The organism is Microcystis viridis FACHB-1342 (assembly GCF_014698335.1).
Lineage (GTDB): Bacteria > Cyanobacteriota > Cyanobacteriia > Cyanobacteriales > Microcystaceae > Microcystis > Microcystis ichthyoblabe_A.
In genome coordinates this window covers 1-102,637 of sequence record NZ_JACJSV010000006.1, presented here as the reverse complement: position 1 = coordinate 102,637, position 102,637 = coordinate 1, and the positions used below count along the sequence as shown (strand labels likewise).

General features: G+C 42.0%; 98 protein-coding genes, 2 tRNA genes and 4 pseudogenes. 62 read left to right on the top strand and 42 right to left on the bottom strand.

Features of this window, described 5'->3' with window-relative positions:
• Positions 1-649: 649 nt before the first annotated feature.
• Positions 650-2,275: a glycosyltransferase family 4 protein gene (locus tag H6G40_RS23855; RefSeq protein WP_002732867.1), complete on the top strand. Its 1,626-nt coding sequence runs from the start codon at positions 650-652 to the stop codon at positions 2,273-2,275.
• 1 nt (position 2,276) lies between these two features.
• Here the strand turns inward: H6G40_RS23855 and H6G40_RS04045 are convergent, their stop codons facing one another.
• Genes H6G40_RS04045 through H6G40_RS04035 form a run of 3 tightly spaced genes read right to left on the bottom strand, consistent with a single transcriptional unit; the run spans position 2,277 to position 6,310 of the window.
• Entirely contained in the window at positions 2,277-3,470 is a 1,194-nt protein-coding gene (locus H6G40_RS04045; protein WP_069473953.1) for an FkbM family methyltransferase, read from the bottom strand.
• Positions 3,471-3,515: 45 nt separating this feature from the next.
• The gene (locus tag H6G40_RS04040) at positions 3,516-4,748 is read right to left on the bottom strand and encodes a hypothetical protein (protein ID WP_069473952.1); all 1,233 of its coding nucleotides are present in this window, start codon (positions 4,746-4,748) and stop codon (positions 3,516-3,518) included.
• Positions 4,749-4,789: 41 nt separating this feature from the next.
• Positions 4,790-6,310 (bottom strand): methyltransferase regulatory domain-containing protein, encoded by a 1,521-nt coding sequence (locus tag H6G40_RS04035; protein ID WP_069473951.1) that lies wholly within the window; start codon positions 6,308-6,310, stop codon positions 4,790-4,792.
• Positions 6,311-6,594: 284 nt separating this feature from the next.
• Here H6G40_RS04035 and H6G40_RS04030 point away from each other — a divergent pair, with 284 nt between their 5' ends.
• The 3 genes from H6G40_RS04030 to H6G40_RS04020 all read left to right on the top strand — a co-directional run bounded on the left by H6G40_RS04030 (position 6,595) and on the right by H6G40_RS04020 (position 8,274).
• Entirely contained in the window at positions 6,595-6,906 is a 312-nt protein-coding gene (locus H6G40_RS04030; RefSeq protein WP_069473950.1) for an RpnC/YadD family protein, read from the top strand.
• Positions 6,907-6,927: 21 nt separating this feature from the next.
• On the top strand, positions 6,928-7,875 hold the full coding sequence (locus tag H6G40_RS04025; RefSeq protein ID WP_069473949.1) for an Rpn family recombination-promoting nuclease/putative transposase: 948 nt from the start codon (positions 6,928-6,930) through the stop codon (positions 7,873-7,875).
• A gap of 87 nt (positions 7,876-7,962) precedes the next feature.
• A complete protein-coding gene (locus H6G40_RS04020; protein ID WP_069473948.1) occupies positions 7,963-8,274 on the top strand; it encodes an RpnC/YadD family protein in 312 nt (103 codons plus the stop codon).
• A gap of 184 nt (positions 8,275-8,458) precedes the next feature.
• Here the strand turns inward: H6G40_RS04020 and H6G40_RS04015 are convergent, their stop codons facing one another.
• The gene (locus H6G40_RS04015; protein ID WP_069473947.1) at positions 8,459-10,468 is read right to left on the bottom strand and encodes a DUF4214 domain-containing protein; all 2,010 of its coding nucleotides are present in this window, start codon (positions 10,466-10,468) and stop codon (positions 8,459-8,461) included.
• A gap of 390 nt (positions 10,469-10,858) precedes the next feature.
• Here H6G40_RS04015 and H6G40_RS04010 point away from each other — a divergent pair, with 390 nt between their 5' ends.
• From H6G40_RS04010 to H6G40_RS03995, 4 genes are read left to right on the top strand one after another with little or no spacing between them, the layout of a single operon-like run.
• Positions 10,859-11,050 (top strand): hypothetical protein, encoded by a 192-nt coding sequence (locus H6G40_RS04010; protein ID WP_176721619.1) that lies wholly within the window; start codon positions 10,859-10,861, stop codon positions 11,048-11,050.
• A complete protein-coding gene (locus H6G40_RS04005) occupies positions 10,998-12,662 on the top strand; it encodes a methionine biosynthesis protein MetW (protein ID WP_069473946.1) in 1,665 nt (554 codons plus the stop codon). Before H6G40_RS04010 ends, H6G40_RS04005 begins: the two co-directional genes overlap by 53 nt.
• Positions 12,663-12,682: 20 nt before the next feature.
• A complete protein-coding gene (locus tag H6G40_RS04000) occupies positions 12,683-13,726 on the top strand; it encodes a glycosyltransferase family 4 protein (protein ID WP_069473945.1) in 1,044 nt (347 codons plus the stop codon).
• A complete protein-coding gene (locus H6G40_RS03995) occupies positions 13,723-15,018 on the top strand; it encodes a glycosyltransferase (protein WP_069473944.1) in 1,296 nt (431 codons plus the stop codon). Before H6G40_RS04000 ends, H6G40_RS03995 begins: the two co-directional genes overlap by 4 nt.
• On the opposite strand, the pseudogene H6G40_RS23070 reads toward H6G40_RS03995, so the two are convergent.
• Together H6G40_RS23070 and H6G40_RS03990 are read right to left on the bottom strand one after the other, a co-directional pair.
• A pseudogene (locus H6G40_RS23070) lies at positions 15,015-15,209 on the bottom strand (PhzF family phenazine biosynthesis protein); the annotation flags it as partial. The gene H6G40_RS03995 and the pseudogene H6G40_RS23070 sit on opposite strands and share 4 nt — an antisense overlap.
• A 154-nt stretch (positions 15,210-15,363) precedes the next feature.
• Entirely contained in the window at positions 15,364-17,397 is a 2,034-nt protein-coding gene (locus H6G40_RS03990; RefSeq protein ID WP_069473943.1) for an elongation factor G, read from the bottom strand.
• A 577-nt stretch (positions 17,398-17,974) separates the two neighbouring features.
• Here H6G40_RS03990 and ychF point away from each other — a divergent pair.
• Together ychF and H6G40_RS03980 are read left to right on the top strand one after the other, a co-directional pair.
• Positions 17,975-19,066, top strand: a complete 1,092-nt coding sequence (gene ychF / locus H6G40_RS03985; RefSeq protein ID WP_002732084.1) for a redox-regulated ATPase YchF — start codon at positions 17,975-17,977, stop codon at positions 19,064-19,066.
• Between the two features lie 327 nt (positions 19,067-19,393).
• Positions 19,394-21,427 carry an N-6 DNA methylase gene (locus H6G40_RS03980; protein WP_069473942.1) on the top strand — a complete coding sequence of 678 codons (2,034 nt, stop codon included), beginning with the start codon at positions 19,394-19,396 and terminating at the stop codon, positions 21,425-21,427.
• 99 nt (positions 21,428-21,526) lie between these two features.
• Here H6G40_RS03980 and H6G40_RS03975 read toward each other — a convergent pair whose 3' ends face one another.
• Positions 21,527-23,068, bottom strand: coding sequence for an NAD(P)H-quinone oxidoreductase subunit N (locus tag H6G40_RS03975; protein WP_069473941.1), 1,542 nt, complete (start codon positions 23,066-23,068; stop codon positions 21,527-21,529).
• A gap of 507 nt (positions 23,069-23,575) precedes the next feature.
• On the opposite strand from H6G40_RS03975, the gene pipX reads away from it, so the two are divergent.
• The 5 genes from pipX (at position 23,576) to H6G40_RS03950 (ending at position 28,239) form a co-directional block, all read left to right on the top strand.
• Positions 23,576-23,848: a transcriptional coactivator PipX gene (gene pipX / locus H6G40_RS03970; protein WP_002733869.1), complete on the top strand. Its 273-nt coding sequence runs from the start codon at positions 23,576-23,578 to the stop codon at positions 23,846-23,848.
• A 3-nt stretch (positions 23,849-23,851) separates the two neighbouring features.
• A complete protein-coding gene (locus tag H6G40_RS03965; RefSeq protein WP_004157486.1) occupies positions 23,852-24,511 on the top strand; it encodes a YggS family pyridoxal phosphate-dependent enzyme in 660 nt (219 codons plus the stop codon).
• A gap of 319 nt (positions 24,512-24,830) precedes the next feature.
• On the top strand, positions 24,831-25,403 hold the full coding sequence (locus tag H6G40_RS03960; protein WP_002732272.1) for a cell division protein SepF: 573 nt from the start codon (positions 24,831-24,833) through the stop codon (positions 25,401-25,403).
• A gap of 125 nt (positions 25,404-25,528) precedes the next feature.
• Positions 25,529-26,341: a pyrroline-5-carboxylate reductase gene (gene proC, locus H6G40_RS03955; protein WP_002733973.1), complete on the top strand. Its 813-nt coding sequence runs from the start codon at positions 25,529-25,531 to the stop codon at positions 26,339-26,341.
• Between the two features lie 377 nt (positions 26,342-26,718).
• The gene (locus tag H6G40_RS03950) at positions 26,719-28,239 is read left to right on the top strand and encodes an ArnT family glycosyltransferase (RefSeq protein WP_002734097.1); all 1,521 of its coding nucleotides are present in this window, start codon (positions 26,719-26,721) and stop codon (positions 28,237-28,239) included.
• A gap of 19 nt (positions 28,240-28,258) precedes the next feature.
• Here H6G40_RS03950 and H6G40_RS03945 read toward each other — a convergent pair whose 3' ends face one another.
• Complete coding sequence (locus H6G40_RS03945; protein WP_002793573.1) at positions 28,259-28,795, bottom strand: metal-binding protein; 537 nt, start codon at positions 28,793-28,795, stop codon at positions 28,259-28,261.
• An 81-nt stretch (positions 28,796-28,876) separates the two neighbouring features.
• Between H6G40_RS03945 and H6G40_RS03940 the strand changes: the two genes are divergently transcribed.
• From H6G40_RS03940 to H6G40_RS03930, 3 genes are all read left to right on the top strand, one after another.
• Positions 28,877-28,948 (top strand) — tRNA-Val (locus H6G40_RS03940).
• 157 nt (positions 28,949-29,105) lie between these two features.
• On the top strand, positions 29,106-29,453 hold the full coding sequence (locus H6G40_RS03935; protein ID WP_002733231.1) for a YkgJ family cysteine cluster protein: 348 nt from the start codon (positions 29,106-29,108) through the stop codon (positions 29,451-29,453).
• A gap of 190 nt (positions 29,454-29,643) precedes the next feature.
• Positions 29,644-31,068, top strand: coding sequence for an AAA-like domain-containing protein (locus H6G40_RS03930; RefSeq protein WP_069473940.1), 1,425 nt, complete (start codon positions 29,644-29,646; stop codon positions 31,066-31,068).
• A gap of 111 nt (positions 31,069-31,179) precedes the next feature.
• Here the strand turns inward: H6G40_RS03930 and H6G40_RS23065 are convergent, their stop codons facing one another.
• On the bottom strand, positions 31,180-31,443 hold the full coding sequence (locus H6G40_RS23065) for a ParE family toxin-like protein (protein ID WP_002734998.1): 264 nt from the start codon (positions 31,441-31,443) through the stop codon (positions 31,180-31,182).
• Positions 31,440-31,670 carry a hypothetical protein gene (locus H6G40_RS03920; RefSeq protein ID WP_002733860.1) on the bottom strand — a complete coding sequence of 77 codons (231 nt, stop codon included), beginning with the start codon at positions 31,668-31,670 and terminating at the stop codon, positions 31,440-31,442. Before H6G40_RS03920 ends, H6G40_RS23065 begins: the two co-directional genes overlap by 4 nt.
• A gap of 152 nt (positions 31,671-31,822) precedes the next feature.
• On the opposite strand from H6G40_RS03920, the gene H6G40_RS23625 reads away from it, so the two are divergent.
• The 10 genes from H6G40_RS23625 to H6G40_RS03875 all read left to right on the top strand — a co-directional run bounded on the left by H6G40_RS23625 (position 31,823) and on the right by H6G40_RS03875 (position 37,514).
• Complete coding sequence (locus H6G40_RS23625) at positions 31,823-31,945, top strand: hypothetical protein (RefSeq protein WP_002796307.1); 123 nt, start codon at positions 31,823-31,825, stop codon at positions 31,943-31,945.
• An 11-nt stretch (positions 31,946-31,956) separates the two neighbouring features.
• Positions 31,957-32,277, top strand: a complete 321-nt coding sequence (locus H6G40_RS03915) for a hypothetical protein (RefSeq protein ID WP_002796305.1) — start codon at positions 31,957-31,959, stop codon at positions 32,275-32,277.
• Between the two features lie 198 nt (positions 32,278-32,475).
• Positions 32,476-34,089 (top strand): protein kinase domain-containing protein, encoded by a 1,614-nt coding sequence (locus H6G40_RS03910; protein ID WP_069473939.1) that lies wholly within the window; start codon positions 32,476-32,478, stop codon positions 34,087-34,089.
• A 697-nt stretch (positions 34,090-34,786) separates the two neighbouring features.
• Positions 34,787-35,179: a type II toxin-antitoxin system RelE/ParE family toxin gene (locus tag H6G40_RS03905; protein ID WP_002775262.1), complete on the top strand. Its 393-nt coding sequence runs from the start codon at positions 34,787-34,789 to the stop codon at positions 35,177-35,179.
• On the top strand, positions 35,172-35,468 hold the full coding sequence (locus tag H6G40_RS03900) for a helix-turn-helix domain-containing protein (protein ID WP_002731911.1): 297 nt from the start codon (positions 35,172-35,174) through the stop codon (positions 35,466-35,468). The genes H6G40_RS03905 and H6G40_RS03900 overlap by 8 nt, the downstream gene beginning before the upstream one ends.
• Before the next feature lie 432 nt (positions 35,469-35,900).
• The gene (locus H6G40_RS03895; protein WP_002734817.1) at positions 35,901-36,275 is read left to right on the top strand and encodes a type II toxin-antitoxin system RelE/ParE family toxin; all 375 of its coding nucleotides are present in this window, start codon (positions 35,901-35,903) and stop codon (positions 36,273-36,275) included.
• Entirely contained in the window at positions 36,272-36,577 is a 306-nt protein-coding gene (locus H6G40_RS03890; protein WP_002732780.1) for a helix-turn-helix domain-containing protein, read from the top strand. The genes H6G40_RS03895 and H6G40_RS03890 overlap by 4 nt, the downstream gene beginning before the upstream one ends.
• A gap of 50 nt (positions 36,578-36,627) precedes the next feature.
• Positions 36,628-36,831, top strand: coding sequence for a hypothetical protein (locus H6G40_RS03885; protein ID WP_079205616.1), 204 nt, complete (start codon positions 36,628-36,630; stop codon positions 36,829-36,831).
• Positions 36,832-36,940: 109 nt separating this feature from the next.
• Entirely contained in the window at positions 36,941-37,177 is a 237-nt protein-coding gene (vap15, locus tag H6G40_RS03880) for a type II toxin-antitoxin system VapB15 family antitoxin (protein WP_069473938.1), read from the top strand.
• Positions 37,155-37,514 carry a putative toxin-antitoxin system toxin component, PIN family gene (locus H6G40_RS03875; RefSeq protein ID WP_069473937.1) on the top strand — a complete coding sequence of 120 codons (360 nt, stop codon included), beginning with the start codon at positions 37,155-37,157 and terminating at the stop codon, positions 37,512-37,514. The genes vap15 and H6G40_RS03875 overlap by 23 nt, the downstream gene beginning before the upstream one ends.
• 401 nt (positions 37,515-37,915) lie before the next feature.
• Here H6G40_RS03875 and H6G40_RS03870 read toward each other — a convergent pair whose 3' ends face one another.
• Positions 37,916-40,288 carry an ATP-binding response regulator gene (locus tag H6G40_RS03870; RefSeq protein WP_069473936.1) on the bottom strand — a complete coding sequence of 791 codons (2,373 nt, stop codon included), beginning with the start codon at positions 40,286-40,288 and terminating at the stop codon, positions 37,916-37,918.
• Between the two features lie 489 nt (positions 40,289-40,777).
• On the opposite strand from H6G40_RS03870, the gene H6G40_RS03865 reads away from it, so the two are divergent.
• The 3 genes from H6G40_RS03865 to kaiC all read left to right on the top strand — a co-directional run bounded on the left by H6G40_RS03865 (position 40,778) and on the right by kaiC (position 43,834).
• Complete coding sequence (locus H6G40_RS03865) at positions 40,778-41,707, top strand: circadian clock protein KaiA (RefSeq protein ID WP_002750903.1); 930 nt, start codon at positions 40,778-40,780, stop codon at positions 41,705-41,707.
• A 56-nt stretch (positions 41,708-41,763) separates the two neighbouring features.
• Positions 41,764-42,078: a circadian clock protein KaiB gene (gene kaiB / locus H6G40_RS03860; RefSeq protein WP_002733742.1), complete on the top strand. Its 315-nt coding sequence runs from the start codon at positions 41,764-41,766 to the stop codon at positions 42,076-42,078.
• A gap of 193 nt (positions 42,079-42,271) precedes the next feature.
• Positions 42,272-43,834, top strand: a complete 1,563-nt coding sequence (gene kaiC / locus H6G40_RS03855) for a circadian clock protein KaiC (RefSeq protein WP_002743493.1) — start codon at positions 42,272-42,274, stop codon at positions 43,832-43,834.
• A gap of 416 nt (positions 43,835-44,250) precedes the next feature.
• Here kaiC and H6G40_RS03850 read toward each other — a convergent pair whose 3' ends face one another.
• The 6 genes from H6G40_RS03850 to H6G40_RS03825 form a co-directional block, all read right to left on the bottom strand.
• Positions 44,251-45,246, bottom strand: a complete 996-nt coding sequence (locus H6G40_RS03850; protein ID WP_069473935.1) for a lysylphosphatidylglycerol synthase transmembrane domain-containing protein — start codon at positions 45,244-45,246, stop codon at positions 44,251-44,253.
• Positions 45,247-45,309: 63 nt separating this feature from the next.
• On the bottom strand, positions 45,310-46,407 hold the full coding sequence (locus H6G40_RS03845; RefSeq protein ID WP_190537303.1) for a sulfotransferase family protein: 1,098 nt from the start codon (positions 46,405-46,407) through the stop codon (positions 45,310-45,312).
• 5 nt (positions 46,408-46,412) lie between these two features.
• Entirely contained in the window at positions 46,413-47,801 is a 1,389-nt protein-coding gene (locus H6G40_RS03840) for an aspartate aminotransferase family protein (RefSeq protein ID WP_002775270.1), read from the bottom strand.
• A 384-nt stretch (positions 47,802-48,185) separates the two neighbouring features.
• A complete protein-coding gene (locus tag H6G40_RS03835) occupies positions 48,186-48,419 on the bottom strand; it encodes a photosystem I reaction center subunit IV (RefSeq protein ID WP_002733317.1) in 234 nt (77 codons plus the stop codon).
• Between the two features lie 78 nt (positions 48,420-48,497).
• A complete protein-coding gene (locus H6G40_RS03830) occupies positions 48,498-49,127 on the bottom strand; it encodes a DUF6391 domain-containing protein (RefSeq protein WP_123230103.1) in 630 nt (209 codons plus the stop codon).
• Between the two features lie 385 nt (positions 49,128-49,512).
• Positions 49,513-50,214, bottom strand: coding sequence for a 16S rRNA (uracil(1498)-N(3))-methyltransferase (locus H6G40_RS03825; protein WP_069473932.1), 702 nt, complete (start codon positions 50,212-50,214; stop codon positions 49,513-49,515).
• Positions 50,215-50,482: 268 nt separating this feature from the next.
• Between H6G40_RS03825 and H6G40_RS03820 the strand changes: the two genes are divergently transcribed.
• From H6G40_RS03820 to H6G40_RS03800, 6 genes are all read left to right on the top strand, one after another.
• Positions 50,483-50,809: a hypothetical protein gene (locus H6G40_RS03820; protein ID WP_069473931.1), complete on the top strand. Its 327-nt coding sequence runs from the start codon at positions 50,483-50,485 to the stop codon at positions 50,807-50,809.
• 1 nt (position 50,810) lies between these two features.
• Complete coding sequence (locus H6G40_RS23050; protein ID WP_176721617.1) at positions 50,811-51,008, top strand: hypothetical protein; 198 nt, start codon at positions 50,811-50,813, stop codon at positions 51,006-51,008.
• Complete coding sequence (locus H6G40_RS03815; RefSeq protein WP_256094001.1) at positions 50,966-51,319, top strand: restriction endonuclease; 354 nt, start codon at positions 50,966-50,968, stop codon at positions 51,317-51,319. The genes H6G40_RS23050 and H6G40_RS03815 overlap by 43 nt, the downstream gene beginning before the upstream one ends.
• A gap of 80 nt (positions 51,320-51,399) precedes the next feature.
• The gene (locus H6G40_RS03810; protein WP_002733637.1) at positions 51,400-51,567 is read left to right on the top strand and encodes a hypothetical protein; all 168 of its coding nucleotides are present in this window, start codon (positions 51,400-51,402) and stop codon (positions 51,565-51,567) included.
• 9 nt (positions 51,568-51,576) lie between these two features.
• A complete protein-coding gene (locus tag H6G40_RS03805) occupies positions 51,577-53,523 on the top strand; it encodes an AAA family ATPase (protein WP_190537301.1) in 1,947 nt (648 codons plus the stop codon).
• Positions 53,523-53,930: a hypothetical protein gene (locus tag H6G40_RS03800; protein ID WP_002732247.1), complete on the top strand. Its 408-nt coding sequence runs from the start codon at positions 53,523-53,525 to the stop codon at positions 53,928-53,930. Before H6G40_RS03805 ends, H6G40_RS03800 begins: the two co-directional genes overlap by 1 nt.
• A gap of 42 nt (positions 53,931-53,972) precedes the next feature.
• Here the strand turns inward: H6G40_RS03800 and H6G40_RS03795 are convergent, their stop codons facing one another.
• From H6G40_RS03795 to H6G40_RS03740, 12 genes are all read right to left on the bottom strand, one after another.
• Positions 53,973-54,224, bottom strand: coding sequence for a hypothetical protein (locus H6G40_RS03795; RefSeq protein WP_002750923.1), 252 nt, complete (start codon positions 54,222-54,224; stop codon positions 53,973-53,975).
• A 5-nt stretch (positions 54,225-54,229) separates the two neighbouring features.
• Positions 54,230-54,988: a hypothetical protein gene (locus H6G40_RS03790; RefSeq protein WP_002743467.1), complete on the bottom strand. Its 759-nt coding sequence runs from the start codon at positions 54,986-54,988 to the stop codon at positions 54,230-54,232.
• 30 nt (positions 54,989-55,018) lie between these two features.
• Positions 55,019-55,411, bottom strand: coding sequence for a Mo-dependent nitrogenase C-terminal domain-containing protein (locus tag H6G40_RS03785; protein WP_002750927.1), 393 nt, complete (start codon positions 55,409-55,411; stop codon positions 55,019-55,021).
• A 577-nt stretch (positions 55,412-55,988) separates the two neighbouring features.
• Entirely contained in the window at positions 55,989-57,746 is a 1,758-nt protein-coding gene (gene argS / locus H6G40_RS03780; RefSeq protein ID WP_069473929.1) for an arginine--tRNA ligase, read from the bottom strand.
• Between the two features lie 92 nt (positions 57,747-57,838).
• Entirely contained in the window at positions 57,839-58,225 is a 387-nt protein-coding gene (locus H6G40_RS03775) for a type II toxin-antitoxin system VapC family toxin (protein WP_002793526.1), read from the bottom strand.
• Positions 58,225-58,452 carry a type II toxin-antitoxin system VapB family antitoxin gene (gene vapB / locus H6G40_RS03770; RefSeq protein WP_002732589.1) on the bottom strand — a complete coding sequence of 76 codons (228 nt, stop codon included), beginning with the start codon at positions 58,450-58,452 and terminating at the stop codon, positions 58,225-58,227. Before vapB ends, H6G40_RS03775 begins: the two co-directional genes overlap by 1 nt.
• A 41-nt stretch (positions 58,453-58,493) precedes the next feature.
• Positions 58,494-58,973 (bottom strand): 2-C-methyl-D-erythritol 2,4-cyclodiphosphate synthase, encoded by a 480-nt coding sequence (gene ispF / locus H6G40_RS03765; RefSeq protein ID WP_002732071.1) that lies wholly within the window; start codon positions 58,971-58,973, stop codon positions 58,494-58,496.
• Between the two features lie 673 nt (positions 58,974-59,646).
• Entirely contained in the window at positions 59,647-60,153 is a 507-nt protein-coding gene (locus H6G40_RS03760) for a DUF4276 family protein (RefSeq protein WP_080601585.1), read from the bottom strand.
• 24 nt (positions 60,154-60,177) lie between these two features.
• Positions 60,178-61,365, bottom strand: a complete 1,188-nt coding sequence (locus H6G40_RS03755; RefSeq protein WP_190537299.1) for an AAA family ATPase — start codon at positions 61,363-61,365, stop codon at positions 60,178-60,180.
• A gap of 175 nt (positions 61,366-61,540) precedes the next feature.
• Entirely contained in the window at positions 61,541-61,744 is a 204-nt protein-coding gene (locus H6G40_RS03750) for a hypothetical protein (protein ID WP_148045308.1), read from the bottom strand.
• 238 nt (positions 61,745-61,982) lie between these two features.
• Positions 61,983-64,796, bottom strand: a complete 2,814-nt coding sequence (secA, locus tag H6G40_RS03745; protein WP_069473927.1) for a preprotein translocase subunit SecA — start codon at positions 64,794-64,796, stop codon at positions 61,983-61,985.
• Between the two features lie 148 nt (positions 64,797-64,944).
• Positions 64,945-68,148, bottom strand: coding sequence for a type ISP restriction/modification enzyme (locus H6G40_RS03740; protein ID WP_190537297.1), 3,204 nt, complete (start codon positions 68,146-68,148; stop codon positions 64,945-64,947).
• A gap of 174 nt (positions 68,149-68,322) precedes the next feature.
• Here H6G40_RS03740 and H6G40_RS03735 point away from each other — a divergent pair, with 174 nt between their 5' ends.
• From H6G40_RS03735 to H6G40_RS03715, 5 genes are all read left to right on the top strand, one after another.
• Entirely contained in the window at positions 68,323-69,039 is a 717-nt protein-coding gene (locus H6G40_RS03735) for a DUF433 domain-containing protein (RefSeq protein WP_069473925.1), read from the top strand.
• The gene (locus tag H6G40_RS03730) at positions 69,036-69,458 is read left to right on the top strand and encodes a PIN-like domain-containing protein (RefSeq protein ID WP_002733914.1); all 423 of its coding nucleotides are present in this window, start codon (positions 69,036-69,038) and stop codon (positions 69,456-69,458) included. Before H6G40_RS03735 ends, H6G40_RS03730 begins: the two co-directional genes overlap by 4 nt.
• Before the next feature lie 254 nt (positions 69,459-69,712).
• On the top strand, positions 69,713-69,949 hold the full coding sequence (gene rpmB / locus H6G40_RS03725) for a 50S ribosomal protein L28 (protein WP_002732080.1): 237 nt from the start codon (positions 69,713-69,715) through the stop codon (positions 69,947-69,949).
• 144 nt (positions 69,950-70,093) lie between these two features.
• Complete coding sequence (gene psaK, locus H6G40_RS03720) at positions 70,094-70,360, top strand: photosystem I reaction center subunit PsaK (RefSeq protein WP_002734065.1); 267 nt, start codon at positions 70,094-70,096, stop codon at positions 70,358-70,360.
• Positions 70,361-70,640: 280 nt separating this feature from the next.
• Positions 70,641-71,777, top strand: a complete 1,137-nt coding sequence (locus H6G40_RS03715) for an amino acid ABC transporter permease (protein ID WP_002731683.1) — start codon at positions 70,641-70,643, stop codon at positions 71,775-71,777.
• A 31-nt stretch (positions 71,778-71,808) separates the two neighbouring features.
• On the opposite strand, the gene H6G40_RS03710 is transcribed toward H6G40_RS03715, so the two are convergent.
• Together H6G40_RS03710 and H6G40_RS03705 are read right to left on the bottom strand one after the other, a co-directional pair.
• Positions 71,809-72,054: a ssr2422 family thylakoid membrane protein gene (locus H6G40_RS03710; RefSeq protein ID WP_002732005.1), complete on the bottom strand. Its 246-nt coding sequence runs from the start codon at positions 72,052-72,054 to the stop codon at positions 71,809-71,811.
• A 58-nt stretch (positions 72,055-72,112) separates the two neighbouring features.
• A complete protein-coding gene (locus tag H6G40_RS03705; protein ID WP_002732302.1) occupies positions 72,113-73,288 on the bottom strand; it encodes a DUF4336 domain-containing protein in 1,176 nt (391 codons plus the stop codon).
• A gap of 58 nt (positions 73,289-73,346) precedes the next feature.
• Between H6G40_RS03705 and H6G40_RS03700 the strand changes: the two genes are divergently transcribed.
• From H6G40_RS03700 to H6G40_RS23845, 3 genes and pseudogenes are all read left to right on the top strand, one after another.
• The gene (locus tag H6G40_RS03700) at positions 73,347-74,612 is read left to right on the top strand and encodes a YcjF family protein (RefSeq protein ID WP_069473924.1); all 1,266 of its coding nucleotides are present in this window, start codon (positions 73,347-73,349) and stop codon (positions 74,610-74,612) included.
• 227 nt (positions 74,613-74,839) lie between these two features.
• Positions 74,840-74,923 (top strand): annotated as a pseudogene (locus H6G40_RS24100) (BrnT family toxin); the annotation flags it as partial.
• Positions 74,924-74,980: 57 nt separating this feature from the next.
• Positions 74,981-75,196 carry a hypothetical protein gene (locus tag H6G40_RS23845; protein WP_024970209.1) on the top strand — a complete coding sequence of 72 codons (216 nt, stop codon included), beginning with the start codon at positions 74,981-74,983 and terminating at the stop codon, positions 75,194-75,196.
• A 104-nt stretch (positions 75,197-75,300) separates the two neighbouring features.
• Here the strand turns inward: H6G40_RS23845 and cdd are convergent, their stop codons facing one another.
• From cdd to H6G40_RS03670, 5 genes are all read right to left on the bottom strand, one after another.
• Entirely contained in the window at positions 75,301-75,702 is a 402-nt protein-coding gene (gene cdd / locus H6G40_RS03690; RefSeq protein WP_069473923.1) for a cytidine deaminase, read from the bottom strand.
• Between the two features lie 615 nt (positions 75,703-76,317).
• The gene (locus H6G40_RS03685) at positions 76,318-77,445 is read right to left on the bottom strand and encodes an NAD(P)/FAD-dependent oxidoreductase (protein WP_069473921.1); all 1,128 of its coding nucleotides are present in this window, start codon (positions 77,443-77,445) and stop codon (positions 76,318-76,320) included.
• Positions 77,446-77,519: 74 nt separating this feature from the next.
• On the bottom strand, positions 77,520-77,864 hold the full coding sequence (locus H6G40_RS03680) for a DUF4870 domain-containing protein (RefSeq protein ID WP_004160866.1): 345 nt from the start codon (positions 77,862-77,864) through the stop codon (positions 77,520-77,522).
• A 13-nt stretch (positions 77,865-77,877) separates the two neighbouring features.
• Positions 77,878-78,882 carry a phenylalanine--tRNA ligase subunit alpha gene (gene pheS, locus H6G40_RS03675; RefSeq protein WP_002793490.1) on the bottom strand — a complete coding sequence of 335 codons (1,005 nt, stop codon included), beginning with the start codon at positions 78,880-78,882 and terminating at the stop codon, positions 77,878-77,880.
• A 223-nt stretch (positions 78,883-79,105) separates the two neighbouring features.
• The gene (locus H6G40_RS03670; RefSeq protein WP_190537295.1) at positions 79,106-81,445 is read right to left on the bottom strand and encodes a DNA methyltransferase; all 2,340 of its coding nucleotides are present in this window, start codon (positions 81,443-81,445) and stop codon (positions 79,106-79,108) included.
• A 458-nt stretch (positions 81,446-81,903) separates the two neighbouring features.
• Between H6G40_RS03670 and H6G40_RS03665 the strand changes: the two genes are divergently transcribed.
• Positions 81,904-82,197, top strand: coding sequence for an RNA recognition motif domain-containing protein (locus H6G40_RS03665; RefSeq protein ID WP_002731511.1), 294 nt, complete (start codon positions 81,904-81,906; stop codon positions 82,195-82,197).
• Between the two features lie 112 nt (positions 82,198-82,309).
• Positions 82,310-82,474: a hypothetical protein gene (locus tag H6G40_RS03660; protein WP_002733784.1), complete on the top strand. Its 165-nt coding sequence runs from the start codon at positions 82,310-82,312 to the stop codon at positions 82,472-82,474.
• 218 nt (positions 82,475-82,692) lie between these two features.
• On the opposite strand, the gene H6G40_RS03655 is transcribed toward H6G40_RS03660, so the two are convergent.
• Positions 82,693-85,389, bottom strand: coding sequence for a CBS domain-containing protein (locus H6G40_RS03655; RefSeq protein WP_069473919.1), 2,697 nt, complete (start codon positions 85,387-85,389; stop codon positions 82,693-82,695).
• Between the two features lie 113 nt (positions 85,390-85,502).
• Between H6G40_RS03655 and H6G40_RS03650 the strand changes: the two genes are divergently transcribed.
• From H6G40_RS03650 to H6G40_RS03620, 7 genes are all read left to right on the top strand, one after another.
• Positions 85,503-85,958 carry a CopD family protein gene (locus H6G40_RS03650; protein ID WP_069473918.1) on the top strand — a complete coding sequence of 152 codons (456 nt, stop codon included), beginning with the start codon at positions 85,503-85,505 and terminating at the stop codon, positions 85,956-85,958.
• Between the two features lie 362 nt (positions 85,959-86,320).
• On the top strand, positions 86,321-86,509 hold the full coding sequence (psbZ, locus tag H6G40_RS03645) for a photosystem II reaction center protein PsbZ (protein ID WP_002732865.1): 189 nt from the start codon (positions 86,321-86,323) through the stop codon (positions 86,507-86,509).
• A 129-nt stretch (positions 86,510-86,638) separates the two neighbouring features.
• Positions 86,639-87,184: a 6,7-dimethyl-8-ribityllumazine synthase gene (gene ribH, locus H6G40_RS03640; RefSeq protein ID WP_002734236.1), complete on the top strand. Its 546-nt coding sequence runs from the start codon at positions 86,639-86,641 to the stop codon at positions 87,182-87,184.
• Positions 87,185-87,213: 29 nt separating this feature from the next.
• Positions 87,214-87,450 (top strand): hypothetical protein, encoded by a 237-nt coding sequence (locus H6G40_RS03635; RefSeq protein WP_002775335.1) that lies wholly within the window; start codon positions 87,214-87,216, stop codon positions 87,448-87,450.
• A gap of 71 nt (positions 87,451-87,521) precedes the next feature.
• A tRNA-Gly gene (locus H6G40_RS03630) sits at positions 87,522-87,593 on the top strand.
• 171 nt (positions 87,594-87,764) lie between these two features.
• On the top strand, positions 87,765-88,172 hold the full coding sequence (locus tag H6G40_RS03625) for a hypothetical protein (RefSeq protein ID WP_002733508.1): 408 nt from the start codon (positions 87,765-87,767) through the stop codon (positions 88,170-88,172).
• A 10-nt stretch (positions 88,173-88,182) separates the two neighbouring features.
• Positions 88,183-89,430: a glutamate-5-semialdehyde dehydrogenase gene (locus H6G40_RS03620; protein WP_002731517.1), complete on the top strand. Its 1,248-nt coding sequence runs from the start codon at positions 88,183-88,185 to the stop codon at positions 89,428-89,430.
• Positions 89,431-89,612: 182 nt separating this feature from the next.
• Here H6G40_RS03620 and arsM read toward each other — a convergent pair whose 3' ends face one another.
• On the bottom strand, positions 89,613-90,587 hold the full coding sequence (arsM, locus tag H6G40_RS03615) for an arsenosugar biosynthesis arsenite methyltransferase ArsM (RefSeq protein ID WP_176721618.1): 975 nt from the start codon (positions 90,585-90,587) through the stop codon (positions 89,613-89,615).
• Positions 90,588-90,845: 258 nt separating this feature from the next.
• Between arsM and H6G40_RS03610 the strand changes: the two genes are divergently transcribed.
• The gene (locus H6G40_RS03610) at positions 90,846-92,528 is read left to right on the top strand and encodes a hypothetical protein (RefSeq protein WP_190537294.1); all 1,683 of its coding nucleotides are present in this window, start codon (positions 90,846-90,848) and stop codon (positions 92,526-92,528) included.
• A 355-nt stretch (positions 92,529-92,883) separates the two neighbouring features.
• On the opposite strand, the gene H6G40_RS03605 is transcribed toward H6G40_RS03610, so the two are convergent.
• The 3 genes and pseudogenes from H6G40_RS03605 to H6G40_RS03595 all read right to left on the bottom strand — a co-directional run.
• On the bottom strand, positions 92,884-94,167 hold the full coding sequence (locus tag H6G40_RS03605) for a TldD/PmbA family protein (RefSeq protein WP_002734254.1): 1,284 nt from the start codon (positions 94,165-94,167) through the stop codon (positions 92,884-92,886).
• A 64-nt stretch (positions 94,168-94,231) separates the two neighbouring features.
• Positions 94,232-94,387 (bottom strand): annotated as a pseudogene (locus H6G40_RS23040) (transposase); the annotation flags it as partial.
• A pseudogene (locus H6G40_RS03595) lies at positions 94,376-94,811 on the bottom strand (IS30 family transposase); the annotation flags it as partial. The pseudogenes H6G40_RS23040 and H6G40_RS03595, both read right to left, overlap by 12 nt.
• Positions 94,812-94,968: 157 nt before the next feature.
• Between H6G40_RS03595 and menB the strand changes: the two are divergent.
• The 3 genes from menB (at position 94,969) to H6G40_RS03580 (ending at position 97,277) form a co-directional block, all read left to right on the top strand.
• Positions 94,969-95,802 carry a 1,4-dihydroxy-2-naphthoyl-CoA synthase gene (gene menB, locus H6G40_RS03590; protein WP_002732420.1) on the top strand — a complete coding sequence of 278 codons (834 nt, stop codon included), beginning with the start codon at positions 94,969-94,971 and terminating at the stop codon, positions 95,800-95,802.
• Positions 95,803-96,049: 247 nt separating this feature from the next.
• On the top strand, positions 96,050-96,352 hold the full coding sequence (locus H6G40_RS03585; RefSeq protein ID WP_002799864.1) for an RNA recognition motif domain-containing protein: 303 nt from the start codon (positions 96,050-96,052) through the stop codon (positions 96,350-96,352).
• A 118-nt stretch (positions 96,353-96,470) separates the two neighbouring features.
• Complete coding sequence (locus H6G40_RS03580) at positions 96,471-97,277, top strand: TylF/MycF/NovP-related O-methyltransferase (protein WP_002793470.1); 807 nt, start codon at positions 96,471-96,473, stop codon at positions 97,275-97,277.
• Positions 97,278-97,902: 625 nt separating this feature from the next.
• Here H6G40_RS03580 and H6G40_RS03575 read toward each other — a convergent pair.
• Positions 97,903-98,520: a DedA family protein gene (locus H6G40_RS03575; protein WP_002734739.1), complete on the bottom strand. Its 618-nt coding sequence runs from the start codon at positions 98,518-98,520 to the stop codon at positions 97,903-97,905.
• 69 nt (positions 98,521-98,589) lie between these two features.
• Here H6G40_RS03575 and H6G40_RS03570 point away from each other — a divergent pair, with 69 nt between their 5' ends.
• The 4 genes from H6G40_RS03570 to H6G40_RS03555 all read left to right on the top strand — a co-directional run.
• Positions 98,590-99,129, top strand: a complete 540-nt coding sequence (locus H6G40_RS03570; protein ID WP_002731606.1) for a pentapeptide repeat-containing protein — start codon at positions 98,590-98,592, stop codon at positions 99,127-99,129.
• Between the two features lie 346 nt (positions 99,130-99,475).
• Positions 99,476-101,095: an ABC transporter substrate-binding protein gene (locus H6G40_RS03565; RefSeq protein ID WP_103112563.1), complete on the top strand. Its 1,620-nt coding sequence runs from the start codon at positions 99,476-99,478 to the stop codon at positions 101,093-101,095.
• Between the two features lie 330 nt (positions 101,096-101,425).
• Complete coding sequence (ilvN, locus tag H6G40_RS03560) at positions 101,426-101,950, top strand: acetolactate synthase small subunit (RefSeq protein WP_002732118.1); 525 nt, start codon at positions 101,426-101,428, stop codon at positions 101,948-101,950.
• A gap of 99 nt (positions 101,951-102,049) precedes the next feature.
• Positions 102,050-102,637 (top strand): FHA domain-containing protein (locus H6G40_RS03555; RefSeq protein WP_190537292.1); only part of this gene is annotated, 588 nt, incomplete at its 3' end.

Sequence of the window (102,637 nt, the reverse complement as noted above, 5' to 3'; positions counted from 1 at the left end):
TTGTAATGGGAGACTCTTTGTTTTCCTAGACAAAAATAATTACTTTTTCAAAAAAACACTTTTCTATTTTTTTGTTGGGTATTTTATTCTCTGGAAGTCCCTAAATTGTCAGACTTGCTATTATCGGTGAATAGGAGGCAAAATAGCTAATAGTTGACTCCACATCCTATTTTTGACGACTACCGCCGCAATTATCGCTTTAGCACCGCCATGCCCTTCTTTCGCCAGTTGGTAAATAATTTTTGCAGACCCCTTGACAAGATGCTTATTTTATGTTGTTTAGCAAGGCAGTTAGTAGATGTTACTCTATTAACGACCTTTTAAGCTTAGAGGAGGGTAAATCGTCCGCTCTTCTCGACTTTATGTGATAATTTTTGCTTATGGAATCGTGAAATGCTTATTGGGCAAGACTTTCAGGGCTATTTTGCCAAAGAAACTATCAGTATAGACCTCGTTTCCACACAGAAACCAGAAGAGCCAATCGTCCACTATTCGGTTATGTCGGAGTTAGCAGTCACGATCAAAAATTGGTTAATAAAATCAAAGTTCCTGTCCCTGTTTTTGCTGATAATTCAGCCGAGCTTATTCGGGGATACTAGAGGATTTATTAATACAAATTTTCTATCAAAAGGGAGAATTATAAATTACTGTGATCGATAGTGCTTCTTCAGAAAAAGAGCAAGAACTTGTTCAAGAGTTTCAACAAAAATATCTCTATATTATTGATAAAAGAACTGATAAATTAGAACAGCAAAAGAATAATCAATCTTTACGAGAACAAAATCAAGTGTGTAAAAACTATCAAGTACAGCGTGGGGAAATTAGTGATTTAGAAGTTAATCATGATCTAGGTGTACCCTTAACTGAAGATGAGCAAGAAAACTTACAAGTAATTCAATCTATGTGCGAGCAGAGCAAACCTATTATTGTTATTGATGGCGTTATTTTTCAAATTAACCAAGGAGGAATAGCGAGAGTTTGGCATTCAATTCTACAAGAATGGAGTAACTCAGAATTTGGTCAACATATTATTATTTTAGATAGAAATAAAACCACACCGAGACTAAAAAACTTAAAATATTGGTTATTAGAAGCTTACGATTATAATCATAGCGGAGAGGATACTAGAAAAATTCAAGCAATCTGCGATCAGCTTCAGGCAGCTCTCTTTATTTCTACTTACTATACCACTCCCCTAAGCACTCCTTCGGCTCTAATGGTTCATGATATGATACCTGAAGTCCTAGAAGCGGATTTAAATCAACCAGAATGGCAAGAAAAACACTACAGTATTTTGTATGCGTCTCGTTATATTACCATATCAGCTAATACTGCCAAGGATTTAGTTAAGTTTTATCCCCACATTACCCAGGATAAAATTGATGTTGTTTATAATGGAGTCAGCCAAGAATTTTCTCGAAGTATAGCTCAAGAAATCGATGGTTTTAAGCAAAAATACCAGATTTTAAAACCCTATTTTCTCATCGTTGGTTCCCGCATTAGTCTCAAGGGTTATAAAAATGTCAAATTATTCTTTGAAGCTTGGAATAATTTACCTGAAAATAATAATTTAGCTGTGGTTTGTGTCGGTGGTGATTTAGAGTTAGAGCTAGAATTATCGAAATTAACTCCAGATATTACCACCTATGTCTTAAAATTAGATGATCAGGATTTAAAAACCGCTTATTCGGGTGCAATTGCCTTAGTTTATCCTTCCCTTTATGAAGGATTTGGACTGCCAATTATTGAAGCAATGGCCTGTGGGTGTCCGGTGATTACTTGCTTTAACTCGGCGATTCCAGAGGTAGGAGGTGATGCAGTTTTATACATTGACGGCACCAGTATTGATGAGATGATACAAGCTATCAAAAAAATACAAATTCCTGAAATTCGTCAGCAACTAATAGACAAAGGATTAGAGAGATATCAACAATTTTCCTGGCAGCAAAATTCCGAAAAAATTTCTCAAATTATCCTAAAAAATATTGACGAAGTTAAAGAAAATCCTTCGGGTAAAGTTTGGTTAGAATTGAGAAAATTACAAGAGGAAAAACAAAATCAATCTCTCCAGTATTTAATTACATCTAGGAGTCTTAAAGAAGTGGAATATTCTCTAGAAACCTTAAAAATTCAGAATGTAGAATTATTAGAGAATATTGAAAGCCAACAAAAGGAAATTAACAATTTATCTACAGCTAAGTCAGCTATTAAAAGACTGCTTAAGATTGTCATCAAAAAATCTAAACTTGCTTACTTGATAAAAAAGAACTATTAGTCTAGTAGGCTTGTTTAGGAATAACTAAAATATCAATATATTCCCCAGTGTTTAAATTATCTTGATAAAATGTATCGAGAAAATCTAAACTTGTTTCAACAAATTTTCCCCCTCGCAATCTCCATACTCTAGAGGCAAAAGTTTCGATAAAGCTTAAATAACTTTTCTTTCCGGCTAGTCGATTAATTCCGTAGGGCCAAAATTCCACATATAAAGGAACAGATATTTCTCGAAAAAATCCTTGTCCTCCTTGAAATATTAGTCCTTCACTACCTTGACAATCTATCCAAACAAAACCAATTTTTCGAGGATTTAAGATTCCTCGATTCTTTAACTCATCTAGAGTAATAAACTCGGCTAATTCTCGACTATAGTTGTCTTCATTAAATAAATTATCTGTGACATTGACTGGTTGAATACGGAAGTCGCCACAATTATCAGGGTTACAAACTAATTCTCTTGTACCAGTAAAATTAGCTAATCCGTAGTTCAGTGCTTGTAATCGCTCAGTTAACTGGTTAATCTGAGTATTAAAAGTCAGAAATTGATAATTTAAACCCGAAGCTTCGATAGAGATAGCGGATTGGAAATAATTACCTTTTAAAGCATAGATGGATGTGGAGCCAATATTAGCACCCAAATCAAGAAAACAAGACTTATCGGGGTGGAATAGACTATGATTTTCCAGAAATGTCATACAGACTAAAAAATCATTTAGCTGAAATGCTTTTCCCTGTAAAGCTCCTTGAAGTTGGACTTTATCAAAAGTGGGATAGAGTAAATAACCGTCAATTTCATCACTTTTGATCATAATTCCATACAGGGATTCTGGTGGCTTTTTCAGACTAAAATTATTGACCTGTTTATACTCTGCTGATTCTCCGAAGATATGTAATATTTCTGGTAAAGTATGGGAGGTATTCAGCCAATATTCTAATTCCGAGTTATCGGGATTTCTTTTTAGTAGATACTTGTATAAATTAGTAATAAATTTTCGTTGATGCTCATTATTATTTTGGCTATTTTGTTGATGCTGCTGAAATTCAGAAGACCGTAAAAAAGACTGGATAACTTCCTGAAAAGACCGTCCTAATTTGATCTGTTCTAGATAGTATATTTTACCTTCTATATCCGCAGCTCTCTGCAAAAAAGTTTCATAACAAAATTCGATAAAAGTTTCTGGTTGAATAAACATAATTAGTCATCAATTTTTATGAGTGAAAGATTTTTGGTGATTAAGTTAATAATCACTAGAAAGAAAATTTATCTGAGAAATAGCCAAGCTTAAGTTTCTATCATCATCGCTTAGTCCTAAATTTTTAGGTGATGTGGAACCCTCTATTTTTAGTTCAATAGTTATTAGAGATGAGTTTTCATTAAGTAGATTTTTAGAGCAGTAAATAAACTTACGAAGATTATTTTGTAAACGATTATATTCAAAGTTCCAAATATCCACTAATTTTTCATTTACCCATACCTCCACCTTAAGTGTAGGGTTTTCTGACGAGAGAAAAACTGTCACTATTTGCCATTCTATAAGTAGGGGAACAGTACAGTCAAGCTGGATAGTAAAAAAAGCATAATTACCTTTTAACCAAGTAAAATTTTCTTCGGGTAAGTAAAACCCTTGTCGGAATAATTGTGGATGAAGGAAATTAGCTAAATAACCAGCAAAGCTTACCCGCTTATTCAACTGGGCAACTATTTGATAAGTTCCCTCTATTATATCGGCAAATTTGCCTGTTAGTAAAATTTCTTGCGAACTTAAATATTTTCTTTGCAAAGGATCGGGAGAATGACCTTTTGCCAAATTTCTATAGGGTAAGCAGCCATAATAGTTAGGAGGCACATAAATTAACTCTGGGATATTTGTATTTAAAAAAATTAAGTTTTTTTCGCTTAAAACATCATTTCTAACCATAAATAAATTAATCCCTTGACTATCGGCATAAATAAGGGAATAACCTTTCTTATCTGCTAAATTTTTCCAAGCTAAAATACTAGCTCCAAAATAATTTGTTCCATCCCAACAACGCTGAGTAGAGTAGGGGACAACCTTATCTTCTTTGGGTGAGTGGGAAGAATTGTATTCCAATACTACCACTCGCGGTTGATAGATTTTTTCTAAACTAAACCAGAGATAAAAATCATTACCGTCCACATCAATAGAAAGCAAATCGAACTCGTGGGGAACCTGATACTTGATAAAAACTTGATTGATATTTTCGGCAGTAATTAACTCTTGATAGAGATGAAGTTCTGGGTTACTATAATCCCTATCTAACTGGATACCATGACAGTCATAAACTTCTCGCAGATAACGCGTATTGCATTCTCTGCCATCTTCTACCCCAATTTCTACATAAAAGCGATTGGTAAAACCAATGAGAGCGAAAATCTGCTCAATCACACCATCTTCTCCATTTTGGGAGAAAACCTTTTTCTCGAAAGATTGTAAATTGATGACTGTCATGGTTAAAAATATCAAGTTTCTAGAAACATTAAGATAAGTATTTACTCAATACCTAGTTTTTGCAATGTTAGTAAACGTTCTTGACTAAACTGCTCGTACACTGTTTTCAGATGAGTGATATTTTCCTCCTCTGTTTCCAAAGGTTTCCCATCTTTAACTACTTTTTTACCTTGACTTGCCAAAATTTGCCAGACAAGTTGTACTGCATCTTGGTTAGAGGATTTAGCCAGGAGGAATAATTGTTCTAAACGATTGACCACTACTCCAGTCCCAATCAAAGGAGAAGCTAAAAAGCTTAATTCCTCACTATAGACTGCTTTCGCTTTCACTGCATTATTAAAAGCATCAGTAGATGGTTTCCGTTGTTGGCAAGTTTGCTCATCCACAGCAGGATGAGTATAGCCAATACCAGTTAAAATCATGAGAGCTTGGTAAAGACCATTTAAGTTAATATTTGAGGTTTTGGGATGATTTTGCAGTTGCTGTAAAGTTTGGGGAGATTCCGCCAAAACCTGACAAATTGGCTGATAAACTGCCTCCTGTAACTTAACTTCTCCCACGGGGAACTGCTGCTCGAACTTGATATTTGCGGGATTAACAAGTAGAGCAAACCGGGTTTCTTGTAGTTGTTTAAGCTGTTCTTGGTTGGTTAAACCTAAAGAGCCTCGACTAAAAATATCACGACGGAATTGGCTATTAACAAAGAAATCTCGCACCACTTCCCGATAGATTGGGTCGCTGATTTTTGCTAATTTCTCTTGGGCAACTGGAGAGAGATTGACTGTATCAATATGGTCATTAATATGAGCGGAACCCACATATTTAAGTTTAGCATCTTCTAATTCTTTCGCCACTTCATCGAAGTAAAAAGAATTCCATTCCTGATTGAAATACTCGTGAGCTAAATAATAACGATTTTGTTCCTTTAGGCGCTCGTAACGATTTTTTAAAATTGGATTTTGGGCAAAATAACTAGCATTAGCCTCTAATAATTCTCCTGTAAAATTAAGTGCCTGTTCAATGCGGGTTAAAATTGGTTCGGAACTGTGTTGACCATGTCGTAACATTAAAGCTTGCATCGGCATCGCTGCTGACCAACCCGGCAGGGCATTATAGGAGATATAAACTAATCCCCCTACCTTGAGATTGCGGTGAATAAAATTAACTATTGCTTGGCGATTTTTGGCACTAATCCAGCTATAAATTCCGTGCAGACTGATGAAGTCAAATTGAGGTAAATCTCGCTCTAAAAATTCCTCAAAACTATCATCAAAGAAAAGAATATTCTTCATTCCCGCCTTGGCCGCTAAATCTCTAGCTGTGGCGATATGGCTAGGATTGAAATCATTGGCATAAAATTGGGCGTGGGGATAGGTAGCCGCTAAAATATTCGTGGTAAAACCCTGACCACAGGCCAATTCACAATAGGTAAATTCTTGACCGGAATCGGGGGGTTGAATGGATTTCATCAGAGTCGCTAAACCTAATTTTAGGGGACTTAACTCGCCGTAAAAGCCGCTAGTGTAGTTAACTTCCGATACATATCCTTCTGTCCAACTCATAGATTTTCCTCAAATATAATGACAATTCCTAAAATTAAGACTTGATTATACAGGAAAAGAGCCATGTCCCCTAGATTGGCTCTTTTGGATTTGGTGGGTAAAATGTATTCTGAGATACAGTCCTGCTGGCGAGGGAGTGGAACGAACCACAAAGACACAGAGGACACAAAGATTGATCATATAGTAAGTTAAACTTATCACACAGAACCTAGAAAAGCCGGTAGGGTTAATTCATGAATTAACCCTACTACTTCCCCCAGAAAAGTCGCAAGGAAATTGAAGCTATGTTTGAACTAAGTGATTTAAAACAAACGAGAGTCTATCAAGAGGCACTGGCCGAAGGAGAAAAACAAGGTCTAGAACGGGGTCTAGAACGGGGTCTAGAACGGGGTTTAGAACGGGGTCTAGAACGGGGTCTGCAAGAGGGGAAACGTTTGGTGGTGGAAAACCTGCTCCGAGTCCGTTTTGGTGAGTTAGACCCAGAAATTCAAGCTATTATCAGCCGGATTTTACAATTGTCCCCAGAAGAATTTACTCCTTTACTCCTACATTGTTCCAAGCAGGAACTCTTAAATCAATTCGGCAACTGCCAATAAACCCGAGAAGCGAGATTTTTCGTGAAAACTGACAGTCTCTTCTACCAAATCTTCCTGCGCTTTCCCGACAGTTTCTTTGACTTAATCGGACAACCGCAACCGGGAGCAGCAAACTATCAATTCACCTCCCAAGAGGTGAAACAACTCTCTTTCCGTCTCGATGGCTTATTTATACCACTCAGAGAAGATATTCAGCAACCCCTCTACCTAGTGGAAGTGCAGTTCCAAGCGGACGACAGCTTATACTATCGACTTTTTGCGGAATTGTTCCTATTTCTAAAACAATATCAACCACCTCACCCCTGGCAAATTGTCGTCATTTATCCCCATCGTGGGGTGGAACGGGAACAATCCCTACATTTTGGCGAAATCCTCAATTTATCGAGCGTTAGACGCATTTATCTCGATGAATTGGCCGCAAGGGACAATCCCTCCTTAGGAATCGGTGTGATTAAATTAGTAGTAGAGTCGGAAACGGCAGCGGTGAGGACTGCTCAAACCCTAATCGAGCGGACCAGAGAAGAAATCACCGACCAGTCCAGTCAACGGCAGTTAATTGACCTAATCGAAAGTATCATCATTTACAAATTACCCCAGAAAAGTCGCGAGGAAATTGAAGCTATGTTTGGACTAAGTGATTTAAAACAAACGAGAGTCTATCAAGAGGCACTGGCCGAAGGAGAAGAACGGGGTCTAGAACGGGGTCTAGAACAAGGTCTAGAACGGGGTCTAGAACGGGGTTTAGAACGGGGTTTAGAACGGGGTCTAGAACGGGGTCTGCAAGAGGGGGAACGTCTGGTGGTGGAAAACCTGCTCCGAGTCCGTTTTGGTGAGTTAGACCCACCACTGCAAGCTATTATCAGCCGGATTTTACAACTGTCTCCGGAAGAATTTACTCCTTTACTCCTACAGTATTCCAAGCAGGAACTCTTAAAGCGATTTCCCCCAGAAAAGTCGCAGGGAAATTGAAGCTATCACCCCCCTTATCAAGGGTAGGGTTAATTCATGAATTAACCCTACTACTTCCCCCAGAAAAGTCGCGAGGAAATTGAAGCTATGTTTGGACTAAGTGATTTAAAACAAACGAGAGTCTATCAAGAGGCACTGGCCGAAGGAGAAGAACGGGGTCTAGAACGGGGTCTAGAACGGGGTCTAGAACGGGGTCTAGAACAAGGTCTGCAAGAGGGGGAACGTCGAGTGGTGGAAAACCTGCTCCGAGTCCGTTTTGGTGAGTTAGACCCAGAAATTCAAGCTATTATCAGCCGGATTTTACAATTGTCCCCAGAAGAATTTACTCCTTTAGTTCTCCATTGTTCTAAGCAGGAACTCTTAAAGCGATTTCCCCCAGAAAAGTCGCGAGGAAATTGAAGCTATTACCCCCCTTATCAAGAGTAGGGTTAATTCATGAATTAACCCTACCATAACCCACTAGGGAAGGGAGGGAGACCCTCCCTTTCTCGTTCCAGGGTTCTACCCCGGAACGATAAAAGACCATCCTTTTTCAGGATGGTCTTTTATAATAGTCAACTAGGATTCGTCTGCTTACTGGAAATTAAGCGACGATAGTAAAGTTGCTGGCATTTAAATTCAGAGGCGCAGTCGTCGCAATAAGAATACGATCAGTGCTGAAGTTACCATTAGCATCGTAGAACAACTTCCCGTTATCTGTGGCATAACCAAAGCGCACTAAGCCAGTGGCGGTCTGATTAGCCGTGAGGTTCGCGAAGGTATCCACGAGGATTGTATTAGCACTGTTAGTTGCACCCGCCACAAGGCTAACCGCCAAAGCCGCTCCCACTGCCGGAGCACCGGTAAAGGCGGCATTACTTAGGGCGAACACATCGTTATTTGCTACTATGCTGAAGTCAGTGATCGTGACATCATTACCGGCAGTGGCTTTATTCAAGACGAACTGGTCGTTACCACCGCCACCAGTTAAGATATCTGGACCACCGTTGCCAGTAAGGGTGTCGTTCTTGGCACCACCTGTCAGGGCATCAGCTAATGCACCACCAGTAATCTTGAAGGAACCATTGGTTTCAGCGGCACCATTAAAGGTTAAGGTTTTGGTGGTGAAGGAAGATGCATCAACAGTTAAAGTTGCACCACTTGCCACAAGGGTGTCCACAGTGGTGATTGTGGTGTTAGCGGCGGTGTCTTCTTTAAAGATAATCGTCTCAACGTTGGTAACACCATTGATAGCAGCAGCAATGGCACCAACTTTAACAGTTAAGGTGTCATTGCCATCGTTTCCATTGAGGTTAACAAGATTAATCTGATCTACTGCCGCCGTCAAGGTGAAGGTGTCATCGCTTTTGCCGCCGACAATCTGGGTTATATCACTGTTTTTGCCCAGATTCAGGGTCAGTTTTCCAGTAAAGTCAGTGGCATCCAGTCGATTAGTCCCGTCAAATACATCGATCTTGCCGTCAATGGTTAGGTTCTTGTCCCCAGTAATGACGAAGTTGCTCTGGGTTTGATTGAGAGCAAGGGTATTCAGGGTTGTATCAGCGTTAGACAGGACACTGTCAGCTTTAACGACTAGGTTGACCTTGCTTTTATCAAATAAGTTGGCCGCAATCGAGGCACCCGCAGTTGTCCCGTTCAGGTTAACGGTGAGATCCTTGCCACCTACAGTCTCTTGTAGGGTTAGATTGCTGGCGTAACCAGCCACAAGATCGATGGCGTAGTTATTAGCATCAACGATTGTTAAATCACCTTTGACCACCTGTACTTGTTTGGCTTTGCTAATGTTTTGCAGTAGGACGGTAGCACCAGCAGCACCAGAGAATTGGATGGTCTCAATGTTTTCGATGTTCGGAGTGACAAAACCAACAATCTGGGCGGTCAGTACGTCGTTATCACTGGTGCTAGGGTCTTGAACGAAACTACCATTGAGGAAGGTCAAAGCACTAACCTTATCATTGGCTGTACTGAGAAACTTACCTTCGGGAGCGACTTTGCTGTTAGCGGCAGCTGTCAGTACGGCTCCATTATCTAGCAAGGTGAAGGTAGTACCCGTGCCACCACCGATAATATCAATGATCGCCTGATCTATTGCTGCTTGGGCTGCGGTGACGCTCGCGGCAGTGGAATCCACTGTGTCGATAATTTGCGATGAGGTGGCCAATACGGCGGGAGTGAAGGCGATGTTCGCATTAACCGCTTCTTGGGTAAATTGCAGGGCTATATCGGCACGGTTTTGGAGAGCGACCCTGTCAGTTCCCCGCGCTCCTTGAGCCACTGCGAGGACAAATTCGGCCACTGACTCGGGAGAGCTATCCTGTTCAAGAACTCCTAACCAGAACTCTCGTCCTGCCTCATCGGCATCACGACCAAAGGCGTTCTGATAAATTTCATCAATAAATGCTGCTGGGTCGCCTAGGGTGGGGGCTGCCAAGAAGGGGTAAAGGGCTTTAGCCTCTGGGGAGGCACCGAACTGCGCCGCTATCTCCTCTATGGTTACATCTTGGCTCTGCCAAAAGGCAAGACCTGCGGGATCAGGGGAACGGTTGAAGTAAATGACGTACAAGCCGACGATGGAATTTTGATCTACAGTCATAACTTATTTTTCACTCCTCGAAACAAAGTAAAACGCTGTTGAAACATGGCACATATACTAGCATAGATGACCTCAATTATCAAGCTATGGCAAAATTTTTTTTTGTGGGAGTAGTTCCGGTCAAGGTCTTCTACCCTTGGTAATGATCGTTGAAGACTGAACCTCGACCAAATTGAGTAGATTCTTTTAAGACTTAAGGTTATATTCCCATCCCCCAGAATACACTCTGATTCACCTTGATTGGGCAATTCGGTTACAATATTTAAACTGTCTTAGTTTATCCACACATACCTATAGGTTAGTCCAACTTCCTCGGTCAATTTTGTCACCACAGGGCAGCAAACGTCTTGTTCGGGGAAACTTTATCAGAAAAAAACGGTCTTAACAGCGATGCCATCCCATCCTGATGGTACAGGAACCTGTAAGATGGGATTAGTAGTCACTATCGGGGGCAAGATTCTCAATCAGGGCGGTTTCGTCTCTCTCGGTGCCGGAATAAACGAGAATATTAAACTTAATTTTTTCTTCTATGACTATCGAAACTTACTATCCCAATCTAAATGTCAAGCATTTGCTTGGTAAAATTCGCCAAGAAGCCCTGCGCCAAAACCTAGCTCCGGGGGGTCTCTCGGCACCAGTACCACCACCACCGGCAGCGACGGGGGAATTAGTCCTGAAGGAGGATTTTGATCGGGAAGCAATTAATAATCAAATCGATTATATAGAGGGATTTATCAAAACAGCCGAGTCAAGAGCGGCAGTGCGTAACCAACTGCCGGATAAATTTGGGCGTTTCCCCTGGTTATTATTTAAACCCTTGCAAGCTCTGGCTTTAAAGATTCTCAATACCATATTTCGCGATCAAAGGGAAGTGAACTTCAATCTGGCCAGTGCCTTGCGAGAATGCCTACAATTAAATCGACAGTTATTATCAGAGGTGGAAAGTTTGCGATCGCAATCCCAGCGAGATTTAGAGAATTTAATGGCGGTTAGTCAGAGTTTATCTGGTTACAGCCAAGCGGTGGAGAAAAATCTGGTCAATAATACCCAAAATCTACAGGAAAAACTGCATAATCTTGACCAAAAATGGCAGGAGCGGCAGCAGCAAAATCAAGATGAACTCCAAGGAGAAATCCAGGAACTTGAGCGAGAGATGCAAAGCCAAATCGAGCAACTGGCTCAAAAGGGGGATAGGATCGCTAATCAAATTCAAGAGGGGCTGCAAAGCCAAATCGAGCAACTAGATCAAAAGCGCGATCGGATCGCTAATCAAATTCAAGAGGGGCTGCAAACCCAAATCCACCACCTTGATCGAGAATTGTATCAGAAGACCGAGCAATTGCAGGAGTATCTAGAAACCCAAATTAAAGATAGTAATGAGAAGAATTTTCAAAATAGCCATTATTTAAAGATAGATTTACTCCAACAAAAGCGCTTAATGAATAAGTTTTTAGAAGCGACAGCAGGAGCGGAAGGAGGATTGGCGAGTGAACCAGCGCAAATTTTTGCGGGAGAGTTAGATCATTCTCTAGATGCCTTTTACTTCGCCTTTGAGGAGCGTTTCCGCGGCAGTCGCGAGGAAATTAATGAGAGATTAGAAGTGTATCTTCCCCGACTCAGAGAAGCACAAATTGCCCCAGTAGACTCGCTGATTTTAGATTTAGGTTGTGGTCGGGGAGAGTGGTTAGAGCTTTTGCGAGATAATGGTTACAGATCCAGAGGTATCGATCTAAACCGAGTCGTCATTGAACAATGTCAAAGTCGAGGATTAGAGGTTGTAGAAGGAGATGTTATTGCTTATTTGCAATCAATGCCAGACGAAAGCGTGGCGGTAATCACGGGATTCCATATTATTGAACATCTACCCTTTGAAATATTAGTCAAGCTATTAAATGAAGCATTTCGAGTGCTGCGTCATCGAGGTTTGGTTATCTTTGAGACTCCCAATCCTGCTAATGTTTTAGTGGGCAGTTGTAATTTTTACTTCGATCCAACCCACCGCAATCCTCTACCCAGTTTAATGACTCAATTCCTAGTGCAATACTGCGGTTTTGCCGAGGTAGAAATTCTTAATTTAAACCCTTCTGATGGATTCAAAGCTGATGAGGTAAATGAATTAGATGAGTTATCTAAACAGTTTAATCAGTATTTTTATGGTCCAATGGATTATGCTGTTATTGGTTATAAACTATAATTAATCACGAGTAAGTATTCATGAGAGTTATTATTACAACAACACAGGTTCCTTTTGTCTATGGCGGTGCGGAAATTCACGCTCAGGAATTATGTAAGGCTTTAGAATTGGCAGGCCATGAAGCGGAAATAGTCGCCATTCCCTTTCAAACCTATCCCCTGGAGAGAATTTTAGACACAATGTTAGTCTGTCGCTTATTAGATTTGACTAGCGCCAATGGCAGAAATATTGATCGATTAATTGGCTTAAAATTCCCAGCTTATTTAATTCCTCATCCCAGCAAAGTTCTCTGGATTCTGCATCAACACCGACAAGCGTATGAACTATGGGGTAATCCCTATGGTGGGTTAGATTTAAGTGCCAATGGTTTACAAATTCGTGAAAATATTATCCGGGCAGATAATAATGTTTTTTCTGAAACTCATAACATATTTAGCAATTCTAAAAATGTGGCAAGAAGGCTAAAAACCTATAATAATGTTGATTCGATACCCCTTTATCACCCTCCCCAGAATGCTGATTTTTTTCAATGTCAACCAGAAGAAGGTTATCTATTCTTTCCTAGTCGGATCAATCCCTTAAAACGTCAAGAGTTAATCCTTGAGGCTTTAGCCTTGACTAAAAACCCTGTCAAAGTGATTTTTGCTGGTCAACCAGAAGGGGATTTTGGTGACATTCTAGAGGAAAAAGTTAAGCAGTTGGATATTGCTGAAAAAGTGGTATTTTTAGGCAGAATTAGTAACGAGGAAAAACTCGATTATTATGCCAGATGCCTAGCAGTGCTTTATCCTCCCTTTGAGGAAGATTACGGTTACGTTACCCTAGAAGGAATGTTAGCTTCTAAACCAGTGATTACCTGCCAAGATTCGGGAGGACCCCTAGAATTTATTCGTCATCGCGAAACCGGTTTAATTGTGGAACCGACGGCTAATGCTCTAGCAGCAGCGATGGACGAACTTTGGGAAAATCGGTCTTGGGCAGCAAACTTAGGTAAATCTGCTGGTGAATACTACAAAAGTCTCGATATTAATTGGTCAAACGTTATCAAAAAACTACTCGCATGAAAATTAATTGGTTTTCCCCTTTACCTCCCGCTAAAACTGGTATCGCTGATTACATGACTTGTATCTTGCCAGCTTTGATTAAAAATTGTCAGTTAGAACTATGGACTAATCAAAAAATTTACGATCGAGAACTAAACAACTATGTTAAAGTTAACTCCTACCATAGAGATAACATAATGTGGTCAAAAATTAACCAAGCAGACATAAATATTTATCATATTGGTAATAACCCAGATTTTCATGAGGATATCTGGCGGATTAGTTGTCAATGCCCCGGTATAGTCGTCCTTCATGATTTAAAGCTGCAGGATTTTTTTAGTGAAATTGCTAGAATCAATAATGATCGAGATAGCTATCTTAATCAAATGTTCTATTACTATGGGCTGGAGGGAAAAATAGCCTCAGAAATGTGGTGGAATCAGAAAATTACTATGCAATTTATGGCTGATAATTATCCCCTAACTCCTTTAGCGTTAAAAAATGCTGTGGGTGTGATTACCCATACCCAGGAAAGTTATTGTCAACTGCAAAAAGAACAAGAGCTTTTAACTGCCTATATTCCCCTTCCCTATCCTAGTTTCGGTTGCTCATCAAATCAAGAAAATCAGAGAGAAAAGGGTTGTTATCAATTAATTATTTTTGGTCACATTGGTAAAAATAGATGTCTGGATATGATTCTGGACTCTCTGGCCAGTTTTCCCCAAAAACAAGCTTTTCGCTTAGACATCTATGGAGAAGTATGGGATAGTAATTATCTCCTTCAAAAAATTAATAGCTTAAATTTAAATAATTTAGTAACCTTGCATGGTTTTGTCACGGAAGCCAAATTAGAGACCGCCTTAGCTAACGCAGATTTAGCAATCAATTTACGTTATCCTACTATGGGGGAAGCATCCGTCAGTCAGCTGCAGATTTGGAGCCATGGTTTGCCAAGTTTAGTGACTAAAATAGGTTGGTATAGTGAGTTGCCGGAAAATACCGTAGGTTATGTGACTGTTGGCAACGAAATCGCCGATTTACATCAACATTTCTCTCAATTTCTTCACGATCCGCAATTCTATCAGACTATCGGGAAAAATGGTCAAATTTGGCTAGAAAATAATCATTCCCCCGAATCCTACGCTAGAGCCTTGGTAGATTTCGCTCAGGAAGCTTGTCAACAAAGATATCGTTATGCGGCCAATTATTTTATCGAAAAAGTAGGCAAAGAAATTAGCTATTGGAATGATGACCAAATCTCGGATTTAGAGTTAAAATCCCTAGCGGAAACCATTCATTTTCTAACCAGCTAAAGTCTTTCCCCATCGGGAATTATCATCTTGCCTTGGCAGACCAGAACTGATGCACCACCCAGAGAAACTTCCGTGATTGACCGGTTGTTTTTCTGAAACTTTAATTGTAAACTGCTGGGTCTGCCCATTTCCACTCCTTAGATTATCTTCCATTGATTCATCCCTTCCCTAGAAGATTCTAATCCCCTTAGTTTGAGAATTCCGAGACTAATTTGGGGCAGTATAGCACTAGGATAATCTTATGGAACCCTTCTGTCATTTTTTGCCAGAAAAGGGAGAGATGAGCCAATAAAAGCCCATCTCTTGGTAATTTATCGCTCTACCTTACTGACAGCCAAGAAGACTTTACTTGTTACCATTACCCTGCATAGCTAAAACCGCATCGCGTAGTTTATCTGGCACTTCTTGCAGGTGATCCTCATCCCACTGGAAGAAACCAACCCCCATAGTCAAAGAACGCAATTCAACGATCAAATCGTGCATTTCCGCTTGGGGGAGATAGGCCGTCACCTGATCCCAACCTTTCCACTCCGCAGAAGCTTCAAAACCCTGAATTTGACCCCGTTTGCCACTGATTAACTGTAAAACCTTGGCGGTGTATTCTGAGGGAGCGAGAACCGTCACCGATAGAATTGGTTCTAATAAGACTGGATGACATTTAGGCAGTCCTTCCGTCATCGCTAGACGGGCCGCTTGTTTAAAAGCTTGTTCGGAACTATCGACACTGTGATAGGAACCATCGGTGAGAGTAACATCAATATCCACCACGGGGAAACCCAAAGGACCATGACCGAGATATTCCCGCACTCCCGTTTCCACCCCGGGGATATACTGTTTGGGGACAACACCACCGACAATGGTTTCATGGAAGTGGAAACCTTCCCCCCGGGGTAAGGGTTTAATATCGAGATACACATCACCAAAAGCACCGTGACCGCCGGTTTGGTGTTTATAACGTCCGTGGGATTTGGTACTGGTTTTGATCGTTTCCTTGTAGGGAACTTGGGGTAAATGGGTGGTCATCGGTAGATTATACTTGCGTGCTAGGCGATCGAGGGCCACTTGCAGATGAATTTCTCCCTGTCCCCAAAGAATCACTTCTTTAGTATCACCGTGTTGTTCCCAGTAGAGGGAAGGATCTTCTTCGATCAGTTTCGTCAAAGCTGAACTTAATTTAACTTCATCCTTGCGATTTGCGGCGGCAATAGCGAGAGCAAAGACGGGTTTAAGCTGTAATCCTCTGGGAAGATCGGGTTTTTGACTGCCGCTGCTAACCACGTCTCCGGTGCCGATTCCTTCCAAACGACCGAGAGCGATAATTTCCCCCGCTTGGGCCTGCTGTAGGGGTTGTTGTTGTTGTCCCATGAGACGATAGATACCACCAATCCGCACACCGTTCAAGGCCATGCCATCGTTAAGGGTTCCCTGCCAGATTCGCCCTAGGGAGAGGCGACCGCCCTGGGGAGTAAAATAGGTTTTGAGGATTTGTACCACTGCATCTCCATCCGCACTTGGATCGAGACCGCGACGATTGGCAGTAATTGTCGGGGCCGGCGCTTCTTCCACTAAAGCGGTAAGGAGATGACGCACACCATAATCCCGTTCCGCCATACCGAAGAACACGGGTACTATCTGATCGGCTCCCAGTTCTTGTTTTAAGTCTTGGAGAATTTCTTCCCGGGAGGGGTTAATATCTTCGAGGAGTTCTTCTAAAAGATGATCATCAAATTCGGCGATCGTTTCTAGCATTTCTTGTCGAGCGATCTGTTCTTCTTCCTTGAGGTGGTCGGGTAAAGCTACAGGGTCGGCGGGACTGTTAGCATGGTAATGATAAGCCTGTTCGTTGATTAAATCGATGAATCCGATAATTTCGTTGTTCTGACGGATAGGATATTGCTGGGGAACAAGGGGACGACTAGAAACGGATTTGAGAGCTTGTAGGACTTCGTTAAAGTGACTATTACAGCGATCCATCTTGTTGATGAAGATTAGATGCGGAATTTCCCAATCATCGAGGAATTTTAGCAAGGGAGCCAGGGTGAGAACTCGATCGACCACCGGTTCACAAACGATAATAGCAGCACCGGCCCCGACCAGGGCATTATAGGTTTCACTGGCAAATTCGATCGAACCGGGACAATCGAGAAAGGTAAAATTTAGGTCTTGGTATTGACTATGGGCAACGGAAACTTCTACACTCATCTGTCGATCCCGCGCTTGCGTGGAACTATCACCAACGGTATTGCGATCGCTGATTTTGCCTTTTCTGGTGATCGCTCCTGTTACGAAAAGTAAACTTTCCAGTAAGGAGGTTTTTCCACTGGAGTAGGGGCCGACAAGGGCCACATTACGCGTGTTTGCTCCGATACTTTGATTCATACAGATACCCCCAACAATGATTTAGTGATTAGTTGTGGCGATTGGACGATATTTACACTCGATCGCCCTTGGGAAATATACTGTCATAGCACTGAAAATTACTCTCAGGACGTATTTAGAAGTGAAAGGCCTGTCTTGCCATAATTTTGCCCAGTGCTACAGGTGTATTCTTTCCTACTCTTCACCCTAACTCAGTCTCAAGCATTACATCCCATTCTCGCAATCTCTTGTAAAATCTTGCCTACTTTTAGTTAAGGAACTTGAATAAATGTTAACTAGGGTTTGCTAAATAAGTTTTTCGTGGGTGTGGGGTGTGGGGTGTGGGGTGTGGGGTGTGGGGAAATGGGGAAATGGGGAAATGGGGAAATGGGGAAATGGGGAGAATAAATAAAAATAATCTCCTGTCTCCTGAATCCTGAATCCTGAATCGGAGTCTCCTACCTCCAGGAAAAATTTTTTCAGCAAATGTTAACTAAGCTGTTAACTATCGACAGTCTTTTTCATCAACCGGATTCACAAAAACGAGAGGCAGCCTGATATAGTGAGAGGTCGGGATGATGTTTATCAAGCAATTTTTATGTTGAAAGCTGGAATCGTGGGACTGCCAAATGTGGGAAAATCGACCCTATTTAACGCTCTGGTGGCTAATGCCAAGGCCGAGGCCGCTAATTTCCCTTTTTGTACCATTGAACCGAATGTGGGTGTGGTATCCGTCCCCGATGAACGTCTGGAGGTTTTGGCTAAAATCTCTAATTCTGAGAAAATCGTGCCGACGCGGATTGAATTTGTCGATATCGCCGGATTAGTCAAGGGTGCTAGTCGCGGGGAAGGATTGGGTAATCAATTTTTGGCTAATATCCGGGAAGTGGACGCGATCGTTCATGTGGTGCGCTGTTTTGATAATGATGATATTATTCATGTTTCTGGTTCTGTGGATCCGGCCCGGGATATCGAGGTGATTAATCTAGAGTTAGCTCTAGCGGATTTGGGACAGGTGGAGAAGCGGGTGGAACGTTTACGCAAACAGGCGAAAAATAGCAAGGAAGCCGCCGAAGAATTGGCTATCCTTGAAAAAATCCTAATTTGTCTTAATGACGGTATTTCGGCGCGAAAAGTGGATTTAAGCAAAGAGGAAGAAGAATTAATTAAAAATCTCGGTTTATTGAGTCGGAAACCGATTATTTATGCCGCTAATGTGAGCGAAGATGATCTGGCCACGGGTAATGATTGGGTAGAAAGTGTCCGTCAAATTGCCCAAGAGGAACAGGCCAAAGTTGTGATCGTTTCTGCTCAAGTAGAATCGGAATTAGTGGAATTGTCGGAGGAAGAAAGAAAAGATTTTCTCGGTTCTTTAGGAGTAGAAGAAGGGGGATTAAAATCTTTAATTAAAGCTACCTACGAGTTATTAGGACTGCGTACCTATCTCACCACTGGTCCCCAAGAAACCCGCGCATGGACGATTATTTCTGGTATGAAAGCACCCCAAGCAGCCGGAGTTATTCACTCGGATTTTGAACGGGGTTTTATTCGTGCGGAAACTGTGTCTTATCAGGATTTAGTTAATAGTGGCACGATGAGCGCAGCCAAAGAAAAAGGTTTAGTCAGAAGTGAAGGCAAGGAATACATTGTTCAAGAGGGTGATGTTTTACTATTCCGTTTTAATGTATAGCTAAAAATAAATCAGGTGAGTGTCACCCACCTGATCAAAAGGCTGAATAATTGGCGTTATCAAATTGAAAGATGCTCCGAATTTCTGCCCTAAACAATCTCTCAGCTTTTTTCACTCACTTTGGTTAACATTAAACTTAATTTTTTATCTCTTGACATACTCTAATTTAGATTCTATAATTAGGTATAGGGGCAAGTTCTTGTTTAATCAAGATGGCGATTATCTCTGTCCACTAAAAGACTGGTTTGCTAGGAATGCAGTCAAGGCTAAAAATAGTCTATCTATTCAACAACCCGCAACGGAAAACGGTCAAATCAAACTCGAAAAATGAAAGAGCAAGGATTGTTATTTTCTGAAGACAGCCTGTTACCTGAAAAACTCCCGCAAATTCAGGAATTACGACCTTCTAACAATCTTTCAGCAGTTTTTGAAGAGTGCCATAATTATATTTACGCCAACGAAGGAATGCTCAAAGACAAGATTTTTCACGAGATGGTTAAACTAATCATCATCAAACTTCATGATGAAAAATCTGCCAAGCAATCTGTAAATTTTGGCGTTACAGCAAGTGAATATAAAGCCATCGTCGCCAATAAGTCCGATGAATTTATGGCGCGTCTTAGTCAATTATTTACCTCCATCAAGAATCATTATCGGGGATTTTTCACCGATGACACATTCAAGTTAAAACCTTTGACTCTTGCTTATATTGTAGGCAAGTTACAGTACATTAATTTAACTCAAACATCTGGCGATATAAAAGGTGAAGCCTTCCAGACTTTTGTAAATAGACACCAGCGTGGAGATAGGGGAGAATTTTTTACCCCTCACCCAATTGTACGCCTTGCGGTTGAAATGATAGACCCCAAACCAAACGAAAAAATTATAGATCCTGCTTGCGGAAGTGGTGGTTTTTTAATTCAAGCAATAAACCATGTTCGACAAAATAATCCAGAGTTCGATATAGCAAGTTTTGTGCAAGAAAGTATTACAGGAATTGAATTTAATCCCGATGTCGCCCTTTCGGGAATGATTCGTTTAGTTTTTGAAGGTGGCACAGGTTCAGAAATTATCTGCACTAATGCGCTTATCGAAGATCAAAAATTAAATAATTCCTTTGATGTTATCTTGACCAATCCTCCCTTCGGAAATAAAGGCAAAGTAGAAGACCAGAAAATTCTTCAATCATATCTTCTTGCCCGAAAATGGCATAAATCAGCGTCCAATGGTTGGGAAGTTTCCCCAACCGTTTTAGCGGGTCAGTCGCCCGATATTTTATTTATTGAGAAATCTATAAAATTATTGCGGGCAGGTGGACGCATGGCGATTATTCTGCCCGATGGTCTATTACAAAATATCTCTAATGGACCGATTCGGCATTGGTTGCGCTCCCAAACAAAAATATTAGGTGTTGTTTCCATACCGCCGGAAGCATTCGTGCCATACGGTACAGGAATCAAGACATCACTTTTAGTAGTTCAAAAATTACCAGCAAACAATGATTCTTGTTTTATGGCACAAATCAAAAAAATAGGCTATGACGTTAAAGGACAAACAATATATAAGCGCAACGAGTCGGGAGTTATAGCCCGAAAAAAATCAGGTTTGCCAATAGTTGACGATGATATAGATGATATTTCTCAATCTTTTACGTCATTTATCAATGGCGAATTTGCACAAAACAGCGATTGTATTTATACAGTTAAAAACACCCGGCTCAATTCGAGACTGGATGCCGAACATTATTTACCCAATGACCAAAAATTATTAGAACATCTAAAATCTATTGGGGCGAAACCTTTAGGTGAAATTGCCGATATTTTGAGAGATGCGGCTGATTTTCGTTTAGCTAGGGACAGTGAAATTAGATATATCGCTATTTCCGATGTTGATTATCGTACAATGCAAGTTGTTTCCCAACAAATAATTAAGGCATACGAAGCCCCATCTCGTGCAACTTATAGATTGTACAAAGGTGATATTATTACAGCAATTTCAGGAGCAAGTACAGGAACACCACGCCAAGCAACAGCCCTAATCACGGAAGATGAAGACGGAGCAATTTGCTCAAATGGATTTTCAGTATTAAGAAATATTCAGGGAGTCGAGCCTTTGTTTTTATTAGTATATATGCGAACAGACTTTTTTTTGCGTCAGATTAAAAGGTACATGACAGGTCATGCTATTCCTACTATTTTAGTAGATGATTTGTCAAAAGTTTTAGTGCCTATTCCACCCCAATCTGAACAGCAGAGAATCGCAAAAAGTATGACCGAAATTCAAGCAATTAGAAAAGAAGCGTTAAAGGCAAGTGAGAATGTTGTTAACGAAATGAGTCTTCTACTTGGCCAATTTGAGTAAAGCAAAAAGCAGGTTAAGCTTAGAAAAGGTCTTAAGGTGGTTGATTTATCCCAACCTTAAGACAGGACTAGGATACTTGGGATAAATCAACAGAGATTCTCAATTCGCTCGGGAAATGTGCGTCGCCAGGGCCGCCGATTGTAGGATGGGGGTAGTGGTGACGGAATCCGTCGCTAGGGTAAAGAGAGGATTGGAAAGGATACCGGCCAGGGAAGTCGCCACTAGGGAGAGGACAATACCCACCTGTAGGGGACGCATCCCGGTAAGAGTCCAATTGATAACGGGGTACTTTTTCACCGCATCGGACATCTCTTGGGGTTCCTTGACCACCATCATTTTGACCACACGGATATAGTAGTAAATCGAGGCCACACTGGTGACTAAACCAACGAGGACGAGAGCATAAAGTCCCGCTTGCCAACCGGCCCAGAATAGATAAATCTTACCAAAGAAGCCCGCTAGAGGCGGAATTCCCCCCAAAGAGAGGAGACAGATGCTTAAACAGAGGGTTAGCAGCGGATCCTTCTGGTAGAGTCCCGAATACTCAGCAATCTGATCGGTTCCGGTTCTCAGAGCAAAGAGAATCACGCAGGCAAAAGCCCCTAGGTTCATGAACAGGTAAATTAACAGATAGAAAATCATGCTAGAGTAACCTGCGTCAGTACCGGCGGTTAAACCAATCATGACAAAACCCGCCTGACCGATCGAGGAATAGGCTAACATCCGTTTCATGCTAGTTTGGGCCAAGGCGACCACGTTGCCGAGGATCATACTCAAAATTGCTAGAGCGATAAAGATAAACCGCCATTGTTCGCTCACTAGACCGAAAACCGTCACTAATAGGCGAATTGCTAGGGCAAAACCGGCCGCTTTGGAACCTACCGAGAGGAAAGCCACCACGGGAGTGGGTGAACCTTCGTACACATCAGGAGTCCACTGGTGAAAGGGAACCGCCGAAATTTTGAAGGCGATACCGGCAATTACAAACACTAATGCGATCGCTAAGGCCAGGGACTGACCACCGTTAACAGCGGTTAATTTTTGGGCAATGGCACTTAAACTGGTTTCACCTCCGGATAAACCGTAGAGAAGGGAAACACCATAGAGGAAAATCGCCGAACTAGAAGCTCCAATTAACAGGTATTTTAAGGCGGCCTCGTTCGATCGAGGATCCCGCTTCATGTAACCGGTCATTAGATAGGAGGAAATACTGAGCATTTCTAGGGAGATGAAGATCATCACCAATTCACTAGCGCCGGATAGGAACATTCCCCCGAGGGTTGCGGTGAGCATAATGGCTAAAAATTCCGCTAGGGAGGTTCCCGCTTGTTCCACATAACGGATAGACATCAGCACTGTGGAGGCGGTAGAAAGAGCAATAATCCCCCTAAAGACGATACTGAGATTATCCCCCTCAAAAGCCCCTAAAAAGGCCACCGGTTTCGGATTGTCCCAGGCAAAATAGAGAGCAGCCACAGCAGCGAGCAGACCAGCGATCGCAACGTAGGGCAGCCAACTTCTGGCACTCCGTCCCACAATTAAATCGCCGATTAAAATCACCATCAGGGTAATAATCAGGATTCCTTCGGGCCAGATAACGCCGGCGTTTAGCTGACTGGCAACAAGACTAGAAAAATCCATATTGATTGAGGTTAAAGGAATTTGAAGTTAAAAAAGGCTTAATACAAGCTTAGGGCATTTGATCAGCGATTCAGTGATTAGTTATCAGTGATCACTGATCCGGTGTCAGTTTTCAGTTCACTGATCGCCGCTATCGGGTTAAAATTTCTAAAAAACCAGATAAATTTGAGATAATCTTAGCTTTTATGGGCATTATAGTTGTCTCTTGTCTTTTTTATCCTCCTGTCTCAGAGTCTCCTCTGCAAAGGGAAAATCTTTGATTTTTGCAGCAGAGCTAATTTCTGATGGTGACAACTTGTCACCGAAATGTATCCAAGTTAACAGGGAAAAAGTGAAAACTCAGGAAATCATGACATAGACTGGCATCGTTAGTTGTAATTGAAGGATTCTGGTAAAATCAAGCTAGGGAAACACCCGAAAAATCAATTGTTTTTGAGCCATCCGCTTGATTTTATTGTGGAAAAACTTTCTAGTTCGCTCAATCCTTTTCCTTTAGCGATCGCTTGAATGAGTAACGAAACCTATCTCAATCATCCTACTTTCGGTCTATTATACAGAGTGTGTCTATTAGAAGAACATCGGGAATTATTCACCACTCTTTATGCCCAACGTCTTTTTTTTCTGGTGACGGTGGGACCCAAGAAAGTCTCGTTCGATCCGATTAGTCGTTCCGATGCTCGTCTTTTAGTGGAAAACCGGCTGCGGAATTTGCGCCGGGGCAGTAATGTGCAAGAATTTAACAGTCTCAACCAAACTTATCAACAAACCTTTTCAGTCTAGTTCATGACGATCGCTAGTCGTATCGAGTCCATCCGTCTTACCCTACCCTCCTGCACGCGTCTGATTGCCGTCAGTAAACAGGTATCAAGCGATTATATCCGTCAAGCTTACCGAGCAGGGGTGAGAGATTTTGCCGAAAGTAAGCTACAGGAAGCAATCTCGAAGCAGCAAGAACTAAAAGACCTCCCAGATATTTCTTGGCACTTTATTGGGCATCTACAGGCAAATAAAGCGCGCAAAGTCCTAGAATCTTTTGATTTAATCCATTCCCTCGATAGTTTAAAATTAGCCCAAAGACTCGATCGCCTGGCCTCAGAATTAGAGATTAATCCCCAAGTTTTGCTACAGGTGAAAGTTGTCCCCGATCCCGATAAGTTCGGTTGGGACAAGGCCGAACTCATAGCAGATCTTCCCGCTTTAGTCAACTGTCAACAGCTAAAAATTCAGGGTTTGATGACAATTCTGCCCCAGGGATTATCGGCTGGGGAAAAGTTAGCCGCCTTTGAAAAAACCAGCGATTTAGCCCAAATCATCGAGAATAGCTCTAGTTTATGCCTGCCTCATCTATCCATGGGGATGTCTAACGATTATCCTCTGGCCGTCAAGGCCGGAGCCACTTTGATCCGGGTGGGAACTGGCATTTTTGGCGAGCGCATTTACTGAACCATCTGCGTAAATTCACAGAAAAAAACCCCAGAAATTTTAATCATTGGTGATAATATATCTTAAAATTACAGCGTCTAGTCTAGAAACTGGTGGTTAGAAATGAGGAATTGACTTTTTCCCAATCCCTGAAAACTATCCCCTGATAACTAATAACTGAAAAGAGGGAACTAACTGCTGCTTCCAGACGACTAAAATGACGAACCCTTAACAAAATAGTTCCCCTGTACCAAGCGAGAGCAAAGATTGTTAAAGGCCACCAAATAACCCCGACTCTAGACAAGACCACCAAAAAAAATCTTTTGAAGGACATTAGACTGTGAACAACATTTTTACCAAGCTCAAAGATTTTGTCGGTATCTCCGAACAACCGGAAGATGAAGATGAAACCGACTACGAAGAAATGAACTGGGAAAAGTCTTCCCCCCAAGATAGGGATCAAAACGAAGAAGAAGAACCCCTTAATCGTCGTCAACGCGAACCTTTAAATCTCAATACAGCCACATCTATGGGACTCAACAGAAGCAACGTGATCGGTATGCCAGGTATTAACAACAATAATGCAGAAGTGGTCGTGATCGAGCCCCATTCCTTCGAGGAAATGCCCCAAGTTATCCAAACCCTGAGAGAACGCAAATCGGTGGTTTTAAACCTCAACGTCATGGACCCGGAAGAAGCACAAAGAGCCGTGGATTTTGTCGCCGGTGGCACTTATGCAATTGATGGTCATCAAGAACGCATCGGTGAGAGTATTTTCCTGTTTACCCCCAGCTGCGTTAAAGTTAGCACCCTTTCTGGAACTATTCACGATATCGCTGATAACCCGAAAATGGCTCGTCCCGTTTCCTCAGCACCTGCTTGGGCAGCCGAAAGCAGTCGATTAGCTCAATGAATCTTTCCATAGTCCTCTCGTCAGGTTTGTCGAAGCTAGAAATCGATCAATTTATCGAGAGGATGCGTTTTTTCTTGGTAGGATAGCTAAAGCTCTCTTTTTTACTTTTTACTTTAAAAAATACTGTGTCTATTCGTTTAGGAATTATTGGCGGTGGAGTGATGGCCGAGGCCATTCTCAGCCGTTTATTAAAAAAAAATGTTTATAGTCCGGAAACGGTGTTAGTCAGTGAACCCCAGTCCCAACGGCGCAACTTTTGGGTTAATACCTATGGAGTGCAAGTCAGTGAGGATAACCGGGAAGCTGCTAGGGCAACTGAGGTGTTAATCTTAGCGGTAAAACCGCAAACTTTAGAGCAAGTAGTGAATAGTTTGCTAGGAATACCCGAAAAACCCCTAATTATCTCGATTTTAGCGGGAGTTACCCTCAATCGCTTAGAAATGGGCTTTCCCGATCGCCCCGTAATCCGGACGATGCCCAATACCCCGGCTACGGTGGGACAAGGGGTTACAGCGATCGCATCCGGTCGTCATGCGGAACCGGAACATCTGGCCGTAGCTAGAGATATTTTTGCTGCGGTCGGTTCGGTGGTGGAAGTTCCCGAAGCTTTGATGGACGCGGTAACGGGATTATCGGGATCGGGCCCGGCATTTGTGGCCCTAATGGTGGAAGCTTTAAGCGATGGTGGTGTGGCGGCCGGATTACCGCGAGCGATCGCCTCTCAATTGGCCATAGAAACAGTTTTAGGGACGGCAACCCTATTAAAAGAATCGGCCATACATCCGGGGGAATTAAAGGATCGCGTCACTAGCCCTGGGGGAACCACGATTGCTGGGGTGAGACAATTAGAAAAAGGCTCTTTTCGCTCAACTATTATCGAGGCAGTAGTGGCGGCCTATCATAGATCTAAAGATTTAGGGCGTAGTTCCGAAAAGTAATCTTTTTATCTTTTTTAACCCATAATTAGGTAGGCGTTAAAAATTATCAGACACCCCCCTTATCAAGGCTGTCCTTTAGTCACATCTTTCTTAACATTTCAAACCTTTGTAGCACAAGGCTTTCAAGACTCGGTTAACAATTTGTAATATTCCTTGTTGACACCCTTACAAAACAAAGAAAAAACTGAAATCAAGTCAGGATAAGGGTTGGAGTGCTTACTGCAAAAATTGTTAAGAAAGATCCCTATAAGGGATAGTTATCAAGGGGGGCAGGGGGGATCGAACCTAAAATCCATTTTTAATTTAATTATAACCATCTACTTAACTGATGTCTCGATCTGTGATAAGATACGCAGCAATTCTTGTCCAGAAAAGTTATGAATAGGAAATCTGATCGTTTTGATTTAATGGCATTAATTGCCATTGCTGTTTTTTTCCTAGGGATCGTTTTCTGGAAAGTCCCGCTTGATTATCCCTATATAGTTAATTTTGATGAAGCGGTGGCTCTGGTACTTGCCTACGTCACCAAACAAGGTTATCGTCTCTACGAACAAGTTTGGCACGATCATTTATCGGGTTTATCTCTTTTACTAAATGGTTGGTTAAGCGTGACAGGATTTACTATCCATGCGGCGCGCATTATGGTGCTTTCTTTGTCCACAATTATGTTAGGAATTTTTTATCTAATTCTGAGAGTTAATTGCGGAATATTAGCCTCTTGTTTATCAGTATTCATTCTCTCAACCTGTCCAGTGTATATTAACCTGTCAACGACAATGTTGCGGGAATTACCCTCACTTTTTTTTACAATCTTAAGTATTTTTATGATCTTTAAAGCCGTTCAATTCATGGGTAAGCTTAAGTATGGACTCTATTTAGTCAGTGCCATTGCTTTTGTTTTTTCCCTGCAAATTAAACTTGCAGGCATTACTATTATCCCAACTGTAGCTTTAATTATTTTTCTTAATCAACAGAATAGTTTTATTAAAAGAATCATTGATATTATTATTTGGTCAGTCGCTGTTATTTTAGTCTTTGTCTTGGGTTCCCTGACTATTTTTCCTTTTTCCTACGAAAATGTTATTAAATCTCATGTCAGTGTTGCCGCTAGTTTCGCTCAAGACAATCTCACCTTATGGACTCTCTTACAAAGCGCCCTACAGTACGAACCAATTTATCTAATCGTCACAGCGATAGCTATTATAGCGATGGTTTTTACTCGCAACATAATACCACTTTTACCGCCCTTGGTCTGGTTAGGTTCTAATCTGTTCAGATTTGCTACAGTCGCCCCAATTTGGCCTCATTATTATATCCATTTAATTATTCCCGCCGTTTGGATAATTGCCTTGTTTGTCGAACAGTTAAAAATTACTGATAGCCTCGGAGAATTTAGGCAAAATCGAAAAATAACCCAGAAATTAGTTCTCAAAATGCTAATTTTTCTACCCCTGTCTGGTCAATTTCTCTTTAATACCTTAAGAATAATCACCAATCGTGATCCTGGAATTAATGCCTACGTTCAATATAATAAAAAGTATAAACCTCTTTTAGCAGAAGCTGTGTTTGAAAAATTTAAAAACTCCGATAAACTTCTGTTAACCGATAATCCTCACTACATATATAAATATTTCTTGAAAACACCCCCAGAAACGGCTGTCATCACCAGAAAGAGATTTCTCAATCAGAATCTCGATGGGGATTTTATCCTAGAAGTTATTGAAAAAAGACAGCCAGATTTGGTTTTCCTCTATCGATTTGAAAAGGAATTTCTGCAATCACCAAAACTCAAGGATTATCTAGAGAAAAACTATATCCAGTTCCCCGACCAGCAAGAAAAAGGAACTCTCTTTATCAGTCCAAAAACTTGGCAAGAATATCAAAGTAAGGCTAATTAGAAATTGTGGACGGGGATTATTAACGTTTTTTCTTTTTTACCGGTTTTTGAGCCACTTTTCGAGAACTTTTGTAGGCAGATCCGATCCAATCACTACAACTATGACTCATCGCTCCTAATTCTAAACCTAGGAAAATAGCGATCGCTACCCGGGGATACTGTTGCCATAATGCGATCGCTTGCTGCGGCCACAGTCGCCAATCCCAGTCTATACCCCAGAAACTTTGCAGGATCGGAATGATCACGATCGCCGCTAGTAAAAGAAAACTACCAAGATAAAATAACCGAAAAATTGTGCCGATCAATAAACCGTGGGATAACCAACCGCGATGACGGATCATAGAACGATAGGGTAGCCACAACCAGCGCAGATAACCCCAACGTTTGTATTGTACCGAGTGGATGTCAAGATCTGGCCCAAACAGGAATCCGCTAAACAAATAACTGGCCAAGAGTAACAGGGTTAATTTACCACTGCCACTGACCAAAAAACTCGCCCCCGCAATCGGTAGCAGCAAAATTAGGGTAATGCGATCGTGAGTTCGACCAGAGGGCATCGGAAAAAAATTAACTCGCTCAAAAAAATAATATACTTTTTTGAAAATATATGTTATGCTGAGAAAGTACGAAATTAATTCGGGCGTTTAGCTCAGTGGTAGAGCGCCTGCCTTACAAGCAGGATGCCGTAAGTTCGACCCTTACAACGCCCATTTTATTAGATTCTTGCCTTGTCAAGCTTTCACTCCCGATCGCAGGTTGAGATTAAAACTATTGAGGGTAATTGCTGCTGGAACGGGAAATAGGGACTATTTGCTAGTAAGCTAGTCAGTAGGTACTAGGATTAATTCATCGCGGCACACCGGTTATATGGCCAATTGGAAATGTATTAAAAATTGTGGAGCTTGTTGTCAACTAAATCCCGATGAGCGTCCTGACTTAGAAGAATATCTGACTCCCGCACAATTAACTCAATATCTCAGCATGGTGGGGGAAGGGGGTTGGTGTATAAACTTTGATCGCCAAACCCGTCTCTGTACCATTTATGACCAGAGACCAGAATTTTGTCGTGTTCAACCCGATATTTTTGCCAAAATGTATCAAATTGCACCGGGAGAATTCGATCAATTTGCGATCGATTGTTGTCATCAACACATTGAGGATCTTTATGGGGAAGATAGCCTAGAAATGAATATCTATCGTCAGCAAGTAGGCTAAGATTTACCCCTATCCCAGAAATAACTCAGACGGAGAAGAAAATAAGTGGTCTGGTTAGGCTCTTCTAGGTTCTCGATGGCTAAATCAGTAAAATTACGGAATTGATTGTTTCCCTGTTGAGGATAAGTCTATAGGAAACTCAAAACCTCTAGGGGTGCAGAGTTTGAGTTCAGGACAGGGAAAAACTATCATGAAAAAACCAGAAAAACAGCGCCGCAGACGCGGGGTTATCCTCACCCCCACGGGACTAGAAAAATTACTTACTGCTAAACAAGAAGCGGAATATCGGGATAATCGTGGTTATCGCTTCACCCTAGAAGTCCTCAGCGAGAAAACTCTTTTAGGGGTAGATACTCTGATGAAGGTATTTGCTTGTGAATCGGGAGTGGATAAACAAACACTGAAACATTGTTTTCAAGCTTTTAATTTAACTTTAGAAAATAGCGATTATTATCGTCCTAACTTACCAGAAACTGATACTATTAATCCTCAACTATTGCCTGAGTTACCAGAGGGACAAGTCCCCCTCAATTCCCCCTTTTATATTAACAGAAACAATCTGGAACAGACTTGTTATCAAGAGATCTTGCGCGGAGGCAGTCTGATCCGGATTAATGCGGCCAGAAAAATGGGAAAAACTTCCCTGATAACCAGAATTATTAATTATGCACAACAACAGCAATACCATACGCTTTATTTCAGTTTTCGGTTAGCAGAAAGATCAATTTTTCAAGACTTAAATCACTGGCTGCACTGGCTTTGTGTTAGTATTAGTCGCCAGTTAGATTTAGATAATCATCTCCCAGAGGATTGGGATGAATTCTTAGGGGGTAAAATTAACTGTAAAATCTATCTAGAAAAGCATATTCTCTCCCATCTCGATCGACCTTTAGTGATTGCCTTTGATGATCTTGAATATCTTTTCCCCTATCCACAGCTAAGGGAAGAATTTTTTAGTATTCTGCACCTCTGGCACGAGGAAGGCAAAAACAAACCCCTCTGGCAAAAATTACGTTTAATTGTTGCCTATTCCCCTGCACAGGAGCTTGATAAAACCTCAGATACCTATCAATCTCCTTTTAGTCTTGGTTTACCGATCGAATTGCCTAATTTTACCAGCGCACAAGTAAGAGAATTAAGTCAAAGACAGGGATTAGATCAGAATTTTGACTCCGAAAAATTACGGATATTTCTAGGGGGTAATCCCTATTTAATTCGTCTTGCTTGCTATCATATTGTTCGGGGTGATTGTACCCTAGAAACCATTCTAGCTACTTCTATCGGCGAGGAAAATAATATTTTTGCAGACCATCTTAAACGTTTACTTTCGCATCTGCAATACTTAAAGGGCAATTTAGCGGCTATCTTTGCTAAGGTGGTGATGGCGGAAAAAGACATAGAAATTGACTTAATTGCCGCTTTTCACCTAGAAAGTCTCGGACTGGTTCACCGACAAGGTAAGTTTTGCCGAGTCAGTTGTCCTCTCTACCGTCAATATTTTGGCGAATATTTCCGGCAACGTTCTGTTTTTTTGCCGCAAAAAACTTCTCTCTTCGCCAAAAAAATTACGCTTGCTCACTTTGATACTTCCGAAAAAAGTCGCTATGCCATCTAGTTTATCGAATGTCATTATGAGGGAGTGATACTAAATACTGTTTAAAAAGTATAGGAGAGTGGCAAGGGGGTTTTTAAAGTTCGAGTGGGATAGGCTTGTAGTTCCTGTGTTTTACGAATAAAACTTTTCGTACTCATCATGATCGCCAATCCAAAACCAGGTCACTGTATCCCCTGACAGCACTCCCAAAGCTCGATGACTCTTCGTTACACGCACTGACCAAATATCTTCGTCGCTGTCAATACACTTAAAATGTAACGATGGATGAAACGGATTCTCTACCCATAACCGATATGCTTTCTTGGCTCCGGCTTTGACTGCTGGTTTCAAGTCGCGATACTTCTGCCAAAATGAGGGCAATGTCGCGGAATTCATAGCTGCTCATAATCCATCGGTGCGGACAATCCTGCCGCAATATCTTCTTTGGCTTTCCGTGCTGCTGCGACTAGATTATTCTTCGTCTGTTTAAACGACTGATCCCATCGTTTTTCTTCTTCAATTTCTGCAATATAAGCTCGAACATACTCTACTAACTGCTCTTGAAGCTCATCAGGCAGAGACTCAACCATCTTGATGATCGTGGTAATAGCAGGAGAGGGCATGGTATCTATCAGCGCAGTAGGTTTTCTCTATTCTACAACGTCCACCGCAAACCCAAAATGATATGATCTTTGTTTCCTCTGTGTCTGGAGTGGTTTTTATTAATGAGCCTTGCTCAAAACCAAACAATTCATAATTGAAGAGCGAGGTATTTATGGGTAAAGAAGAAGAACTACTTGAACAATGGCGAGAACTGACACCGGAAAAGCAACAAAAAGTTTTACAATTTGTTCAAACACTGAAATCTAAGTCAGAAACAACAGCACCAATTAATTAGGAGTCTAACCCATGAGCGGCCTCACCATCGAAACCGATTTAGGAAAAATCCTAGACCAGATTAATCAGAATCTTAAAGAGACCAATCAGAAGCTAGACGCGCTCCAGAAAGATGTCACAGAGATCAGGATTGTTCAAGTCAGATTCGAGGCCGAAGTAAAGGGAGATCTCAAGGCATTACAGGGAGAATTCAACACCTTACAAGGTGATTTAAAAGAGATTAAAGGCTCCCAGAAAGCCCAAATTTGGGCATTAATCACCATCTTGGCAACAGCAGTTATCGGAACTGTCATCCGCTTTGTCATCACTGTTCCCCCTGTTAGCAACCCCTAACTTCCACTGCCGGGGAACAGGCTTCTGGTTCCTGTTTGATATTCAGGTAGAATTAATGATAGAATTGGTGCGTTACGGCGGATTGTTAATTTTGGTTTTTTGACGGGATTTGTGACCGCCTAAGGGAGCCTACACATCTTCTCTCAATGAGATCATCAATTTTTTTTAGGTACTTAATCAAATTTCTCCAGATGATTTATGAGTATCCTCTACTGTCTCAATCCCGAATGTTCCCATCCTCAAAATCCGACTCATTATAGCTATTGTCAAGGATGTGGCGGAAATTTAAGCCAAACTAGCCAATCATATTCTTTTCATAGCCGTTATCTCATTGTCGGAGTATTAGGCGAAGGCGCATTCGGTAGAACTTATAAAGCTAAGGACTTGAATTTTAATCGCAAACCCCGGGTTATTAAAAAATTTATTGCTCAAATGCAGGGAGCTGCTCTGGAGAAGTCTAAGGAGTTATTTCAAAGAGAAGCGGAAAAATTAGACGAATTAAAACACGAACAAATTCCCACCGTTTATGATTATTTCTCTCAGGGGAACTCCCTCTATTTAGTGCAGGAGTTTATTGAAGGAGAAACCCTGCTTCAAGAGTATCAAAGAGAAGGAAGATTTAGTGAACAGAAAATCAAGGAAATATTACAGCAATTATTACCAGTCCTTGTCTATCTCCATTCTAAAGGATTGATCCATCGTGACATCAAACCGGATAATCTGATGCGTCGTCGGAGTGACGGTAAATTGATGTTAATTGATTTTGGGGGAATTAAAGAGCAAACCTCCCAAATGGGGACAGGTTTATATACTCCGGGTTATGCTGCTTATGAACATATCATGGGCAGTGCAGTCGCCGCTAGTGATTTATATAGTTTAGCCGCTACCTGTGTCCGTTTATTAACAGGATGTTTCCCCCAAAGTAACAGTAATTTGCCTGATTCGGTCTATGATGTGAATCAGCGGCGATGGTTATGGCAATCGGTATTAAAATCGCAAAAAAGATCAATTAGTGATTTTTTAGCGAATCTCCTCAACAAGATGTTAGAAGATAAGTCTAGTCAGCGCTATCAATCAGCTTCAGAAGTTCTGACAGTGTTGAATAATCCTCCTTCAAGTAGAACTGTAGTACAACCTCCCCCCGTTTCACCTCCTCCTCAGAGAAAAATTAAGAATCCATCAGGAATAACTAGACGTAAATGGCTATATAACGGCATTGGGATGATTGTATTTGGGGGGGTGATCGGACTAGCAATTTACAGTATAGGCAATTATAATTTAGGAGATAATCAAGGGGCGATTGCGGATCAAAATCAAGCGATCAAACTCAATTCTGACGATGCTGTAGCCTACAATAATCGCGGAATTGCTAAGTCTGATTTAGGAGATAAGCAAGGGGCGATTGCCGACTACAATCAAGCGATTAAACTCAATCCTGACTATGCTTATGCCTACAATAATCGCGGAATTGCTAAGTCTGATTTAGGAGATAAGCAAGGGGCGATTGCCGACTACAATCAAGCGATTAAACTCAATCCTGACTTTGCTGTTGCCTACAATAATCGCGGAATTGCTAAGTCTGATTTAGGAGATAAGCAAGGGGCGATTGCCGACTACAATCAAGCGATTAAACTCAATCCTGACTATGCTGATGCCTACTATAGTCGCGGTTTAATATACAAAGAATTAAATGACAATGAAAAGGCAATTAAGGATTTTCGCCAAGCAACAAAACTTTATCAACAACAAAATAATCAAACCTGGTATCAAAACTCTCTGGATAGACTAAAAGAATTAGGTGTTTCCAATTAAATTATTGTAGGGAGTTAACACCGTTAAGTAGCTTGTAGGGTGCGTTAGGCGCGTACTTAAAGGAAATTTGTTAATAATTAAACTATGATCGCGCCGTAACGCACCATCTTAAGAAAATTGGTGCGTTACGCTATCACTAACGCACCCTACTGGACTGTTTCAGCTAATTTGGTGTATTAGAAAAATGCTATAAATTCTATAATCTAAGACTTTAAGCCGAAATCTATTGCCCTATTTTAGTTGAAACAGTCCACTACAAGAGCCGCTACTGTGTCTGGAGTGGTTTTTATTATGATTATTTAACTGCTACCGAATATCCCCCCGCAGTAATCTCTCCCTAGTAACAGGTTTCTAGTTCCTGTTTGATATTCAGGCAGAATGAATGATATAATTGGTGCGTGGGGTGTGGCTCTCTCGTGCAAAAGCTTGTTACCTGTAGGATATAACGATCTCAGGTCTTTTGTCAAGTCTAATTTGAGGGATTTTGCTCCCGTAAACATCAGCTTTTGGGGAACTCGATACTTAACGATGTTGATGTCTATTATCGCGGAATTTCTAAGTTTAATTTAGGGGATAAACAAGGGGCGATCGCATAATTCTTTTCAACGAGGTTATGAGATATCCAGCAATTCGATACCCATCACCATCACCTGATTACATTTATTGATTTTTCATCGCATACTATTTCAAAAGAAACGTGCCAAAGACAAAAATCATCTTTTATCAAGAAGCAGAAGGCATCTCACCCGTTGTTGAGTGGCTTCAGAAATTACTCAAAACTGATAAAAAAGGATTTGCCAAATGTATAACCAAAATCGAACAACTTGCCGCACAAGGTCATGAACTGCGCCGCCCTGCTGCCGATTATCTCAGAAATGATATCTGGGAGCTTAGAGCCAAACAGGGAACCATACAATATCGAATCCTCTATTTTTATCATGGTCAAAATATAGCAATTATTGGTCATGCTCTTATCAAAAAAACTTCCGCCGTTCCCTCACAAGACATCGAGAGAATTATCCAAAGAAAAGCACAATTTAAACAAAATCCAGAACTTCATACTTATCAAGGAGAAATAAACAATGCCTAAAACCACAGATGCCGTAAAAATCATTCACCAAATGATTGCAGACGATCCCACAATCAAAGAACAAATTGCCCTAGAATCCCTCAACTCAGAAATCGCACAATTGATTTATGACGCTCGTATGAATGCTGGATTAACTCAACAACAACTAGCCGACCTAATCCATGTTGAGCAATCCGTTATTGAAGATCTAGAAGACGCTGACTATCAAGACAATCCCCTAATAATGCTACAAAAAATTGCCACTGCCCTTAATCAACGAGTCAAAATGAGCCTTGTTAGTAGCTTGTAGGGTGCGTGTTTGCGCGTATTTAAAGGAGATTTGTTAATTAAACTATGATCGCGCCGTAACGCAGCATCTTAAGAAAATTGGTGTGTTACGCTATCACTAACGCACCCGACAAGAGCCGCTACTGTGTCTGGAGTGGTTTTTATTATGATTATTTAACTGCTACCGAATATCCCCCCCGCAGTAATCTCTCCCTAGTAACAGGTTTCTAGTTCCTGTTTGATATTCAGGTAGAATGAATGATATAATTGGTGCGTGGGGCGTGGCTCTCTCGTTTAAAAGCTTGTTACCTGTAAAATATAACAATCTCAGGTCTTTTGTCAAGTCTAATTTTAGGGGTTTTGCTCATGTAAACATCAGCTTTTGGGGAACTCGATACTTGACACTATTTAATTTATCATTTGTTAGAAAACTCACATATATAAAAGCTTTAATATGCCAAAAATACAACTTATTTTTTACCAAGATGAAAGAGGTAATATACCAATTATAGAATGGCTTGATAGTCTTCCTGGCAAAGCTCAAAACAAATGCTTTATCAAATTACAAAGACTGGCAGAACTAGGATATGAATTACGCAGACCAGAAGCAGACTTTTTGCGGGACAAAATTTATGAATTGAGAGTTAATTTTAAAGGAATAAATTATAGAATTCTTTATTTCTTTTATAAAAACAAAGCTGTGGTCATTTCTCATGGTATAATTAAAGAAAAAGAAGTTCTACCACTGGAAATCGAGCAAGCAATTAAAAACAAAGCTAAATTTGAAAAAAATCCCGAATTACACACCTATTTTCAGGAGTTGATATGAATACACACCAAACGACAGCCGATGGCTTACAAATTCTTTACCAACGTTATTATGCTAATAATCCAGAACGTCAATTAGAATTAGAAAAGGCTCGTATTGATGACGAAGTAGCCAGAAAAATATTTAAGATTAAGGAAACACATCATCTTTCAACAAAAGCTTTAGCAGAATTAATTAATACTGATGAATCTATTATTGAAGCCTTAGAAAATGCTGACTATGAAGGAAACTCTTTTTTGTTGCTAAATCTCATCGCTACAGCCCTAAAAATAAAGGTTAAATTTGAATTAGTTTCAGCCTAATTGTTTCAGTAATTTGCTACAATGAGAATAAGCTGTCGCGCATTTAAACAATGACAATGATAAACCTAGAAACAATTGAAGAAGATATTGCGTCCCTTCCCCCCGACGCACAACAGACTATTCTTGAACTTGTAGATATTCTCAAAAAACGATATTCTCCCAACCCACAGGAAATGAAAGAGCAGCGAACAGAAGATTGGTCTGACTTTATCGGTTGTATAGAAGCTGAACCAGACCTTTCTTTTGAATTATGAATTATGAATTATCAAAAAGAATAGAAGAAACAAATAGATATTCGGGAACGTTGTTTTGAGTATGCACTGCGAGCAATTAAACTTTATCAATCAACAATAATTTGAGAAAATGAACCAAAAAACTTACCAACTAACCTTAAACTTTGACCAGATTTTAGATTTGGTTAAACAACTCCCAGAAAGTGACAAAATAAAACTCAGTAAAGAACTCGAAAAAGAAACTTTAAATCAAAAATTAACCCAACTTCTAGAAACTTTTAAAACTGATGAGCTTTCCTTAGAGACAATTACCGAAGAAGTGGAGGAAGTTAGGGCTGAAATTTATGGACAACAAGCCACCAATTAAAGTTATTATTGATACTAACCTTTGGATTAGCTTTCTTATTGGTAAACAGTTAGCCAAAACTCTTCTGCCGATTTTTTCTCCACAGCTACTTAATGAGATTAACCTTGTTACCAAAAGACCAAAATTACAAAAGCATTTTCCCCAAAGTAAAGTTCAAGAGTTACTTGAGCTTGTAAACATAATTGGGTTATGTATTGAAACTAAATCAAAAATTAATATCTGTAGAAACGCTAAAGATAACTACCTTTTAGCCTTAGCCAAAGATAGTCAAGCTGACTTTTTAATTACAGGCGATCAAGATTTATTAATTTTGCAACAATTTGGAATAACTAAATAAGACTTTTAGACTTTTTGTCAATCAAAAAGTACCAAATATGGGAGTGATCGGGTGGAAAATTCAGGGACTTTTTCCCTGAAAATTAGGTAATTGACCCCCTCAAAATCGGTAAAACCCTACACCCCACACCCCACACCCTACCCCCACGAAAAACTTTTTCAGCAAGCCCTAATTAAATTATGATCGCGCCGTAACGCACCATCTTAATTTGTAGGGTGCGTTAATGTTCTCGGTTCTTCTCTTTTTCTCACCTAACGGCTGGTCGATTTTTTTGAGAAAATTGAGTTAATAATCTCTAGGTTGAGTTAAGGTTTGTAGTTGCGCTTTAGCACCAAGTTCTAGGTAAAATCGGGCTAGAGCATCGACATTGCTTGTCATCCCAAGACTGGCCCGACTTACCCTTACTGTTCTTTGTGGCGAGAAAAAGCCAGATCAGCAGTCTCGATTACCTTTAATAGCTGTTCAATGCGGTTTTCCGTTGGGGGGGCCAAACAGGGAAAAACGGCTAAACCGGGGATTTGATTGGCTACCTCGGTGACAGCCACATCAAGGGTGACTAGGGGTAAATTAGCGAGGGTTTCCGACTCGCTCAAGGTTTGCAGATAAGAGTATAAATCTTCTGCGATCGAACTATCAATTAAGATAGCGTCCACCTCCCAGACAGTGGCTAAAAGTTCCGCCTGTTCGCAACTATCGGCCTCGATAAAACGATAATTCTCCCGGACTAATTGATTATTCCAAATCCAGCTAAAGGAAGATAAATCGGAGAAATTGGGGGCATAATGACCGTGTAAACGCAGCAGAGTCGGAGCAGTGCGCCGTTTGCGGCTAGGAACAGGGGAAACGGTCAGATTTAGGCAAGCTTGCAGGGCAGCCGAGGTGATTGGTGGAACCAGAAAACTATCGGCCCCTTGCTGTTGACTGCGGTTGCGCTCGGAATCGGCGGCGGTGACAATAACTTTTATATCTTTGGTTTGGGGATGGGATTTCAGCAGCGTTAACACATCCCAACCGGACAAGAGGGGTAGATTGGGATTGAGAAAAACACAACGGGGTTTTAACTGCCGGGCTTTTTCGATCGCCTCAGTGCCGCTACGGGCGATAATGGCTTTTAATCCCAATTCACTCAAGCGATCGACAAACTGTTCGATCACTTGGGGATTAGCTTCCACCACCAACACCAGACGCTGGGGAGTAGCGGACTCCTGCTCGGCACCTTGGGGATGAACCGGCAGTAGTAAAGTAAATTCACTACCTTCCCGAGCTTTGGAGACAAAAGATAGATCGCCACCGTGACAGCGTGCTAATTTTTGGCTGAGGACCAAACCTAAACCTGCGCCCTCAAATTGACGGGTGAAAGGACTTTCTAGCTGTTGGAATTTCTGAAAAATCAGATGCTGGGATTCTTCCGGAATACCGATTCCCGTATCCCAGACGGTAAAAGCCAGCCAATTTTCCCAAAGATTGACTTTAATGCCCAAATTACCGCCATCAACGGTAAATTTTACCGCATTATCTAACAAATGCACTAACATCTGTTGTAAACGGGCCTCATCGGCCAGAACATAGTCTAACCCCGATTCGATGTCAAGACGATAGCTGCTGGGGAGATCGAGACGTTGGGGATACTTATCGACGATGATATCGTACACCCGTTGACAGAGGCGATCGATTTTGACTCTAGATAAAGTTAATTGTAGTTGTCCTGTCTCTAGGCGGGTTAAATCGAGGAGATCATTAACCAAAGCCATCAACTGACGACCGCTGCGATAGATTAAATCGGCATATTTGGACTGTCGGGGGTTAAGTTCACCGATTTTTTGTTCCAGGAGCAGACTGGAGAGACCGATAACGGCGGTGAGGGGCGATTTAAACTCATGGCTAACACAGGCGAGAAATTCATCCTTAAGACGATTTAAATGGACTAGATCGGCATTTTTAACCGCTAATTCCTGACAATATTGCTGTTGTTCGGTGATATCGGTGGCTAACAGTAACCATAGTCCTGAAGCTTTCTCGATCAAAGGATAATTATCCGTTAAATTTAACGGCACGGATAACAGGCGCCAAGTCTTAGTTAAACCCGATGTCAGCGTTTCCAGACGCTGGGGAAACAGGGGGGGAGTGGGGGATGGGAGGGTTAGGGGGTCATTAACTAAAGCCAAGGCAGAGTTATCGATATTAGCGGGGAAAGCTGCCCCGATTTGTTGACACCAAGCCTGATTTTGGTATAAAATCCCTGCTTCTGGACTGTAGAGCAGCAGCGGCAGCGGTAATTGTTCCAGAAATTCCAGAGGACGATCGCTGCGGGGGGGGATGCGATCGCTGATGCGGAGCCGCGGGGGGGGATCATCGAGAATCGAACGCCCGAGACAAAATTGGAGAAGTTTGCCCGTGTCTAAGCGTCCTAACAGTTTCCCCTGAGCATCGACTAAAATAGGGGCTTTTGCGATCGCTTCTCCCGTCAGGGTGGCCAGAAATTCACTCACGGCCATGCGCGAGTTAAGAGGGATAATCGGACGCAGCCAACCGCTCAGATCCAGACAGTTGGGGGAGGGGTTTCTGGTTTCTGGGTGCTGTTGTTGATAGAGGAGGTAAGCAATCAGGGCTTGACTCTCAATCAGTCCTAGGGGACAATACCTCTCATCCACCACCACGATCGCTTCTGGATTGCCCGTGTTAATTAAATCGCAAAGACTGGCCCTGTCAATAATTAATTCACAGGCAGTGACGGATTGATTAAAGTGATGGAGACTGAGGGTAACGCTAGGCATGGGGATAATTAGGGGGCGGTGGCGGTAGCTTTAGGGCATAATTAGGGTTTGCGGCAAAAAGTTTTTCGGTGGGGGCAGGGTGTAGGGTGTAGGGTATAGGGTTTTACCGATTTTCAGGTGGTCAATTACCTAATTTTCAGGGCAAAAGTCCCTGAATTTTCCCCCTGATCACTCCCATCCCCGGCACTTTTGGATTTCAAAAAGGTCTAAAAGTCTTATCCAACAAGGTTTTTAGATTTATTCAGCCAGCCCTAATTAACAAACTGATGGCCAAACTATTAGTCGTCCTAGAACTTGAATTTATCTTGATTATGACGCTCGCTCATCTAGAGAACCGCTCCATTGATTACAATTAACTACGATACCTACTGCCAAAAAGCAAAGTTAACCTTTAACTTCCCTTAGCTGATGGCGGGGGGTTGTCTTCTCAACAGAGAAAGCCTAACCTATTGTTTGTCAATTTCTATCTACCTTGCGGGTGAGAAAACGTTGCCTCCGAGACTGACTATTTATGCTTTTGTCCCAACGGACTCACCCTTGACGGGGGTGAGTTCACCTCTGGGGCTGGTTAATTCTTTGACGGCTTTATTGGCTAATGAACGGTATAATCTAACCCTGGGGTCATCTTCTAGCGAACTATTGGCTAATATCGAGGCAGAGAAGGAAAAAATCGATTGTTTGCTGGTGGTCTTTCATCCTTCCCTACAGCCGACTTTTAATCAACTCTACGAAGGGGGGATTTTACTGCCAGTAGTGATCATTGTCGCTGACAAGAACATCGCTCCTGAGATGAATGACTCTCCCACCTGTCTCTATCATAGTGCCGAATTACAAATCACCGTCAAGGAATTAGACAGCATCACCTCGGTTATCGACCAAGCGATCGCTCGATTTCTCCATTTAGCTCCTAATTGCTCTTTTTCCGAGCGTACTACGATTGTTAACCAACCGAATCCCGTGGAAAATAATCACAGTTTTCTCCTCCTACAACAGCGCCGTTTAGCAGAAAAATTAAAAGAAAGACTCGGCTATTTAGGTGTTTACTACAAACGCAACCCGCAGCTATTCTATCGCAATCTTGCCCCGGAGGAAAAAAAAGAATTACTGCGGGAATTAAGAAGAGATTATCGGGAGATTATTTTAAATTACTTCCAACAGGATTATCCGATTAATCAAGCGATCGATGAGTTGGTTAATAATGTCTTTTTTACCGATCTCTCAGTGTCGCAAATTCTGGAAATTCACATGGAGTTAATGGACGAATTTTCCCAACAGTTAAAATTAGAAGGCAGAAGTGAGGAAATTCTCCTAGATTATCGTCTCGCTCTCATTGATATCCTTGCTCACTTGGGGGAAATGTATCGTCGTTCCATACCTCGCGAGGATATCCCTTATGATTTATTATTGGGAATAGACTAAAATCTCCCCCATAAATAACAATAAACTCCTATCCCCAGCCCCTTTGATCTTAACCTATGAGCGTCTTTAAAAAAACCTATGTTTTAAAACTGTACGTCGCCGGCAATACCCCCAACTCCGTGCGGGCCTTAAAAACCCTGAAAAATATCCTAGAAGAGGAATTTCAGGGAGTGTATGCGCTCAAGGTGATTGACGTGCTGAAAAACCCGCAACTAGCGGAGGAAGACAAGATTCTCGCTACTCCTACCCTTGCGAAAGTCCTCCCTCCCCCGGTGCGGAAAATTATCGGTGATTTGTCCGATCGAGAGAAGGTTCTGATCGGTTTAGACTTACTATACGAGGAAATTCGTGAACGAGAAAATGATAGCTAGGTCTTTGTCCATAGTTGATTAGACGGGTTATATTGATTGAAGAAGAAATGATCGGGGCTTAATCTAGTACCTCTAGGGGAAAGTCAAGAGTCAATGGAAATCGAGATAGTGTAAAGTGTTTAGTCAGGCTTGATATGTTTCTGTGGAAAAATTAGATAAAAATCCTACTCTTTAAATACTCGCTGGATAAATAATGACTCAATCTAACTCTAATAGCCAATCGAATCCACCGATTAAACCGAAAGGTGTTCGCAAAATTAGAACCCTAATTGAAGGTTTTGATGAGATCACTCACGGTGGTTTACCCATGGGGAGAACTACCTTAGTTAGTGGCACTTCTGGCACGGGAAAAACCCTGCTTGCTGTGCAATTTCTCTACCATGGGATCAAGTATTTTGACTATCCGGGCCTGTTTGTTACTTTTGAAGAATCTCCCACCGATATTATCCAAAATGCCTATAGTTTTGGTTGGGATTTAGAAGAATTAATTGACCAGGGTAAATTATTTATTCTCGATGCTTCCCCGGATCCGGAAGGTCAAGAGGTGGTGGGTAGTTTTGATCTTTCGGCCCTAATCGAGCGCATTCAATACGCAATTACCAAATATAAAGCCAAACTGGTATCAATTGACTCTGTAACTGCCGTTTTTCAGCAGTACGAAGCGGCATCAGTGGTGCGGCGAGAAATTTTTCGGCTCGTGGCCCGGTTAAAATTATTAGAAGTGACTTCAATTATGACCACGGAACGTATCGAAGAATACGGAGCGGTGGCCCGTTTTGGTGTAGAGGAATTTGTCTCTGATAATGTGGTAATTATGCGGAACGTGCTAGAGGGAGAAAGGCGACGCAGAACCGCAGAAATCCTCAAATTACGGGGAACAACCCACATGAAGGGGGAATATCCCTTTACTATCACCAATGATGGCATTAATATCTTCCCCCTCGGTGCGATGCGTTTAACTCAGCGCTCTTCTAATGTCCGCATTTCTTCGGGAGTAAAAACCCTTGATGATATGTGTGGAGGCGGTTTTTTCAAGGATTCGATTATTTTGGCCACAGGAGCAACAGGTACGGGTAAAACTCTCTTAGTCAGTAAATTTCTGGAAGAAGGCTGTAGGCGCGGTGAGCGGGCGATTTTGTTCGCTTATGAAGAATCTCGCGCCCAATTGTCCCGAAATGCTTCTTCTTGGGGGATCGATTTTGAGGAGATGGAACGCAAGGGATTATTAAAATTGTTGTGTTCTTACCCGGAATCGGCGGGATTGGAAGACCATTTACAGATGATTAAGTCGGAAATCTCGGAATTTAAACCCTCCCGCATTGCCATCGATTCTCTATCGGCGCTCGCTCGCGGGGTGACAAATAATGCTTTTCGGCAATTTGTGATCGGGGTGACAGGATACGCCAAACAGGAGGAAATTACGGGATTTTTCACCAATACCACCGACCAATTTATGGGAGCGCACTCGATCACTGAATCCCATATTTCTACGATTACCGACACGATTTTAATGTTGCAGTATGTGGAAATTCGTGGCGAAATGTCGCGAGCGATTAACGTCTTTAAGATGCGCGGTTCTTGGCACGATAAAGGCATTCGTGAATATACTATCAGTCAGGATGGGGCGGATATCAAGGATTCTTTCCGCAATTACGAGCGGATTATTAGTGGTTCTCCGACTAAAATTAGCGTCGATGAAAAGACTGAATTATCGCGGATTGTTCGCAATGTACGCGAAAAATTACAGGATGAATAATCGGGAGTTGACTGATGGAGATTATTTTGAAGAGCGATCGGGTAAAGTCGGTCTTAGGGAAAATAACCACCAGATCAACAAACCTAAGCTAATCCAGAGAATATCTTTAACCAGGCGAATTTTTAAAAACTGTGCTTTCTAGATTTTTTGTCCTCAATCCAGACTTTTGGGGGGTTCTACCCCCCAAACCCCCCGTTGGGGGCGTGGCGCCGCCCCCAAACCCCCGCGCATTAGCTTTTCGGTGGGATGCTTACACGCAGTTGTTCATATATTTGTACTAATTTAAAAGTTACTGATAATACTAAATCTGGTTATTAAAGACTGATTATTTATTCCCCTTTTTGCATGAGTACATGAGTACGTGAGTGCCTCTCCTGATATGTTACCTATACTCAACGGATTTAGTATGATTGAGATTATTTTGAAGAGCGATCGGGTAAAGTCGGTCTTAGGGAAAATAACCACCAGATCAATAAACCTAATATAATCCAGAGAATATCTTTAACCCGGCGAATTACAGAAATCGCTAAACCTAATTCTAGACTGCCGGTTAAGGAAGCACCCAGCAGCACTAAAGAACCTTCTAAAGTACCGATATTAGCGGGAATAAAAAAGGTTCCAGCGCGTACCAATTGGGCAACAGAATCAAATAACCAAGCATCGGCAAAACTGATCGGATGTTGGAGAAACTGCATTAAAACATAGATTTCTAAAACTCCGAGAGGCCAATTGAGAAAACCGACGATCAAGCCATTTCTAAATAGGGGCAGATTCCGGTAAAATTCTCCTAAACGATCATCGACACTGCGAAGATTTTCTAAAGGTTTGGCTAGTCGATCGCCTAAAAAAGAATGACCTAATCGATTAACTATTCTGGAGGATAAACGGAATCGCTGAATCAAGAAAAATATCAGAATACAACTGGAGAATATAGCGAGACTTAATCCGGTAAAAGTTTTAAAAGAATTAGAAAATTTTGGGGAAGCTAGGAGCAGAAAAAAACCGATAATTGCAAAGAAGACAAGGGAAGCAGTATTTAACGTCTTGGTCAAAATAATCGAGGCACTGGTTTCTTTGTAGCTAATCTGATAGTGAGTTTTTAACATCACTGCTTTAAAACCTTCTCCTCCCAACGAAGCGAAGGGAGTCACGCGATTAAAGGCTGCCCCTACCATGTAAATTAATAATAGGCGAATTGTCCATCTAGGTTGGATAGGAATACTTTTAAAAGTTAGTTGCCAAGTAAAAACATCGGTGAGAAATTCTAGGAAGTAAAAAATAATCACTAATGTCATTCCCCACCAACCGACTAGGGTGATTTGTTGCCAAACTTCTTGCAGATTTGTTTGGCGCAAAATTACCCCTAGTAAAACAAAACCTAAACCCAGAAAGATAAATTTAAGATATTTCATATTAAATTATGAGTTATGAGTTATGACTGATAACTCATAACTGATAACTGAAAAAGCTGATAACTAAAAATAATTCCAACGTTGAATAAATGGCAGCCAATGGGATTCGACTAACTCGATCGCTTTTGCATCTGGGGGATAATTATTTTTTTTATATCCTTGCAGACTGGCGATATATTTCTCAAAGCGAGGCATAGCTATTTTTAAGTCGGGAAGTTGCAGTTGATCGTAAATTTTCTCGATTTGTGCTAGGGGGTCTTTTTCTAAATCCTCAAAACGAATTTCTACAAAACTATCGGCGGGTAAATCGGCACTATCTCGCAGGAGAGAATTGATCATTGGGGGATAACTTTTCAGAATCGCTTGCTCGATGACATCAATAGATAAATTATCGTAGGGTTGCAGTGCTAGTTCCGGTAGGATGCGGGTGAAAAAGTGGCGGGTTGAGGGAAAAACTAGATAGGGATTGCGGTAGATATGAATAAATTTAGCATCGGGCCAGATAGCTCGCAATCTGGCGATGTGTGCCGTATAAACGGGGTTTTTGAGTAGTAATTGTTTGCCTTTTTGGTGGATGGAAACTTTTTTTAATAGATGAGTATGCCAACGCTGCCAATTGGCGATTTCTTTCTCGCTGCAGCCTTGAAAAAAAACCCCTCGCTCGAAATGGTACTGAAAACGTTGGGGAAAGTATAAACCATGGTAGTAGGAAAGGGGGATCATGCTGGCCAGGGCGATCGAGTCTTCTTGGGGTGAATTGGGAGTAACAGCGACGTTATCCACATGGCGATCGCTCGGTAAGGCCAATTCTAGCAGCGGTTGAAATAAGCGGACGATACCGAGGATATCCCAGGGTAATCCCACCGCTAGGGGCGAAATATAGCCAAAATGCTCCGATTGACCGAGTAAATTGTGCAGATGGGTCGTGCCGCTGCGCCAATAGCCGACAATAAAAATGGGTGCTTTTACCTGCACGCGGCGCTCATAAAACCCTGTCATTAAAATTCGTTCTAGGGTAGAAAAAGGCAGTCGCGCTAGGGTAACTGCCAGCGCCAGGGTTGCTGGGGCCAAATTGGGGCGATCGATGCCGCCATTAGTCAAAAATAAACGTAATAGGGTACTAAGATTACTACCGCAGAGGGGATGAAACAAACTGGACATATTAACTATTTTTTGGCGGTTTTTTGGCGGATAGCTTGACTGGCCAAGGTTTTGCCGAATTCCCAAGCGGCCCCTGGGAAGCGATGTGCATCAGCGACCACATCTTTAACGGCGGTGACAAGCCAACGGCAATCCTCATCGGAGAGGGTGAGGGGGGGGATAAACTTGATGATATTCATGCCGTGGCCGGAAACCTGGGAGAGGATTTGATGACGGGTAAAGAGGGGAACGACGATTAACTGGGAAAATAGCCCTTTATTGGCGGTTTCTAGCATTTTCCAGGCGGCTTTTAGTGACCAACTGCTCGGCTCGGCAAATTCCAAGGCGATCATCATACCCAATCCCCGCACTTCCTGCAAACATTCGTACTGATCTACGAGGGGCTGCAGTTCTGCGATAATTTGTTGACCGATCAAAGCCGATCGCTCGACTAATTTTTCCTCCTCAATCACCTGTAAAGTGGCAATACCGGCGGCCATGGCCAGATTATTTTTACCAAAAGTGCTACCGTGAACCACAGAACGATCCATGCGATCGAATACTTTATCAAAGATCCAGCGACGACAGAGAACCGCTCCCACTGGCACAAAACCACCCGAAAGAGCCTTGGCAACACATAAAATGTCCGGTTCTACCCCCCAATGTTCCACTGCCCAAATTTTGCCGGTCCGGCCCAAACCGGTCTGCACTTCATCGGCTACAAAAAGAGTGCCATAACGACGACAAAGGGCAGCCGCCGCCGGGAGATAGTTCGGTTCGGGAATTCTCACCCCGTGACCTTGGATCGGTTCGGTAATAAAAGCCGCTACGTCTTGGTTAATTAGAGCTTTTTCGAGTGCGGTCAGATCGCCGAAGGGTATTTCCTTAAAATCGGCGACAAATGGTCCAAATCCCTGGCGATAATGGGGATCGCCGGTGGCGGAAAGGGAACCCATGGTTAACCCGTGGTAGCCTCCCTGACAGTAAACAATTTGGCTGCGTCCGGTGGCGTAGCGGCTGAATTTAATGGCGGCCTCGACAGTTTCTGTGCCGGAATTAGCAAAGAAAACTCGTTCTAATCCGGGAGGGGCGATCGCTGCTAACCGTTCCGCCAGCAATCCCGCTAGGATAGAAGCATCCAATTGGACTAAATTGGGCAATGCTGCCGTCAATACTTCTTGTAAAGTTTGCACGATCTTGGGGTGATTGCGTCCGAGAGCGAAAACACCAAAACCACTCAGTAAGTCCAGATACTTTTCCCCGTGATTGTCAAATAGGTACGGACCTTCAGCTTTAACGTAGTGGCGATCGTAGCCGATCGTTTTTAGTACCCTAACCATCTGGGGGTTTAGGTATTGTTCGTGGAGGGCAAAGTTCTCTTCTAGTCTTTTTTCTATCAGTTCTAAAATGCTCATAAATTCCAGATTTCATGACTGAAAAACTAATTTTTAAACACCTCAAACCCGATTATGTTGATAGCACATTATCATGATTTTTGGTTATCTAATATTATAAATTATTTGATATATTTTGTCAAGTATTTAAAAACTTATCTAGGACAATTAAACTAATTCACTCTTGTTGGCTAAAGGTTCAAGCGACTTTTAGATAATTTATTAGTCAGTTTTTATATGGTTGGGGCGCAAGCGATGCGCCCAAAATGTAATATCAGTAAACTGTTTACTGTTCACTGATAACTGATTACTGATAACTGATTACTGATAGCTATAAAAAAACCGACCAACAAGAGAGAATTCCTGTCAGTCAGTCGGTGATGATAGGCTGAATTTTAGTCAGCTTTATTTCTTAGCGGGGGCAGCCTTAACGAGTTCCAATTCACTTTCAGCGAAGTTATTGGTATTCAGTCCACCGGCGCTACCACTAAAACCGTGGTAGTTAACAGTTTTAAAACGGACGATAACGGGATAGAGGATACCACTTTTGTCAACACTGGCTACGGTTCCTACATCGTTGTACCAGTAAGACTCTTTCCGTTTGACTCTAACTTCGGCTCCGCGTTCGATTCCAGGCATAGCTGTTGTTTTTTTTTAGGGTTTAGTTAACAGGTTACAATCAGAGCGAGTTTGCCGAAAGGGTTTTTACTTTAAGTTTTATTGCAAATCTTGCCACTCTGTTTGGACAAAATGCCCCGAACGTCCCCATAGGTCTGCCTTTGGTGCAATGTTAACGATTGTTAAGTTAAAGGGAATAGCCGTAGTCAGGTATTTTTGGGCCGACATTCCCACATCTGGCCCGATTTGAAAAGCGGTGGCAGTGGCTAAACCTAAGCCTAATAACTGAGAAATCGGACCTCTGGGGAAGATAAGATGAGTTCCTAAGACTAAGCCGGCGGTTAAGGCTAAAGTTACCGATAAATTGGTGCCACAACGCGGATGTAATGCCAATTGCCCCTCGCCATTTTTGAGACGACGGAGTGCCTGTTTGGCCGCAATTTGCAGTTCATTTGTATTAATCTGTCCGTAGAGATAAAAACCCCTATCGGTGGACAGTCCCCCCAGGGCCTCGTTATCTGCGGGGGAATGGTCAAAAGGCGATTGACGACGGGCAGCCATTTCGCTTAATACCCAGACGGTGGCGTGTTCCAAGGCGTGAACCTGTCGCAGGGTGAGAAATTCTTTGACACCGGGGATAAAGCCGATTTGTGCCAGTAAATCGCTGTCTTGCTGGGGCGAGGGGTTAAACCAGTCAAAAGAGGGGTTAGAAGGGCTACTAGGGGTCATAAAGTTGCGCTAGGGGGAGTTTTTTCGGGGAAGATGAGGGTGCTATTCGACAAAAAGGGGAAAATCTGACCACTGGGGAACTGCTGCTAGTTTTTGCTTTAGGTAAGGTTTGCTGAATAAATCTAAAAACCTTGTTGGATAAGACTTCTAGACTTTTTTGAAATCCAAAAGTGCCGGGCATGGGAGTGAGCAGGGGGAAAATCCCTGGACTTTTTCCCTGAAAATTGGGTAATTGACCACCTGAAAACCGGTAAAACCCTACACCCTACACCCTACACCCCACACCCTGCCCCCACAAAAAACTTTTTGCCGCAAACCCTAGTTAAGAAGCGAAAGGATTTCAGTTATCTCGATTGCTAGTCTTGGTCATAAAAACTGTAGTCAATTAGCTGTCTAAATAGGCGTTAATGATAGCGAGAGCCACTAAGGGAGCGGTAATTGTTCTCAAAATGCGTTTTCCCAGTGATACAGGTAGAAAATCAGCGGCGATTGCTTGTTCTATTTCTGCCTCCGTCCATCCCCCTTCCGGTCCGATGGCCATGGTTATCTCGGTTGATGTTTGTAATTGAGAAAGTAGCGGGGCCACTGTTCTACGCGTAACACCAATATAACAAGTTGTCTGTGGGTTAGCTCCCCGCTTAAGGATGGCTAAAAATGGCTGTGGTTCTTCGATTATGGGAATAATCTGTCTTTCTGATTGTTCTACAGCTTCCCGGGCAATTTTTCGCCAACGGTCAATTTTTTGAGGACTAGGATTAACTAAACCGCGTTCTGTCAGCAGCGGGATAATCCGATAAACTCCTAATTCGGTGGCAGCGCGAACAATATCATCAAAGCCATTTTTGGTAATTGCTACCATTAAATTCACTTGTACTGGTAGTTCGCTAGTTTCGTTTATCGCTTCTAAAAGATGGGCAGAATTATCAATTATTTCCGCTAACCACGCTTGTCCTTGTCCATTTAGGGCAATAAAACGGTCATGGGATTTTAAACGAACAACTTTTTTAAGATAATGACTTTGTTCGGGTGTTAAGGCAATTAACCCGTTTTCTAGGGTATTAAAATCGAGAAGAAGACGATAATACAAGGCGGTTTAGTATATATTGCTATTGTGTTCAGAATCACTGTCAGCTATCTATTTTAGCTTTTATGGTGTTTTTGTATGGGGTAGATGGCTCTTCTGGTTTCTGTGTGGAAACGAGGTCTATACTGATAGTTTCTTCGACAAAATAGTCCTAAAAGTGTTACCCGATAAGCATTTCACGATTCCATAAGCAAAAATTATCACACAAAGTCGAGAAGAGCCGGTAGATTAGCCTAAAATCTTGATCATTAACAAACACGGGAATTGATTAATGAATTTACTAGGCATCGTTTTATACTCTTTTATGGGGGTGCTGTTGTTGGGGTTAGCTGTAGCTATCTGGTGGTTAGTCGATACCGTATCTTTATCCCCCACTAAACCGAAAAGAGCTACTTCTAAAAATAATCGTCAAAATTTGCCAATCAGTCAGCAGCAACTTTTCTACTTAGAAAGAGAACTTTTAACCCTCGTGAATGGAGATAAAGCTTTAGCGACTCGATTGCTTTTAAATATTAGATTGAGAAATCCCCAACGCAGTAAAAGCTGGTGTTATGAAAAAGTGATTTATGACTTAAAACGAGATCGAGGAGGAATTTAAATTGTCACTACAACAATTAGACTTATTAGAAGAATACCGTAGCGATCGCCATAATCTCATTGAAAAAAATTTATCTACCTTGTTTAGATTGGTACCCGATTGGTGCGTCAGGGAAAAAGAATCGCTCGCTCTAGTTCCTCAGACAGCGATCGAGTTGTGTTATTATCACAGTTGTCTTCGGGAAATACTGACGCATTAGTGACAGTAAAATGTCTTGATGAGAGAGTTGATATAACACAAGTCAGTCCAGGAATTATCCTCGATGCTGATGCTTCTCCTCGTCAATTTATTCAACGTCGCAGCAAAATTATCCCGGCAGCTGGTGGCCAAGAAAAAAGCAACTTGAATCGATGTCTTAACCCTTGGAGCGATAGTGAGGTAAAATTAATTGCATCGGAGATCAAAAGAGTTATTGATTTTGCCCGGGCAGCCAGCAATCAAGCTACAGTTATTAACAGATTAGTCCAAGAATTAAGTTACTATGGTCTTACCTACTCAGATCTGTTATAAAATTTCTCCTCATCAAGGTATCTATTAGCCAATAGGAATTAAGACTTGACAATACCCACTCCCCAACCCACAAAAAATTCATGGACATAACTGCTAAAATTAAAGAAATAGCCCAAAAATATGAGATACCTCCCCAACTGCTAAAGGAAGCCATGGCTTTAGAAGTAGAAAAAATTACTCTAAAAAATCGGCAGCTATCACCTAAAATTGTCAAACTTATCGAAAAATATACCGACTCCTCACAATAAATAAACTCTATGACTTTGAGACTGAAACAAATTCGCTTAACTAATTGGAAATGTTACCCTAGTCAAAATATTACTTTTAACCTGCATCCCGACAGAAAAATTCATATTATCTTCGGTAATAATGGCCACGGTAAAACTTCTCTGATGACGGCGATTTTATGGTGTCTCTATGGGGTAGATATTGTATCTAAAGAGACTCTGAAAACCTATTTTTATCGAGGTGAGGAGGATTCTTCATCAGCAGAAGAAAAAGAAATGCGGGTAGAATTAAATTTTACTAGAAACGAGAAAAATTACTTTATCAGTCGCACAGCGAAATTAAAAGTTAATGGTAGCACTTCTTCTCTCAGCTTAGAGGAAGCATTATTTTATGAAGATGGAACCATAAGAAGTAACTCTAGGGAATATATCGAAGCATTGCTTCCTAAATCTATTCGAGATTTTTTCTGTTTTGATGGCTTAAAAATTGAACAATATACCCAGATAACTCAAACTAAAGAAGCAAAAGAAGCAATTGAAAAAGTTTTGGGTATCCCGGAATTAAGAAATCTGCGCGATGATACAGAAAAAGCCTTACAAGAATTAGAAAACCGTTTCAATAAAGCAGAGGGAACCAGTCAAGCTTTAAAAGATAAGAGAAAACAATTGCGAGAATTAGAAGGAGACATTGAACTTAAAAAAGGTCAGCTTAAAAATGCTAAAGATGAGGAAAAAAATGCTATAGTTATCTACCAAGTCGCTCAAGAAAAAGCTGCTCAGATTGAAAATTTACGAGAAAAATTAGAGGAAATTAATAACTTAGATAAAAAGCGTATCGGTTTACAAACTGAGTTAAATAACCTGCAAAAGTCTATTGATTCTTGGTTAAAAACAGCTTCGATACCTTTGCTGATTAACTTTGTGCAGGAAATGGCCGATGATTTGCAAGTTACTAGCTTAAAAAGCAACTATAAAACTAATTCTACAGCAATTTTTAAAGCAATACTTGACGATGAAAGCTGTCTATGTGGTCGTTGTTTAGACAAAAATTCTCGTGACTTTATACTTCAACAAATTGCCGAACTAGAGTCCTTAGAAGTGGACAACACCACCAGAATAGAAAAAGATCAAATTAGAATTGATTTACAGGGAATTATCCGAGATAATGCCAAACTTAGCAATTATAGTCAATTGCTTTTACAAAGAGATCTTTTAGAAGAAGAAATCGAAGAAATCAATCAATATATTAAACAGCTAAAACAGGAAACCACGGGAATAAATCAAGACTCGGTTAGGGATATTTGGCGAAAAGTTGACGAATCGGAACAAAAAGTTAAGGAGATTGAAGAAAAGATCGAACGCTTGCAAAAGGACATTGAAATCAAAGAAAAGCAATTAGAACATTTACGCAAAGAAGTGGAAATTTTAGCTAGTGAAAATCAAACCACACTGATGTTATCTAATCAGGTTAAAATGGCCAGAGGTTTAAAAAATGCCACTAACGAATTAATCGAATGGCATATCGATAATTCCCAAAAAATGATTAATCAAGTAACCAGCGATCGCTATTTACAAGTAACCAACAAACCAGAGGAATATAAAGGAGTAGAAATCACTCCCGAATATACTTTAGGAATCCGTACCATCACGGGAAAATTATTAAATCCCGATGTCTTAAGTGCGGGAGAAAAGGAAGCTTTAGCTTTTGCTTTTATCACTGGTTTAAATCAAATAACCGATAATTGTGTTCCCCTAATTATGGATACACCTTTTGGCCATTTAGACAAAGAACATCAAAAAAATATTATTAACTCTCTCCCTAATTTAAACTCCCAAGTGATTATTTTAGCCACGGATCGCGATCTACCCGATCGACTTTTAAATCTCTTGCTTCCCTACACTACCGATATTTTAAAAATACACCGTTTGGCTGCCGATGAAGATGCTTCCGTGATTGAAGTGATGGAGAATTACTAATGCAGAGAATCGATCCCAGTTTGAAGATTTATGCCTCGGAAACTTCCAGAAATTATCTACAGGTACTAAAAGATAATAAAACCTTTGAGCGCATGGTAGATGCTTATTTATTCGCCGCTGCTTTTGCCATTAAAGAAGACTTCAGTATCTACGGAATCAATCTGAGTAATCGACAAGATTTAATTAATATTAGCCAAATCGAGCCAGAAGTTATTTTAGCTTTAACCGCAGGAATTTATATTATCTGTAAAAAGAATTCCTATCCTCAACCCAGCGACGGTAAAGAAGTTTTAGATAAGATCTGTCAATACGCAGAAGTGGGATTAAGGGAATTAAAAGAACGCTGGCAAGGCAAAGTCAGCAATCAAATCCAAGCTGACATTGAGAGAATTATCAATAATCTCTAAAATTCTCCCTATCTAACTATCTTTTTTAGGGATAACGACAAATTAGATTCTTTCCACACTGCCAAAAAAGACGGGTTCCACGCGAATAGCAACGATACTAGCTGGACGTAAAACCATATATTCCCCTTGAATATTTCTGATCGGAACATTGATAAAATCCCTGGAATCGGCTTTCGGAACTAATTCGTTACTGTACCACTTTTGAAATTCTTGGATAGTCAAAAAACGTACCTCCTCGCGATGTCCACTGCTCAAGAACAAATGTACAGCGTACTCGTCAGCTTTTCTACTCATTTTTTTTAACTAATCAGATTGAATTTTTGTAATAAAGTTGCCATTAAAGGCGGAAAAGTGAGACGCAATTCGCTCAGATCCGAGAAAATTAATTTTTGGTAGCTTGGCAGGTCAAAAGCTAGTTTACCCTTTAATTCCGCCCGATTTTGATAGGTTAGCAGAATTTGTCCGCCCTGTTTACAAGCGATCGCATAACCCAATTCTACACCCACTAGGGGACTGGGCAGTAATTCCGTTTCCTTTTGGCTAATCGCCGTAGCATCGGCAATAAATAATAAACTTTTGCGAATTTTGCGTAATTGACTATCACTCAACCGGGTGACATTGCCCTCAGTTCGAGGCGTTTCTTCCATAGTTAAGGGCAAACGGGAGCGTTTATTGAGATTTTCGACGGTTTCGGTCAAAACTGTTTTTAAAGCGGTGCTAGAGTCCTTAAATTGGCTTTGGGAGCTAAAATAAATGATGGGATCCAGCCAAGTGCTGAGGTCCTGTTTAGTAAAGTAAATTTCTTGGGAAATCAGGTCAATATTCGAGATGACGTAACCGCCACTACCTTCGAGGTAAAATTCCACCCTTTCCCCTTCTAAATAGCGTTGGAACCAGACAGAACCCTGTATTGTCAGACTATCATCGAGAAAATCGGCTCTTAAACCCGATTTTAAGAGACTATTGCGACTTAAGCGCAAGTCGTGGGGACGTTTGACAACCTCGCGGATAGGTTCGTATTTGTCCAGATACCAAGCTTTCAGAGCGATGATGGCCATAGGTGTGGCGATTAAAGACACTCTCCCATTTTAGCAGTAAGCACCGATATCCTCTCCACATTCATCGGCCAGGTAAGAAAGAGCGCGAAATCTTAACATCATCAGGTTTTCGTAGAGGGGATTTAGCTTGCAAAGGGGGGGAATCTCTAGAATTGTCCAGCTAAATAGGTTAATTTTCCGCGCAAAGGGACATTGAGCCGGAATTAGACGACAAATCCTGTGAGCTAGTTCAGGTGTATTGATTTCTAGGCGATCAATTCGTTGCCGCAGGGGTTGCCATAAATCCCATTTTGGTTGCGGTGACGGATTTTTCCGATTGCCTTTCGACCAAGGGGCGATCCAATTAGAGACAATTATTTTATTTGTGGTATAATCTGATACATCAGCATCGGCCATAGCTTTATCTTCAATTGATTGACTCATAAGGTTCTATCTGAGATTACGACAGGGCAAATGCTCTTTCCCGAAAATCCTCTAGGACGTTCGGACATTTGACCGCTTTAACGATAACATCTCTGGGATAAAATTACTCGTTAAGACTACACAGGAACGCTGGGGCTGCGGAGAGGAAATCTGAACTTTTGTACTAATTCCCGATCTCCGAGTTATCACCTGAAAGCTAATAGGCAACAGACGACAATAAGATAACGTCATGAGTCAGTTTAACTAGATTAATCTCTAAGCTTCCCCCAAAGATATTGGCTCTGATTAGAGCTATATCTAGGTTAGCAAAAAGTCAGGTTTTTTCACGTCAGCATAGTACACTTTTTCTGGGTATAAAATATCACCCGCTTTTGTCAAAGATACGCAATGCAAGGGGTGGGGTGTGGGGTGTAGGGTGTAGGGTGTAGGGTGTAGGGTGTAGGGTGTAGGCTGTGGGGTGTGGGAATTATGAATTATCAATTATGAATTATCAATTATCAATTATGAATTATCAATTATGAATTGGGTCGTTTTTTGCTGTCAACTGATAACTGATAACTGATAACTGATAACTGATTTACATTCTTTCCAAAACGGGAATTCCCAGGAGAGATAAGCCTAATTTTAGGGTTCTTGCCGTTAAATCACACAAAACTAAACGAGAGGTTTTAATCGGTTCTGCTGCTTTCAGAACGGGACAATTTTCGTAGAAACGATTATACTTTTTACTGAGTTCATAAAGATAATCACATAAACGATTGGGTAATAAATCCTCTTCCACTGCACTAATTACTTCCGGCAGTTGCAGTAATTGTTTAGCCAGAATTAATTCGCTTTCATCCTTGAGAATTAGCGGTGAATTGGCACTTAAATCCTGAAAATTAATACCACCTTCGCGACTGATACTCTGGACCCTAGCGTAAGCGTACAGCATATAGGGGGCGGTGTTGCCTTGCAGATTGAGCATTTTGTCGTAACTAAAAACGTAGTTACTATTGCGATTTTGGCTGAGATCGGCGTATTTAACGGCACTTAAACCGACAGTTTCGGCAGTCTTAGCGATAAAATCGCCGGTTTCTTCTCTTTCCTCGCTTGCCAGTCTTTTTTCTAAGTCAGCTAGGGAATAGGCGATCGCTTGATCGAGTAATTCTTGTAATTTTACCGTCTCTCCGGAACGAGTTTTTAATTTTTTACCATCTTCCGCTAAAACTAATCCAAAAGCGACGTGAACCACTGCCACATTATCGGGTAAAAATCCCGCTTTTTTAGCCACCTGAAATACTTGGGCAAAATGGTTAGCTTGTCCAGCATCAGTAACATAAATTATTCTTTCGGCCTTATCTTCACGCACTCGATAACAAATTGCCGCTAAATCGGTGGTAGCGTAATTATAACCGCCGTCGGATTTCTTGACAATTAGGGGCAGAGGATCCCCCTCTTTGTTGGTAAAACCATCGAGAAAGACGCATAAAGCGCCATTGTCTTCTATTAGCAATCCCTGTTGATCTAATTCTCTGATTACTGTCTCAAGGTAGGGATTATAAAAAGATTCCCCCCTTTCCGTCAGTTTTATATCGAGAATATCATAGATTTTCTGAAATTCCCGTCGTGATTGTTGACAAAGTAACTGCCATGCTTGACGACTTTGAGGATCACCTGACTGTAATTTTACTACGGCTTGACGGGCAGTTTCTTTAAAGTTTTCGTCTTCATCAAAACGAATTTTAGCCTTTTTATAAAAGCTAACTAAATCCCCTAAATCAAGAGCATCTGCTTGGGTTAAAGCGCTAGGATAAGCTTCTTGTAGATAGGTGATTAACATCCCGAATTGAGTACCCCAATCCCCGACGTGATTAAGACGAATTACTTGATGATGACGAAATTCCAAAATCCGAGCAATACAATCACCAATTATAGTTGATCGCAAGTGACCGACGTGCATTTCTTTAGCAATATTGGGACTGGAAAAATCGACAATAATTTTTTGACTGGGGTTAGCAGTGGCAACTCCTAAACGGTTGTCAGTAATTAGGTCTTTTAATTGGGTTTCTATATAACTGGGTTTAAGGGTAAGATTGATAAAACCAGGTCCGGCAATTTCGGGGGGTTGACAGAGATCATCTATCTCTAGATTTTTTAGTAAAGTTGTCGCCACTTCCCGCGGTTTTTGTTTTAATTCTTTGGCTAAAGAGAGGGAAATATTACATTGATAATCGCCAAAACGGGGGTTACTAGCGGCGACAATTAGAGGATCGGTAGCGGCAAAGTTTTCCCCAAAGGATTTAACTAGGGATTGGGAAAAACGCTCTTTTATTTGTTGGATAATGGCAGTCATAGAGAGAATTTAGCAATGAATGTTAGAAGTCTATGGGGAATTAGGAAATTTATCTTGCTCTCATCTTGAATAGAATTGAGCCGGACGGGGTATTATGTCCATTTTCTTGGTACATTATAAGCATCAAATTTAGTATCTTTACTAATTAGAATTAGCGATCTGTTTAGAGACTGAGCAATTAGCATTCTATCAAATGGATCACGGTGATACAAGGGTAAAGTACAAATTTTTAGAGTATCAGAAAATGATATAGACAGTAAGGTTATATCTGATGCTTCTAGTTTAGTTTCAATGGTTTCATAACTTTTTTGTAGGGCTAACTTACCTAAATTTAACTTAATCGCGATTTCCCAGAGACTAACAATACTGACATAAACTTCAGGAGCAAAATCAATTTCCTCCCGAAGATTATTAGGTAAGTTAGGATCGTTTTCAGTTAACCAGATGAAAGTATGGGTGTCCAGAAGAAAAGATGTCATCACATATATTCCTGAAAATCTTCCAAAGACTCATCAAAATCATCGGACAAAGGTAAGGTAAATGTACCTTGTAAAATTCCTGAACGACGTTTTCTAAGAGAAGGTTTCTCTATAATAACATCTGATTGATAATTGGCCATCAAATATTCAGCATAGTGCAGCAGCTCTATTTTTAATAACTCTGGCATTGCTTCGACAGTTTCTAAGATTTTTGTGTCTATATTCATAGGTTTGGGATACTTAATCTGAGCTAATTCTTACTAATTACTTATTCCTTAACCAATAAAACCACGGCATAAACCGCGATACCTTCTTCTCGTCCTACTGGTCCTAATTGTTCGTTAGTAGTGGCTTTAATTCCCACCTGTTCTGGATTAATCTTGAGAGTTTCTGCTAACTTGGCTCGCATCGCGCTGAGGTGGGGTTTCATTTTCGGTTTTTCGGCAACAATTACCGAATCAATATTATTAATCTGCCAACCTTTATCGATAATTAATTGATTAACTTGTTCTAATAATTTTAAACTATTCGCCCCTTGCCATTGTGGGTCTGTGGGGGGAAAATAATGACCGATATCGCCTAAACTAAGCGCTCCCAGCATGGCATCCATAATAGCATGGGTTAAGACATCGGCATCACTGTGACCCAATAAACCGACAGTATGGGCAATCTCTACTCCTCCTAAAATTAAAGGTCTTCCTGTTACTAATCGGTGGATATCGTAGCCGTTACCAATACGAATATTCATAGAGCAGTCCCTTTGAAGTTATATTAATTATCTTATCGCAAAAGGGAACAAGTGAGGGAAAAGATTTCCCTCACTTGTCCTTATTAGTTAATTAGCTAGGAAGGATGAACTATTCTGCTGAAGTTTTTCCCAATACAATGAAAGCTTATACTAAATCTATTTTTGATAGTATCATTAACTGCCAATCCAACTTTAAAAACCCACTTGCCACTTGCCACTTCCCACTTCCCACTTCCCACTCTATACTTGTTAAATAAGATTTAGTATAACTCGATCGCTGTTAAAATTGCGGTAGAATCGGGAGAGGGTTGGGTTTCATGCTTCAAACCAACCTACGTTCTTTTTAAATAAGATTTATAGCGTTTTTCAGTCTGCTGAGGTACAAAAGTTATGGGTTTTAGGCACTCATGCAAAAGGGAAGAAAAATAGGTGTACCTCACTAGCTTCGGAAACGCTATAGTTAAACACCGAATTTTGAACAATTATGCAACAATTTATTCAACAGTTAAAAATCGATTTATCCTTGACAGTGATCTAGCAGTTTCATCATTTACTTTCCTAAATATACTTAGCTAATCATCGCCAATAAACCTTGATAAAAAATCTGAAAACTAGGAGAACAATTATGAGCAGGAGTCATAAATTGAGAAATTTCTCGGGCTGCTTTCACTTTTTATAAACCTCCTCGATGATACCCAGCTTTTTGAAGTATCTTTTCTAAGTTTTCCCAAGTTCCGCCCGGAATTTCATCGGGTTTTCTGTATTTTGCTTGCTGTCCCACATTAGTAGAAACTTTGGGATAGGCTGAGACTATAGCCTGAATATCACCAAAAAACCAAGCTTCTAGTTCTTCTATAGCAATTCTATTTAACACCTGAAATGTTTTTTTATCTTCACTAATCGTTTTGGTGATCAGTCCTGTTTGTTGGGCAATATTTTCTAACTTTTCTTTGAGCATTTGACAATCTTCATTGTCTCTATCTACAAGAATAATGATTCGATAATCATCGGGTATCCAGCATTGATAGCCTTTTAATCGCTCCGGTAGTTTTTTGATTAAATCGGATTTACCTCGAAAGGCATGAATTTTATAGGTGACATTCTCAAATAATATTTTAGGTAAAATTTGATTTAAACATTCTTGGGTAGAAAATTCTTCAACTAAAAATTCAAGATGCACTTTTTCCCTCCTTTGCTATTAAACTTAAATGCTAGGATTACCCACATCAAAATAGTCCTCCATCCATAATTGACCCAACAAAGCACCATTTTGAATAAATTCCTTAACTCCTTGCATTGCTGAAGTACGTTTAGCTTGAGTAAAACCATTTTCATCTCGATAAAGTACCCAAACCTCCTCTGGTTTCAAACCATCTACAAAAAAGGGAGAATGAGTTGTTACCATTAATTGTGTACTTGCGGTCGCTGCCCGACATTCTTCTGCTAATTCAGGTAATAAACGGGGATGAAGATGATTTTCTGGTTCTTCTATTCCCAGTAATTGCGGAGGGCTTGGATCGTATAATATAGTTAAATAAGCCAACATTTTTAAAGTGCCATCGGAGGCAAATTTGGCAAGAATTGGCTCTTGAAAAGGTGCGTCTTTAATTTGAAGTAAAAGCTGTCCATTCGGCATAATAGATGCTTCTACTTTTTCTAATCTAGGAATTCGACGAGAAAGGGTTTGTAAAATAGATTCTAATCGTTGAGGATGATCTTCTTTTAAATATTGAATAACATTAGGTAAATTGTCACCAGTTGGCGATAATCTTTCTTGCGCTCCTGCTTCTGGTTGAGTGCGAGTATTATCTGCGGTTAAGTAGGAAAGATACCAACTTGTGATAAAACGACGCAAAGCACTAACCCGGGGATGTTTGGCCAATTGTCCGAGGGTACTAACAGCTAAAAATTCTGGGGAGTCTAATCGTTCAGAGATTCGTTTATCTTTTGGTTTGGGATTTTCTCCACTAACCACTATTCCTCCCCCTTCTTTAAAGTCTAAAAAGCGATAAGGTTTGCCCTTCGCTCCTTGTCTCCACTGTAACCATTCTTCGGCAACATAAGGGCGATTGTTAGCTTCATTAATAGCCAAATGATAGGTAATTAAAGGTGATGCCAATTTTTCTCGATATTTTAATTCGATAATGATGTAACCTTCTTGTCCTCTGGTTCTTAATTCTTTAAATCTTCCCCGTTTGTCCCAAGCTTTTTTTAAACCAACAGTAAAACATTCAGAGAGGAAAGCAAAGACATCAAATATGGTAGATTTTCCGCTCCCATTAAGACCGAGAAAAACGGTTAAAGGAGCAATGCTTTTTAATTCTAAGTCCTGTAAAGCTCGGTAATTTTGTACGCGCAGATTTTCGATTCGAGGTATAGAGTTTTTAGACATTGATTGTTGCTCTCTGCTGCTTTTAGCTCGTCTTGTCCCAGATTAGCTGTTAATTTTCCCAGTTCCCGCAAAAAACTGGTCAATTTTTAGTAATCTCGCTCTTCTGGACTGGTTATAGCAAATTAGCTCTCCTGATTCTACCGCAATTTTAACAGCGATCAAGTTATACTAAATCTTATTTAACAAGAACGTAGGTTGGGCTTCGGCCGTGAGCTTTTGCCGAACGGTTGAAGCATGAAACCCAACGCTCTCCCGATTCTACCGCACTCCGAGTTTTTTCTTGGGGATAATCTCCTAAATTCTGACTATCCACTGCCGATTGCCGCAAAGGATAGCCATTTATTCTATCAGAATGAGAAGATATTAAATATGATAACACTTGTGACTATATTTTTCACTGCCTTGCTGGCAGTTACGGATTTTACTTACCAAGTTTTGATTCATTTTCCCATACAAATCCTCAATTCTTTGGGGTCGTTGCTGTCCTATGGAGTAATCGGACTGATAATTTTAGTCCTAGTGTGGATTGTAGGTGACTGATTTCTCGGTAGAAAAAAATGAGAGAATCAGCCTTAGCCAATTCTCCCCAATTTAAACCAACCTTTAATTTTTACTGTTCACTCACTAGCCACTGCTTGGGGTTGTCCTTGCGGTTGGAATTGGAACAGGGAATAAACCACGTTACGACGGATATCAATCATCATTTCTAAAAACATCTCGTAGCCTTCCTGTTTATACTCAATTAGGGGGTCTTTTTGACCGTAACCGCGTAAACCAATCGACTCGCGTAAAGCTTCCATAGCTTGCAGGTGTTCGCGCCATAACATATCGATTTGTTGCAGGATAAAATAACGTTCGGCATCGCGCATGAAACCGGCGCGAATATTATCCACTTGACGTTCTTTAATTTCGTAGGCTTTGCGAACTTCTTCGTGTAGGAACATCTTGATATCATTAACACTCATCTCCTCGATATCTTTAGCGGTAATATCTGCCAACAGATAGACGAATTCCTGAGATTTACTAATCAGTTTTTCTAAATCCCATTCTTCTGCCGGCAGTTCAGGATTAATATAAGCCATGACGATTTCATCCATGGTTTTTTCGGCGTATTGCAGCACCTGTTCTTTTAGGTCCATCCCCTCCAAAACCCGACGACGTTCGGCATAAATAGCGCGCCGTTGATTATTCATCACCTCGTCGTATTCAAACACCTGTTTCCGGGCATCATAATAGAAGGTTTCCACTTTTCTTTGCGCTCCTTCCAGGGAACGAGTTAACATTCCCGACTCAATGGGCATATCTTCTTCCACCCGGAAGGCATCCATTAAACCAGCCACGCGGTCGCCCCCAAAAATCCGCAATAAATTGTCTTCTAGACTTAAAAAGAAGCGTGTAGAACCGGGGTCGCCCTGTCTGCCCGCCCGGCCTCGCAATTGGTTGTCAATACGGCGGGATTCGTGGCGTTCCGTCCCGATAACGTGCAGTCCGCCCCTTTCTACTACTTCATCGTGTTCTTTGCCTGTGTAATCTTCATAACTTGTGCGAATTAATTTATAGACTTCGCGTAACTTTTGAATAACCGGGTCATCCGTGGGAGCTTTTTCGGCTGCGATAGCGATTTTTTCTTCTGCTTCTAATTCGGGTAAACTTTGAGTTCCGTGGGTATCAACGGCAAATTTAACCGCTTCTTTCAGGGCATTTTCTACCTCTTTCGGTAACTCGGTGGGAAAAATTTCCGCCGAGGCGCGCCAGTTTTTTTTCTTCTTACCCGGGGCGAATCCTTGGGGGCGATTGCGTTCTCCTAAACTGGGTAAACTAAAGGCCAAATTGTCATCCTCGGGCATAACTAATTTGGGCATTAAATACTCGCGAATTTTCAATCGGGCCATATAGTCGGAGTTACCACCGAGAATGATATCGGTTCCCCGTCCCGCCATGTTCGTGGCAATAGTTACGGCTCCGGCCCGGCCTGCTTGGGCGACGATTTCCGATTCCCTTTCCACGTTTTCCGGACGAGCATTAAGTAAGTTATGGGGAATCTTTCTTCCCTGTAATAACAGCGAAAGCACTTCTGATTTTTCCACACTGGTGGTACCAACTAAAACCGGGCGACCCTGTTCGTGCATTTGTTGACATTCTTCGGCGACGGCGTTCCATTTTGCCTGTTCATTTTTATAGACCACATCGGCTAAATCTTGCCGACGAGAAACGCGGTTAGTGGGAACAATTGTTACTTGCAGGTTATAGACTTTTTCTAGTTCCGTTTCTTCGGTTTTAGCCGTCCCAGTCATGCCGGATAATTTCGGATAGAGTAGGAAAAAGTTTTGATAGGTAATCGTGGCTAAGGTTTGGGTTTCCTGTTGAATTTCTACCCCTTCCTTAGCCTCCACTGCCTGATGTAAACCATCGCCCCAACGTCGCCCCGGTAAGACCCGTCCCGTGAACTCATCAACGATAACAATTTCACCACTGCGAACGATATAGTTAACGTCTTTTTTCTGGAGTTCTTTGGCACGAATAGCGTTAGAAATATAGTGCGCCCAGGGATTTTCTTGGTCGTATAAATCGGTAACTCCCAATAGTTCTTCCGCTCTTTTAAAGCCTTCATCGGTCATTAAAACGTTACGGTCTTTTTCGTTAACTTCGTAGTCTCCCGGTCCGTCTTCTACTTTTTGGCGCACTAATTGCTTGGCGATTTCGGCGGCGAGAATATATTTTTCTGTGGGCCGATCGATCGGTCCTGATATAATTAATGGAGTTCTGGCCTCATCGATAAGAATGGAGTCCACTTCGTCGATAACGCAGTAGTTAAAGGGTCTTTGGACAACTTCCCCCATCACTGTAGCCATGTTATCGCGCAGATAATCAAAGCCGAGTTCGCTGTTAGTGGTGTAGGTGATGTCACAGGCATAATTTTTCTTTCTTTCTTCTGGACTCATGCCGGCTTGAATTAGTCCCACACTTAACCCTAAAAAGCGGTGTACCTGCCCCATCCATTCCGCGTCACGACGGGCGAGATAATCGTTAACGGTGACGACGTGAACCCCTTTTCCGGTCAATCCATTCAAATAAGCGGGGAGAGTGGCAACTAGGGTTTTTCCTTCCCCAGTTTTCATCTCGGCGATTTGTCCTTTGTGCAGTACCATTCCCCCCAATAACTGCACGTCAAAGTGACGCATCCCTAAGACTCGGATTCCCGCTTCCCGGACAATGGCGAAAGCTTCGGGGAGGATTTCCTCGAGAATCTCCTCTCTTTCGTCATAATTTCTCGCTTTGTCTAATCTTTCCTTAAATTCGCTGGTTTTGCTCCTTAATTCCTCATCGGACAGGTTTTTAATGTCTTCTTCCAGCAGGTTGATTTCGGTGACGAGGGGCTGAAATTTTTTAATTTTGCGGGCGTTGGGATCTCCGAGTAGGGCTTTTAACATAGCAGTTTTTATTCTCTCGCTTCGATTGGCTCTTGGTCTGTGGTGTTAACAATTGTATCACTCTCGTTGGGAGTAGAGAGTCATTTATCCCTGAAAAGGGACTCTTGCCAGTGGGCAAAAATTAAGTTAATCTTCTCTCACCGGTGGCTTAACTAAAGGGGAAACCACCATATTTATTGATAATTATATCTATAGTTTCCATAATTGCGATCGATTCGCCTAAAATGGAGATAATTTGTTGATAATGTTCTAGGTCATCGTAGCTAAGGTGGCGACCTTTGCGGTCTTTTAGCCACTTCTGACACACTTGATAACCGCCGATATAAAAGTTCCAAATTTGGGGCGGAATCCCCGCAAAATACTGGTCAGAATTAATCGAAATTTGTTGTTTATTTTCGTCATATTTCACCTGTTCGACTAGATTAGAACCCGCCACGGGATAGCTACTAATTTCTTTTCCCGTTGCTTTCATTAGGTGTAACTGCACTAATCTGTCACCTTTTTTGACTAATTCCCAGAATAATTCTTGATTACTGGTGAGAGGAACGCGAGGAAAGTCTATTTTTAAAAATTCGGCGTAACGTTGGCGATATTGGGGAGAGTGAAAGACCGCATAGATATAGTTAAAAATGTCTTCTGGTCCAAAGGTTTTCTTTTCGTCTCCTTTGCCATCACTGATAAATTCTAATTCAAGTTTTGCCGAAAGTTCCTTAATAAATTCAGGCGCTAGATTGGGACGGCGACCATTTGGCGAGTTGGTTGGTTCTGTGTCAAATAGGGTTGGGGTATTGGTTGGGTAAAGATAGAGCGGAGAAAGATAAGAAGCTCCCGCACCCGCAGTTTTATTTCCTATGGCACATTGATGAGGAGGAAATTCAGTCAAGAAAACCGAAAATTCATAATTTGGCGAAAGTGGTCTTGTATAAAGCAACGTCAAGTTATATCCAAGCAAAATATTTCTAACTACTTCATTTCTTGGCAGTTCTACTACATCTTCATGATGGTAATAATTCCTGAGATCGAAAGGGCGGTATAAACATTTAGTAAAATAACTTAACCACTGACTATTGTTAAACAAAGCTCTTCTTTGTTCAAAAATATTCCAATCTCTTGTATCTTTTATATTATATTTTTCTCCAATTTCTTTGTCGGCGATTTGAATATTTCTAAAATCTTCTATTCTCTTATAAAGAGATTCAAAATCAAAATCAAAAACAAAATGATCTCTGTGAGTTTTTACACCTGTTGAATTAACACACATAATATCAACTATTTTCCAGCCTTTCTCGTACTCTGGTAATAAAGCTGTATTTTGATTTTTTAAGAGATAAAAACTTGCTTCAGGTTTAATAATTTCCCATTCAGTTGAACTAATATCATTTTCATCTAACCAATGATACTTACCCCCAACTAACTCCTTATTCTCTTTAACCTCTCTAACACCCCACAAATCAGCATGATAAACCTTGGCTAAATCTTGCTGACTATCTTGATACTTAATAAAAAACGCAATCGCTACACCTTGCTGAATATCAAACACATTTTGATCGGTTGAACCATCGGGACAAACTTCTTTTTTCTTGCTATTCCCATGCAAATCTAAAACATAAATATCATCAAAAGTCTGCATCAAATTTTGACGCATTCCCCGAAAAGTTGGGTTATCTAAATAACCATGATTTGTAATTAACGCCACAACTCCATAACCAGTTTCCGCTACCCGATACTGAGCAAAGCGAATAAACTTCACATAATCATCTAATAAACCTTTAGGGTTTCTCTCTCCCAATGGTTTTCCATCTAATTGATAATAATCCTTAACCAAATTCACAATCCAAGGGTCAGTATTCATCGACTGATAGGAATAGGGTGGATTGCCTAAAATAACCATAACTGGCATTTCTTGCTTAACATCTTTTGCCGCGGCTGCTTCATCGCGAATGCGATTTAAAAAACCGTCAGCAGGGGGAATTTGAAAAGCTTCCTGTAGGGTGTTAGTGAGATAGATTCCCAAGCGTTCATCGGCACTAAAATCATAGCCTAATTCCTGAAGTTGTAAACCTAACTTCATGTGTGCTACGGTGTAGGGAGCCATCAGTAATTCAAACCCAAAGAGACGGGGTAATAAATGTTTACTGACATAACTAGACCACATCCCTTTCTGTTGACGAAAACTGTCATAGATATGGTCGATAACAGAGTGTAAAAAAGTGCCTGTTCCCACAGCAGGATCGAGAATTAAAACTTGGTGAACTTCCTGAGTTTCTTGGCTATTATTAGGATTTTTAATCGTAATTTTTTTGGCATCGGCCAAACCTTTAGGAATCTGAAACTTATTTTTTAGAATATAGTCCACACTGCGAACCATGTAAGAAACCACGGGTTCAGGGGTATAATAAACCCCCCTAGACTCACGCATTTTACTATCGTATTCTGCTAAAAAAGTCTCATAAAAGTGAACCACAGGATCCTGCTTGCGTGTGCGTTTTCCAAAGCTGCCGAGAATCCCCTCCATGTCCGTTTGTTGTAAAATAGTCGCTAGAGTATCCACGGCCCAAGTAATCCGCTCATCTAATTCTGTACCAGCAATTTGATGAAAAATTCCCCGCAAAAAAGGGTTAGTTTTTGGGAGGCGAAATGCTGCCGTTTCCCTGGAAAAAGAACTTATTTGATCCGTATTACAGCGTGCTGCGAATAAACCATAACAGATTGTTTGTGCATACATATCCGCGAACTGCGCTTCATTGAGATCACTAATTAAAACTCGTTGAAAAGATTGCAATTGTTGCCGCAACATTCCCCCGCAATCTTGATCTTTTAAAGCTTGGCCGATTGCATCTCGAATTAACTGCGCTAAAGCGGCCATTTTTTTCGCCAATTCTCGCGGTGTTGTGATCTGAATAACTTTTGAGAGGAAAAATTGACAGAACAATTGTTCTACTTGTAAAATACCCTGGGAATCAGGTTTAATTTGCTTTTTTTGATTAAGACTTGCCACGGCAGCTGATAGACGCAATTCTCCCGATACATACCAACGAAATTCTAAATGATCAGTGATAATTAAATTACCCAAAGCCTGTAAATAACGTTTTATTTGGGGAGTATTTTCAACCTTTTTGAGAGAAGTTCCGATATCTTTTGCTTCTAGATGGCCAACTTCCACTATACCCTGATTAATCACAAAATCTGGAGCGCCACAAGCAATCCTTTTCGGTTCATTGAGAGCTTGTAGGTTATTATTTAGGGATTCAATTAATTTTTTTAAAGCAGGACGATAACTGTGTTCTGTGGCCTTACCCTGTTGATAAATGCCTGTGATTTCCTCTAGATATTTTGGCAGTGAATTACTCATTATCAGTGTTGCATACAAACGTTCTTCTATAGATAAAATATAACCTCATTTGCCCCCAATGTCCACTGAGATGCCCTCATCCTGCTTTATCCCTATCCTCAAGGATACCAAAATTAGCTAGAATGAAATAATAGGCGATAATCTCATCTCAACAACTTCACCAAAATATTAACGATGGTCAAAGCATCATCTCCCTTATCTCTAGAGCATCTCTATCATGTTCCCACCTACACTATAGCCGATACTGCGCGCTATCTCCATATTCCTTTGCCCACTCTGAGAACGTGGGTACGAGGACGCACCTACCCCACTAAAAAAGGACAAAAAGAGTTTTTACCCCTCATTCAACGACCTAATCCGAATATTCCGCAACTTTCCTTTACTAACTTAGTGGAAGCGCACGTTTTAAGAGTTATTCGCAAAATTCATAACATCCCTCTCGATAAAGTTAGACTTACCCTAGACTATATTAGTGAACAATTTAACACCGATCATCCTCTAGTTCAAAAACAATTTAGTACCGATGGAATTGACCTTTTTATTGAACAATTTGAACATTTAATTAATGCCTCCCGTTCGGGACAATTGACGATGAAACAATTCTTAAATAATCTCTTAACTCGTATTGAATGGGATGAACAAGATATCGCCACACGGCTTTTTCCCACTATCGACATAAATGGGGAAGACTTCAGCAATAAAGTCCTAAAGATAGACCCTAATATTTCCTTCGGAAAACCCGTGATCACAGGAACAGGAATTCCCACTAAAGTTGTCACAGAACTTTATGATGCGGGGGACTCTATAGAAGATATTGCCAATGATTATAATTGTCAACCTTGGCAAATTGAAAAAGCGATTTTATTCGAGTGCAATTGGCAAGCGGCATGACCTATCAATACACCTATTTTATCGACCGCGCTTTAGGAAAATCTATCGGTGAAGCTTTGCAAGAAATAGGGGTTAAAATTGAATTTCATCATGCCCATTTTGCCCCAGATGCACCGGATACGGAGTTGCTACCTATTGTTAGTCAAAGAGGATGGATAGTATTAACTAAAGATGTAAACATTGGTAGAAATATTTTAGAAGTTCAACAGATAGCCCGTTATCAGGCTCAAGTATTTGTTCTAGTTTCTGGCAACTTACCTCGTCAAACCATGATTAATATTTTTGTCGAAACAATCGATAAAATCGAAAGAATAATTCAAGGTAATCAAGCTCCTTTTATCGCCAAAATATACCAAAATTGTCAAGTAAAATTGTGGAAAAATAGAAATGAATTAACCAGAATAATAGAAACTATGTAAAACTTATTAAAATATTTTTTATTCAGTAAAAAATTACAGCTAAATTTGTTGACAATATTCTCACCATTACCTCTGATGCAATTGTCGAAATTGTCTGAGCAGTGAACCGGTTTAATCAACTTCTTAATCCCCCCACTTGCTGTTAAATTTATCTCCGTTCACTTCACCCAGGGGAAGGGGGGGACTTCTGGCGAGATTTGAGTTAAACTAGAAAGGTTGACTATTGACAAACATCGATCGCACAGGAGTAAATTATGTCTAGAGTCTGTACTATGACGGGGAAAAAGGCCAATAACGCCTATGCGGTGTCCCACTCCCACCGTCGCACCAAAAAATTACAAGAAGCTAACCTACAATGGAAAAGAGTTTGGTGGTCGGAAGGCAACCGTTGGGTAAAACTACGCATCTCTACCAAAGCTATCAAAACCATTGAAAAGAAAGGATTAGCCGTCTTCGCTAGAGAAGTAGGCTTAAACTTGAATTTGTACTAAGCGAGTAGTTCATAAGTAGAGACGAATCGGCCGTATTGTTGACTCCTCTGCTTTTGATTATTAAGTATTGCAACAGGGCGTGATGTGGGGTGAAAACTACCTTTAAGATTAAAAACTTAAAACGACCTGTTCAGGAGAATTTCAATGTACTCAACCCTATTAATGGCCGCCACCGCCGTACAAGGTTCCAGCGAATGGAGTCCCAAAGTGGCGATTGTCATGATTATCTGCAATATTCTCGCTATTGCTTTCGGTAAAGCGACTATTAAACAACAAAATGTCGGTCCTGCTTTACCTTCCCCCGCTTTATTCGGTGGTATGGGATTAGGCGCTTTACTGGGTACTACCAGTTTTGGTCATGTCCTCGGCGCCGGTGTCATCCTCGGTCTCTCCCGTCTCGGAGTTATCTAAATATGTTTTGATTTTCTTAATCGGTGGCCAAAAGTCACCGATTTCTTTTGTGAAAAATTCTGGACTGTACAATAAATATTACTGGGTGCATCTTAATATTTGTGACTTTCTCTCACATATAGGTGAGCAGCAGAAGTTATTAAAAGAGGGCGAATGCCATTCGCCCCTACAATAATATTATCGCGCCAATGGTAGGGGCGCATCGTGGTCAGTGAGTTTATCGAACTGCGTGCGCCCAAATGTAATATAGATATTTCTCCAAAATTGAGATGCACCCATTATGACTTTACCTCAAAAAAATTCTTTTTGGTACGATGAGCGATTTCAGAAGATTTTTCTACAGGTAATTATCCTGCTAATTGTCTGCCTAATTTTCTGGTTTTTTGGTCGCAATTTAGTGATTAATTTCCAACGCCTACGCTTAAGTTTTGGCTTTGGCTTTCTCTTTGATCCTGACCGACCAGCCTCTTTTGCGATTGGTGACTCTCCTATTGCCTACAGTCCCACCGATACCTATTTTCGCGCTCTTTTGGTGGGATTAGTTAATTCTCTCCGCATTATGATTAGTGGCATATTTTTGGCGATTAGTCTGGGAATAGTCATCGGGTTAGGTCGCTTGTCGGATAATTGGTTAATTCGTCAGTTAGCAACAATTTATGTGGAAACTATTCGCAATACTCCTCTATTATTACAATTATTTTTTTGGTATTTTGCTGTGTTTCTGAAACTGCCGAAGATTGAGGAATCTTTAGAGTTCTTTGGCAGTATATTTTTAAATAACTCAGGAGTCTATTTACCTTTCCCCGCTAATAGTTTCAGGACATGGTTAACCTTATTTATCATTGCTTTAGGAATAATTTTCTCATTATTTTTATCCATAAAAAATAAACTTGGTTTATGCCTAACTAGCCTACTAATCCTAGTTATAATTCCCCTAATTTGGGGTTTACAATGGCAAAGTCCCCAAGTTAATCCTCTTAATCAAAATATTGACTTCGGTTTACATCTTTCTTCCGAGTTTGCTACTCTCCTAATCGGTTTAACTGTTTATACAGCTGCCTTTATTGCGGAAACGGTACGGGGAGGGATTCAATCGGTTAATCGGGGACAATGGGAAGCAGCTAAAGCCTTGGGATTAAAACCTTTATTAGTAATGAGATTAGTGATTTTTCCCCAAGCTTTGCCGGTGATTATTCCTCCTTTAACTAATGAATGTTTAAATCTGGTTAAAAACTCTAGTTTAGCGATCGCTATCGGTTATAATGATATTTATGCTATCTCTAGTACCATCGCTAATCAGACAGGAAAAGCTGTAGAGATGTTAATAGTAGTTATGGCCACCTATTTATTCTTTAATCTGGTGATTTCCTTGACTATGAATCAATTAAACAAACGGGTAAAAATTCAAGAAAGGTAGCCTAATGCACCAGAATTTAGCGATAAATTAATTAATGAGCATTAGCAGAATATAAAGCGGTGATAATTGCTGTCACCGCAGGACTAAGACTAGATAAAACCACCACAGAAGCGGTGGCAATGATGATAGTAGTAGCCATTCTCACCATACCGTCTGTACCTTTTTGATAGGCATCAAATTTATATTCTAAGCGGTCAACTTTTTGACCAAGTTCTTCTCGCAATTGAATCAACGCTGCTCTGATGTCATCATTACTGGGATTTTCGGGAATTTGCATGACCTTGATTAGCAATCAACTAACAACCGCATATATTATAGCAGTTCTTAGCCATAAATTACAATTTTTTATCAGGAGGAGGAGTCAATCGCCAGCGCACTAAAAAACTATCAATACTTTCTAAACATTCCAAGTCATCTTTAGGTAAATAAGAATCTTTTGACAAGAAAGAAAAAGCCTGCTGAAACTCTTGCCTATCAGCTTGAATTGGACTAGCAAAATGACAAGGAATAACCTGTTTAATCGGCCATTGGGCAATTCTATCAACCCATTGACTAACCTCGTCAGTATTGCGATTAAGAATCAAAGTTTGCAAAATTGGCGCGACTATTAACCTACCCTCGCGACGCAAATTTAAAAAAGTCTTTTGCCAATCATCCCCCCATTGAAAAGGGAATAAACCAAAATAGGCTTTTTTACTCTTTTCCTTAGCAGTAAAAGCATCTAGAAAGACCTTAATCCAATTGGGAACAGCTAAAACAGGAGGTTGAAAATAAAGAGCAAAAAGACAAATTCTTTGCCAACCCCGACGGCGATTTTCTGGGGTATCCTCCACCAGATCCTTAGCCGTATTTTTAGCGTGAAACAGCAGCGGATAGGGGTCTAATTCTAAAATAGCGGGAGGATTTTCTGGGATAGAAATAATGCCATCGGTTAGCAGCAGAGTTTGAGAGTAGTGATGAAAAAAAGCCACTTCCGAGAAGTACCCCACATTCAGATCAATTGCGGGTAAAATTTCATAACTAAAATCTTTTCCTAAAGGAGTAGTTGTCGAGTCAGCAGGTAAAATTTCCGTTCGTTTTGCCGGTAAACCCAACCAACTCAAAGGTAAATTAAGAGGAAAACTCCATTGATTAGGAGCAACATAAACTATAGCCTTAGGAAAATAACGAGCAAAAGGACCCACAAAAACCTTATGTTCAATCCCAGAAATCGTCGGCAAAATAATATACTTAACTTCCCCGTGTTCACTTTCCAACTCACGCATTAAGCGAATACATTCAGGAGTCGGGGCCACAGGTGCATAAACAAATAAACCCCCAGATGCTAACTTAATTACCGTCATGCGAATCGGCACAACCACATAAAAAATACCCTGCAATTGCTCAAATGTCCAGAGCGTATCTTTCACCACTTCTTGGCGAATTGTCCGTCTTTGACCGTAGGGATAAAGTGGTACAATTGGCCAGAAAGGCCATGATAAATCTTGCGGACTAATTGCGGCTTTTGTCATCGTCTGATTCTATGGCTGAAAATCTCTATTTTAGTTATCATAAACCCTTCTAATCCCCATGACTAATAAACTGCCCATTGATTCTTTGGTCAATACTTGGAATAGTCTCACGGGGAAAGTGATGAAAAGACTCCCCATCGACCAGTTGACTAATACTGTCCTCCAGTGGTTTAGTGTCAGTGATAGTCAAGTAGCGGAAATTTTAGAAAAAGTCCGTCAAGAATTACCCACCACCGAGGCGCTGTTAATCGGTAAACCGCAAACGGGAAAAAGTTCGATTATTCGGGGAATAACGGGAGTTTCGGCGGAAATCGTCGGGCAAGGTTTCCGTCCCCACACCCAAAACACCCAGCGCTACACCTACCCCGCAGAAGATTTACCCCTGTTGATTTTTACCGATACGGTGGGGTTAGGAGATGCCTATCAACACACAGAGACGATAATCGCGGAATTATTGGCAGATTTAGCTGAAAATACGGGACGCGCCCAGGTTTTTATCGTGACGGTAAAAATTGATGATTTTGCCACCGATAGCCTTCTGGAAATTACCAAACAACTGCGGCAAAAATATCCTAAAATCCCCTGTTTACTGGCTGTAACCTGCCTTCATCAGCTTTATCCTCCTAATATCGCCGATCATCCCCCTTATCCTCCCGATTTCGAGGATATCAATCGCGCCTATCAAGAAATTAAAGAAATTTTTAAGGATTTATATGACAATTCTGTGCTAATAGATTTTACCCTAGAGGAAGACGGTTACAACCCTGTTTTTTACGGTTTAGAGGCATTTAGAGACAATTTAGCCGATTTATTGCCAAAAGCTGAGGCTAACACCATCCACCAACTTTTAGATCGGGAAACCAGCAATAAACTAGGCAATCTCTATCGGGACGTGGCCCGACGCTATATGTTAGCCTTTTCCGTCATAGCGGCGACCTTGGCGGCGATTCCCTTACCCTTAGCGACTATGCCCGTTTTAACCGCCCTACAAGTGTCAATGGTGGGGGTTTTAGGCAAATTATACGGTCAAGTCTTAACCCCATCCCAAGCCGGCGGAGTCGTCAGTGCGATCGCTGGCGGCTTTTTGGCCCAGGCCATCGGTCGGGAATTGGTGAAATTTATCCCCGGTTTTGGCAGTGTGATCGCCGCTTCTTGGTCCGCTGCCTATACCTGGGCCCTAGGAGAGGGTGCTTGTGTCTATTTTGGCGATTTAATGGGGGGTAAAAAACCCGATCCTAAGAGGATTCAAAGGGTGATGAAAGAGGCTTTTTCTGCTGCCCAAGAAAGATTTAAAAATGTCGCCACGGGGGGAGATAAAATGTAGTTATTAGCCCCTTAATTGTTGGAGATAAAGCAGCCTAAGACAAGTAGCATATCTTCAAGTTAGCGAGATTTTAGTAACATTCGTCAGCTTTAGCTCCACTGGAAATTTACTTGTGCTTCTGAACCAGATCTATGGTTCAATACAGTTGAATATATCCCGTTCAAGTAATAGACAAAACATATCAAAAATGTGCCATCAGTTTCAGTGAGTAGCAGTATAATGGCTTTATGCAGTTTGACTGGGATAAAAATAAGGCAGAACGCAATCTATCAAAGCACGAAGTCTCAATTGAGGAAGCAAAAACTATTTTTGATGATTCTCTCTATGTTGAATTCTACGATACAGATCATTTAGAAGGAGTTGATATTATGTTAGTTAAAGGAATTAAAAAAGGCAAAATTATTGAGTTATTAGAGGAAGTTGATTTTCCCGATAATGAAGAGATATTAGTAGAAATTAGAGAGGTTAATGATTTTTGGTCAGCCTTGCAAGATTTTAGGCAAAGGGTAGATTTGGCAAGTCTTGATGATGATACTTTTGATAATTTACGGGACAAGTCAACGGGGAGAGATGTTCATTTATGACTCTCAAGTATTTACTAGATACTAATGTTTTGTCAGATCATGGCTCTTATACCAGTTATCTTAGCCGTTGTTGTAGTACCTTGAACCCTATACTTTACCCACAGTTAAAAACGAAAGGAAAAAGGCAGTAAATCCGAGAGATTAAAACAATAATTTTGCTGGGTTCCACAGACAATAATCTCTGCTTGCGGCGCTAATTCGGCTATCCATTGACGACAGGCTCCGCAGGGAGTTAACTGACTAATATCATTCTTCCCATCGATACAGGCTATAGCGATCGCCCGTACTTCTCGATCGCCCGCTGCGATTATTTGCGCTAAAGTTGCCCTTTCCGCGCATAAACTCAAGCCATAACTAGCGTTCTCCACATTAGTACCAGCATAAATCTTTTTATCTGTCAAGACCGCCGCCCCCACCCGAAAACGGGAATAGGGAGAATAGGAAAGTTTCGCCACTTCCCGAGCAGTGTCACAGAGTTGTTGTCTTTCTTGTTCAGATAGGGTCATCGGCTGCCGATAGCAGGGAGTGGGGAATTGGGGAATTGTGGAAGTGGGGTGTGGGGTGTAGGGTTTAGGGTGTAGGGTGTGGGGAGTTTTCTCAGTGAACTGATAACTGATAACTGATAACTGACTCCTAACCCAATGGTAGATGTTGGATTGTTGCGAGAGTTCTATTTTCCGACAAAGATAAGCAAAAATTATTTATTGACTGGAAAACCTTGAGAATATTTAAATTAACATTCCGCAATATTTATAAATTCTTAAGAATTAATTGAGAAAGATTTTTATTTAACAACGATGTTATCAAGGTTACAGCGATTTGATAGAATTTCATAATGGGCTATTTTATGCTTTTTTAGGCAGCAATGCTTGAAACCCTTGCCACACCTAGAAGGTGATCCTAATCAAGACGGGTAAATCAGTCAATTTCACCCACAACGATGATCTTTTTTTTATGTAGTTTTATTGCAAAAAAAAAGTTTTTTTGACAAAAAGCACAAAGTATGATACTAACCCAACGTATTTCTGGCTGCGAGTAATTATTGTAGAGAGGGGAGAGGGGAGAATAAATAAAAATAATCCCCTGACTCGGAGAATACTGACGACCGACTCCTAACCCCATCAACAAACTTTTTCAGCCAACCCTAACTTATCACTTAACATTTCCCTGACGATTTTAGCGGTAGCAGGAGCCAATAAAACCCCGTTGCGGTAGTGTCCCGTGGCCAGAATAACGTTATCGTATCCGGGCAAATATTCGATGATGGGAGCGGATTTTTTCTCCGGTCGCGGTCGCTTACCGGACCAAGTACGCACGATCGCACCCGCAGCCAAAGAGGGACAAAAAGTGATCGCCTGTTGATACACTTGTTCTAATAGGGCAGTATCGGCGATAATTTCGCCCTTTTCGTCCATAAATTCCACCGTTGCTCCAATCCAGTATTCTGCTCCGGCCAAAGGCAGAATATGCAGGTCATTTCCCGTTAAAATCGGCTTAAAATCGGAACTTTCTAAGGGTTGCGTCAATTTTATCTGTAAAGCTTGCCCTAAAACCGGTCGTATCTCCACTGGATGGGTAAGAGTTTCAGTTAAAGCAGTGGAACCGATTCCCGCAGAAAGAATCAAAAAGTCGCTTTCCTCTATACCATTAAAACTATAAACGTGGGTGCATTGCCTCAAATTAGAGCCATGAAGCTCTGTCTTCCCAAAATTTTCAACTTTTACCCCAAATTGACATTTAACCCCCCTTCTTGCCGCAGCAGTGACGAGAGACTCCGTGAGCAGGGCCGGATTAATTTGATGATCCCTGGGAGAATAGATAGCACCCTGGAGATGATCGCTGGCCACTTGGGGACATTTTTGGTTTAAAGTCTCTTTATCCCAGATTTCTAGACAATATCCCTGTTCTTGGCGTATTTGGGCTAACTTGCGCCAATTTTCTTCGTCTTCGGCACTCGATCGCAGGAGGACAATGCCATCACGGTTACAGGGAATAGTCAGTCCGGTGAGGGATTCTAGCTCAGGAAGGAGGGTTTCGTAACGTTTTAAACTTTCTTGCCGCAGTTTCCAGGCTCTACCTTTAGTTTTATGGCTGATAATCCCCATTAAAATCCCTAAAGCTGCCCCGGTTGCTCCTTGTCCCGGTTTTTTTTCATCGATGAGGGTAATTTCTAATCCTTCGATGGCGCTTAATTCGTAGGCAATGGTAGCCCCCACTATCCCCGCACCGATGATGACAATTTTAGTCATAAACTCCAGAGGCTATTTTTCTAGTGGGAATAGGACTAAAAAAGGGTTGAACAGGTTTCAACCCCGATAATTAATTACAGAACCCGGAAAATAAAAGGATAACGGAAAACCTTATAAGCATCTTTCCAGACTTGCAGGATAGCAAGAATGGGGAGAACAATGTTCACCACACCAAGAATCGCTAAAAGCAAATAACCGATTAAAACCCAAATTAGAATCCCAGCAATTAGGTAGTATAACCACATATTCAGGTGAAAGTTTAAAGCTTCTTTGGCGTTTTCCTTCACCGTTCCATCATCAGAAATGAAATAAATAGCTAAGGGAATCCCCACCGATACCAGCGTAGCACTCAAAAAGATCGAAGCATGACAAGCCACAGATAGGAGTCTTTTTTTGGTTAAATCTTCACTCATGACCATCGGGTTTATCCCCCTAAAATTGGCGGAGAAAGCGGATATCACTATTATAACAACGGCGAATATCGTCTATCTCATGTAATACCATAGCAAATCTTTCCACGCCAAAACCAGCAGCAAAACCCGTATAGATTTGGGGGTCATAACCGACTGCTTTTAAGACATTGGGATCCACCATACCACAGCCCATCACCTCCAACCATTTGCCTTTCCACTGTACATCTACCTCGGCCGAGGGTTCAGTAAAAGGGAAGTAGGAAGCGCGGAATTTAACCGGTAAATCGGCCCCAAACATTTGCTTAAGAAATTCTTTAATTGTTCCTTTCAAATCCGTAAAGGTTAATCCCCGGTCCACCGCTAATAATTCCACTTGATGGAAAACCGCGGAATGGGTTGCATCCACGGTATCGCGACGATAAACCCGGCCCGGGGCCACAATCCGAATCGGGGGTTCGTGACTTTCCATGTAGCGAATCTGCACCGGGGAGGTATGGGTCCGCAATAAACGACCATCCCTCAAGAAAAAAGTATCCTGCATATCCCGGGCCGGATGGTCAGCAGGGATATTTAAAGCCTCAAAATTATAATAATCGCTTTCTACCTGCGGCCCAGTGGCGATAGTGTAACCCAGACCGACGAAAATATCGATCATGCGATCAACTGTGCTATTTAAGGGGTGAATTCGCCCTAAAGGACGGCTAAGAGCAGGTAGGGTGACATCGAGGGTTTCTGCCGCTAATTTCGCCTTAATTTGGGCATTCTGGAGACTTTCTCGCCGGGATTCCAGCAGCGATTGTACTAATTCTTTGACCTCATTAGCGATCGCACCGAGGCGCGGTCTCTCTTCGGGGCTTAATTTGCCCATTTCGCGTAAAATCTGCGATAATTCTCCTTTCTTACCGAGATAATTCACCCTTAGCTGTTCTAAGTCTTCTAGGGTTGTTGTTTCTTCGATGGAATTTTCCGCTTTCCCTGCCAGGGTTTTTAGGGCAGTTTCGATCGGATGGGGGGATAAACTCATAATTAGGGCATTTTATAGGGCAGCATTCTAGTCTAGTTTATCAAGAGGGGGAATTGGGGAGACAGTTGCAGGGGCGATTTGCTTTCCGGGGTGACGATTCCCTGAGATGGTTTGCTGTATCAAGTTCATCGCTCCCTGTCCCCTCTGATCAAATGGGAGCTTATTGCATGAGTACCTCGTCGAACTTAGAACTTTCAATGGGAACCAGCTTATCTTGATTGCATCAGATTTCTGGTTTTTTTAAAATGAACTCGATCGAGGCAAAAACCGCAGATAATTCTAGTTTAGTTGACGAGGAGAGTTTCTGGTAAACTTCGGCAATTTGATTAGAAAAACTATAGACTAATTTATTCTCCATATAGAGAGGATGTCCAATATAGTGGGAATCTTTAAGAATTTTTTTCAGTTTGTTGACTCGCTTCGGTGGAACAATTAACACAAGTTTTCCTGCCAGTTCTGGATAAATTTTTAGTAATTCCATAAAGCGATCGATTCCTGTGGTGATCGGTGTACTGGTTTCTACTTCAAAAGCGAACACTGCATCGCCTAAGTTATTAAACCAGATGAGATCGATCTGTTGTATTTTATCTCTGTCCCACTTTCCTAATTTATCGATCGGTAATTTTTCTAGAGAAATATCTTTAAAAGCTTCTCCATTCCAATAACCTGTAGATTGTTCTTTTTTGCCAATATAAGGCTTTAATCCGACAGCAATAGCAATTTTTGCCAGAGCGTAGATAATTTGATCGTGAGGAATTTTATCTGCTTGTTTGGGAAAATCTAAACCAGTTAAAACGGAAGAAATTGGCTCTATATTTAAATCGAGAGTTAGCTGAAGACCTTCTTCTTGCCCTAGTTGCCAGTGCCGACCATCGGGAGAATAAGCTAACTTTTCTAAAACCTTTAAAATCGATTGATCGCTTGGTGTTGTCCCGTTGATCAGGTTAGGCATGACCGCAAAAATAATTTCATCAAAAGTTGCTACTTTTCCCTGTCGTTTTTTGGCAGTTAGAAAATCCAAGAGATAAAATCTTATTCGATCTTCTAGCGGAATAAAACAACCGATTTTCGTATTTGTACGAATTCTCCAGAGATGATCTAATTCCGAAAAGTTGAATTCCTCTTTTAACAAAGGAGTAATATCATCTATTTGTTTCTTGACTTGGGTTAGTAAGCCATTTTCCAATAATTTAGGAATGAGCGCATTATAAATATCTTCTGTGGAAGCACCCGAACTTTTAACGATTGTCATCTCGGCCACTTCTTTAATAATTTGCAGGATATCGATCCCGACTTTACTGATGGCGATTGTTTTGGGATTATTCACTTTTCTAAAGTTTAAAACTAACTCTCCCGATAGGACAGTCAGAGGATTTTTCTTTTTGTGTAATGAGGGCGTAGTAGAATGTTGTACAGAGGAATTTACATACTCAAAACCAGCTTCTTGAGCAGATTTAACGATCGCATCCCAATAGGCAGGATCTTTGTGAGCAAAAACAATACTCATCCAGCGATCAAATTTCAAAACTCGAAACATTTCTCGAATGGAATTCGATAACAAATTGATGTAAGTTTCTTTCGATTTCTTTAAATCTCCTCCTTCGATCGCTTCCAATTCTCTTGCGGTATCGCTCACTTCAAATCCTAGCCAAGCATTCCACATAGTCGAGAGATCTAAATAGGCAATATGTTGTCCGTAGGGGGGATCGGTATAGATATAATCGACGGATTCCGACGATATGTCAGTTAAGTCCGTCGCTGAGAAATCAAAAATTGAAAAATTTTCTTGATAAAAATCACCGATTACTGTATTAGTTTCGATCTTGAATTTTGCCGTCCCCTTAAATTTCTGCTCGAATTGTTCCCAGACATTAAGATCGATAGTTTGAGGAGGAATCCAATAGCGATAACGGTGCATAATTCCGCTATTTCCCCGGCTTTCTATTCTTCCTCTCGTGGAACTAAAGGTTAAATTGGTTTTATTGAGAGTTGCCGAGAAAGTAAACCTCATTAAATCTTTAATGATCGGATCGGTGATTAATTCAATCTGGTTGAGAATTAGAGAAAGGGAAAATAATTGACGTTTGGTAAACAAATTTTCTACAGATTCTGCGTCCGCATTTTTCGGTAAACGAACCCCTTGCGGATACCAATAGGGAATCTCTAAATCCGCCGCTTCTTCTGGAGACATTCGATAAACTTCCTCAATCTTTTCCTGACAATTTCTGGCGATGTCATCGAAAGCAGACCGAAAATCATCGATGTTAACGGGACTAACAGCGATATTGCGGCAGATAAAACCAGCCATCGGGTTAATATCCGAGTAAATCGCCTTTCGCTTTAAAACTAGAGCCTCTACCGCAGTCACTCCCGATCCCCCAAAGGGATCTAAAACCACATCTCCCACCTGACTAAAACGCTTAATATATTCCTGTACCACATTCCAAGCGCGCCGGGTAAAATAGGGATGACTTCCCCAATGGCGTAACGTCCCTTGTTTTTTGGGATCGATCGGCCCAGAAATGGGATCGATCATTCTATAGTCGAAGGAGGAAGCACTCATCTGGCCTTAAGAATAGAGTTCTATATATTACTGTACCCAGATGTGAGGGTATGGCGAGGATACCCTCTTGGGAGCATCCTACGCACTGCCGGAGGAAGTCCGGCTCTTGTTGCCGTTTCTCGGCAACAGGTGGGGAAAGCACCCCAGAAATCGAATCCTCGGCCTTAGTTTCCAGGGTTTTTAGGGCAGTTTCGATCGGATGGGGGGATAAACTCATAATTAGGGCATTTTATAGGGCAGCATTCTAGTCTAGTTTATCTGCTCCGGTGGCGGGAGCGGCAGCATCGATCAAAGCTAATAGCTATGTGCTAGGATGGAAGTTGAGAATAAAAGTCGGCACTGCGGCTCGTTGTCAGTATTAATGGTCAAAGCGTTTCTGTTTAGTATTGGTTCAGCTAGTTCCCGAAATCTTCGTTCTCTACAAATCTGTTGTTTTTATCTGTGCAAGGATAGGTTTTATGTCAATTTATGTTGGTAATCTCCCCTTCGAGGTTGACCAAGACGACGTAGTTGAGGTTTTTAAAGAATACGGTAAAATTAAGCGCGTTCACCTCCCCATGGATCGGGAAACGGGAAAAAAACGCGGGTTCGCTTTCGTGGAAATGGAAACCCCAGAGGAAGAAACGAAGGCTATTGCCGCTCTTGACGGCGCTCAATGGATGGGGCGAGAATTAAAAGTCAATCAAGCTCGTGAAAGAGAACCCAAATCTTCCTTCGGTGGTGGCAATCGCAATCGAGATCGTCGCTACTAATCCCCAATCGTAACCATTCTAGGCTATGATTACCTAACTTCTTTTCATTGTCAACAGGGGAAGCGATCGCTCGTTTCCCCGCTTGTCTATCTAATATCCCAAGGAGATTCTTGTGGCTAAACGTCGTAATTTGAAAAAAGAAAAAGCTGAACGCAACCGTGCCTACGCGCGTCAATTCCGGGCTGCCTCTAATCGTACCACCACCAGAGGAGGTAGAGGCGGTTATTCCAGCGATCAAAGACAATCTTCGGAAAATGAAGGGGCAGCCGATACCTAATCTGCTGACTTAGTTAGGGTCTGCGGCAAAAAGTTTTTCGTGGGGACAGGGTGTAGGGTGTGGGGTGTGGGGTGTAGGGTTTTACCGATTCTCATCTGGTCAATTACCTAATTTTCAGAGAAAAAGTCCCAGAATTTTCCCCCTATCTCTCCCACAACTGGTACTTTTTGATTGACAAAAAGTCTAAAAGTCTTACCCAATAAGGTTTTTAGATTTATTCAGCAAGCCCGAGTTAATCTAGCAATAAAAGCCATAGCTTCGCTTTTATTGCTGACTATTCCATCTAAAGTCGCCCCCAATACTGCCGCAAGTAACGATTTAAACCCGGGACCTGGTTGATAACCCAAAGCTTTTAGGTCATTGCCGTCGATAGGAGCCTCAATCTGCGACCATTTAGTTAAATATTGCCAGATTAAACCCCGAATCCTAGTCTCACTCCTCACCGCCACCAATAACAAACTAGGAACCTGATAACCATTGAAAAAGCTGACAATTTGACTAACGGGTCGATCATAAGCAAAATTATTGCTAATCTCCCTTTCCATAACTTCTAGTTTTTGTAAACGCTCCACAGTATCTTTAGGCAATTGTAAATTATTAGCGATCGCTATTCTTTCCCCCACAGCCAGAGAAGCGATTAATAATTCCAACCGCATTAACCAAACATTCACCGGCAATTCCAGACTTAAACAATCTAACCAACGACTGAGACAGCGCAATTGTCGCCATAAAGCCCGATTTAAACTTAAATCCCCGTGTAAACAGTGCAAAGCCCCCAAATCGGCCAACTTTTCTAAGGCACTTTCCCAGTAATCCGCCTCTAAAATATAATTCAACTCCGCTTTTAAACGGGACTGTAAAGCGGGTGCATTCTGATTTTGTTGCCGTGAGCGCTCATAAACTCCACTTTCGATCGCATACCTAATATAGTTTTCTGTCAAGGGTTCAATAACAAATCCTAACCGAGTGGCAAAACGCACCGCTCGATAGATGCGCGTCGGATCCTCGATAAAACTATTAGCGTGTAAAACCCGGATATTTTGGGCGCGTAAATCCAACATACCGCCAAAAAAGTCGAGTAATTCCCCCTCTTTCGGCGAAGTTAGGCGAATTGCCAGAGCATTAATTGTAAAATCCCTTCTATACAAATCCTGTCGAATCGAACTAGCCTCCACTTGGGGATTACTGGCAGGATAGGGATAGAATTCCGTGCGTGCCGTGGCGATATCCACCCATAACGAGCCAAAACGCTCATCTTTGTGCCATAACAAAGCCGCCGTCTGAAATTCCCCGTGAATCGATAACCGGGCCCTCGGATAAATTTCCTGTAAACAATTAGCCAATTCTACCCCCGCACCCACACCGGCGGCGCGATGGCAGCCATCCACCACTAAATCGATATCCTGTAACAATAAAGTATCCCTTTCTGTGGCTAACAATAAATCCCGCACCGCACCCCCAACCAGATAGAGATGCCAACCGCGTTTTTGAGCGGCAGCGGCGGCAGCTTGCAGGAATGACCATAAAATCGACTCTAAACGCTCTTTAATCGCTGGTAAAAGACAGGAAACCAAAGCAAACCCTTCAAAACGCACCCGCTCATTTTGATGAATCTGTCTTAATACATCTGTACGAGTGACGATACCGACTAACTGCCCGTTTTCTAGTACAGGTAAACGCCCTAAATCATACGTTACCATCAGCGACTCGATTTCCTGAAGAGAAGTGTCGGGGGTAATAGTTTTCGGATTACAAGTCATGTATCCCTTCACAGGAGAGCGAGAAAAGCCGTGATGGAGAGCTAAATCGAGGTCACGACGAGAAATCACCCCAACTAAGCGATCCTGCTCATCTACCACCGATAACCCCGAATGGCCGTAACGGAAAAGGATGCGCTCGGCTTGAGATATGGAAGTATCGGGACGAATTGTCCGCACCGGAGAAGACATTAAATCCCTAGCAGTGGGAGAAGGAGGAATTTGAGCAATTAAGTCCCCCAGCAGTTGGTTTAACTGTTGAACTGGCTGAACATCGCGAAAACTCACCGAAGCGGCCTGAGCATGACCACCGCCGTTATAGGGGGAAAAAAGCTGACATAGATTCACTCCATCGATTCTAGATCGACCAATCACAGTTAAACGCTGTCGGGACTTATCTTCCTCGTCTTTACTATAACTATGGCCGAAAAGTAGTGCATCACTATCGGATAATTCCAGTAGGCGCTCGGCCACACTAGACAAACCCGGGATAAAATCGGCAGTATGGAGAAGAACGTGGGCGATTTTACGGTCATGGATCGTTTTAATCTCTAGATTTTCCCAAGCAAGGCTAAATAACTCCTGTAAGCGCGGGGAAAAACTCGGTTGACAGTATTGGGCGATCGTTTTAATGTTAGCAGCACAGGTCATTAACCAAGCCAAAGCATAGGCATCCCTGGGGGTACTACTGGCAAAAGTCAGGGAACCCGTGTCAACGTGAATACCGAGTGCCATTACCGTCGCTGCCATCGAGTTTGGTTTAATCTGGGCTTTTTGTAAAGCTTCGACAATTAAAGTCGTGGTGGCTCCCACCGCTTCTAAATGGACGCTAGAGGCATGAATATCACTTTCACTATCCAAATGATGATCATACAATTCGATCGCCTGTAAATGCCCTAAATCGAGCCACTGGGAGGCTTTTCCCAGACGCTCTCGCCACTGATTATCAACGATAATTAAAGAGCGAATCTGGGACGGATTGACACTACGCATTTCAATTAAAGCGAATTCATCCCGATGCAGGGCTAAAAATTCCCTTACTGTTGGGTGCGCTCCCCCCGTTAACACAATGCGACTACCCGCTTTCAGCAACGATAAACCCACCGCTGCCCCCAAAGCGTCAAAATCCGCCGTTTGATGACATAAAATTAAATCCATATTTTTTAGTAAGGAGAAGTTATCGGGATTTTTTCTGTATCTATTGTTACTAAATGCTCGGCAATAACCGGGTCAAGAACTATAAGTTAGCAAATCATGACTGAGAGAAACCGATGTTGTTCAAAATTTTAGTAATTCTCCACACCCTAGGGGCGACCGTCTGGGCCGGTGGGCATTTATTGTTGGCAGTCACCGTTCTACCCCAGGCCCTCAAAAACCGAGAACCAGACCGAATTCGTCAATTTGAGCAATATTTTGAAAGTTTTGGGTTATCTGCGCTATTGTTGCAGGTAATAACAGGCCTGGGACTGACTTGGATTTATTTGCCCGGATTTCGTGATTTTTGGTCATTTGATAGTTTTTTATCGGTTTATATAGGAATTAAGTTAGCTTTACTGTTATTAACTCTCATCTTGGCCCTTCATTCCCGCTTTTTTCTCATTCCTAAACTGAGCGAGGAAAACTTAAATGTCCTCGCCCTGCACATAGTCGCCGTCACCACTCTAGCAGTATTGTTCGTCATTTTTGGCGCTGGCATCCGTTTGGGGGGCTTAACCATTAGCTTTTAGCAGTTCAGCAGTCTGGACATCTTTCTAGGGCAGCTTTGGCGAAAACGCGAAAATACTGTAATCTGGGCAAGGGATTACAGGGAGTCAATTCCCCCACCTAACCCTTGCCATGCTGCTTTTGACAAGGATAGACACTGGAAAAAAGTTTTCAGCCCCGCTGGGGCTAGATAGTCAGTGGCAGTAAAATTAAAATGCTCGTGGATTCAGTCTGACAGGGATATCTCCTGGGAACCCCTGATTCAGGGAGGACTTAGAGAAAGGATCGTCCAGTTAAGTTGAGTGGAAGCGAGGCTCTTCCATACAAGTATCAAATCTGGGAGAATTATCTAGATAAAGATCAACTGCTTTAGGAGAACCCAATCATGTCTATTGTTTTTCAATTTTTTCTCATTGCCTTAGTTTTATTTTCCTTGCTGATGGTGATTGGTGTCCCCGTTGCCTATGCTTCCCCCCAAAACTGGGATCAATCGAAACCCCTTCTCTATGTGGGTTCGGCAATTTGGGCGATTTTAGTCGTTGCCGTCGCTATTTTAAACTTTTTAGTGATTTAGTCTTGATCAGGGGGACGGGGGACAGGAGTCAGGAGCCAGTCGTCAGGAGTCAGTCGTCAGGAGTCAGTATTCTCCCCACACCCCACACCCCACACCCCACTTCTCCCCAACCCCTAACCCCTTTTACCTATGACTGTTTTTGAGGGAAATTTTACCGAGGATATATCGTCCTTGCACTTTGCGATCGTGATTGGTCGTTTTAATGATCTGGTCACTGATAAACTGTTATCAGGCTGTCAAGACTGTCTCAAGCGTCACGGGGTTGATGTTAATCCCGATGGCACACAAGTGGATTATATCTGGGTACCGGGTAGCTTTGAAGTGCCAATGGTAGCCCGTCAAGTCGCCCTTTCCCACCGTTACGATGCCGTTATTTGTCTAGGGGCAATTATTCGCGGACAAACGCCCCATTTTGACTACGTTGCTGCCGAGGCTGCTAAAGGCATCGCTGCGGCCGCTTTTCAGACAGGTGTTCCCGTTGTCTTCGGTATTCTCACCACTGATACTCTACAACAGGCCCTCGAACGGGCCGGGATTAAAAGTAATTTGGGCTGGAATTATGGCCTATCTGCCCTAGAAATGGCTAGTCTCATGCGTCAATTGCGCCCCCGGGATGAAGATAAACCCCTAGAATTATTGGAAAATAATCCCCCACAGGCACTGATGGAAGGCTAAGAAAATTCCCCCAGCATTTAGGGTTTTAGTTGTCCCCACTCCCCGCTGTCGAGAGAATCAAGACTCTGGAATTAGATTTAGAACCAGAGGGGCCGATTACGGCAGCTTTTGAGGCTATGGAACGCCCTATCACTGAAAAATTCGCCGCCATTGACAAGTGCTTTGATCGCTTGCAACATCAGTTCAACCGACTACAGGCTAAGATAGAAGTGGTTCTCGAAGCTATTACCGGTTTGGGGGATTGGCCAGAAGATGAATTATTGTAAAAAAATGCTCCAAACCAGTTGACAAATGCTCTGAGATTTGGGATGCTTAGGGAAGTGTAAAAAAACGGCTTGCGGGCATAGCTCAGTGGTAGAGCGTCACCTTGCCAAGGTGAATGTCGCGCGTTCGAATCGCGTTGCCCGCTTGAAAAAATCTTGAAATAGCTCTTAAGATTAGTAGGAATAATTTAGGGATATCCCTTAAGATGGGGATTATCCGTGAGCAATAGGGTTGAGGATTTTGGGCAACCATTGAATCCCTGAGCTATTGACCACGAGCGACTAAAAACAACCGTTTATAAACAAAAATTTAGCTTGTGCGACCGCATAAATATACCAAAATCGACCTACACCAAGACTATCCTTGTCCCTGTCGTCGGAAAGGGACATTATGCCCGATTTTATTGACCGATGCCTTTGGCTGCGATCGCTGTCAACAGATATTTGTGGTACAGGAAAACGGCCAAATTATCGAACAATTAGCCCCCCACTATCCCTATAAACGCAGTTGGCGCTGGACGGGATTTCGTTGGGTGAGTACGAATCGGCGCCTTGCACAAGAGGTATTACCCCTGATGGTGGGGATAATTCTGTTATTATCGGTCGTCTGGCTACCCTTAATTTTAAAATCACCGCCAGGGGTAAGCGTGATTTTTGGGGCAATTCTAGTTATGCTATTAGTTATTTTGCCCGCGTTAATCTTTTGGTTAGCCTATCGACGCTAGACAAGAATCTATGATCGAAAGTTCCTCCATCCCCCCCCTGACGATCTTTAAGCAAGCATACAATGCTTTTCTGGCTCTAGGTCAATTTAATGGCAATGAAAGAAATCGCGGAGTAATTGCGATCGCTAATGCCATTAAAACTGGCTTTGATCGTATTTTAGAAGCCAATACCCTCGATTTAGAAGTCAGTCGAGAGATGGCTGTCTCAGAACAAATGATTCGCTGGCTACGGTTAACTCCCGAACGTTTAGAGACGACGGTGGAGGTATTACAACAACTAGCGGAAGCATCGGATCCGCTGCAACAGGTAATTAACGCAGCCTATCAACTCAATCCTTCCCAAACCTATTGCCAAAGGATGCCTTTAGGAGTGATTGCCTTCGTCTATGAAGGTTTTCCGGAATTAGCGATGGTAGCGGCGGGATTTTCCCTAAAAAGTGGCAATAGTTTGATTATTCGCGGTTCCAATGCCTCTAGTCATTCCGATGAGGTGATTACGGAAATTATCCAAGAAGCATTGGAAGATGTGGGTTTACCCGTGGATTGTGTGAGTGGTTTACCCTGTGATTCTAGTCCCTCCCTAGAGGAGTTGCTGACCCAGGAAAATTATGTTAATTTGATCATTCCCTACGGTCGCCCTAGTTTAATCGGTCGCGTGAGTCAATTGGCTACGGTTCCCGTTTTGCGTGCGGCCATGGGAAACTGTTATTTGTATTGGTCTCCTAGTGGCGATTTGGAGTTAGCTCGTCAGGTAATTATCGATAGTCATGGCAGCATACCAGATCCGGTTAACGCGATCGAAAAAGTTTTAATTAGTCCCCATCACAATTCTTCGACTTTAAGTCGTTTGTTTAAAAGTTTGCAGGAAAAAGGCTTTAAATTGCGGGGAGATACCCGATTAGCGGCGGATTTTCCCGAACATTTAACTATTACTACCGATAATGATTGGCAAAGACCCTATTTAGAAAAAACGGTGGCCTTTAGGTTAGTGGATACCCTCACTGATGCGATCGCTTGGATTAATAAGTATAGTAGCGGTCATGCGGATTGTATTGTCACCGAATCCTATCGAGAAAGTCGTCAATTCGCCATGGAGTCCGATAGTGCTTTAGTTTATATCAATTCTTCACCCCGATTTGATCGCAATCCCAAACAGGGAGAATCGGTATTTTTGGGCATTTCCAACCAAAAAGGCCAGCGCCGGGGGTTAATCAACCTAGAAACCTTTACCACCCTTAAACAGGTAGTGCAAGGCTAGTTTTTTTCAGTGTTGCCAAAGGCACGGCGTAGCCGTCCAGTGAACAGTGAACAGTAATCAGTGAACTGAAAACTCACATCTGATAACTGATAACTGGTAACTGATAACTGATAACTGGTAACTGGTAACTGATAACTGATAACTGATAACTGAGGGATCGAACTTGCCTCGACCGTACTTTTTTAACAGCAACCGCCCCCATTATAGTGCCAAGTGGACTCGGTGATGAGGATATCTTGGGGAGACAAACGAGCTAAGTTGCTCGCAGTTTTATCACAGACGGCCACTGGTAATCCTTTGGCTAAAATATGCCCAGCACCATCATCAAAAATTGCCTCCGTACCAGTATAAATAGCAGTTTTGCCGGTAAAAATACAGGCCCCATCTTCGGGAATAGCTACTTTAAAAGCAACGGAATCCAAACTTTCTAAGAGGAGCGGCTTGGCTAAATTATAACTCTGACAGTCCAGTAAACGATAGGGACGACGGGCCCGAATTTCTACCTGACCAAAACCAGCAGCAATCAACTGTTGAATATAATCATCGTAGGTCAAGGCCCCCGATAGACACATAGCCCTTAAACGCTGATCTTCTTGCAAATGTTCAGGAATTGGACGAGGGGCGATCGGATCACTCATCAGTAAACGTCCTCCCGGTTTTAAGACGCGAAAAGCCTCGCGTAAAGCTAACTGTAAATCGGCTGGTTTAAAGATATTAAAAAGACAATTCTGCGCCACTACATCGACGGAGGCATCCTCCACCGGCAATTCAAAAGCGGAACCATCTTTAATTTCCACAAAATCGAGACTAAACCAGGGATTTTCTGGCAGTGCTTCGCCGAGATTTCTTTGGGCTGCCCAACGCATTTCCGGCACTGGATCCACCGCAATGACTCCCCCCGGACGACGGGAAAAATAGGCGAATTGCAGTGCTTCTAAACCACCACCCACACCCACATACAAAACCCTGGGAGAATTGCCCAATTCATTAACCTGCACCGTCGTGCCACAACCATAGTTCATCTCCTGCATAATGGCGGGGATTTTTAACCCCGGCAGTTGCAAAGGACTGCTTTGAACACAACATAGCCCCACTTCGGGAGCTTGGGCTACTTCGCTGTAAAATTTGGCAGTAGCTTCCAGATAAGTCATTTTCATCCTTTAAACTCCTTTTCTCTGATCAATTCAAGGACTTACTTCGCATCCTCGCCCAACGCTATCTTAGCAGGGTGGATCGGCACCCCCCTGATCAAGAGCGGATTTCAGGAGGGATCGAACCTAAAATCCCTTTTTAATTTAATTATAACCAGCTACTTAGCTGCATATCGAGGGATTTCTTCATCCCCAAACCGATCGAGAAGTTACCGGGTTAATCTAGGATTAGCTCCTGTTGACGGCTGTAGAGAGGACAGAAATATGATACTGACAATAATCGATCGCCTTACGGAAACCAACCCGCAAATTATGCGAGAATGGCAAGGAAGATTAACCCCGAAAAATATCTCGATCGCCTCGATTATCTCCCTTGTTGGTCAATTATTAGTTTACTTGTACTATCAAAATCTCTTGCCAGTAGGAGCGGGATTTAGTCGTTACTGTACCGCTAATCCCCCCAATAACAACGACTATTATCCCTATAGTGGGCTTAAATACTGTATCCAAGACTTAAATGGTCAATGGATGATTATCTCCCGGTTATGGTGGTTAGATATCTTCACTTTTCTGAGTATTACCGGCATTTTCGCTCTTTTAGTGGTGGGAACCTATCAATTAATCGCGGACCTTTCTGGGGAAGAGCGCCGAGGTACACTTAATTTTATCCGTCTGAGTCCCCAACCCGCCAAAACGATTTTTATCGGCAAAATTTTCGGGGTTCCCATTCTCCTCTATCTCGTCTGTCTTCTCGCTTTACCCTTTCACTTGGGGGCGGGTTTATTAGCAGGTATTCCCTTGTCGTTAATTTTAGCCTTCTACGCGGTTCTGATCGCTAGTTGTGCCTTTTTCTATCATGCTGCCCTTAGTTTCGCTTTAGCCACGCCATGGTTAGGAGGATTTCAACCCTGGTTAGGCAGTGCTACAGTCTTAATCTTTGTGTTTTATAGCAGTATTTTTACTTTATCGGGCTATGGCGGTTCCCGTACCCCCTTTGATTGGTTAATTCTCTTTAATCCTAGTTTTTTCCTTCCCTATCTAGTTAAATCTACCTTTCTCCCCCCCGATGCGGTACGCTATCTAGGAATCTCACAAATCTTCGATCTGCGTTGGTACGGTCAATCTCTCTGGCAATCCGTTATAATGGGTATTGGCTTAATTTTGCTCAATTTCGCCCTCTGTACCTACGGTTTAACCAGAATTATCCAGCGTCGCTTCCATAATCCCCTCGCTACTCTTGTTAGTAAACCCCAAAGTTACTGGATGATGGGCTGTTTTAGCGCCATTAGCCTAGGTTTTGTCTTCCAAACTCTCGAACCGAGCTATCTTTTCGATAATTTTGTCATTCTTAGCGTTTTTGTGGCAATTTTTGGCTTGTTAATCCTTTTTGCCCTCACTCCCCCCCGTCAAACTCTCCAAGATTGGGCGCGCTATCGTCATCTGCAAGGAAAAAAGGGCATTAGTCTGGGGAAAGCTCTAATCTTTGGCGAAAAAAGCCCTTCTACCCTAGCCATGGCTGTTAACGTCGCCATTGCCATTTTATTCATCCTTCCCGCTATTTTTATCGCCCCTCTCCATCAATATAAACTAGCCACTGCAGCCGGGTTTCTCTTGGCAATGAACATGATTTTAGTCTATGCCGCTATCGCCCAATTATTGATGTTAGGCAGCACAAATAAACGCGCTTTGCTGGCAGCCACTAGCATCGGCATTTTGATTATTTTCCCCTTCCTCTGTTTCGCTGTCCTGCGAGTTGATCCCAGTCAATCTCCGCTTTTATGGTTTTTTACTTTTCTTCCCATTGCCGCTACTAAATACGCTACACTTCCCTCTTTCGCTTTGGCAATTTTCAGTCAGTGGTTGGGTTTAACCCTCGTCGGATGGCAAATTAATCGCCAATTAAATCGCCTTGGTGCCTCGGCAACTAAAGCGTTAATCCCAGGCTGAAAAATACCTACTCAAAGGGGAGATTAAATAATATCTCTGCCGATAATTTTCTCCCCTTGAGTGTCGGTTAATTTTTTTTCCAAAAAAGCTTGACAAAACCCCGCGACTTGACAGATAATTTCTTATATAATGGGAATCCGTGCCTGCCTGCGACCCCCCTCTTTTCAGGTCAAATAAAGCCCAAAAAAATTAACCCCAAAAAGTAAGCTGAGTTAATTTCAGTTCCCAGATGATTCGGAGCATCTTTCAATTTGACAACGCCTATTGTAGGGCTAATTCATGAATTAGCCCTACACATAGTAATTTCAGTTCCCATCTGATTAGGAGCATCTTTCAATTTGACAACGCCACATTTTTACCCTACCACTGATAAACTATCAACGATTAGCGAGGGAGTATAACAGGAGCCATTCCATTGATTATCGGACCCCAAAGCGATTAAATTCTGCAAAGCAGTATAAACATTTCCCGTTACCATTGTATCTTTAACTCGTCCGGTGATTTTGCCCTTTTCTATGCGATAACCCAGATCGATATTGACAGAAAAATCGCCCGAAATATCGGCCCCATGACCTAAAATTTGGTCAATAACTAGACCTTCATCTATTTGCGAGATTAAATCCTCTAAAGTTCCCTCTCCCGGTGCCACGATTAGATTAACTAAATCTGGCATAGGATAAACCCCTAACCCGGGACGAAAACCGTTTCCCGTCGGAGTAGTTTTTAATAGTCTGGCCGTGGTACGATCGCTATAGAATTCTTTAACTCTACCTCGTTCAATTAAAGATAAAAATTTGGTGGGAGTTCCCTCATCATCAAAGGGACAACTATAGGGTTCTCGCTCCGGTTGTTGAGATAAAGTCAACTGTTCTGACATAATCAATTGACCGATTTTATCACTCCAGGGCGAGGATTTTTCTAAGATCTGTTTACCATTTAAAGCCATCGCCACCGTACCCCATAACAGGGTAACTGCATTAGCAGTCAATAAAATTGGTAATTTACCTGTGGGACTATCCACATTATTGGCGGCCCATTGTAGTCGCTGCAATAACTGTTTAATTACCGTATCGGGATGAGGTGTACTGCGAGTATATTCCCCATCATAAACCGCGAGAAAATCCTCCCCCCGCACCCATTCAATCCCCAGATAATAACTCAAAGCTGTATCGGTATATTGACAATATAAACCCTGGGAATTAACTAAACGGGTGATTTCCCGTTCACATTCCCATTCACCACTACAAATAACCTCAGGATAAACTTGGCGAATTTGGCCAATCATTTGATTACCCATCTCGATTAAAGATTCTACCGCCACATCCTGGCCAATCGGGTCATAAATTGCCTGTCGTGGTGCCGAAAATTCGATTTCTTCGGGGGCATTGAGATAGGATAAATTTAACGCTGTTTCTACTAAAATTTCCGGTTCCACATCACCATAACCCACCGCTAACCCCGGACAACCCTCGCGCCATAATCTTAAGGCAGTTCCCACAGATTCGGAACTTTCTAGCTGTTTGAGACGATTAGCCTCAAAAAAAACGGGATGGGAAAGGGAGGAAGATTGATAAACTTCGGCTGCCACTGCTCCCGATTTGAGAGCCAGTTCGATGAGTTGTTGCGGATCGATCGTCATGGTGATAGTTTTTGAGATAATGGCTATCTGATTAGCGAAAATTTGGGTTTAAAACCCCTTCGTTTCACGACAGTTTTTCTTGATCTCTAATATAGCACTTAAGAACTGCCAATGGCACACCTCCCACAGAAGAAACAAAATAACTAGGAGACCAAAGAGCATCTTTCCCATCTGATTTAGGATAAGCAGCTTGTTTATATCTGCCACTAGAAACCGCTCTTTCTACCTGCTCTGGTTTAAGGATTTTCAAATTCGTTCTTTTGGCAAAAAATTGTCTCAATAGTCCATTGGTATGCTCGTTTAATCCCCTCTCCCACGAATGATAAGAAGTAGCAAAATAAAAATCTGCTCCTAGTTTCTGACTCAACTCTTGATGTCCACAAAATTCTTTAACCTTGTCACAAGTAAAGGTTTTTCTTTGGTCAGGGTGAATCTCTTGGGAAAGTTTTTCTGTGACAAGGGTTGATTTCCGATGCGGTTTTGTTTTTGGCTAATCCTGCTACTAAAAATTTCGAGGCTTTGTCCATATATGTAACGATAATTCCTCGATAATTTCCTCCAATCATTGTGTCACTTTCCCAATAACCGATTTCGGTTTTATGGTCAGCAATTGCTGGTCGCTCGCTGATATCTACACGACTAGGATCAATATATTTTGAATAAATAGTCAGAAAATATCAAGAAGGGAATCGGCTTTAAACCTTGTCCGTCAACTATCCATTCCCCTATTCTGGCGCTCCCTGCTTCAACGTGGGGGACAAAATGAGGTAAGGTAAAAAAGCTGTGCCTATAACCGAGACTATGAGCGTTGAATGGCAATCCGTCAAAACCTACGAGGATATTCTTTACCATAAATGGGGGGGGATCGCCAAAATTACCATCAATCGACCCCATAAGCGTAATGCCTTCCGTCCGAAGACAGTTTTTGAGCTTTACGACGCTTTCTGTGATGCTCGCGAGGATGCCCGCATTGGGGTAGTATTGCTCACGGGTGCGGGTCCCCACAGCGATGGCAAATATGCTTTTTGTTCCGGCGGCGATCAGACGGTGCGCGGTCAGGCGGGTTATATTGGCGATGATGGCGTACCCCGGCTCAATGTGCTGGATTTACAGAAATTAATTCGCTCCATCCCCAAGGTAGTTATCGCGCTGGTGGCAGGTTATGCGGTCGGGGGCGGTCATGTTTTACACTTGGTTTGTGATTTAACCTTAGCGGCGGATAACGCCATTTTTGGCCAGACCGGTCCGAAAGTGGGCAGTTTTGACGGCGGTTTTGGCTCTAGTTATCTGGCCCGGGTAGTGGGTCAGAAAAAAGCTCGCGAGATTTGGTTTCTCTGTCGGCAGTATAACGCCCAACAAGCGTTAGCAATGGGTTTGGTTAACCATGTCGTCCCGGTAGAGGAATTAGAGCAGGAAGGGATTAAATGGTCCTTAGAAATTCTCGAAAAAAGTCCCTTGGCGATTCGCTGCCTAAAATCGGCTTTTAATGCTGATTGTGATGGTCAAGCGGGTTTACAGGAGTTGGCGGGTAATGCCACTCTACTCTACTATATGACCGCCGAAGGGGCTGAAGGTAAACAGGCTTTCCTCGAAAAACGTCCCCCCGATTTTAGTCAATATCCTTGGCTACCCTAATCAGTGAGCAGTAAACAGTAATCAGTAATCAGTGAAAAGAAAGCAGAAAACCGCCCTATAATACTGCTCACTTAATACTCCCTACTCCTACTGATAACTGATCACTGATAAGCTATGCTAGTTTAGAGAGAGTAGTTAGGTTCGGTAGCAGCATTGGTTTCAAACAGAAGTGGTTTTTCCCTGATGGCCTTGACTGGGTTGTGTCCGATCTCCTTCTCGAAATGGCTGTGATATTGGGAGACAATCCATGACGATTTACGTTGGTAATCTGGTTTATGACGTCACGACAGATGACTTGAAAGAGGTATTCGCTGAATACGGCACGGTTAGTCGCGTTTACTTGCCCGTAGATCGGGAAACGGGTAAAATGCGCGGTTTTGGTTTTGTGGAAATGTCCTCCGATGAGGAAGAAGCAAAAGCGATCGAAACTCTTGACGGGGCCGAATGGATGGGACGACAGATGAAAGTCAACAAAGCTCGTCCCAAAGAAGATAATTTTGGCGGTGGTGGCGGTGGTGAGCGCAAAAACTTCGGGCGCCGGGAACGTTAAACAGATTCTTGGAAAATTCCAGAAGCGGTTATTTCTGATAACCGCTTTCTTATCGATAATTAATAAATCTGCGTTTGTTTTCTAACATCCTAATACCCATTTTAAATGGGTAACAGCTATGAATGATCAATCCATTGCTCTGACCTCGTCCTCGCTCGAGGATGAACCGCTCCACCGCACATCGGAGCTGCCGATCTGGTTCGATAATTTCGCTAATCTGGCACAGGCCTACGAGGGAAAGCTCAACGAGTCCGATCCCGTAATAGAGCCTAACGATCTTCGTCTGCATCTATTAACCACATTGCTCGGCACGCCTCCTTCAGAGGCCTATTATCTCGTGCAGGGTTTAGCCTGGTGTCGGGAGGTAGAGGGCGATGTGTGCGAGTTTGGTGTGGCGCAGGGAGAAACCTCCGCACTGATCGCCAATGAAATCGCCGGAACGGACAAGACCTTACATCTATTCGATTCCTTTCAAGGTTTGCCCGCCCCCTCGGAAAAAGATCACTTGCTCCACGATATTTTCGATTTGGGGAATATGGAAGCCTATAGGGGAAAAATGCGATGCCGTGAGGGAATGGTTCTAGAGCGATTACGGAAGATTTCTTTTCCCGAACATCGCTATGTAATTCACAAAGGATTTTTTGATCGAATCCTCGAGCGAGGGGAAAATTTACCAGCGAGGGTTTCTTTCGCCTATGTGGATTTCGATCTGTACGAACCAATCAAACAGGTACTAGAGTTTCTCCACCCGATCACCCCCCCCGGAGCGATTATCATCGTCGATGACTACGGTTTCTTTTCTTCGGGCCCAAAGACGGCTGTAGATGAATTTATTCAAGATAAAAATGATCGGGAAAAGGTCTATGAGTACATGATTCCAGATACTCGATACGGACATTTCATCGTTTTGACGAAAAAAGGCTAACAGACGCAAAGATATCCGTTCGTCTGTACCCGTAAATTGCCTGTGAATATCCGATGTGTCGGGGGTAAATACAGAACCAAACCCTATTTAGGGTTTGCGGCAAAAAGTTTTTCGTGGGGGTAGGGTGTGGGGTGTGGGGTGTAGGGTTTTACCGATTTTGAGGGGGTCAATTACCTAATTTTCAGGGAAAAAGTCCCTGAATTTTCCCCCCGATCACTCCCATATTTGGTACTTTTTGATTGACAAAAAGTCTAAAAGTCTTACCCAACAAGGTTTTTAGATTTATTCAGCCAACCCTAAATAGGGTTGGCTGAATATCAGTTTAAGCCTTGCTATAAAATGGTTTTGGGACTTTTTTGGCTAAAAAAGTCCCAGAAACGAACGTTGAGAAATGGGAATGGGGACTCAAAACCCTTGCACTTTCGCTCTTCGATTGGGAAGGGTTCCACTTGCAGACGTGCGAGGTCATTCTGTTATTCTGACTTCCCCTCCCGACGACCGGCTACTGACGACCGACTCCTGACCCCAGCCTAGTACTTTTTCAGCAAACCCTAGGTAGTTGGGGAATCTGCCACAACCAATCGATATTCCGACGCAACAAACGCACCAGCTCCCCGTCATGGCCTTAAACCGCCGTTTTCCGTGACTCAAGGATGGGGTGAATAATTGTCCAGGCTAGGACGATAATTAAAGCCAAGATACCAAAACGAGCCATAGAACTGACTAACTGGTGCAAGGGGAACAAACGGCCTAAAAAGAAAGACAATGTCACCATAATCGTCGCCCACACCGTCGCCCCACCCAGATTACAGAGAAAAAAGCGACCGTAGGGCATTCGGGCAATTCCCGCCATGGGACCGGCAAAGATTCTTAACAAAGCCACGAAGCGACCGAAAAAGACCGCCCGGGGTGCATTTTTACTAAATTGATCCTTGGCTAATTCTAGTTTTTGAGGCGGAATCCGAAAGAATTTGCCAACTTTTAACAAAAACGGCCAACCTCCAGCGCGACCGAGCCAATAGCCAAAATTATCGCCCAAAACTGCTCCTGTAATTGCGCTGACTAAAACTAACCAATAGTTTAAATCACCGCTACCGGCAAGGAAGCCGCCGACAATGGTGATGGTTTCTCCCGGGATGGGAATCCCCGTATTTTCCAGGGTGATGCCGATAAATACTGCCCAGTATCCGTATTGGTGGGCGATTTCTTCAATATTTTCTAGGGATAATAGCTCTAGGGACATGGAGCGCTTTCTTAACAAAGGTTTACGAATATTCTAAGATATTTTTACAGTATTTAACCGTGGCTGAACATGACTTTTCCCAGTATTGATTTATTAGCAATTCGTCAGGGTGAGATAAAAGATTTAGCGGGCATGAACTTGGCAGGGGCTGATTTAGCGGGTGCAGACCTAGCAGGGGCGAATTTACGCGCAAATTTACGCGGTGCTGACCTCACAGGGGCAAATTTAAGGGGAGCAGATTTTCGTAATGCCGATTTACGCGGGGCAATTCTCCTCGATGCGATCGTCACTGGGGCAAGTTTGGCCGGCGCTTTTTTAGCCGGGGCGGTTTTTAATCATCTAGATTTGTCTGGGGCAGATTTTCGCGGTGTCGATGGCCGGGGAGTGAGTTTTGTCGGGGCGATTTTAACCCAAGCGGATTTTACTAGCGCTAATCTGTCCGGGGCAGATCTATCAGCTACCGATTTAGAGGAAGCAATTTTTTTCGGGGCGATTTTACGCGGAACAAATTTTACTGATGCCAATCTTCTTTGTGCTAATTTAGCCTCGGCAGTAACCACGGGGGCAATTTTCGATCGAGCTTGTTTGGAAGGGACAGGATTAACCTAAATGGCTGATAGATAAAAGAAGATGAGTTTCTAATTCGTTGCTGGAACCTGATCTAGGTTTAAAAATCTGACCCATTCCCCTGTTTATCTGCCTCCATAGCTCCAGCTATTCTGAACCATTTAACCCCTTTGCTGCCTTGAGTCTTCTTCTTGGCCAAATTGATCAAGTTTTTGCCATTCTCCACCAGAAAATTTAGGTTAATTGTCTGGGTAATCAGTGCAGTTATTGAAGAATTTTACCCAACCAATTAGGCAATCAACCCAGTTCCTTAAGAGAACCTAGTAGAAAAGATTATCCTCAAAAATGATAGGATTGATCGATACCTAGCTGCCGTTAATCGCCCTCGATGAGATCTTTACGCCAACTTTACCGCTATTTAAGTTTATTTTGCCTCTGTCTTCTTCTGACCGTGGGCTGTCAGTCCACTAATTCCAATTTACCCCAGGGGAATAGCGATCGCCTGATAATTGGGACAACCCTAAAACCACGCTCGATCGATCCTGCCGATAGTTATGAGTTAGCGGGACTTTTTATTATTTATAATCTCGGTGAAACTCTCTACACCTACGCCGAAGGAACCACTAATTTAAAGCCTCTCCTAGCCACGGAATTGCCGCAAATTAGCCCCGATGGTTTGACTTATACTATCCCAGTACGTCGAGGAGTTATCTTTCATGATGGCACGGTTTTTAACGCAGAGGCGATGAAGTTTTCTCTAGAAAGATTTATCAAAAATGGTGGGGAACCTTCCTTTCTTCTCCGGGATACAATTGATAAAATCACCGCCAGCAAAGAGGACGAAATTACTATTAAATTAACCAGACCTTTTGCCGCCTTTCCCGCTCTTTTAGCTTATCCCGGAGCCTGTGCGGTTTCACCCAAATTTTATCAAATTGGCGAAGGTAAATTTAAACCCGAAGAATTTATCGGCACAGGACATTATCGATTAAAAGCAGTTACTAGCGATTCTTTTAGTTTAGAAGCTTTTGATCGCTATTGGGGAGAACCGGCCAAAAATAAGGGAGTTAATGTGCAAATTTATCTCTCGAATCCTGCCAATTTATTTAACGGTTTTCAAACAGGTGCGGTGGATATTGCCTATCAATCTTTACTGCCTCCTCAAGTGAGAAAATTACGCACAGAAGCAGCCCAGGGAAAATGGCAAGCGATCGAATCTTCTGGGGCAGCAATTAACTTTATGAGCGTCAATCTCAAAAGTGAACCCACCGATAATATTTTAGTGCGACAAGCAATTGCTTCTCTAGTCGATCGAGATTTACTTAATGATCGCATTTTACAAGGTCAAGGCATCCCTCTTTTTAGTCTCATTCCTACTACTTTTTCCGAGTCACAACCGGTGTTTAAAGAGCGCTATGGCAACCATAATATAGAACAAGCCAAACAATTACTAAAAACTGCTGGTTATAGTCCAGAAAACCCCGCAATTGTAGAAGTTTGGCACTCCTCGGGATCGATAACTTCCAGCAGCGTGGCGGCAGTGATGAAAGCTCTAGCAAAACGGGATTTAGATAATATGATTCAATTTGAACCCAATAGTATCCTAGGAGCAGCCTTTTTCCGTAATATTAGCCGGGGACTTTATACCACTGCTCTATCCAATTGGTATCCCGATTTTTTGGATGCAGATAACTATATTTATCCCTTTTTGGATTGTGCTAAAGGTTCCCCAGAAACTGGCTGCGAAGAGGGAGGATCACAAAGTCAAGGCTCATTTTTTTATAGTCAAGAAATGAATCAATTAATCGCCCAATCCCGTCAGGAAAGTAACCCAGCCAAAAGAAAGCAGATTTTTGGTAAAATTCAAGAAATTCTCGCCGATGAAGTTCCCTATATTCCCCTTTGGCAAACCAAAGAATATGCTTTTGCTCGTCATGGCATCACGGGAGTTATCATCAATCCCAGTCAAACTTTTCCCTTCTGGACAATCGCCAAAAAATCCCGATAATTAATCATGAGTCAGCCGTCAGCTTTTGCTCCCTGCCTCGCCATGCTGGTAGGGGGTTTTATCTGTTAAAATTTCTTATCGTCGTGAGGCGAAAACAAACTGTTCTGGCCTTGCCTCCTGTCTTACAATAGTTAAATATAGGTTGTGTAGATAAGTAGCTGTTTATAATTAAATTAAAAATGGATTTTAGGTTCGATCCCCCCTGCCCCCCTTGATAAGGGGGGTGCTGATCCCCCCTGCCCCCCTTGATAAGGGGGGTGCTGATCCCCCCTGCCCCCCTTGATAAGGGGGGTGTCTGACAACTTTTAACGCCTACCTACTTAGATCGCCATGAAACACACATTATCCGTATTAGTTGAAGATGAAGCGGGAGTTTTAACCCGTATTGCTGGATTATTCGCCCGTCGCGGCTTTAATATTGAAAGTCTAGCCGTCGGTCCTGCTGAACAAATGGGAGTTTCTCGCATTACGATGGTAGTGCCAGGGGACGAGGACAGCATCGAACAGTTAACCAAACAACTTTACAAATTAATTAACGTCCTCAAGGTGCAGGATATCACCCAAACCCCTTGCGTGGAAAGGGAATTAATGCTGATTAAAGTTAATGCTACCGCCGAGCGCCGAGCAGAAGTGATCGAATTAGCGCAGGTATTCCGAGCGCGAATTGTGGATATTTCTGAGGAAACCCTGACCATCGAAGTGGTGGGGGATCCGGGTAAAATGGTGGCGATTATGCAAATGCTGAATAAATTTGGCGTTCGCGAGGTGGCCCGTACCGGTAAAATTGCTCTGATTCGCGAGTCGGGAGTCAATACGGAATACCTCAAAGCTTTAGAGGCTAAAATGTCAATTTAGGGATATTGGGGATGAATTGGGGTGTTAGGGTGTTAGGGTTTTAGTTGAAATTCCCCACTTCCCCGCTTCCCCTATTGCCTTCAGAAGCTGATAAAAACTATGTCTAACCAGTCGCCGAAAACCCAAATTAGTCAACTTGTCACCGTTGCCGTGCAGAAATTGCAAGGAAAGGTAAATTTTCAGGCGGTAAATCTCAAAAAAGGGGCGAGAGTTCCCGAATTACGCCTTAAAAACGAGAATGGCAGCGGGGAAAGCAAATATCCCCTCATTGGCGATCGCTATTTGTTGGGCCGTAGTTCCAGTTCCTGTGATATTACTATCCGTAATAATGTGGTTAGTCAGATTCACTGTTCCCTGCAGCGGGATCCGAAAAATCCCCATCATTTCCTGCTCACAGATGAAAACTCCACCAACGGGGTTTATATGGGTAAACGTCGTCTGAAAAGCGTTTCCCTGCGTCATGGGGATACTTTTACCCTGGCCCCCCCAGACTTAGCTAATTGTGTCACCATCTCCTATTACTGTCCCCCTCCCCTGTGGGCGAGACTTTTGCGCTATGGTTTCTATGGTGCGGGGGGTATTTTCGGTTTATTGGTTCTAGGGATTATCTGGGAAAGTCGCAGAGTTAATGTTTATCCACTCCCTTCCGGGGTGAGCGGTCCGGTGGTGGTTTACCCTAGGGATGGT

What these genes read in the sequence shown, in the direction of transcription:
- H6G40_RS04045 (WP_069473953.1), bottom strand. Translation starts at nt 3,470, where the DNA reads ATGTTTATTCAACCAGAAACTTTTATCGAATTTTGTTATGAAACTTTT.
- H6G40_RS04040 (WP_069473952.1), bottom strand. Translation starts at nt 4,748, where the DNA reads ATGACAGTCATCAATTTACAATCTTTCGAGAAAAAGGTTTTCTCCCAA.
- H6G40_RS04035 (WP_069473951.1), bottom strand. Translation starts at nt 6,310, where the DNA reads ATGAGTTGGACAGAAGGATATGTATCGGAAGTTAACTACACTAGCGGC.
- H6G40_RS04030 (WP_069473950.1), top strand. Translation starts at nt 6,595, where the DNA reads ATGTTTGAACTAAGTGATTTAAAACAAACGAGAGTCTATCAAGAGGCA.
- H6G40_RS04020 (WP_069473948.1), top strand. Translation starts at nt 7,963, where the DNA reads ATGTTTGGACTAAGTGATTTAAAACAAACGAGAGTCTATCAAGAGGCA.
- H6G40_RS04015 (WP_069473947.1), bottom strand. Translation starts at nt 10,468, where the DNA reads ATGACTGTAGATCAAAATTCCATCGTCGGCTTGTACGTCATTTACTTC.
- H6G40_RS04010 (WP_176721619.1), top strand. Translation starts at nt 10,859, where the DNA reads ATGCCATCCCATCCTGATGGTACAGGAACCTGTAAGATGGGATTAGTA.
- H6G40_RS04005 (WP_069473946.1), top strand. Translation starts at nt 10,998, where the DNA reads ATGACTATCGAAACTTACTATCCCAATCTAAATGTCAAGCATTTGCTT.
- H6G40_RS04000 (WP_069473945.1), top strand. Translation starts at nt 12,683, where the DNA reads ATGAGAGTTATTATTACAACAACACAGGTTCCTTTTGTCTATGGCGGT.
- H6G40_RS03995 (WP_069473944.1), top strand. Translation starts at nt 13,723, where the DNA reads ATGAAAATTAATTGGTTTTCCCCTTTACCTCCCGCTAAAACTGGTATC.
- H6G40_RS03990 (WP_069473943.1), bottom strand. Translation starts at nt 17,397, where the DNA reads ATGAATCAAAGTATCGGAGCAAACACGCGTAATGTGGCCCTTGTCGGC.
- ychF (WP_002732084.1), top strand. Translation starts at nt 17,975, where the DNA reads ATGTTGAAAGCTGGAATCGTGGGACTGCCAAATGTGGGAAAATCGACC.
- H6G40_RS03980 (WP_069473942.1), top strand. Translation starts at nt 19,394, where the DNA reads ATGAAAGAGCAAGGATTGTTATTTTCTGAAGACAGCCTGTTACCTGAA.
- H6G40_RS03975 (WP_069473941.1), bottom strand. Translation starts at nt 23,068, where the DNA reads ATGGATTTTTCTAGTCTTGTTGCCAGTCAGCTAAACGCCGGCGTTATC.
- pipX (WP_002733869.1), top strand. Translation starts at nt 23,576, where the DNA reads ATGAGTAACGAAACCTATCTCAATCATCCTACTTTCGGTCTATTATAC.
- H6G40_RS03965 (WP_004157486.1), top strand. Translation starts at nt 23,852, where the DNA reads ATGACGATCGCTAGTCGTATCGAGTCCATCCGTCTTACCCTACCCTCC.
- H6G40_RS03950 (WP_002734097.1), top strand. Translation starts at nt 26,719, where the DNA reads ATGAATAGGAAATCTGATCGTTTTGATTTAATGGCATTAATTGCCATT.
- H6G40_RS03945 (WP_002793573.1), bottom strand. Translation starts at nt 28,795, where the DNA reads ATGCCCTCTGGTCGAACTCACGATCGCATTACCCTAATTTTGCTGCTA.
- H6G40_RS03935 (WP_002733231.1), top strand. Translation starts at nt 29,106, where the DNA reads ATGGCCAATTGGAAATGTATTAAAAATTGTGGAGCTTGTTGTCAACTA.
- H6G40_RS03930 (WP_069473940.1), top strand. Translation starts at nt 29,644, where the DNA reads ATGAAAAAACCAGAAAAACAGCGCCGCAGACGCGGGGTTATCCTCACC.
- H6G40_RS23065 (WP_002734998.1), bottom strand. Translation starts at nt 31,443, where the DNA reads ATGAATTCCGCGACATTGCCCTCATTTTGGCAGAAGTATCGCGACTTG.
- H6G40_RS03920 (WP_002733860.1), bottom strand. Translation starts at nt 31,670, where the DNA reads ATGCCCTCTCCTGCTATTACCACGATCATCAAGATGGTTGAGTCTCTG.
- H6G40_RS23625 (WP_002796307.1), top strand. Translation starts at nt 31,823, where the DNA reads ATGGGTAAAGAAGAAGAACTACTTGAACAATGGCGAGAACTGACACCG.
- H6G40_RS03915 (WP_002796305.1), top strand. Translation starts at nt 31,957, where the DNA reads ATGAGCGGCCTCACCATCGAAACCGATTTAGGAAAAATCCTAGACCAG.
- H6G40_RS03910 (WP_069473939.1), top strand. Translation starts at nt 32,476, where the DNA reads ATGAGTATCCTCTACTGTCTCAATCCCGAATGTTCCCATCCTCAAAAT.
- H6G40_RS03900 (WP_002731911.1), top strand. Translation starts at nt 35,172, where the DNA reads ATGCCTAAAACCACAGATGCCGTAAAAATCATTCACCAAATGATTGCA.
- H6G40_RS03895 (WP_002734817.1), top strand. Translation starts at nt 35,901, where the DNA reads ATGCCAAAAATACAACTTATTTTTTACCAAGATGAAAGAGGTAATATA.
- H6G40_RS03890 (WP_002732780.1), top strand. Translation starts at nt 36,272, where the DNA reads ATGAATACACACCAAACGACAGCCGATGGCTTACAAATTCTTTACCAA.
- H6G40_RS03885 (WP_079205616.1), top strand. Translation starts at nt 36,628, where the DNA reads ATGACAATGATAAACCTAGAAACAATTGAAGAAGATATTGCGTCCCTT.
- vap15 (WP_069473938.1), top strand. Translation starts at nt 36,941, where the DNA reads ATGAACCAAAAAACTTACCAACTAACCTTAAACTTTGACCAGATTTTA.
- H6G40_RS03875 (WP_069473937.1), top strand. Translation starts at nt 37,155, where the DNA reads ATGGACAACAAGCCACCAATTAAAGTTATTATTGATACTAACCTTTGG.
- H6G40_RS03870 (WP_069473936.1), bottom strand. Translation starts at nt 40,288, where the DNA reads ATGCCTAGCGTTACCCTCAGTCTCCATCACTTTAATCAATCCGTCACT.
- kaiB (WP_002733742.1), top strand. Translation starts at nt 41,764, where the DNA reads ATGAGCGTCTTTAAAAAAACCTATGTTTTAAAACTGTACGTCGCCGGC.
- kaiC (WP_002743493.1), top strand. Translation starts at nt 42,272, where the DNA reads ATGACTCAATCTAACTCTAATAGCCAATCGAATCCACCGATTAAACCG.
- H6G40_RS03850 (WP_069473935.1), bottom strand. Translation starts at nt 45,246, where the DNA reads ATGAAATATCTTAAATTTATCTTTCTGGGTTTAGGTTTTGTTTTACTA.
- H6G40_RS03845 (WP_190537303.1), bottom strand. Translation starts at nt 46,407, where the DNA reads ATGTCCAGTTTGTTTCATCCCCTCTGCGGTAGTAATCTTAGTACCCTA.
- H6G40_RS03840 (WP_002775270.1), bottom strand. Translation starts at nt 47,801, where the DNA reads ATGAGCATTTTAGAACTGATAGAAAAAAGACTAGAAGAGAACTTTGCC.
- H6G40_RS03835 (WP_002733317.1), bottom strand. Translation starts at nt 48,419, where the DNA reads ATGCCTGGAATCGAACGCGGAGCCGAAGTTAGAGTCAAACGGAAAGAG.
- H6G40_RS03830 (WP_123230103.1), bottom strand. Translation starts at nt 49,127, where the DNA reads ATGACCCCTAGTAGCCCTTCTAACCCCTCTTTTGACTGGTTTAACCCC.
- H6G40_RS03820 (WP_069473931.1), top strand. Translation starts at nt 50,483, where the DNA reads ATGAATTTACTAGGCATCGTTTTATACTCTTTTATGGGGGTGCTGTTG.
- H6G40_RS03810 (WP_002733637.1), top strand. Translation starts at nt 51,400, where the DNA reads ATGGACATAACTGCTAAAATTAAAGAAATAGCCCAAAAATATGAGATA.
- H6G40_RS03805 (WP_190537301.1), top strand. Translation starts at nt 51,577, where the DNA reads ATGACTTTGAGACTGAAACAAATTCGCTTAACTAATTGGAAATGTTAC.
- H6G40_RS03800 (WP_002732247.1), top strand. Translation starts at nt 53,523, where the DNA reads ATGCAGAGAATCGATCCCAGTTTGAAGATTTATGCCTCGGAAACTTCC.
- H6G40_RS03795 (WP_002750923.1), bottom strand. Translation starts at nt 54,224, where the DNA reads ATGAGTAGAAAAGCTGACGAGTACGCTGTACATTTGTTCTTGAGCAGT.
- H6G40_RS03790 (WP_002743467.1), bottom strand. Translation starts at nt 54,988, where the DNA reads ATGGCCATCATCGCTCTGAAAGCTTGGTATCTGGACAAATACGAACCT.
- H6G40_RS03785 (WP_002750927.1), bottom strand. Translation starts at nt 55,411, where the DNA reads ATGAGTCAATCAATTGAAGATAAAGCTATGGCCGATGCTGATGTATCA.
- argS (WP_069473929.1), bottom strand. Translation starts at nt 57,746, where the DNA reads ATGACTGCCATTATCCAACAAATAAAAGAGCGTTTTTCCCAATCCCTA.
- H6G40_RS03775 (WP_002793526.1), bottom strand. Translation starts at nt 58,225, where the DNA reads ATGACATCTTTTCTTCTGGACACCCATACTTTCATCTGGTTAACTGAA.
- vapB (WP_002732589.1), bottom strand. Translation starts at nt 58,452, where the DNA reads ATGAATATAGACACAAAAATCTTAGAAACTGTCGAAGCAATGCCAGAG.
- ispF (WP_002732071.1), bottom strand. Translation starts at nt 58,973, where the DNA reads ATGAATATTCGTATTGGTAACGGCTACGATATCCACCGATTAGTAACA.
- H6G40_RS03755 (WP_190537299.1), bottom strand. Translation starts at nt 61,365, where the DNA reads ATGTCTAAAAACTCTATACCTCGAATCGAAAATCTGCGCGTACAAAAT.
- secA (WP_069473927.1), bottom strand. Translation starts at nt 64,796, where the DNA reads ATGTTAAAAGCCCTACTCGGAGATCCCAACGCCCGCAAAATTAAAAAA.
- H6G40_RS03740 (WP_190537297.1), bottom strand. Translation starts at nt 68,148, where the DNA reads ATGAGTAATTCACTGCCAAAATATCTAGAGGAAATCACAGGCATTTAT.
- H6G40_RS03735 (WP_069473925.1), top strand. Translation starts at nt 68,323, where the DNA reads ATGGTCAAAGCATCATCTCCCTTATCTCTAGAGCATCTCTATCATGTT.
- H6G40_RS03730 (WP_002733914.1), top strand. Translation starts at nt 69,036, where the DNA reads ATGACCTATCAATACACCTATTTTATCGACCGCGCTTTAGGAAAATCT.
- rpmB (WP_002732080.1), top strand. Translation starts at nt 69,713, where the DNA reads ATGTCTAGAGTCTGTACTATGACGGGGAAAAAGGCCAATAACGCCTAT.
- psaK (WP_002734065.1), top strand. Translation starts at nt 70,094, where the DNA reads ATGTACTCAACCCTATTAATGGCCGCCACCGCCGTACAAGGTTCCAGC.
- H6G40_RS03715 (WP_002731683.1), top strand. Translation starts at nt 70,641, where the DNA reads ATGACTTTACCTCAAAAAAATTCTTTTTGGTACGATGAGCGATTTCAG.
- H6G40_RS03710 (WP_002732005.1), bottom strand. Translation starts at nt 72,054, where the DNA reads ATGCAAATTCCCGAAAATCCCAGTAATGATGACATCAGAGCAGCGTTG.
- H6G40_RS03705 (WP_002732302.1), bottom strand. Translation starts at nt 73,288, where the DNA reads ATGACAAAAGCCGCAATTAGTCCGCAAGATTTATCATGGCCTTTCTGG.
- H6G40_RS03700 (WP_069473924.1), top strand. Translation starts at nt 73,347, where the DNA reads ATGACTAATAAACTGCCCATTGATTCTTTGGTCAATACTTGGAATAGT.
- H6G40_RS23845 (WP_024970209.1), top strand. Translation starts at nt 74,981, where the DNA reads ATGTTAGTTAAAGGAATTAAAAAAGGCAAAATTATTGAGTTATTAGAG.
- cdd (WP_069473923.1), bottom strand. Translation starts at nt 75,702, where the DNA reads ATGACCCTATCTGAACAAGAAAGACAACAACTCTGTGACACTGCTCGG.
- H6G40_RS03685 (WP_069473921.1), bottom strand. Translation starts at nt 77,445, where the DNA reads ATGACTAAAATTGTCATCATCGGTGCGGGGATAGTGGGGGCTACCATT.
- H6G40_RS03680 (WP_004160866.1), bottom strand. Translation starts at nt 77,864, where the DNA reads ATGGTCATGAGTGAAGATTTAACCAAAAAAAGACTCCTATCTGTGGCT.
- pheS (WP_002793490.1), bottom strand. Translation starts at nt 78,882, where the DNA reads ATGAGTTTATCCCCCCATCCGATCGAAACTGCCCTAAAAACCCTGGCA.
- H6G40_RS03670 (WP_190537295.1), bottom strand. Translation starts at nt 81,445, where the DNA reads ATGAGTGCTTCCTCCTTCGACTATAGAATGATCGATCCCATTTCTGGG.
- H6G40_RS03665 (WP_002731511.1), top strand. Translation starts at nt 81,904, where the DNA reads ATGTCAATTTATGTTGGTAATCTCCCCTTCGAGGTTGACCAAGACGAC.
- H6G40_RS03655 (WP_069473919.1), bottom strand. Translation starts at nt 85,389, where the DNA reads ATGGATTTAATTTTATGTCATCAAACGGCGGATTTTGACGCTTTGGGG.
- H6G40_RS03650 (WP_069473918.1), top strand. Translation starts at nt 85,503, where the DNA reads ATGTTGTTCAAAATTTTAGTAATTCTCCACACCCTAGGGGCGACCGTC.
- psbZ (WP_002732865.1), top strand. Translation starts at nt 86,321, where the DNA reads ATGTCTATTGTTTTTCAATTTTTTCTCATTGCCTTAGTTTTATTTTCC.
- ribH (WP_002734236.1), top strand. Translation starts at nt 86,639, where the DNA reads ATGACTGTTTTTGAGGGAAATTTTACCGAGGATATATCGTCCTTGCAC.
- H6G40_RS03620 (WP_002731517.1), top strand. Translation starts at nt 88,183, where the DNA reads ATGATCGAAAGTTCCTCCATCCCCCCCCTGACGATCTTTAAGCAAGCA.
- arsM (WP_176721618.1), bottom strand. Translation starts at nt 90,587, where the DNA reads ATGAAAATGACTTATCTGGAAGCTACTGCCAAATTTTACAGCGAAGTA.
- H6G40_RS03610 (WP_190537294.1), top strand. Translation starts at nt 90,846, where the DNA reads ATGATACTGACAATAATCGATCGCCTTACGGAAACCAACCCGCAAATT.
- H6G40_RS03605 (WP_002734254.1), bottom strand. Translation starts at nt 94,167, where the DNA reads ATGACGATCGATCCGCAACAACTCATCGAACTGGCTCTCAAATCGGGA.
- menB (WP_002732420.1), top strand. Translation starts at nt 94,969, where the DNA reads ATGAGCGTTGAATGGCAATCCGTCAAAACCTACGAGGATATTCTTTAC.
- H6G40_RS03585 (WP_002799864.1), top strand. Translation starts at nt 96,050, where the DNA reads ATGACGATTTACGTTGGTAATCTGGTTTATGACGTCACGACAGATGAC.
- H6G40_RS03580 (WP_002793470.1), top strand. Translation starts at nt 96,471, where the DNA reads ATGAATGATCAATCCATTGCTCTGACCTCGTCCTCGCTCGAGGATGAA.
- H6G40_RS03575 (WP_002734739.1), bottom strand. Translation starts at nt 98,520, where the DNA reads ATGTCCCTAGAGCTATTATCCCTAGAAAATATTGAAGAAATCGCCCAC.
- H6G40_RS03570 (WP_002731606.1), top strand. Translation starts at nt 98,590, where the DNA reads ATGACTTTTCCCAGTATTGATTTATTAGCAATTCGTCAGGGTGAGATA.
- H6G40_RS03565 (WP_103112563.1), top strand. Translation starts at nt 99,476, where the DNA reads ATGAGATCTTTACGCCAACTTTACCGCTATTTAAGTTTATTTTGCCTC.
- ilvN (WP_002732118.1), top strand. Translation starts at nt 101,426, where the DNA reads ATGAAACACACATTATCCGTATTAGTTGAAGATGAAGCGGGAGTTTTA.